Genomic DNA, 115,343 nt, shown 5'->3' with positions numbered 1-115,343 from the left:
AAACCGTTTGCTTGGCTGGATGTGATGGAAGATAAGCGCAAAGCTCGTCTATATCCATCCACTTGGGTGAGTTACTTGCCTGCTTATGCTGCAAGGCATTTACTTTAGATTGCAGTGCTTCTACGGACTCAATCAGGTAGGACAACGCATTCGGCATTTCCTCCAATGAATTTACTTTATAGGCCATTTTTCCTTCGTATTAAAGTTTATGCCGCAAAAGTATAGGGATACTTATAGGTGCTAAATAGGTGCTTGACCGCCACCAATCAACCGCTCATTTACCACTGACAGATTTAAGTTTCATTAATACGAGAGTTTATTGGAAGGCATAATAAAAGGGAAATAAACCACTATTGGGACTGACACCTTCCTTACCGAAAGCCTCAATGCTACAAAACACCCCTCAAAAAGCCGATGCTTCATGAGGGGTAAACGGTGGTAAGTATATGATTGGTATTACATAAGTCGCTGGTGCTCAATGGTGGATACAACCACCATAACCTATAAATCCAAATTGTCTATATGCAGCGTATTGGCGGCTTTCTCTTTGTGTTCGTTTACGATGTGCGTATAGATTTGCGTGGTTTTGACATTAGTATGTCCCATCAAAGACTTGATAGTGTATATGTCAACGCCATTTTCCAGCAACAGCGAAGCATAGCTATGGCGGCCACAATGGAAGGTGATGTGCTTCTTGATACCGGATGCTTCTATCCAGACTTTCAACGGGCGAGAAATCCAAGAGGCATCAGTCAATCCTTCAAAAACAAGTGCTTCATCATCGTCTGGACGTATGCCGCATAGTTGAAGTGCCTGTTGAATGACCGGCTTGTAATCGGGCCTTTTTGTCTTTTGCTGAATTACGACAGCTTGCCATGTACCCTTGCTTGTTTGCTGAATTTGTTTCCATTTCAAAGTTTGAATATCACTATGCCGCAATCCAGTGAGAATAGAGAACAAGAACGCACGTTTCAAAACATCATCCTTGCAAGGGGTATCAACCAACATTTGCACTTCATTCATAGTAAGCGCAACACGAGGTTTCTCAATGTTTGTTATTCCCTTTACTTTCGCACTTATATCAACGGTCAGATATTCATCAATGAATGCCTGTTTCAATCCAGCTTTGAGTATAGAGAAATAAGTCGATGCCGTGTTTTGTGAGATAGTACCTTTCTTATTCCCTCCCATTGGGGCACGGAGAAGGAACATCTTAATATCTTCAAGCAGTTTAACGGAAATTGCCTTGAATGGAATTGGCTGCCCTTGCGAATACATTTTCAATAATTCACCTACACGCCTCCAGTTGACTATTATCGAATCGGAACTATTGGGATGACGTGTGCTTATAATACGATTGAAATACTTGATAAAATCCTGTTCGCTCCGCTCATTCTGTGCAGCGATTTCGTTTTCCTTATCAGTGTAAAGGATGGCACTATCGTATTCATGCTGTCGTAACTTCCGCACATTGTCGGCATAAATACAAGCCTCTTGGTCTATCGTTGAACGACATTGGATAATTCCATTCAAATCACGCTTAGGCTTATAGTTGAATGTTCCGTCCGGTAAGATACGTGCTATGGACGATTTGTCCCAAACTGGTGTAGATATAGTTCGGTTAATGGATTCTACCACACGGCTTGCACGGGTTGAACCTCGTTTGTAAACAGGGTATGATTCTATAATCAGATACCACTCTTCTTTATAATTCGACCTTCTGAGTTTGACAGTCACTTTGGTATTTGGTAATGCTTTCTTCATTCTATTTCTGATTTATATAGATTATCAATTTCTTGCTTGGGTACATACACATAGTTTCCTATTTGTCTTGAGGGAATAGAGTATTTTCTAACGTGCGCCCATACTGAACTGTCATTAATATGGTACTTCTCACAAATCTCAGTAATGGTATAGCAATCCTCCAGCTCTAAGCTGTATGTTTTAGGAACAGGCTTTTCTTTCTCTGCGATACTTTCCGGTCTGTTTAGAAAAAGCCGTTCCATTTCAGAGCGTTTGATACGTGTGAGCCTTGTACCCATATTGATAGTGGGAATACGTCCCAATTTAATCAGGCGATACAGGGTGCTACGTTCCACTCCAAACATAGCAACAGCTTCCTTTACAGAAATGTACTCTCTGATGTCTGGTACTTGTTGGACAATGGCTTCTAACTTCGCGTTTCTATCCTTTGCATCCTTTTTGCGTTTCCAAGCCACTTTACCACATTTAGGGGAACAATAGTGACTGTCAAGTGTTTTTGCGACAAACACTTTGCCGCAGAGCTTGCACTTCCGTTTGATTTCAAATCCGATTGTTGGCATATTATCTACTTTTAAGTATGTATTAGTATGTATAAGTGTGATTAAGTACCACATTATCTACTTTTTTGTCTTGTCGCAAACATGTCGCAAATAAGAGATAAAAAAGCCCATAGAAAACACATAGCAACCATGAACCCCATAAACGCAAAAAGCGTGCAACTCATTGAGCTGCACGCTTTTGCTTATTGTTTATTATCTGTTTCCTTATCGGAATCATTTGACTTCCTCAAAATCAGCATCCTGCACATTATCGCCATGCTTTGTATTATCCTGAGCACCGCCTTGTTGACCTGCATTCATATCAGGACCAGCCTGTGCACCACCCTGAGCACCGCTCTGGGCATACATTTCAGCACTTGCAGCCTGGAATGCCGTATTCAGTTCGGCCATGGCAGAATCTACGGTAGCCAGGTCTTGAGCCTTATGGGCATCTTTCAGCTTCTGCAAAGCAGCTTCAATCGGAGCCTTCTTGTCGGCAGGGAGCTTGTCGCCGAGTTCCTTCAACTGATTTTCGGTTTGGAAAATCATAGAGTCGGCCTGGTTCAACTTGTCTACTTTCTCACGCTCTTTCTTATCTGCTTCGGCATTGGCTTCGGCTTCGGCTTTCATCTTTTCGATTTCTTCCTTGCTCAAACCGCTGGAAGCTTCGATACGGATAGCCTGTTCCTTACCGGTAGCCTTATCTTTGGCAGACACCTTCAAGATACCGTTGGCGTCGATATCGAATGTCACCTCAATCTGAGGAATACCGCGACGTGCCGGAGCAATACCTGTCAGGTTGAACTGGCCGATTGACTTGTTCTGTGCAGCCATCGGACGCTCACCCTGCAATACATGGATGGTAACCTCCGTCTGGTTGTCGGCAGCAGTAGAGAATGTCTCGCTCTTCTTGCAGGGGATGGTAGTGTTGGCATCAATCAGCTTCGTCATCACACCACCCATAGTCTCGATACCCATAGACAGCGGAGTAACATCCAGCAACACAACGCCCTTAATTTCGTCCGTCAAAACGGCACCCTGCACGGCAGCACCTACGGCTACTACCTCATCCGGATTCACACCCTTGGAAGGAACTTTACCGAAGAAGTCTTCTACCAACTTCTGTACAGCCGGGATACGTGAAGAACCACCTACAAGGATTACTTCATCGATGTCCGCATTGTTCAGACCAGCATCGCTCATAGCCTTCTTACAAGGTTCCAAACAAGCTTGAATCAAGTTGTGAGCCAGAGCCTCGAACTTGGCACGGGTCAACGTCTTCACCAAGTGCTTGGGCACACCGCCTACCGGCATGATGTACGGCAAGTTGATTTCAGTGCTTGTAGAAGAGGACAGTTCAATCTTAGCCTTTTCAGCAGCTTCCTTCAGACGTTGCATAGCCATCGGGTCTTGAGTCAGGTCGGCACCTTCGTCGTTCTTGAACTCCTGAACCAGCCAGTCGATGATTACCTGGTCGAAATCATCACCACCCAGGTGAGTGTCACCGTTGGTTGACAATACTTCGAACACACCGCCACCGAATTCGAGGATAGAGATATCGAATGTACCACCACCAAGGTCGAATACGGCAACCTTCATGTCCTTGTGAGACTTGTCAATACCGTAAGCAAGAGCTGCGGCAGTCGGCTCGTTCACAATACGCTTCACTTCAAGACCTGCAATCTGACCGGCTTCCTTCGTAGCCTGGCGTTGGGAGTCTGAGAAGTATGCGGGGACGGTAATTACAGCTTCTGTCACTTCTTGTCCCAGATAATCCTCGGCAGTCTTTTTCATCTTCTGCAGAATCATTGCAGAGATTTCCTGCGGGGTATAGAGACGTCCGTCGATGTCTACACGCGGAGTATTGTTGTCACCCTTTACTACTTTATAAGGCATACGGCCGATTTCTTTCTGTACCTGGTCCCAGTTTTCGCCCATGAAACGTTTGATGGAGAAAACCGTACGGGTGGGGTTCGTGATAGCCTGACGCTTGGCAGGATCACCGATTTTACGTTCGCCACCATCAACAAATGCTACTACTGAAGGAGTGGTGCGCTTGCCTTCACTGTTTGCAATTACTACAGGTTCGTTACCTTCGAATACTGCAACGCAAGAGTTTGTTGTTCCTAAGTCAATACCAATAATTTTTCCCATGATCGTTATTTTTTTATTTGTTATTATTCTGTTTCGACGTCCGCCTCAGTGGCAGACGCCAATAAAAAGACAAACGTTGTGCCAAATTGTTCAGAGCAGCCGCAGATTTATACTTGTGGCAGTTTATCTGTCAGTTTGGCAGAATTAAAATCATTTTTTCTGTCGGAAATTACCATTTGTTAATTTCCATTCCATTCAAAAGCTCTACTTTTGTCGCCCGAATCAGAGATGATAAAACATGAACAACATTAATCATTTCCCTTGCATACCTTTAACCGTTCCTCCATGGAGGAAATATTGTTCCACCGTGGAGAAAATATCATTCCACCACGAGGGAAATATCGTTCCACCATAGTGGAACGATTAAGGATTAGTTAACATTGGGCTTAATCGTAGCAACGGAAATGATTGGTTTTCACATATTAAAGAAATAAATAAGATGAGTATGGAAAAAATGAGAGACAGTATCGACTTCAAGAACACGGACATCAAGACATTGTTCCGCAAACTATTGCTCCCTACTGTACTGGGGATGATTTTCTCCGCACTATTCGTTATCACCGACGGCATCTTTGTCGGAAAAGGAATCGGCAGTGATGCTTTGGCGGCGGTCAACATTGTGGCACCGCTATGGTTGTTTTCTACGGGTGTGGGACTTATGTTCGGCGTCGGCGCCTCTGTGGTAGCCTCCATTCATCTGTCACACGGAAAGGTCAAGGTGGCACGCATCAATATCACGCAGTCGGTAGTCATATCTTCCTTGTTGCTGATGTGCACCTCCACCCTATTCTGTTCATTTGCCCCGCAGGTGGTAAAGCTGCTCGGAGGGTCTGAACGGCTCACGCCATTGGCTGTGGAATACATGCTTTGGTTTGTGCCTTTCTCTCTGTTCACGGCATTGCTCAATTCGGGTATGTTTTTTCTGAGGCTGGACGGTTCGCCCAACTTCGCCATGATGTGCAATGTGGTGGCTGCCGTTCTGAACATCCTATTGGATTATCTGTTCATCTTCCCCTTTGGCTGGGGAATGTTCGGTGCCGCACTGGCAAGTGCCATAGGTACCACGGTAGGTGCATTGATGATAGTATTCTATCTGATGCGCCGCCGGTGCGCACTGCGCTTCCACCCCATTAAGATGAGCCGGAAAAGCATGCAACTGATGCGCCGCAACATTGGCTATATGTGCCGATTGGGTTCCTCCGCCTTCTTGTGCGAGGTGGCGATTGCCTGCATGATGTTTGTCGGCAATCAGGTGTTCATCCATTATTTGAAGGAAGACGGAGTGGCGGCATTCAGCATTGCCTGCTATTTCTTTCCTATTATATTTATGGTATATAATGCCATTGCGCAGTCGGCGCAGCCGATTATCAGTTATAACTACGGCCTGAACGAGAGCCAACGTGTCCGCCGCGCCTACTTGCTGGCACTGAAAACGGCCATAGGCTGCGGGGTATGTTTTGCCCTGGCCACAATATTCTGCAGCCCTGAAATTGTCGGCATGTTCATAGACCGCAGTTATCCGGCTTATGACATAGCGGTAAAAGGGTTGCCTTTGTATGCCACCGGCTTCGTGTTCTTTGCCGTCAACATCGTATCCATCGGCTATTTCCAGAGTGTGGAGCGTGCCAAGTATGCCACAGTTATCACCCTGCTGCGTGGTTTTATCCTGCTGACAGCCTGCTTTTTCGGACTGCCCCTGCTATTGGGAGACCGGGGAATCTGGCTTGCCACTCCTCTTGCAGAAATGCTGACAACCCTCTTTATCCTCGTGATTTACATATCCGGGAAAAAGGAGCATAAAGAAAAATCCGTATCTTTAGACAAGATGGGCTGTACCCCAACATAACTTTTTCATGCAAGCATAAAAGTCCTGTCTTCGGTTTACACTATCTTTGCAGCATGGAAACTATGATAAAGAAATTCTGCAAGAAGTATAAACTACCGGAAAACACTTTGCACGAACTTCTGTCACACATGGCAGAAGTTCGTTTCAGCAAGGGAGAACTCATTATCAGCGAAGGGGAAAGGAACAGCAACTTCTATCTTTTGAAGAAAGGCATCTGGCGCGCCTACTACCTGACAGACGGCACGGAAAACTCCCTTTGGTTCGCCGCACCGGGCGACACAGCTTTCTCATCGTGGGGATATGTGGACAGCGAGGTTTCCCTCATCAACATCGAATCAGTGAATGAAAGCATCGCCTATTGTATCAGTAAGCCTGAGCTGGAAGCCCTTTTTTCGCATTCCATAGACATGGCCAACTTCGGCAGAAGAATCTTTGAACGGGAAATTCTGTCGGTAGACAGTTCCACAGTAGCCTACGGCACCCCTCCCACTGCCAAAGAAAGGTACATGACACTGATGGAAGAGAATCCGGAACTGCTGCAGGATGTACCGCTCAAGTATCTGGCTTCTTATCTCTACATCACTCCGCAATCCCTGAGCCGGATACGCGCAGGATTAAAGAAAAAGTAAAAGACCTTTTTATGTCAAGATGCAAAAAAGGCTCTTAGCAGATTATTTCTGTAAGAGCCTTTATTATTTCAACCTATCTTGTCAGTTCTTCACCAACACCATCACCAGGTTATTGTCAGCATCGTACAGCCCGATGCCTCCGCCTGCCAGCTTGCCAAAAGACTGAACGGAATTCAAGGCTTTCAGCACACGGCTTTCCACCTCCATATCAGGGCATGCCATCATGGTACTGATAACTTGCGGGAAAGAGATTGCCGACGGATTTTCATCATCAACCTGGAAAGCGCCGTTAATCAGATTGCAACCCGCATTGCCGTGCAAGCGCTTTTCTGCAATATTAAATTCAATGAACGGCTGCTTCTCCATTCCGTCGGGAATAGCCTCGCCCGCAGCCTCACTAATTATCCACCTTCCTTCCAAATCAGACAACTTGGAAACGGACTCTTTCTTCTGCAACACGACTATGGGACGATTGGAAGCACCGCATAAAGCTATATTTTCCTTTCCCAGCTTCTTATACTTTTTCACTTTGTTCAAAGCCGACAACACATTATTTTCTACAGTCATATCCGGACAAGCCATACGGGTACTTGCCAAAGCGCCAAGGTCAATCGTGCCGGGTTTGGCATTCACGTCAAACGAACCCATCATACGGTTGCAACCACTGTTGCCAAATACTTTTCCAGTCTTTGTGTCAAAACCGATATAGGGAAATTCCTGACCCGGAGCAGGGACTACGGCAGTACCATTCACTTCAATAATATTCCACTCACCGCTGATGGAAGAAAGAGTTGCGGCATTTTTGGTTGATGCACAAGAAGACAAGCCCATCAACACGCTTGCCATGCATAGGGAAACAAATACTTTTTTCATTGTTATTCGTTGTTTAAGTTAATTTATTCAAGGGGCAAATATATAGAAAATAACCCAAATGCAAGTAATTTGTTTAATATTTGAAGCATTTACCTCAAAGTATTTAGCAGGATTTTAATGTTTATCTAAGAATTAACCCTTATATTTGCTCTCCGTATTTTTTATAAACCTAATATAATAATATAGTACAAAGAAATGGGTAAAGTTCTTATTATCGGTGCAGGCGGTGTAGGTACCGTTGTTGCGCACAAAGTGGCTCAAAATCCTGATGTGTTTACAGAAATCATGATAGCCAGCCGCACCAAGTCCAAATGTGACGCTGTTGTCAAGGCAATCGGTAACCCGAACATCAAAACCGCCCAGGTAGATGCCGACAGCGTGGACGAACTGGTAGCACTCTTCAATAGTTTCAAACCCGAAATCGTCATCAACGTAGCCCTCCCCTACCAAGACCTCACCATCATGGAGGCTTGTCTGCAAAGTGGAGTCAACTATCTGGATACCGCCAATTATGAGCCGAAAGATGTTGCCCACTTTGAATACAGTTGGCAATGGGCCTATAAGAAACGCTTCGAAGATGCCGGACTGACCGCCATCCTCGGTTGCGGTTTCGACCCGGGAGTGAGCGGCATCTATACTGCATACGCCGCCAAACATCATTTTGACGAAATACAATATCTGGACATCGTAGACTGCAATGCCGGAAATCATCATAAAGCATTCGCCACCAACTTCAATCCGGAAATCAATATCCGTGAGATTACACAGAACGGCCGCTATTATGAAAACGGAGAATGGGTGACAACCAAGCCGCTGGAAATCCACAAAGACCTGACTTATCCGAACATCGGTCCGCGCGACTCCTACCTGCTTTATCACGAAGAACTGGAGTCTCTGGTGAAGAATTTCCCCACCATCAAGCGTGCACGCTTCTGGATGACGTTTGGACAAGAGTATCTAACCCACCTGCGCGTTATCCAGAACATCGGCATGGCACGCATAGACGAAGTGGAATATAACGGCATGAAGATTGTTCCGCTGCAATTCCTGAAAGCCGTCCTCCCCAACCCGCAAGACCTGGGCGAAAACTACGAAGGCGAAACATCCATCGGTTGCCGCATCCGCGGACTAAAGGATGGCAAAGAGCGTACCTACTATGTATATAACAACTGTAGCCACCAGGAGGCCTACAAGGAAACCGGTATGCAGGGCGTAAGCTATACCACCGGTGTGCCCGCCATGATTGGTGCCATGATGTTCCTCAAGGGATTGTGGAAAAAACCGGGTGTATGGAATGTTGAAGAATTCAATCCGGACCCGTTCATGGAACAGCTCAACAAACAAGGCCTGCCTTGGCATGAGATTATCGACGGAGACTTGGAAGTTTGAAATTAATGATTAAACATTAATCATTATCCACTAATCATTAAACATTAATAAAGTGAATATAGGAGATAAAGCACCCGAAGTATTGGGTATCAACGAAAAAGGTGAAGAAATCCGCTTGAGCGACTATAAGGGAAAGGAGATTGTACTTTACTTCTACCCCAAAGACATGACATCCGGCTGCACGGCACAAGCCTGCAACCTGCGGGATAATTATGCCGACCTGCGCAAAGCCGGTTATGAAGTCATCGGCGTCAGTGTGGACAGCGAAAAGTCACACCAGAAATTTATTGAGAAAAACAATCTGCCTTTTACCCTGATTGCAGACACCGACAAGAAGCTGGTAGAACAATTCGGAGTATGGGGCGAAAAAAGCATGTATGGCCGCAAATATATGGGAACGTTCCGCACAACTTTCATCATTAATGAAGAAGGTATTGTAGAGCGCATCATCACTCCGAAAGAAGTGAAGACCAAAGACCATGCGGCACAAATTTTATAATCATTAAACATTAACAACGTGGCAAAAAAAGACGAACTGAATTTTGAAAATGGCAGCAATCTGGCATCGGGCGAAAAACTGAAAGCCTTGCAGGCTGCCATGGACAAGATAGAAAAGAGCTTTGGTAAAGGCTCTATCATGAAAATGGGCGACGAAAGCGTCGAACAAGTAGAAGTTATTCCCACAGGTTCCATCGGCCTCAATGTGGCTCTTGGTGTGGGAGGATATCCCCGCGGACGTATCATCGAGATTTACGGCCCGGAATCTTCCGGTAAGACAACCCTTGCCATTCATGCCATCGCCGAAGCGCAAAAGGCAGGAGGCATTGCCGCATTCATTGATGCAGAACATGCTTTCGACCGCTTCTATGCAGCAAAACTGGGTGTGGATGTGGACAATCTGCTGATATCACAGCCGGACAATGGCGAACAAGCACTGGAAATCGCAGAGCAACTGATCCGTTCCTCCGCTATTGACATCATTGTAGTGGACTCTGTGGCTGCCTTAACCCCGAAAGCTGAAATTGAAGGCGATATGGGTGACAACAAAGTAGGTCTGCAAGCCCGGCTCATGTCACAAGCCTTGCGTAAACTGACGGCAGCTGTCAGCAAAACACGCACCACCTGCATCTTCATCAACCAGTTGCGCGAAAAAATCGGTGTCATGTTCGGCAATCCCGAAACAACTACCGGCGGTAATGCACTGAAGTTCTATGCCTCCGTACGTCTTGACATCCGTGGAAGCCAAGCCATCAAGAACGGCGATGAAGTAATCGGCAAGCAGACCAAAGTGAAAGTTGTGAAGAACAAGGTAGCTCCTCCTTTCCGTAGAGCGGAATTCGACATCATGTTCGGTGAAGGCATCTCCCGTGCAGGCGAAATCATTGACTTGGGTGCAGAGCTTGGCATCATCAAGAAAAGCGGCTCATGGTTCAGCTATAACGAGACGAAAATTGCCCAGGGACGCGACGCCGCCAAGCAGGTCATCCTTGACAATCCGGAACTGGCAGAAGAGCTGGAAGGGCTTATCTTTGCAGAATTGAGAAAAGACAAATAACAAAAAAACTTGCCAATAGAAAAACAAAACATTCTATTGGCAAGTTTCCCTAAAAGGTTACCGCTTCCTATTCCATCTTTTCCAAACGTTCTTCCAAAGCCTCCATGCTTTTTTCAAAACGTTTCCATGTATCGGTATCCATTTGTTCTTTCAGATACTTGTTGTCTTTCAGCTTGGCTACATTTTCCAGCCCTTTCAATGCCAGTTCTTGCGAATGCTTCAATTCTCCAAGCCAATCGCGGTTCTTCAACTTCTCTATCTCCGCCCAGTTTATATCCGGAAGCTGTATATTCACATTGTTCCCATTCCAGCTGGTATTCTGATACATCATGATATTCTGTATATCCTTCAAAGTCATATCACCTTCCAGATAAACAAATTTCAGAGTGGCTGCACCATCTACAATCATAATCAGCTCCTTCACCTTTTCCCCTTTACGGCTCATGTAGAATTCAGAACTGGAGACTGTTCCCTTCTGCTTCATCAGCAATTCATATCTGGAAGACTGCACCAAAGAACGAAGATCCTTACGCATTTCTTTCTTTACATTATTATCCATTGTAGAAAGTACCTGCACAGAGTTCAACTGTCCGGACACTTTCCCAATATAAACATCTTTAGTAAACAAGTTGGGATTCGTTTCTATCATTGCCTTGGATATGTAGACGGACGACACGCCTTTCATATCTCCATACTTGTTGAATAGGTTCTTCTGTGCCTGGCAAAGCAAAGGCAACATCAGCAGTACACCTGCCAAAATCATTTTCATTGTTTTCATATCAGATTATTGTTGAATTTCTTTTCTTACTTCCTGGTTCACCTTCGTTACGTCTATCCGCGTTTCCTCTATCTGCTCAATTCCCTTGTTCAGATTCGCAGACACCTCGATTAAAGTGGCCTGCAATGCCTTATAAGCAGCTTCCGGATCAGAGAAAGTGTCCTGAGGTGTAGGAGGACGCATATCCTCTCCCATGTTCGTAATGCCATAACCTACACCTACAAGAACCAGAATGGTGGCAGCAATACCTCCTATCCAGCGCCAATTACGTTTGGCCTTGTTCCGGTGGAAAAAACGTTGTTCCTCTTCAGCCTTTTCATCAATCATCCGGCTCAGTTTATCCTCCAATCCGGCGGGAACATTATCCACCACTTTCCCGGGAAAAAAGCTGAGAAAGAGTTTCTTGTCCTTCTGCAAGTGCTCGGGCACTTCTTCGGTTCTGAAAGCTTCCTTCAACAACTCTTCTTCCTGCTCGTTGGTATTCCCTTCATAAAATTCGGCGAGCAGCCTTTCAATTTCCTCGACTTTCATAGTTACTCCATTTATTAAATTCCTCACGTATCTTTTTTCTTGCCCGGGACAACAGTACACGGACATTGGTAGCATTCAATCCCGTGACCTGCTCTATCTCTTCATAAGAACATCCCTTGACATCACGCAACGTTACTATTTTCTGCTGTTGCACCGGCAGATGGGCAATGATGTGCCTTACCTGCTGCGCTTCATCCCTCACTTCAAAGTTATCTGCTTGAGACATATTATGCACTTCGGCCAACTCCACACTCTGTCTGCTCAAAGTATACTTTCCCGAACGAAGCAAATCAAAGCACATATTTTTCACCAGAGTAACGCTGAATGCTTCCGGATTACTGATAATGGCCAGTCCTTCCCGCTTGTCCCACAACTTCAGATAAGCTTCCTGCACCAAATCTTCAGCGTCGGCAGCATTCTCCAACAGCCTATAAGCTATGCAGTACAGCTTGCGATGATATGGCAGAAACTCTTTTTTAAAACTTTCAGCGTCCATGGGCTATTTATCAATAGTAGATTCCTGTTTATACCCTTCAGACGTAGGGGGAAAGGATTTTGTTACACGACCAGGAAGAAAAAATGGAAAAAAAATGAAAACACCAATAGCACCAGCCCAAGAGTGCGTTTATTTCAAGACATCAGCAATCCGCTTTTTAAGATTCAATTTTGCAATGTCTTCAGGCTTCAGCTCAAGCTCCACCAACACCTTCGCTGTGGAGAGTCTGTATTCCTGCTCTAACGTATCATAATTTATCTGTTCCTTATGAATGGAATACAACAAAGCAAAATCGTAGTTCAAGGCACGTGAGACATTATACAACGTATCCGTATCAACACTTTTTCTCGTAAGCATATAGTCTACACTTTGAGGCTTAACTTTCAGTCTTCGTGCAAGTTCCGCCTTGGTAACCTGCTGTTCAAGCATCACGTTCTTGATTATCTCTCCGATGTATATATTACTTTTTTCCATTTATATGAAGGTACAAATTAATCATTCATATTATAAGGAACACCAATACCAATTTGTCTGTATGTATCGTTCTTTTTATTCATAATTCGTTTGTTTTATCAAATATTTTATGATACTTTTGCAACATATTCATATAAACAAACAAATAATATCTGCTATCATGAATTTACTGACATGTATTCTCATAGCCATCCCTATCGGCATTATTTTTATTATGCTATGGATATACAATGACTACCGGAAATATAAGAAGAAAAATAAGCTGGCCATTTTGCTGTTTCTCCTATTTCCAACCACTTTATCTGCACAATACGTTGATGCGGGATGCCAAGTATCCTTTAAATGGCTGGAGAACCAAAAAGGGAAATTAGAGTATACAAAAGATGGGGTTACTTATAAGTTTATTCCAAACGACTCCCAATGGGAAATTATAATTCGCAACAACTCTTCAGAAGATATCCGAATAAACTGGGAAAATATGCAATTCATTGTGGACGGAAGAACCTCAGAAGTCAAATACCCCATACTGGCAGAAGCGGAAACTCCCTTTGCAATAATAAAAAGCCAGGCAGAAACAAGCCAAAAGATTGGTGTGACAACTTATACGACAAATAACTCTCAAATATACAACAAGAAAGATATTCGGAAAGGAAGGAATTCCTCCATTACCATTATCCTTCCCATATCTATCGGTAAGCACCCTCAATTCTTCACCTCTTTCGACTTTATCATCAAAAAAGTGAACTAACTATGACTTCTCAAGATATAAAAAAACAGCTGAAAGAACCACATTTCTGGAACATTGTATTAACTGGTCAGCACGCCGAACCGAGGACAAAAGCAACGCTGGAAGCAAAAGGTATCATAACTTGGCTTCCACTTGCTCCGGTCCGGCGTCAATGGGGAAGGATATTAAAAGAAATACACACCCCGGTTATCCCGAGATGTGTATTCGTCTATATATCCAATGAGGAAAGAAATACGTTGCAAAAATCCTACCGACTTCTTCAACCGGAAGTTATACTTCAAGAACTGCCGGACCGATGCAATCAGAACAAGTAGATATATGCCAACGTGCTCACACTAATCACTATCCACAACAAGGTGCCTTGTATCAAGGGCTTGATGCCTACTGCCTTCAGTACATCACGTGACAGAGAGGCACCGATAAAGAACAGAGTGATAGTCAGCGTCTTGCGGGCCAAAGAATTGATTCCCTCCCCAATCATGGCACCCGTTTCGGTAGTGCCCAGCACATAAGTATTGAAAATCATAGCCAGCACAAAGAAGAAGATGAACCAGGGAATACTGATTTTCTGTCCCTTACTCTTAAAGATGAACGAAGTTACCAAAGCCAAAGGAATAATCCATAAGGCACGTGTCAGCTTTATAGTCGTTGCCACCTTCAGGGCCTCCTCGCCATATGCGGCACCTGCCCCCACTACCGAACTCGTATCATGTATGGCAATGGCCGCCCATGTGCCGAACTCATGCTGGCTCATGTTCAAAGCGTGGCCTATCATCGGAAAAACAAACAATGCAATGGCATTCAATATAAAGATGGTGCCCAATGCCACAGACATCTCGCTATCCTTTGCCTTCAATACCGGACCCACAGCCGCAATGGCACTGCCTCCGCAGATAGCCGTACCGGAGCTGATAAGATAAGAAGTGTCACGGTCCACTTTCAGGAACTTACGTCCTATGAGCCAGCCTATGAGCAATGTCCCTACTACAGAAATAATCGTGAACTCCATTCCCTCCTTGCCCGAAGCCAGGGAAGCCTGCAGATTCATTCCAAATCCTAACCCTACAACAGAGTATTGCAATAGATACTTTGAAGTCTTCTTATTGAACTTCGGATGTGCCTGCCCACACAGCAATGCAAAGGCCAACCCCAAGAACAACGCCAACGGTGGAGTGACCCACGCCGAATAGGCATGCATACCGGGCACATAATCCAGCAGTAGAAAGAAGGAGAGGACAACCAGAAGAGATACATAAATAAATTTATTATTACTTTGAAGAAAAGGCATATTAATGCTTTTAGCCAAAACTCGATTTGAAGCCATACTGTTTATTTTACTATTATTACTAATGTTTATTCCTTAATTTTCCGGGTGCAAAGGTAGTTCTATTTTAGTACACCCGCCAATCGTTTCTACTTATAGACTATAACTTATTGTTATCGGGACATAAACATATAGTTCATAAAGGCTTGTGACAATCCTCCTTCCTGCCCTTGCAATTGGACAAAGCAGAAGTCGCGAAGCATGGGCATATCCTTTATCTCGACCACGCGGAAAGTGCCTGCCGCCAGTTCCTTGCAGATGGAACGGATAGACACGATTCCCATGCAATCGGAGTTTTCAAGAAAGAGCTTGATGCTTTCGGTACTACCCAGGTACATCAGTACATGGAGTGAGGAAAGCTTGACGCCGTGCTTCTGGAGTGAGCGTTCTATCACGTCCAGCGTACCCGAACCGCGCTCACGGAGCACTAAAGGAATAGCGGGCAAATCCTGGGGAGTAATCTCTTCGGGCAACTGCAAACGGCTTTTGGAATGGACTACCGCTACCAGTTCATCCTCAAGAAAAGTAGTGTACTTCAGATTGGGAAGGCGGAAAACCCCTTCCACCAATCCCAAGTCAATGCGGTGTTCCTGCAAAGCGGCTTCTATTTCCCGGGAATTTCCATTGAGCAAGGACAAGTTGACCTGCGGAAACTTGCCGATAAAACTGCCCAGCAACGGAGGAAGCACATACTGCGCAATGGTAGTGCTGGCTCCCAACTTGAGTTCGCCAATATATTCGTTATGTAACAAGTGCATTTCATATTCCAGCCGTTTATAGTCCTCCAATATCCGTTCGCAATGCTCCAAAAGCAGCCGGCCCGACTCGGTCAGACTGATTTTACTTCCCTGCCGGTCGAAAAGCCTCGTCTGGTAAGTGGCCTCCAGCTCCTGGATATGCTTGGTTATAGCCGGCTGACTTACAAACAACTCTTGCGAAGCCTTTGTAAAACTCAAGTTCTTGGCAACAGACTGAAACACTTTTAAACGGAAATCACTCATATACTTCTTATATCTTATAACTCGTCAGACTTGATGCCGAAAGCATGCGCCAAAGAATAGAACACCGGCTCCAGGCGGCAATACACCGGGCTCAGAGGTTCCTCCGTAATGAAGTACACAGCTTTGCCCCGTTCTTCCTCATTCTTGTCTTTGAAGAAACCCGCCAGCTTCTCCTCCACTCCATTACCATATACTTGATGGAAAGGCAACAGCATCAAACACTTCACATCTGCAGAATCAAGCGCCAGGTTCATCAGGTCAAGAAACAGCTCTTCGGTAGAGACTAAACCGGAAGAGGTGACGGAAGAAAATGCAAATTCGCCCAACGGCGTACGGCATGCCTGGTGATTCAGTTTATTCACATCGGATGGTTCACAACACTTCAGCACGTCCGCTGCCGGAGTATGCACCAGCAACACTTCCACCTCATTTTCTTGTTCTCTCAAGCCGGCGTCCAATGCCAGATAGCTCAACCATGCCGGCAGGTCAACATCGGGTAGCTTCCGTCCCAACTTACCTTCCAAAAAGTTCTTTGCACCATATACCACTTCATTCAGAAATGCAACATCTATCAATATCACATTTGCCGGAAACTTTATCTTATCCTCCATTATCTCCTATCTTAATACATAATTATACATAATGCTCCTCTGCAAGCAGAGCTCCGAAAACCTACCACACAGAAAGCACAAAACTTTGAAGCAGTAAAAGTACGACAAATTTATCAATAACTTGTATCATCCCAAGCAATTAATCTATATCTCCGAAGCGGAAAGAGAATATCCTTCCCCCACAACACGGAAACCTTGGAGCTGGAACACGAAGACTTAGCTACTAAAACATATAGGCCCTCACTACATAAGATGTGCATCTCGTACTACATGAGATGTACACCTCGTACTACATGAGATGCACATCTCATGCATGACATCCTTATTTGCCCTTCTCTTTAACCAATAGAGTTTAATACGAAAAGGAACTTTGCTCCAACTTCTTATCTAAAGAAGTAGAAAGAAACAAAACGACTGATTTACAGACAATTTGTCATTTTACATATTTTATATGCAGACAATTTGTCCGAAATGTGCCAATGGCAAATCTTTTGCGCCTTCCCAAGTGTTATGAAACTGATAAAATAGAAAGGAGAACAAAATATGAACTTTAACAACTTTACCATTAAAGCGCAAGAAGCGGTGCAGGAGGCTGTGAACCTGGTACAAAGCCGTGGACAGCAAGCCATCGAGCCCGTGCATGTGCTTCAAAGCGTGATGAAAGTGGGTGAAAATGTCACCAACTTCATCTTCCAGAAGCTGGGCATGAACGGTCAGCAGATAGCACTTGTACTGGACAAGCAAATTGATTCTCTGCCCAAGGTATCCGGCGGAGAGCCATACCTGAGCCGTGAAACGAACGAAGTGTTCCAGAAGGCCACCCAATATTCCAAGGAAATGGGTGATGAATTCGTCTCCCTGGAACCGGTACTGCTGGCTTTGCTGAATGTGAAAAGCACTGCATCCACCATTCTGAAAGATGCCGGGATGACGGAACGCGAACTGCGGGAAGCCATCAACGAACTGCGAAAAGGAGAAAAAGTAACTTCACAATCCAGCGAAGACACTTACCAGTCATTGGAAAAGTATGCCATCAATCTGAACGAAGCAGCCCGCAGCGGCAAACTGGATCCCGTCATCGGCCGTGACGAAGAGATACGGCGTGTCCTGCAGATTCTGAGCCGGCGTACCAAGAACAACCCGATTCTTATCGGTGAACCGGGTACCGGTAAAACGGCCATCGTAGAGGGACTTGCCCACCGTATCTTGCGTGGAGACGTCCCCGAGAACTTGAAGAACAAACAAGTCTACTCCCTGGATATGGGTGCACTGGTGGCCGGCGCCAAGTACAAAGGCGAATTTGAAGAACGTCTGAAGGCCGTTATCAACGAAGTGAAGAAGTCGGAAGGAGACATTATCCTCTTCATTGATGAAATCCATACCTTGGTGGGTGCCGGCAAGGGCGAAGGTGCCATGGATGCCGCCAACATCTTGAAACCCGCCTTGGCACGCGGTGAACTGAGGAGCATCGGGGCCACTACCCTCGATGAATATCAGAAGTATTTCGAAAAGGACAAAGCGTTGGAGCGCCGCTTCCAGATTGTCATGGTGAACGAACCGGACACGCTGAGCACCATCTCCATTCTGCGTGGTCTGAAGGAACGTTATGAGAACCATCACCACGTACGGATTAAGGACGATGCCATCATCGCCGCCGTAGAGTTGAGCAACCGTTACATCACCGACCGTTTCTTGCCGGACAAGGCTATCGACCTGATGGACGAAGCCGCCGCCAAGCTGCGTATGGAGGTCGATTCCGTACCGGAAGAGCTGGACGAGATTTCGCGTAAGATAAAGCAGCTGGAGATTGAACGTGAAGCCATCAAGCGCGAAAACGACAAGCCCAAGCTGGAACAAATCGGCAAAGAACTTGCCGAGCTGAAGGAGCAGGAAAACTCGTACAAGGCGAAATGGCAAAGTGAAAAGACCCTTGTCAACAAAATCCAGCAGAATAAGGTGGAAATAGAGAACCTGAAGTTCGAGGCCGACAAGGCTGAACGGGAAGGCGACTATGGCCGGGTGGCCGAAATACGCTACGGCAAACTGCAAGCGCTGAACCAGGAGATTGAAGAAACGCAGCAAAAACTGCACGAGATGCAGGGCGACAAGGCCATGATTAAAGAGGAAGTGGACGCTGAAGACATCGCCGACGTAGTATCCCGCTGGACCGGCATACCGGTAAGCAAGATGCTGCAAAGCGAAAAGGACAAACTGTTGCATCTGGAGGCGGAACTGCACCAGCGGGTTATCGGGCAGGACGAAGCCATCGAGGCCGTATCCGATGCCGTACGACGCAGCCGTGCCGGACTGCAAGACCCGAAACGTCCTATCGGCTCATTCCTTTTCCTGGGAACCACCGGTGTAGGTAAGACGGAATTGGCAAAGGCGCTGGCGGAGTTCCTCTTTGACGACGAGACAATGATGACCCGTATCGACATGAGCGAGTATCAGGAGAAACACAGCGTTTCCCGTCTGGTTGGAGCGCCTCCGGGATATGTGGGCTACGATGAAGGTGGACAACTGACAGAAGCCGTAAGGCGGAAACCGTATTCTGTCGTCCTATTCGACGAAATCGAGAAAGCGCATCCGGACGTATTCAACATCTTGCTGCAAGTGCTGGATGACGGACGTCTGACGGACAACAAAGGGCGTACGGTCAACTTCAAAAATACGATTATCATCATGACCTCCAACATGGGCAGCGGCTATATCCAAAGCCAGATGGAGAAGCTCAACAGTAGCAATAAGGAGCAAATCGTAGAGGAAACCAAAAAGGAAGTGATGAATATGCTGAAAAAGACCATCCGCCCGGAATTCCTGAACCGTATCGACGAAACCATCATGTTCCTGCCACTGACAGAGCCCGAAATCAAGCAAATTGTGGTGCTCCAAATCAAGAGTGTGCAGAAGATGCTTTCCGGTAACGGCGTGGAACTTGTTCTGACAAATGCCGCCATAGACTTCCTTGCCAATGCAGGGTATGACCCTGAATTCGGCGCCCGTCCGGTGAAACGTGCCATCCAGCACTATTTGCTGAACGACTTGTCGAAGAAGCTGCTGGCTCAGGAAGTAGACCGCAGCAAGCCTATTACAGTGGATGCCAATACCACTGACGACGGACTGGTTTTCAGAAATTAAAAGCAATCCGTATCCCCCAATAAAAGAGGCGATTCCCGACTATTGAGAATCGCCTCTTTTATTTTGTATTTCAATCCTTCTCCGATTACTCGGCCTTGCTTTCCTCCTTCGTTTCTGCCGCAGGAGTTTCTTCAAAATCCGTCATACCGCTTGCCACCAGCAAATTATACCAAACAATCAATTTCTTGATGTCGGACGGATATACGCGGTCGCGATCGAAGGTAGGCAATACCTCTGCCAGGTAAGCACGCAAGTCGTCAGCAGTAGCTTTCTTCAAATCCAGCACTACGGCAGCACCATTTTCCTTTTTCTTCATGGAAAGAAACACTTCCTTCAAAGGAACATCTTCCGTATCTGTATACATGGCGATATCGCCCAAAGAAATAATCTTCTCATTACCATAAGCAGGGAAACGCTTCTTGTCTGCAAGCGACTCTACAATCAACATATTTTTTCCCTGAGAAACAAGCTTATACAATCCCGGTTTACCGGAAATGGACAAAATAGTCTTCAACATAATATATTCTGTTTTGATGATTAGTAGTTATTTTTTTCGGGGGGCAAAGATAATGTAAGCCGAAGACAATACAAAATAAGCTTGCTTATTTTTATTGTTAAGGAGATGCCTATTTGCGTAACAGATAGTGCATTTTTTCAGATAGCGAACCGATTAGCTCTAAAACTTGCGGAATCAATGGGGTTTCGCCATCATTTACAATGACAAAATCTGCATATTTACGCTTTTCTTCGTCATTCATCTGGCTACGGATACGCTTTTCTATCAATTCGCGCGAGGAAGCATCCCGCCGGACGGCACGTAAAATGCGCACCTCTTCGGGCGCATAGACCATAACAATAGCATCCACTTCACCCGCAAACCCCGCTTCGACCAGAATGGCCGATTCTATACCGACAATGGGAAAAGCGGTGCGGCATTGTGTCCACCGCCTGAAATCCTCCTTTACACGAGGATGCACAATACAGTTGATTTCTTTGGCATGCTCCGGACTGCCGAAAAGATAAGACGCCAACAAAGGCTTGTTCAGCGTGCCACCGGCATACACTTCCGCACCAAGCAAAGCTGACAAATCCTCGCGGATCAATGAATCGGATGCCATCAGCCTTTTCGTTTCCAAGTCCGAGATATAGACGGGAACACCCAGCACTTCCAACAGCCGGGATACCATACTCTTTCCGCTACCGATACCACCGGTTATACCTATCTTAATCGCCATAATCAGGAGAAACTTGCTCTATCAGAAAATCCACTTGTGCCGGATTGAAGCGTACCTGGCTCACCCCTTTCGGCAGATTCTTAATCTTTACCGTATACTTGTCGGAACCCAGACGGAGCAGTTCCTCATAGGACACGTAAATATGAAAATCATCAGCGTTAATCTGCCTGAAATGACTCAGACCAACCTGAAACGTGACCTGCACCTTGGAAGGGAAAGCGCGCAGCACCTTGTCGGCAGGAAAGTTAACGCCACGCAACGGCACCTCCACTGTCTTTTCCGTATAAATATCCACCGGAAGCATCATCTCAATGGAAGAAGGCACAAACTTCACACCTTTCTGGATACGCAGGGGGACTTGCTGCCTCAAGGTATCCGATATATCTTCCAGCTTCACCGGTTGCGTATAGGCAACAGCAATCGTATCCAGCACGCCTTGCGGCGCATACACCAATACGGAATCGGGACTGAATATCGTATCCGAAAGATAATACTCACGTCCGGCACTCAGCGTGCCGCGCAGCTTCACCGGCACCAGTTTGGAGGCTCCCGTCGAATAGATGTACTCCAATGTATCCGGCTTCATGGAAAGCAGGCGGGTAGAGGCATTCAGCTGGTTCAGCACTTTCTTTTCAAACTGCGAGGGATATATCCTTACTTGATTATCCACGCCCTTATAATCGGCATAATCGAGAATAACGGGATAAAAGCTCTTTCCCAACATATAGTTGAGCAGTACCGTTCCCTTATCCTTTACCTTGATACGGAGTTCTGAAGCAGGTTCAGAGGTAATCACCACATTATTGGGCACTCCCTTCAGCCGCACCGGTATAGAAAAGTCCGCCTCATAGTCGTTGTTCAAGGTCTGCAAGAGCCAGAAGCCACCGGCTACAAAGAAAAAAAACAAAAAAATGAAGAACTCCCTGCTTTTATCGCTAAGCAGAAAGTCCTTCACTTCTCTTGATATCTTCAGATATGTACGTTGTATGTTCCTACGTTCAAACATAGGCTCACATTTCTATTATTTAGATGCCTGACTGCTGTTCGCATCAGCAGCTGCAGCAAAAATAGAATTCTTGTCTATACGAATCTTAACGTTAGAAGCGATTTCAAGCACCACATCATTGTCGTTGATTTCCTTGATAACACCATGGATACCACCAGCTGTGATTACTTTCTGATTCACTTGAAGCGATTTACGGAAGTTTGCTATTTCCTTTTGCTTCTTGTTTTGAGGACGAATCATAAAGAAATACATAATAACGAACATGGCTATCAGCATAATCCACATCATGCTACCACCACCGGCAGGGCCTGCAGCGGGAGCCTGCAGGAAGAATACAGTCATTAAGTTCATAAATACTCAGTTTTGGTTTCTATTATTAAACAAAGGTATTAGTTTTTCGTTAACTTACCTTCTTTTTTTAATTGATTAACTATTCCATCCAATGTACCGTTCACGAAGCTGCCACTTTTGGCCGTGCTGTAAACTTTGGCAATATCGACATATTCGTTCAACGAAACACTCACCGGAATGTTCGGGAAACTTAATATTTCGGCCAAGGCACACTGCATGATTACAACGTCCATAAAGGCTACACGGTCCAAGTCCCAATTGCGCGTGTTCTCGCTGATGAGGTGACGGTAATAGTCACAGTTCAAGATGGCACGGCGGAACAAACGGCGTGCAAATTCCTGGTCTTCCTCATCCTTGAACTCTGGTAGAAGTTCCTGATTGGCACCATTCTTCTCTTCAAAGCGCTTGATGGTTTTCAGTACGAAAGTATCCACAATCTCCTTGTCGTCATTCCAGTAGAGGCTCTGGTCTTCGAGCACATTGTCCAAGGCTTCGTTGTTGAAGACAAAAGTCTTATACAGCTTTCTCCACAATTCACGGTCGTATTCGTAAGAATTGTCCGAAGAAGCCATATATTCCTTATATATATCTGATTCCACAATTTTCTCATACAATCCCTTGACAAAGTCTTCATCATTGGCCCACGTGCGCTTTTGGTTGGCAATGAATTCCGTCAATTGTTTGTTCACTTCCAACTGGGCTATGAACTTGTTTTCCACAAATTTCATGTTGGGATACAGCTCCTCGGCAGTGGGAGCCAGCTTAGCTTTTGCCGCATCAATACGTTTTTGTGCGTAGTTCGTCAAAGCTATCATCAGCATCAGCAGGTAGTTGTAGAGGTCGTATGCCTTTGAAAGGCTAAAGAACAATTCTTTCTCCGCTGAGTCTAAATTTTTACTGCCATTCTGATAATAAGCATATACAATCTGTATAATCTTAAGACGAATAAGAACTCTGTTGATCATAATTCTAAAGTAAATACTAGTGTTTTAACAAGGCGCAAAAGTAGGCATTTTTAATGAGTTTACATAAATAAATCACATTTTTTAATGCAGATATTGATTATCCGGTCTTTTTCTTTTGACAGTTTAAAAAAAATCGTCAATTTTGAGCCCGATAAAGAGCTAAAAGCTACGAGATACAAGTTTTAAGGTGATAATATCAAAATTGAGACCTATTATAATATGGAAGACTTTAAGAAGAAAAACGCAGCGGACATGAACGACAAGGAGATTGCATTCTCCCAATCCATCAAAGCAGGTAAGCGCATCTACTATTTAGACGTCAAGAAAAACAGAAAAGACGAAATGTTTCTCGCCATCACGGAAAGCAAGAAGATTGTGATGGGCGAAGGAGACGACTCGCAGGTAAGTTTCGAAAAGCACAAAATCTTTCTATACAAAGAGGATTTTGAAAAGTTCATGAACGGACTTCAGCAAGCCATCGGCTTCATCCAGGAACAGCAAGGCTGCTATACAAGACATACCACTGACGAAGAGGCTGAAAGTCCCGAAACGGGAAAAGAAGAACTGCCGAAAGAGGAAAAAGCGTCTTCATTGGAAGGAGAAATCAAGATAGACATTGAATTTTAAGTTATAACCTTTTGATAATTCAAAAAGAAGCTGTACTTTTGCACCGCTTTTTTGCAACATCGTGTGGCAAGCCACATCGTGTGATGGTGAATTAAGCAAAAAATTTACTTAATTTAGAGTAACACAAAAATTTTTTAAATGAAATCAATTGAAGTAAAAGGAACTGCAAGAACTATTGCAGAACGTTCTTCGGAACAAGCAAGAGCTTTGAAAGCTATTCGTAAAAACAACGGTGTACCTTGCGTACTTTATGGTGCAGGTGAAAATGTTCACTTCACTGTACCTGCAGAGGGTCTGCGTAACTTGGTTTACACTCCGCACATCTACGTAGTTGACTTGGTGATTGATGGCAAGAAAGTAAACGCTATCATGAAAGATATCCAATTCCACCCCGTAAAGGATACTATCCTGCACGTTGACTTCTATCAAATTGACGAGGCTAAGCCTATCGTTATGGAAGTTCCGGTACAGATGGAAGGTTTGGCAGAAGGTGTTAAGGCCGGTGGTAAGCTGGTACTCCAGATGCGTAAGCTGAAAGTAAGAGCTTTGTATAACGTAATTCCTGAAAGACTGATTATCAACGTTGCCCACTTGGGACTTGGTAAGACTGTTAAAGTTGGCGAATTGCAATACGAAGGATTGGAATTGCTGAATGCCAAAGAAGCTGTTGTATGCGCCGTTAAGCTGACTCGTGCTGCAAGAGGTGCCGCTGCTGCTGCAGGCAACTAATCGATTCTTTTCAAGAAAGACTAAATATTCGGGAACGCGGATTAACGCAGCCAACGCAGATTTCATACTGATTTCCGCGGAAAGTTGCGATAATCCGCGTTCTTTTTACGGCTCACGAGAGTGTATAATTCACCACAGATTACACTGATTTGCACAGATAGACATCTTTGATTATCGGTACATTAAATTCATTCTGTGTTAATCTGTGTAATCTGTGGTGAATACTAGTTTTAACACCCTCATAAACAGGAAGCACTGACTATGAAATATTTAATTGTAGGATTGGGCAATATCGGCCCCGAATATCACGAAACCCGCCATAACATCGGATTCATGGCAGTAGATGCTCTGGCCAAAGCAGCGGGTGCCACTTTTACCGACGGACGTTATGGTTTCACCACAACACTGTCAGTCAAGGGACGCCAACTGTTACTGCTGAAGCCTTCCACCTTTATGAACCTCAGCGGCAACGCCGTACGCTACTGGATGCAAAAGGAAAACATTCCATTGGAGAATGTGTTGGTAGTGGTAGATGACCTGGCACTGCCTTTCGGCACACTGCGCCTGAAAGGTAAGGGAAGCGATGCGGGACATAACGGCCTTAAGCATATTGCATCAACGCTGGGCACCCAGAATTATGCACGCCTGCGTTTCGGCATCGGCAATGACTTTCCCCGTGGCGGACAGATTGACTATGTGCTGGGACATTTTACCGATGAAGATTGGAAAACAATGGGCGAGAGATTGGAAACAGCCGGAGAAATCATCAAAAGTTTCTGCCTGGCGGGAATAGATATCACCATGAATCAATATAACAAGAAATGAACGAAGCCAGAATTGACAAATGGATGTGGGCCGTGCGCATCTTCAAGACGCGTACCATAGCCGCCGAAGCCTGCAAAAAAGGACGCATCAGCATCAATGGCGCACTGGCAAAGGCTGCCCGTACGGTGAAACCGGGAGACGTCATCCAGGTGCGCAAGCCCCCCGTCACCTATTCCTTCAAAGTTCTGCAGCCCATCGAAAAGCGTGTTGGCGCAAAGTTAGTGGCCGAAATGATGGAGAATGTAACGACTCCGGAACAGTATGAACTGCTGGAGATGAGCCGTGTTAGCGGTTTCGTCAACCGTGCCAAAGGTACCGGACGACCAACGAAAAAAGACCGCCGGAGTCTGGAAGAATTTACAGAACCGGAATTTCTGGATGATTTCGACTTTGAATTCGATTTTGAGGAAGAGTAAAAATAAGGGAAAGATTATGAGCGAGAGAATAATTAAATGGGGATTCATCGGTTGCGGAGAAGTGACCAAATACAAAAGCGGACCGGCATTCCAGAAAATAGAGAACTCCGAAGTAGTGGCCGTCATGAGCCGAAATGGTGACAAGGCCAAGACCTACGCCAAGGAAAGAGGGATTCCTAAATGGTACGACGATGCCCAGGAGCTGATTGACGACGAAGAGGTGAACGCCGTGTACATTGCCACTCCTCCTTCTTCACATGCTACGTACGCCATCATGTCCATGAAGGCAGGTAAACCGGTCTACATAGAGAAGCCGATGGCTGTTACCTACGAAGAGTGCTGCCGCATCAACCGCATTTCCAAAGAAACGGGTGTTCCATGTTTTGTTGCGTACTACCGCCGCTATCTGCCCTACTTCCTGAAGGTAAAGTCACTGGTAGAGGAGGGACATATTGGCAATGTCATCAACATTCAAATCCGCTTCGCCCAGCCTCCCCGCGACCTCGACCATAACAAGGAAAACCTACCGTGGCGCGTGCAGCCGGACATTGCCGGCGGAGGATACTTCTATGACCTTGCGCCCCACCAGATAGACTTGCTGCAGGAAATCTTCGGATGTATCCTCGAAGCCAGCGGCTACAAGAGCAACCGTGGCAGACTATATCCTGCCGAAGACACTCTAAGCGCATGTTTCCAGTTTGACAGCGGACTGGTGGGCAGCGGCTCCTGGTGCTTTGTCGCCCACGAATCCGCCCGCGAAGACCGTATAGAAATCATTGGAGACAAAGGCATGATTTGTTTCTCCGTATTCACCTATGACCCCATTGCGCTGCACACAGAAAGAGGGCGTGAGGAAATCATTGTCGAAAATCCCACCTACGTCCAGCAACCGCTTATACAGGCAGTGGTAGACCACCTGCTGGGCAAGTCAGTCTGCGGCTGTGACGGTGAAAGCGCCACTCTGACTAACTGGGTAATGGACAAAATACTGAACAAACTCTGATTAGCGTTCATGGGGTAGACCTTACCCCATGTCGAAACCTTCACATTTCCGGCCGACCAGCTTGTACACATCGGCACTCTCGCCTACAACCCATACCACATCGCCTTCTACAAAAGGTTCATGCGGGTCGGGAGCATGCAGGGTCTCCCCTCCCCGCTCCACACCGGCAATCAGGCAGTGATACTTCTCGCGTATCCCTGCTTCCTTCAGGGTCTTGTTCAGGAAAGGAGACTGCCCGTCCACACAGAACTGGCGCAGAATCATCTCACTCTTCTCTATCACATCCGTATTCATGGCAGACACCTTATCCATCTCCTTGCCGAAGACGTTCAGTTCCTCGTCCGTAGCAATCACTTGTATCTTGTCCTGCGGGAAAAGGCGGACAGACGCTCCGGGAATATTAATCCGTTTCTTGCCCCGAAGGATGGAGACCACATGGATGCCGTATTTCTTTCCGAAATTCAGCTCCGCCAATGTCCTGCCCACCCATGCCGACTCGCCGGGGATTTCAAAATCCGTCAGGTGCAGGTCGCGCGACAGCAGACGTCCCGCATACTCCGGTTTCTTCTCTCCCATATACTCGGCACGCATGTCGCGGTACCGCAGATTCTGGAAGAATGTCCTCTCTATCATGATGGACTGCTTCTTCAACTGGCGGGAGAGTATCATTAAAGTCACCAGCAACACCGCCACTCCAAATACCAGTCCCACAGACATCTTGAACAAACCGGCTATAACGAACATGACAAACGAAACACCCAGCAGCAGACGCAGTACAATGGTAGCCACCAACGGCGCCCGGTTTCCACGGTTATCTTTCCATAAAGTCACGAACTCCTCCGAATGATTCTTTTTAATCATGATAGCACGCAGAAACGGAGCTATACACAGAATGATGATAAAGGCAGCCAACAAAGAGCCCCATACCCCGGGCAGACTGTCGTGCACGAAAGGCACCAGAAAACGGAACGCCAAAGCTATCACCGCCACGCAAATGATAGAATATACAACCGTAATCCTGACTAGTGCAAATATCAGTTTCTTCCACAGACTTTCATGGTTCATCGTCTGCGAACCTGAAGCATAACGGGTCAAGAACTTTCTCCATTTTTCCGGCAAATGCGTATCCACAAGATTGGAAGCGGGGCCTGCCAAACGAATCATATAAGGAGTAAGGAAGGTAGTGATGACAGACACCGCCACCACAATAGGATACAAGAAATGGCTGGTGACATGCAGCGACACGCCCAGCGAAGCTATAATAAAGGCAAACTCACCGATTTGCGTCAGACTGAAACCGCATTGCATAGCCGTCTTCAGCGGTTGCCCTGCCAGCAGCACGCCCAGCGTTCCGAAAAGGGATTGTCCGAGGATGACCGCCAGAGTAATCACGACAATAGGTCCCGCATACTCCACAATCATGGCCGGGTCTACCATCATGCCGACCGATACGAAGAAGATGGCGCCGAACAAGTCCTTGACCGGCTTCACCAGGCGCTCTATGCTCTCCGCCTCTACCGTCTCGGCAAGAATGGAGCCCATGATGAACGCGCCGAAAGCAGCCGAGAAACCCGTGTGCGCGGCCATCACCACCATACCGAAACAGAGTCCGAGAGAGACTATCAGCAAGGTTTCCTCGCTCATCAGCTTCCGGCACCGCTTCAGCAATCCGGGGATGAGGTATATCCCCACCACGAACCAAAGTATCAAGAAGAACAGCAGTTTGGCAATGCTCCCCAGCATCTCCGTACCCTCGAAGTTATGGCTGACTGCCATCGTGGAGAGCATCACCATCAATACGATGGCAAGAATATCCTCCAGGATAAGCACACTGAGCACCAGCCCCGTGAACTGTTTCTTGCGCATCCCCAAATCATCAAACGCCTTATAGATAATGGTAGTGGACGACATGGCAATCATACCGCCCAGGAAGATACAGTCCATCCGTTGCCAGCCGAACCCGGTACCTACCGCCACTCCCAACAATATCATACAAAAGATGATGGTACACGCAGCAATAATCGCCGCGCCTCCCACCTTCACAATCTTCTTGAAGCTGAATTCCAATCCCAGTGCAAACAGCAGGAAGATAACGCCTATATCCGCCCAGGTCTGTATATTAGCCGTGTCCATCACCGACGGTGTATAGGCCATGTGAGGGCTGGCAAGGAATCCTGCAACTACATATCCTAACACCAGCGGTTGCTTCAATTTCTTAAAAAGCAGGGTCATAATCCCCGCACAAATCAATATCAGAGCTAAATCAGCTATCAAAGGGGCTAAATGTGACATAACACTACTTATCTATTAATCAGAGATATACAACTGCAAAACTCTGCAATACATCTGCAGTAGCTCTGCAATACATCTGCAGTGGCTCTGCAAAAGCCTTGCAGCGTCACTGCAACTGCTTTGCAGCAACACTGCAAAAGGTATGCAGTAACTTTGCAGCAGTTGTCTATACGATTCTACAACACTCCTTTCGAGCTTGGCAGTTCAAAGTGATAAATATCCCTTTTCACCGCCATCTTCAGCGCACGTGCCAGCGCCTTGAAGATGCCTTCTATCTTATGATGTTCGTTCTGCCCTTCGGCTTTTACATTAAGATTCATCCGGGCGGCATCACTCAAGGACTTGAAGAAGTGCAGGAACATTTCCGTAGGCATGTCGCCTATCTTCTCGCGCTTGAACCCGGCATCCCATACCAACCACGGGCGACCGCCGAAGTCGAGGCACACCTGGCAGAGACAATCGTCCATAGGAAGGGCATAGCCGTAGCGTTCGATGCCGCGCTTGCTTCCTAAGGCCTGATAAAGGCAGTCGCCCAGAGCAAGAGCGGTATCCTCGATGGTGTGGTGCTCGTCCACTTCGAGGTCGCCTTTCACACGGATGGTGAGGTCCATGCCGCCGTGCTTGCCTATCTGCTCCAGCATGTGGTCGAAGAAGCCCAGTCCGGTCGCGATGTCACAATGCCCGTCACCATCCAGATTCAAGGATACGTATATATCTGTCTCCTTGGTAGTGCGACGTACTTCCGCCGTACGCTCACCGGCAAAGAGGAATTCGGCAACCTTATCCCAATCCCTGGTGGCGAGGGCGCAGTAATCTTCAAGTCCGTCACAAGCGGCACCGCCACCTTCGGAAACGGGTTTCAATGACGCCGTGTCATCTTGCAGAAGAATGGCGCGGCAGCCCAGATTCTTTGCCAGTTCCACATCCGTAGGCCGGTCGCCAATGACGAAACTGTGGGACAAATCGTAGTCCGGGTTATCGAGGTATTTGGCAAGCATTCCGGTACGCGGCTTGCGAGTCGGTGCATTGTCGTCGGGCATGCTGCGGTCTATGCAGATGTCGTCGAAGGTGATGCCTTCGCCTTCCAATGTCTTCATCATCAGGTTGTGTGCCGGCCAAAAGGTCTCTTCCGGAAAGGAAGTTGTGCCGAGCCCATCCTGATTGGTCACCATTACAAAATCAAAATCCAGCTTGCTGCGGATGAAGCCAAGATTGCGCATCACTTTCGGATAGAACTCCAGCTTCTCCAGGGAGTCCAGCTGATAATCAATGGGCGGCTCAATGACTAAAGTCCCGTCACGGTCTATAAAAAGTAGTTTCTTCATTTTAAAGGATATTTTTTTGAGGGAATAAAGGGAGTTATCGGGAGTTAGAAGGAGTTAGAGGCCGATAGTTCTTTGCATAAGCATTACTTATATAAAACAGCAGTATCGGCCTCTAACTCCCTTTAACTCCTTCTACATATATTCCTTCAGCGCTTCAATCAATTTTTCATTCTCCCCTCTCGTTCCTACCGTCACTCGCAGGCAATTTCCGCAGAGTGACACGGAATTACGGTTGCGGACAATGATACCCTTGCCTACCAGATAATTGTAAATCTTCACGGCATCCGTCACACGAGCTAGGAAGAAATTGGCATGGGAAGGGAACATCTTCACCGTACATGGCAGTGCGGCGAACTCGGCTTCCAGATTCTCCCGTTCTTCTTTCAGTGTCTTTACCCAACGTTCTATTTCATAATAGCGGTGAAGCATTTCCACTGCCTGCTTCTGTGTCAGCAGGTTCACGTTATAGGGATATTTTATCTTACTGAGGATGCCGATAATATCCGGTGAGGCAAATGCCATACCCAGACGGATGGCAGCACATCCCCATGCTTTGGAAAAGGTTTGCAGTACAATGAGATTCGGATATTGATTCAAATTTTCAAGGAAGGAAGGTGCCTCGGAGAAGTCATTGTATGCCTCGTCCAGTATCACCAACCCATCAAACCGGCGAATCAGCGTTTCAATTTCGCTACGGAGCAGGTCATTGCCGGTAGGATTGTTGGGAGAGCAGATAAAAATCAGTTTGGTATGCTCATCCGCAGCAGCCAGAAGCTTGTCGGCAGAGAACTGGAAATCCTCATCGAGCAGCACTTTACGGTACTCCACATCATTAACGTCAGCACAGACTTGATACATGCCGTAGGTAGGGTCGATGGCCACTACATTGTCCACACGGGGTTCACAAAAAGCACGGAACACCAAATCGATAGCTTCATCACTGCCATTCCCTAAAAAGATGGAATCGGGACTCACCTTTTTAATTCTAGACAATTCTGTCTTTAGCTCCCGCTGCATGGGGTCGGGATAACGGTTGTGCGGCATGTTATAAGGATTCTCGTTTGCATCGAGAAAAACGGATGCCGCAGCACCATTATATTCATCACGTGCTGAAGAATAAGGCTTCAGACGCCAGATATTCGGACGGGTAAGTTCTTGTAATGTTTTCACCATGTTATTTATGATTTGACAATTTACGATTAAAATTACTTTAAGCCATCAGCTCTCAATTTTCAACTTTCCATTTCCATTTTCCAACTGCCCCAGTCTCACACTCACAGCATTCTTATGCGCATCCAGCTGTTCATTGGCAGCCATCAGCTCGATGGCAGGGCCGATGATATTTAATCCTTCCGGCTTTATCTCCTGAAAAGTTATCTTGCGGATAAAGCTGTCGAGGCTGACACCGCTGTATGCTTTAGCATAGCCGTTTGTCGGCAGGGTATGGTTTGTGCCCGAAGCATAATCTCCCGCACTCTCCGGAGTAAGAGAACCCAGGAATACGGAACCGGCATTCACGATACGTTCTGCCACGGAAAGATAATCCTCGGTTTCTATGATAAGATGTTCGGGAGCATACGCGTTGGTCAATTCAATGGCTTCTGCCATGCTGTCCACTACAATCAGTTTGCTATTGGCAAGAGACTTTTCGGCAATCTCTTTACGTGGCAGTAAGGCCAGTTGGCGTTCCACTTCCACCTTTACAGCTTGTTGCAATTCGACAGAGGTCGTAATTAATATAGCCTGACTGTCCACTCCGTGTTCTGCCTGGCTCAACAAGTCGGCGGCGACAAAAATCGGATTAGCTGTTTCGTCAGCCAAAACTTCTACTTCCGAAGGTCCTGCCGGCATATCTATCGCCACATCACGCAAGCTCACAAGCTGTTTGGCAGCCGTGACATACTGATTTCCCGGACCGAATATCTTGTAAACCTTAGGCACACTTTCCGTTCCGTATGCCATAGCGGCAATGGCTTGTATGCCGCCAGCTTTGAAAATCCGGTTGACACCTGCCACTTTTGCGGCAAACAGCACAGCGGGATGTACCTTTCCGTCACGTCCCGGAGGGGTGCAGAGAACAATCTCCTTGCATCCGGCAATCCTGGCGGGAACGGCCAGCATCAGTACCGTAGAAAACAGCGGAGCCGTTCCTCCGGGGATATACAATCCCACCTTTTCTATGGCAACCGCTTTCTGCCAGCAGGTCACCCCCGGCTGAGTCTGCACTTTCTTGCCCTCAAAGCGTTGTGCGGCGTGGAAAGTCTCGATGTTCTGCTTTGCCAGGCGAATAGCTGCTTTCAAGTCTTCACTCACCAGGTTTTCCGCTTCCTGCTGTTCCTCTTCCGACACTGCCAGCGAGGCCAACACCACTTTATCAAATTTTTCTTCATAATCCAGCACAGCACGGTCTCCCTCCTCCTTCACACGGTCAATAACACTCCGCACCGTATCAAACAGATTCTCCGTATTCATCACCGGACGTTTCAGAATCTCTTGCCACTGGGATTTATCGGGATTACTAATCAATATCATAATGACATGTTTTTAAAGATTTATGCATAAACCATGATATTATTGGAGGTGTGTCAAAACTCTCTGAAGACTTTCTATTAGGCGCTGATTACGCGGATTTCACGGATTCATTTTACCGATTCCGCGCTATTTCGCGTAATTCGTACCTAATGTCGTAACATAAAGAAAGCGTTTATATACTTTTGACACATCCTCGAGGCTTTAAATTATCATTTTCTCAATCGGCAGCACCAGAATGCCTTCTGCCCCCAGCGCTTTCAGCTTTCCGATAATCTCCCAGAAACACTTCTCGTCGAGCACCGTATGTACCGAGCACCAGCCTTCTTGTGCCAAAGGCATTACCGTGGGGCTCTTCATGCCCGGAAGTACAGAGACAATCTCATCCAGTTTCTCTTTCGGGGCATTCATCAGCACATATTTCTTATCTTCGGCTGTCTTCACGGCATCCATACGGAACAACAGCTCCCTCAATATCTCTTGCTTTTCCTCGCTCATGTTCTTGTTGCCAATCAGTAGCGCTTCGGACTTCATCACAACCTCCACTTCCTTCAAACGGTTGCTCACCAGCGTAGAACCGGAACTTACAATATCGAAAATAGCATCTGCCAGACCGATGCCCGGCGCCACTTCTACCGACCCCGTAATGACGTGTATCTCCGCATTCACCCCATTCTCTTTCAAAAAGCCGGAAAGGATACCCGGATAAGATGTCGCAATCTTCTTTCCGTGAAACCACTTCACCCCCGGATACTCAATATCCTTCGGCATGGCAAGAGACAGACGGCATTTGCTGAATCCCAGACGCTTGATTATCTCCGCATCCTCATTCTTCTCAACAAATTCATTCTCACCCACAATGCCTATATCAGCCACCCCAGTAGCCACAGACTGCGGAATGTCGTCATCCCTCAGAAACAACACTTCAAGAGGAAAGTTTGACGACTGCACCAACAACGAGCGCTTCATGGCACTCAACTTTATATCCGATTCTCCCAAAAACGACATGGTCTCGTCATACAGACGACCCTTAGCTTGTACTGCAATTCTTAACATAAGGTTATTTACTATTTTACGATTTACTATTTACTATTTTGAATGAGATGACAGAAAACAAAACGAGGCTTACCAATATTCGGTAAGCCTCGTCTGTTATGTCATCTGTTGTACATATACACTCATACGCCCACCGAGTTATTCGTTAGGATGATGATGGTGATGATGTGCAACGATATTCTTCATATTTTTTGGATTTTAATGCGACAAAAGTAAACTAAAAGTTTGAAACTCCAAAAGATTTATCACAAAAAGTTTATTTTTTCTTTCAAATTCATCTTAGTTCACCACAGATTACACAGATTTGCACAGATTATTTTTATTCCAATCTATGCAAATCTGTGTAATCTGTGGTGAAACAATTAAATCAACGGCAATATTTCCTCCTGCTCTACTTCGCAGCTATGGAAATGCATTTCCGCTTCCGCCTTCTCCTTCGGAAAGGTAAAGTAGGTGCAAGTGGCTTCTGTGCAAAGTTCGCCCATGCTATTATACAGGCGTGCTTCTATGATAGCAATATTCCGCTTCTGCTCGCGAAGCGAAGCCCGCAGCACCACATGCGTGTCGTTGGTCGATATGGATTTGCGGAAGCGGGTTTCCATTTTCGATGTCACCCCGCCGGTCTGCAGCTTGCGGAACACGACCCAGCCGCAGATTTCGTCCAGCAATACGGACTGGATGCCTCCATGCAACGTATTCAGCCACCCTTGATACTCCGGACGCGGCTTCCAGATGCTCACCACCTCGTCACCGTCCTCATAAAACTCCATTCTCACACCGGCTTCATTGTCGGGAGAGCAACCGAAACAGTTGTAGCCCTCCATATCTTTCCACGGATTGATAATCTTCTTCATATCGTATTCTTCTTTATCTGGTTTTGATTCATAAAGTCTCTCAATAAGACGTTCAATATTAGTCATTCCGATTGAGAACTACAAATTATTGATGCCTTTTTCAGAGAAAAATTAGCGGGATACTGTTCAAAAACCGGTTATTTTATTTAGCTTTGTATAAATGAGAGAGAACAACAAGATGCAAAGAGGGGCCTTTTTCTGCTTATGGATATTATTTACATTCTCATTGTTTGCGCAAAACAAGGAGAACGGTTCTGTCGCATGCGACAGCATCGTATATAAAAATACCTTCAGAAAAGCATTGAAGAAATTCCTCAACTTCAGCGACTTCGACACTACCTATATCAGTCCCAACCGGTACAATTACGCCCTGATGCTCGACCATTTCACCAATTACGAATACTACTCCGTGAGCAATGACGGCCAGCGGCTCCGTTTCTCGCCCAATCCGCACAACAAGATAGGCGCCTACTTTGGATGGCGGTGGATATTCCTGGGATGGGCTGTCGACACGGACTGGCTCTACGGAAAGAAAAGCAAGAAAAAGCGCGGCACGGAGTTTGACCTCAGCCTTTACAGTTCCAAACTGGGAGTGGACATTTTCTACCGTAGCACCGGAAACGACTACAAGATACACAAGGTATCCGGCTTTTCCGACGAGATTCCCTCCAATTATTCCGAAGACTTCAACGGATTGAAAGTAAAGATGAAGGGATTGAATCTGTATTACATTTTCAACAACCGGCGTTTCTCCTATCCGGCCGCCTTCAGCCAGTCCACCAACCAGCGCCGCAATGCAGGTTCTTTCATTGCTGGATTCTCCGTATCCACCCACAATCTGGACTTCGACTATACCAAGCTGCCCCAAATCATTCAGGAAAACATGAATCCGGGCATGAAGGTGAAGCACATCAAATACACGAACATCAGCCTCAACGTCGGCTATGCCTACAATTGGGTGTTTGCCCGCAACTGTCTCGCCTGCCTGTCGTTCAATCCGGCGGTCGCCTACAAGACATCGCGCATAGAGAAGACCGAAGAACGGGAAGCGGACGACTGGTACAAGAACTTCAATATCGACTTCATCCTGCGTGCAGGCGTGGTATACAACAACAGCAAATACTTCGTGGGTACCTCATTCGTAGGCAGGACATACGACTACTACAAGAACAGTTTCTCCCTGAACAACGGGTTCGGCATCCTCCAAGTATACGCCGGATTCAACTTCTATCTGAAAAAGGAACACCGGAAAAGTAAGAAATAGGATAACCGGACTTCACCCCTCTCAGAAGCTGTAAGCACACTCCACCCCTACTATATTCTTCCGCTTATCCTGCTCCCACTGCCTGCAATAAAAGAGGTCCGCCTCCCAGCGCCCGGACAGAGGCAACGTGATTCCCCCGCGATAACGCATCCGTTTCACCCCGAAATGCTCGGTCCTGTTCAGACCATTATACATCTCGACCGAAGCATACGGCTCCAGCTTGCACTTCGGAATGTCATAGGCAAACTTCGCACGCGAACGCAAGCGGAACTCATCCCTATGCCCATCGAACGTATGCTGAAAGCGCTCACGCAAAGACAGTTTCACCCTTTGCACACGGGCAGACAGAGTGCCTTCCAAACGGTAGCGGTGCCGGAACTTCCAGCCATCCGCCCCCCGGTTGCGGTAATGCGTCTCATACCCGGCTCCAAGCTTCAGGAAAGGCAACAGCTTATAGCTTCCCCCCACCTTCAGCCCCCACCGGTCTGTCTTTCCCAAATCATCCTTTGTACGCCACTCCAGCCCACCGGAAACAGTAAATGCCGGCTTCAACTTATATTCGAAACCGACATTCGCCCAAGTGGCAAAATCCTTCTCCTGCGCCCGCAGGGAAAAAGACGAAACACCCAGCAACGAAATCAGCAAAACGAGTGCTTTCGTGCACGAAGATATATTACTTACCATAAGCCGTTTTTTGTTAAAGCGCCAAAGGTAAGGATAAATTCTGTAACAATTCTGTAATACTACAAATCTTGTCTGCACATTTCCGATACTTCAATAATACTTAAAAACAGAAACCGAGATATAAAGTTTCTCCGTTCATCCATACAAAAGTTCCGGGAATCAGCAAAGCGCATTTTCCCGGAACAACAATACCTATTGAAAACTTTCCGGTCTGTATCCGACAGACCACGAGACTTAGTCTAAGGTTAATCAGTTTCTCTATTCATCCAAAGTCTTCATCCACGACTCTATTTTTTCCACCATCGGAAGTTCATAAAGATACAGCCAATCGCTGTTATTGGTCATTGCAGCAAGATGGCGGTGGTGATTCTGGTCGGCAATATACCCCTCGGGATTGCTCATGAAGCGGGTTTGCGAATATACAGATTCAAGCTCCGCACGCATCTCCTTAAAATAAGAACACACCTTTTTAATCTGCCTCAGACTTGCCGCACGCTCATCCTCTCCGTTCGCTTTATCATAGTTTTCCAAAGCCATCAATAACCGTACCGGATAGTTCAGCAAACGTCCGGTCTGCTCATAAATATCCAATGTATAACGATTGCGCAAAGCATGGGATTCTGCGTCCTGCAATCCTTTGGTTATTCTTTCATAGCGCGCGGCTTCAATACGGGCAGAATCCAATCTATTCTCGTACTTCCTGCTCCACTTTCCCGGCGCCCCGGCATCAGGCAGTTCTATCAAGGTAAAAGCCTCGGTCACTCCCCAAGCCGGATTCCTCGAACCGGAAACAACCAGCGCTCCGTCAAAGAAAAAGGCGGCTTTCTCCATCTCTGCCAGAAAATCCATCTGTTTCCGTTGCAAACCAAACTCACGCCGGGCATGCGCTGTGATGAAATCTTCTATCGTCCTCCCGCCGGGATGCCAGCCATACTCCCCTTGCGCTATGAAACCGCGCATAACAGTTTCCAGATGGGCCGAGCCGTCATCCCATGCCGTGGTCAAAATTCCCTCCAACTGATTTTCGGCAACCAAAGCGCAAAAATCCTTGATATACTGTACCCTGGAATTATTACGCGGTATAAACGGAGTTTCCCCGGTAGACGCGGAAGTAGCTCCCATCACCTTCAGACCTTTCTTATGATACCAATTAAGCAGCATCCGATGTGGCAGAATGGTAGGGTCTTCGTAATGCCAGCGCATGTAGATGCAGTTCTTGGGAAACATATCTATCGCTTTATCCAATTCCGCCGTATTCCAGTTCTTCATGACTTCATCGTCCGGCACATTGCGGTGCAGAAGCCACCACAGATTGGCATATTTCAACGGCATATCGTCCCAGAATATAGGAGTCCGCCCGTGTGCCACCGCAAAATCGCATACCTTTTTAAGCCACTCCATCTGCAACTGAAAAGCCGTTTTGCCGGTTGCCTTACAACGCTCATCAATGCCGATGGCCGATATTTCATCGCCGCCTATATGGAGGTATTTGCTTTGTGGCATCGCTTCCATAGCATCCCGATAGAGGTCGAACAGAACTTCGTATGTGCGGGGATTGGAAGGACAGAATTCCCAATCACTCTTTTCACTCTCGCGCAGCTCCCAGTGGTGCTTCAAGATGAAACTGGCGTGTCCCAACCCTTGCACCAGAGGGCTGATGTTGATGTTCCGTTCTTCGGCATAGCGGCAGATGGCTTGCATTTCCTGCTTGCCGATGGCGTTTGGCGCACCCACTTCGGGACGACGGGTATAGCGCAGCTTGTCCTCCAGCTCCCATATCACGGCATTCACTTTATACCTTGCCAGTTTGTCAATCATGCGATAATAGTATTCCGTCCGGTCCAGATGATGTTTTGTATCCAGATGTACGGCGCGATAGGCTATAGCCGGATAATCCGTAATTTTCATCGCCGGTATCTCCAATGAAAACTGTCGGCTGTCTTCCATCAGCTGCTCCAAGGTCTGGCAACCATAAAACAGTCCGGCCTGAGAACGGGCACGGATGGCAATTCCTTTGGAAGAGACTTCCAATACATACCCTTCGGGAGATACGGGCACATCCTTTTCGGTCATCGAGAGTGTCACGCCTTTTACCCCTTTCACCGCATATCGCGGAAGCGCATCCAGCATATTTCCCAGAACCGGGATTTCTCCTTCCCCTTTCATGGTGACAAAAGAGAGTTCACCGGCACTTATGCCTTTCCCTTTCTGAATTTCCATCTGCTGCGGCAGAGGCAGTATCTGAAATCGTTTATCCAGACCGACAGCACTCATCCTTACTGACAATCCCAGCAAAAAGAGCAATACAAATATTTTTTCAAGTTTAATCATAATCATCCTTTTTTAATATTCAGCAGAAATCTTTTTCAACATACCTTGTGCTTCCGTCACTATTTCCCCTGCGAATCTTCCCGAAGTCAACGTAAACTTCTGCACAACGGGATTCATCAGATTGGTGGAGAGGATGCGCATTTTTTCATAATCCTGTATACCTTCGCGAAGCAATTCAAGACGAATGCTCGACAAGGGGACTGAAGACAAAGAGTTGTCACTGCGATAAATCAGGCTGAAATCCCCCGCCGTGTTATTTCCATCCCTCACATCCTGCGGGTCGGCCTTGGTCCAATAATCGTAAGCCCATCTCAAGAATCCGTTCAATCCTTTGGCTTTGGCATACCAAGCCACCCACACCATCTCTGCCGGATTGTTATCCAGACTTACATAGGCATTGGGGATGCTCTGCGCGCAACTGGTATAGAAAGTGGCAACAGCATTCGTCGATGTGCGGTCATATCCCAAAATGGTGCTGTAGTCATAAAAAGCACTCTCCACATCGGAGGAGACGGCACTACCGGCAAGTCCTATTTTCCAATCCGGATTGTGCTGCTTTATGAAAGATACCACCTGCCGCATTTCATCTTCCCTGATTTCGTCCATATAAAGAACAGTCTTTTCAAACCAACCCTTCGTTTTAAGATGACGCTCAAAGGAATCCAGAAACTCATTCCAAACAGTCCGGTATTCGTCACTCCCCACTGTCAGCTTCAACGTCCGGGCTTCGCCCGAAGCATCGGTATATCCGATGGAAGTGTTCCATCCCACCAGAGAAAAACAACTGATTTGTCTGCCAATCCCCCACGACATCATCTGAGCGACAAACTTGTCGAAACCGGTATAGTCGAAGCTCCATTTCCCATCAGCAGCCTCATGCCACTTAACCATGGTTTGACCTTTGTTGAAAGCGCCGTCCTTGATATAGGCAGTGATAACCTTTTGTCCGGCATCAGCCAGCAACTGATAGAATGGTTTCACCAGAGTGAAATACTCACTCGAAAAAGGAGTAACTTTTTGCCCATTATCAGCACACAAGCCGGACAGCTGGAAAGGGAACTGCCATAAATCCAAATGGAAAGCCCATTCGCTCACCGGAGGCAAGGCATGATTGACAACCAGCAACCTTACCGTGAACGTCAGTTGCACCTCACCACCCGATTTTACGGTGACCGTGCCTTCGTACTCTCCAGGCGCGGTGCCCGCAGGAATGTCGGCAGTCAGCCAAAGTTTTACCGGTTCCGAAGCAGTCACTGTTCTGACTGCCTCTTCGGACAACTTATCCGCAATCTGTACCGAAGTATGCGTGCGGTATTCATTGCAAACAAGAGCCTTTTCATCTCCCAACACATAGGATGGAAAACGCAAATGCAGATTGGAAGAAGCAATACGGTTGCCGCCGGACAGCAGGTCGCCGATTTCGTACGTCAAGTCATCATACCGTTTTGATTCCGTCCAAAGCACAATCTGCTTATGCACGCGCTCATTCTGCCATACGGTGTCTTTCCATACCGTAGTCACCAGCCTATCATCCTCCTGCCCGGTGAACTTCTGTCCTTTAGCATATCTCACAAACTTACTTTCAAACGAGCCTTTCAAAGTCTCCGAAGGGGTAACGGGCGGCTCGGGATTGACCGGCAGTTCCGGTTTTTCAGTGTTTCCGGATGGCGCCTCGTCCGAACAAGCACTCGTTCCAAGGGAGAAAAAGAACAAAGAAGACAATAATAATGTAATTTTTTTCATAAGTGTCATCCGTTTTTCTTGATTGAATAGTCATAATACGGCGGCTGACTCAAATTCAGTGTAATCGTATAATTCCCAGCCGTCCCGATTTCTATGTCCGTACCCTCTTCCGACAGTTTGGAAAGTCCTTCGGACGCTCCATATACAATTATCGGGTCGCCATAACCGACAGCAATGGTGGTAAACTTCAGCGTTCCTGGCGACAAATCCGTATCCAGGCTCCAGAGACGCGTTTCCGAAGAATAGGTCATAGCCTTCAAGGAACTGATGGCAGAGCCTGTAACCGCCCATTGCGTGTGGAGCAGCGTCATCACCTGAGTCGCCGCATCGAAATTAATCTTCCATACGCCCGGAGAAGTAATTTCGGGGGTTCCGTTATTGGAAGTCCAGTTTCCCCAAGGACCATCGCAAGCAAAAACATTTCCACCGGCAGACTCTTTCTTCACCATCTCGAACGAGCAGCTTGAACCGTCGGCTCCACCGGAGAAGTCGTAGTAGGAAGACAAATCCGAAGCAACAAGACCGATATTATCCCAATTCGTTCCGGTCAAATCAATATATCCCTCAAACTTGGTATCATAGTTGATGGAAGCAATCTTTTGCGATTTGTCCGGATTGACATAATATCTTTCTCCTTCCGGTCCATAGTCTCCGGTTTTGACGAAGTACATAAACGGCGGTTCATTGTAGACCATCTCAACAAAATAGCTTCCGGTTTCCATGCCGCGTTTCAAGACAAGCTCCCATCTGTTGCCGGTAAAAGTCACCTCGTCACCTACGGCAACGTTAGCCTCAGCCGAGGCATCTGCAAGAACGATTGATTTCACAACGGCCTTTGTCGAAGCCTTTCTGACCTCAAGGGTCAATACATTATCCAGCGTCTTGTCTTCCTTCAACCTGGGCACCGCCACATAGTCCATACCCTCGACCGACAACACCAGAGAAGATACCGGAGACACTATCGTGGGATTGGCAGGCAGTTCTTCGCTGCTGCAAGACACTCCACCAACCAAGGTACTTAAAAGTACCCAAAACAAAAATATATTCTTTTTCATCTTGTTCGTTTTTTTAAGGTTATTGTCAATATCCGGGGTTCTGCTTTACTCCGGTCATAATCATTAACTGGTCATTCGGTTTCGGCAGCAGATAGTTATGGTCGTCTATCGTTGATTCCGGATACCAAGGAGACAATTTCTCTTTCAACAGATAACGGCGGCAGAGGTCGAACCAGCGGTTACATTCAAACGCCAGCTCCCAATTTCGCTCGTCAAGAACCGCGTCATCAAACTGTTTCGCCGTCAAGCCGGAAAGTTCGGGCAAGCCTGCCCTTCTGCGAACTTCATTCAGTGCATCATAAGCCTTTTGCGAAGGGCTTCCTTCTGCAAGATTGGCAGCCTCGGCATATATAAGCAATATATCAGAATAACGCAACATGCAGTAAAAGCCATCCGCATTCTGCCCGCTCCCGATGGGCGCATTGTAATATCCGCCGCTTGCAGGACCGGCATCGCGCAGTTTCCCTACGTAGGGCTGAGCCGTGTTTGTCTGCTCCCACGGGGTTCCGTCTATCATGGTCAGATAAAAAGTACCTTTCACACGGCTGCCATCTCCTTTAGGAAACATATCAAAGAAGCGGCTGTCGCTTGTCCAGTCGGCCCAACCTCCTTCACCATTGGCATCGGGACGAGTGGCACGGAATTGATAACCGCCCGTCCTGCTGATGGAATTGCCATAAAGGGTGAAAATAAATTCGGAATTAGTCTGTCTGTTATCATACAGCCACAAGTCGAAGAAATGTCTCTCCAACGAATAAACTTTCTCATTGATGACTTCTCCAGCCTTATCACGTGCCAGCGCATAGCATGAAGTGTCGTTCAACGGGAAGCCTGCCATAGTGAGATATACCTTTGCCAGCAAGGACTTTGCCGTCCAGCTTGTGGGACGGGTACGGTCTTCCCGCTTCGAAGGCAGCGTCGTTTCCGCCGACTGCAAATCCACAACAATCTGTTTATAAATATCAGCTATGGCAGCCTGCGGTTCCACCGACGCATTCTTCTGATTGGCCTCCGTCAGTAAAGGAACCTCACCAAACCAGCGGACCAACTGGAAATAGCCGAAAGCACGGAGGAATTTGGCTTCGCCGTCAATGGGGCTCAACTCCTCTGCCGTGAGATTCGTATTCTGTGCAACCAGTTCTATCGTAGTATTACATGCACTGATGCTCGAATAACAATTGTTCCATAAAATATCCGTCACTTCTTCCGGATTGCCTACTGTGTTAATGTTAACCTGCTCGAATCCTTTCCATCTGACTACCGGGGTACATACATCTTCAGCACCGGCACACGCAACGTAGGGTGCATCTTCTCCATAGAGCTTGACAAGGGGGGTATAAGCTCCGGAAATATAACTGTTGAAATCGACAATTGTCTTAAAGAACTTGTCAGATGTGGGCTGTCCGGTCAAATCTTCCGATAAATCGGCACATCCGCAACAGATGCTAACGGTCATCAATCCCACTACCATTCTTTTTATATTCATCTTTATTTTCATAATATATCCTTAATTTATCAGTTAAAATGTAATATCCAAACCCACCAAGAAGCTCTTTGCCGAGGGATAGATGCCGCGGTCTACCCCGGCAGCCGTAGCGTCGGTTCCCATACTGGCCTCGGGGTCATATCCGGTATAGTTCGTTATCGTCCAAAGGTTGTTGGCACTTACATAAATGCGGGCAGCATTGAATCCAATCTTCGACAACAGTTGCCGGGGCAGACGATAGCCCAAAGTGATATTCTTCAACCGCAGATAAGCACCTTTTTCAACCCAACGGGAAGAGTTGACATATTCTGTCCCCGAAAATGACGGGATGTCCGTTTCGTTCTCCTGTGTCCAATGCTCTTTTATAACCGGATTGGTAGGAAAAGCATCCGAAGAATAGACTTCACGGCGCACACGGTTCTGATTATAAACATCATTACCCGCTACTCCCTGCCAGAAGATGTTCAAGTCGAAATCGTAAATGGTAAATGTATTGTTGAAGCCAAAGCTCCATGTGGGTTGCGCATTGCCTATGATACCGATGTCTTCTTTATCTATTTTTCCATCCCTGTTGAGATCTGCATATTTGGCATCTCCCGGCTTAGCACCATACAAGGCTGCCGTAGTCGCTTCATTCTGTTTCCACACTCCGGCAAAGGTGTAGCCCAGGAATGTACCCATCGGCTGTCCTACCATCTGCACGTAAGAGCCTACCAATCCGGGAAAGTCGGCATTGCTGGTGTAAATCATCATATCGGAAAGGCCATCCAGTTCCAGAATTTTGTTCTTATTATAGTTCACCGTATAGTTTATATCCCATTTGAAGTTTTTTGTCGATACGGGAATACCACCGAATGTCAAGTCAAAACCCCGATTGGATACCGCGCCTACATTTGTCAGGATAGATTCTACTCCCAATGCCGTGGGCACCTTCTGCCACATCAACAAATCGGTTGTCTTCTTCTTGTAATACTCGGCAGAAAAACTCAGCCTGCCGCCCCACCAACGGCTGTCGATACCTACATTCAGCTCATTCGTACGTTCCCACTTCAGGTTTTCATTACTCAACTGGGAAATGGCAAGGGTAGGATTGTTGTTGGCATCCAAGCCGGGAGTAAACTTCAACTGGGAGGCAAACGACGGAACAGCCGCATTGCCCACCGTTCCGTAGCTGGCCCTTAACTTGAATTCGGGGACAACATGACGGAATCTCTCCATAAAAGCCTCTTCCATCAAATTCCATCCTACGGAAAAGGCTGTGAAACCGTCGTATTTATGCCCTTCGGCCAATTGGCTGGCACCGTCGTAACGAACGGAAGCCGACAACATATACCGCTTCTGATAACTGTAATTGACGCGTCCCATGAACGACTGCATGGTTGTTTTGGAAGTTTCCGCCCAAGGCTGCTGCAAGATAGAACCAAACTGTATTCCATTGTATCCCAATCCCACGGGGATGCCTTTGGCTGATGCTGTCGTGCCATCATAGCTATCTTTCAGCATTTCGTAAACACCGGTTGCCTGCACATTGTGCTTACCGAAAGATTTGTCGAAAGTAAGGATTGAGGTACTTTGCAATGCAATATAATTAGACTGCGTTTTGCTTCCGCTTACTTCCGTAGTCGGACCGTTGTTCACTACCTGATTGTCGAAATAGCCTGAAGTCCGGCTATTGGTCTTGTATGAAAACAAGGTCGAAAATTTCAGGAAATCCCAAAACTTATATTCACCCGTGACAGCAACATTAAACACGGAAGCAGAGTTATCATTTACAAACTCCTTGGCATATCCTACCGGATTGAACGAAGTAGGCCCTACACCGCCCGGCTGCGTATAGCCGCCTTCGCTTTCGGAATCATAAACCTTCTTGGTGGGCGACCATTGCAATGCCGAACTGATAGCTTGTTCATATTCACCTTTCTGTGATTTGTTATAGGAAGCAAAGGTGTTCAGTATAAAGCTCAAACGCTTGTTGGCTTGTATCTTAAAATTTGAGCGGAAAGTATATTCCCTGAAATCCGTATTCAAGACAACCCCTTGCTTGTCGACATATCCCCCTGCCAGAAAATAGGATATGCCTTCTTTTCCACCACTCACACTGACGTTGTGCGTGTGGGATATGGCTTCTCTGAATATTTCATTCTGCCAATTGGTTCCTTCTCCTAAAGCGGCAATCTCATCCTGCATAAAAATCGGATTTTGCCCGTTTTCAATTCTCGCTTCATTCAGCAAAGTTGCATAGTCTGTCGCATTCAGAGAAGGTAACTTCTTCCTTACCTGGTCAAATGAAACAAATCCGTTATAAGAGATGCGTGCCTTGCCGGCTGTACCGTTCTTGGTTGTTACAAGAATGACACCATTGGCACCTTTAGAGCCGTATACTGACAAGGCCGCTGCATCTTTCAGAACCTCTATGGATTGAATCTGGTTAGGATTCAAGCTGCCGATGTTTCCGTCTTGTACGCCATCGATAATCACCAAAGGGTCGTTACCGTAGGTCAGAGAGTTTGAGCCGCGAATACGGATAGAGACAGCACCAGCAGGGTCACCACTGGTGTTTTGTACTACAACACCCGATACGCGTCCCTGAAGAGCCTGCGCTGTACTTGTATTGGGAGCAGAGAGCAATTCTTCTGATTTCACGGAAGATACGGAACCGGTTATATCGCTCTTCTTCTGTACACCATAGCCCACAACAACCACCTCATCAAGCATTTCCGTATCCTCTTTCAAGATTACTCTTGCCAGCGATTTATCCGTCACTTTAATATCTACGGTCTTATATCCGACATAGGAAATTGAAATCATGGCATCTCCGGGCACATCCATAAGAGAATATACACCATCCACATCGGTAATTCCTCCGTTGGAAGCACCTTTCACCATAACAGTAGCACCGATAATAGGTTCACCATTGGCATCTACAACAATACCGGTTATTTTCTTTGCAGATGAAGCGTTTTGCGCAGGCTTGCGAATCAGAGCAATTACATTCCCCTGCTCCTGCTTATACGAAAGAGCCGTCTTTGCCAGAAGCTGCCGCATAGTCTGGTCAATCGTTGCATCCTGCACATTCAACGATACTTTCCGGTCCAAATCCGGCAGGCTCTCATTGTAAAAGAACTTATAGGCACTCACCTGCTCTATCTGCTTCAGGGCAGACCTCAACGGCTGCTCCTTGAAGCTGATTGTGATTTGGGAATAAGCACTAAAGGAAATACTTAGAAACAATGCCAGACAGACAGTCCGCACTGCGTTCCGATTACCACTTCTCCCGACAAAGGAGCGGAAGAGTCTTAAAAAGGCTAACTTGTGTTTCATACATCAAAACTTTTATAGGTTTGATAAGTATACAGCCACCCCTATGTCTTCGTCCAAGCCGCCTTGCGATTTTAACTCCCGTTAACCTATTTGCTTTTTATTACGATGACAGAGCCGTCCATTTCATACGTAAAATCGGCAGTAAGCATCAGCATGTTCAAAGCACTCCGGATGCCATTGCCGGGGATGGTTCCGGTGAAACGTTCGTTCAAAAGCTTATCCGACTCAAAGCGTATCTCTACATTATAAATGCGCGAAAGAGTGTTCATGATATTCTTCAACGATTCTTTGTCGAAATACAGATTTCCCTTTATCCACTCAATGTAATCTTCGGAATTCACTTTTGTGGTAGTCAGCTTTTGGGTAAGCTTATTGTATTCCAGCTTGTCGCCGGGAATCATGGTGTGCGACATTCCTTGGGCGTACACCCCTACTTTACCTTCTTGCAACACAACAACGATGTCCTCGTCGTCTTCGTAAGCCGAAACATTGAAAGACGTGCCATGCACTTTCACTTCCAGGTTGCCGGCTTGCACTATGAACGTACGGCTTTCATCATGAGCAACCTTAAAGAATGCCTCTCCATTGAGTTGCACACACCGATTCTTTTTACCAAAATCATTGAGGTAGCTCAATTGGGACGCTGAATTCAGAACAACGTTCGTTCCATCCGGCAACTCAATCCTTGCCTTGTCGCCCTTACCAGCTTTCACAACGAAAGGCATTCCGGGTGCTTGAGACATGTCTATCAGGTAATAAGTGAAGAAAGCGAGGCAAACGGGCAGACAAATCATGGCAGCCCATCTCAGAATATTCATACGGACAACCCGCGCAGACCGTGACTTGCCAACCGTCTCTTCCTTGATACGGACAAACATCTTGTTGCGCAATGCAACATCAATCTCTGCATCCGATTTGACAAACTCTCCCTCCCACCAGTTTTGCAGGTGGCGATCGTTCTTCATCCAATCCATTAGTTTTCTATACTGTGCCTTATCCATCTTTTTGTTATTTAAAAGTATACACTTTCATCCCGCTTATTATCCAAAAGCCCTTGTCACATTTACACTTCATTAACAAAGAATACAAATAAAAGGGCAAGAACAGCGTCGTAATTCTGCATTAACTGCGTGCGCATGAATTTTACGGCAAGAGACAACTGCGTGGCAACCGTGCTCTCGGATATTCCCAATTGTTCTGCTATCTCCTTATTGGTGTAATGCTGCCTTTTGCTCAGGATGAATATCTTTTTGCGTTGTTCGGGAAGCTTGTCTGCCAATGAGTCTATGTACTCATGCAGAAAGTGCAAGTCGATGCCTTCTTCCGTCCGGAAATCACGGTCTACGCCGCTTTTCATCAGATACTCGTTATAGACAAACTCTACAGTCTGCCTTTGGTACATATTCATCAGCAGATTCTTGGCAATGGTGCAGAGGAAAGATATGAATGATGATTCCGGGTCTACTGTTCCGCGTACCTCCCATATACGGATAAAGGTGGACTGCACCACTTCTTCAGCCATATACCGGTTGCCCGCGGAAATACGCATGATGAAGTTATACAGCTTACCGCTATATCTGTGATAGAGCTTCTCGAATGCCTGGAAAGAGCCTGCACCCAATTCGGCCAATAAGCGTTTTTCATCTGTAGAATCGACCATATCCTTAGATTTTTGCAACAAAAGCATATCCTTTACGGACATAAAGAGATGGCAATATTATCAATATTTTCGCAAATAAAGGCAGATAAAAGGAAATATTATGTGAAAAAAGAATTCAAAGTGATTTTGGTGCGGCAGGAACTTCATACTTTTTGAGTGTTTTTAAATGAAAGACAACTCCACATTCTGAAAATCAAAAGGATGTTTGTTTTCCAAAACACATTTGTTATCTAAGTTTGCCCTAAATACACAAACTATGAGAATTATAGCCAGGAGCATTTGGGAAGTACAGCAAATCAAATCCCATAAAAGAGGCATCGCTATGATGCCTCGAATTTTAGTTGCAAACTCCCCTTATTCTATTCATTTGCCGATGTAAGGATAGAATTAAGCTGCTTTGGCAATGTGCTATGCTTCTTCTTCATTCCGCGCATTCCACACAAACAAAGCCAGCAATGTAGATAGCAATGCCGCCCCTATCCAGAACCAGTTGATGTAGGTAAAGTCGTACACCTCCACGCCATCCACCAACTGCTTGTTCCCTTCTATCAGCACGCCGCTCATTACGTCTTGCAATCCTGCACCTATATAGCTGGCTATACCTACAACGCCCAATGCTGCGCCCGAAGCATTGCGCGGAGCAATATCTACAGCCATCAGCCCTCCGAGAAAGCAAATCAGCACACCGATGCCAAGGCCGAAAAGTATCATGGCCAAAGCGTCCACCCAGAAATGAACACCGGGAACCAGCAGGAACAAGCAGAGTGCAACCACATTCATCAGTCCGAAGATAAGGGCGGGCACATTACGGCGGCCGCCGAACAGCTTGTCCGAAATGACACCGGAAAACATCGTACCCACAATGCCACAGACCGAACTGATGGAAATGATGAAACTGGCATCCAGTGTAGAATAGCCCTTCTGCGCTTCCAGATAGAATACGCCCCAACTGTTCACCGCATAACGGCTGATATACATAAAAGCACTACTGAGTGCCAATATCCAGATGGCAGGATTGCGAAGTACGGCTTTCTGCGCACGGCTGAATTCCTCGCTTTCCAACACACTCATTTTTTTCTTCGCCTTAGGCATATTGACAATGGGCAACCCTTTGCTTTGCGGTGTATCGTGGAAGAAACGCCAGGCAATCAATGCACCTGCCAGCCCCACAAGTCCTGCTCCAAAGAAACCATACCGCCAGCCGAAAGCACTGACAATGGAGGCAATGATGATAAATGTCATCGCCTCGCCGATGTTGTGGCTCGCACTCCAGAAGCCGTAGAAAGAACCGCGCTGTTTGTCGGTGAACCAGCGTGACAAGCCTACCACGCAAGAAGCGGCCCCCATCGACTGGAACCAGCCACTGATGCCCCAAAGGATGGCAAACAAGATGAATGAATGGACAAAGCCGAGACAAAGGTTCACCAATGCCGTGACCAAGAGTCCGGTAGTCATGAAACGGTTGATGTTGCTGCGGTCGGCCAGGAAACCGTTTGTAAACTTACCTATGGCATAAGTGAAGAAAAGTACGGAACCGATAATACCCAGTTCTGTTTCGGAGAAAATACCTTCCTCCACTATCGGTTTCTTCACTACATTCAAGCTGAGACGGCATACATAATACATGCCGTAGCCAAGCGTTGCCGCAAGAAAAGTAGACCATTGCAGCCGCTTCAAGCGCCGTTGACAGGCGGACACAGAAAGGTCGGTACAAGGTTTATCGGAAGAAACCTTGTAGAAATTTATAAGATGTTTCAACATTGTATTTTGTTATTGGATTTAAGTTTCGCAAGCTCAATCGCAACCATCCGGCGGATGTATAGCGAGGAAAGGAGATATTCCGTCGCTACACTCCGCTGAATGACAGAGATTACTGAATATAAATTTGTATTATGCCAGAGCCTTTGCAACCAAGCTTGCGGAACTCGAACGGATAGTGAACCAAATTGCTTTATTCGTGCATTTTTTTCGTTCTCAGATACTCCAGCAAATAAGCCGGACGGTCAGTCTGTAGGATGCGGCATCCCAATGTGTCAATCAAATAGCCATAGCCCTCATCGGGGTTTTGCAAAGACATGTCATCGTCGTGTCCGCCTGCCATCGTATCCCACAAAGTGTTGTACCAGATAAGGGAGCGGTCGGCTAAAGTCGTTGCCAGCTTCTTGGGAAGCGGGTTGGAGTCCTTTACATACAGCAGTTCAAAAGCTACGGGAGACATCTCCTTGACAAACGTCTCTATCTGTTCCTCGGCCCCCGGCTTGTCGAGGTCGACAATGGGCATATAGATTACGTCATTCAGATAATCGCCGAATTGTTTCTTGACTTCGGCTGCTGTTTTGCGCCCTTTCATTATAATCTGCTTGGTGGTTCCGGTCTTCTTCATCAGCTCATAAATCTGGTCGAAATAGAGGTCGGCCTGGTCCAGATTTATCATTATCTTGCCTTTGGCATGCAGCAAGGCCTCTTCCAAAGTAGGAACTTTGTGGATGGTACGTATGTTGCAGCCGTTTTTCAACTTCAACCCACGTATGTAGTCGAGAGTGGCTTCCGAAACCAGCCCCTTGCCGGTGGTTGTGCGGTCCAGTGCCCGGTCGTGCATCAGTATCAGTTCACCATCCTTTGTCTTCTTTACATCCAGTTCCACAATATCCACACCCATTCTAACGGCATTGTCTATTGCCTCTAAAGAGTTTTCCGGAAAATTGCGCCAGTCGCCGCGATGGGCTACCACAATTACTGAACTCTGGTCGCGATTCATCAGTTTTTCACGAATCTGCGTCACTCGGTCTTGAGCCGAAAGCTGCAATACTGCCAAAACAGCAAACAGCAATAAATATATCTTTTTCATCATTTCATGGATTATAAATTCAATCATTCCAATGCATAGCCTTCGTTCTGCCAACCGGCTTTGTCATTGACATTCTCTATTTCGGTTTGAGGAACCGGATAGAGCTGCCGATAAGCATCAATACCGGGAAATATGGCAGCCATTTGTCCGGTGCGAACAATGTCGAACCAACGGTCGCACTCCAGAGCAAGCTCCAAACGGCGTTCCTTATATACTGCCTGGCGGAAGAGTGTTTTTGTGGACAGTTCGGCCAATGTTTTCCCTTCAAGACCTGCATTTGTGCGTACGGCATTCAGAGCATCCAAAGCATCTTGTGTAGGAACAGCGGCAAGCTCATTGGCAGCTTCGGCATACATCAGCATCACTTCGGCACAACGCATTACCGGAAAGTCGGCACTGGTCTCATTGTTCGTTGCCGGAGCATTGAACTTGCCCGGACGCTGTCCGCTGCCCGTAGGTTCTACCAGGGCCTTACGGTTATCCTTGTCGCTTTCAAACTCCGCTTGCTCCAATGAGATGATATTGCCATTGTCATTGTTACGATAGCGGTTGTTCTGATGTACCGACTCGCCTACTCCACCTTTCAGATATTGAACGGCAAAAATAATGTCCTTGCTCGTCTTCAAGTCGTTGGGAAAAGTTTGCGGCATGGGCACCAGCATCAAGTCTTTTCCGGCATGAATGGCTGCTACCACCGGAGCAAGTTCATTGACCACTTCCTGATAGTTCTTCCTATATAAATAAACCTTTGCCAGCAATGCATGCGCCGCATACGAAGTGGCACGGCCTCTTTCCGATTCGGGCCAAACCGCGGGTAAACCTTTGGCTACAGCCAAGTCGCTGATTATCTGCCCATAGACTTCATCAATGGGAGCACGCTTGTTGTTACGCGCTTCGGCCACGGTCTGCGTTTTTGTAATGATGGGCACCTCGCCCCACAAGCGAACCAGGTTAAAGTAACAAAGAGCACGTATAAACGAAGCTTGTCCGGCAATGCGAGAGCGCTGTTCGTCGGACATCGGCACTTCTTCCACATTCTGCAACACCAGGTTGCAACGATAAATAGTCTTGTACAACGAAAGCCATGCCCCCGACAAGTTGGAGTTTGCCGGAGTTTCCGTGAAAACTTCTATCTGATAAGTGATGCCGCCACTGGCACCGGAATTGTCATTCTTCACATTGTCACCACGTACTTCCATCAAAGTCATGAACTTCGCTCCATACTGGTCGCTGGATTGCAACTCATCATAGATACCTATAACGGCTCCTTCCAAACCCTTCACATCCTTATAAAAGGTTTCCTCCGTAGGAAAATCAATAGGTTTCAAGTCTATAAAATCACTACAGCTTGAAAGAACCATTGCTGTAAGAACAAACATTATTACTTTTTTCATATTACTGTCTTTTTAAGATTAAAACGTAAGATTAACACCTATCGAAGTGGTTCTTGCCAACGGGTATACACCATAGTCTTCGCCATTGGTAGTAGCGGCACTGCGATTTGAAACTTCCGGATTATAGCCTTCATAGTTGGTAAAGGTAAACGGATTTTGGATGGAACAGTATACGCGCGCCGACTTCAGATACACCTTTTTGAGCCAGTTTTCGGGCAAGGTATATCCCAACGAAATATTCTTGATGCGCAGGTAAGACCCGTCTTCCACGTGCCATGTAGAGGTGGTGCCGTTCTGCCCCTTACTGACGCGGTTGGCACGTACATTCATTCCACTACCAGGATTGTCTTCCGACTTCCAGCGGTTCAAAGCTCCTTTGTAGTTATTCATATTCCCTTCGTGGTTATAGAAATACCGGCGAGACAAGTTCAGGATTTCATTGCCCTGCACACCTTGAAACACAATGCCGAAGTCAATGCCTTTCCAAGCCAGTGTAGCACCGAAGCCATAAGTAAAGTCGGGCATATAGTTGCCCACGATGGCGCGGTCGGTATCCGAAATATCAAGTATCCCGTCTCCATTGACGTCCTTGAACTTGAAGTCGCCCGGCTTCGTGTCGGCCAGTCCGTAGTTGGTGGGAGAATCCTTGTAGTGCAAAGCTGCATCCACTTCGGCCTGATTCTTATAGACACCTTCTACCACTGGAAGATAATAGCTTCCGATGGCCTCACCCACGCGGGTTATGAAATAGGCATTGCTCACCGAACCGGAAGAAATAATATCGGCATTGCCCGGTCCAAGTTCTTTCACTTCGTTGATGTTCTTCGAGATATTGAAGTAAACACTCCAGTTGAAATCGCCCATCTTCTGATTGGTGGCGATATTGAATTCCACACCTTTGTTGTTCACCTTGCCGATGTTCTCGAGGCGAGTGTTGTAACCGGTTGTCATGGGTACGGGGACATTGAGCAACAAGTCATACGTGTTACTGTTATATAAATCCAGCCCCAAAGTCAAACGGTTACTGAACAGCGACGCATCGAAACCTACATTCACCTGCGCTGTCTTTTCCCAATGCAGTTCGGGATTGGGCATGCTCTTGGGGGCCGCACCCTTTATTACTTCGGCATTGCTTCCGCCCAACACATAACTATAATAGGCAACTTCGCCTTGTGCACCATAGTTGGGAATACGGAAGTTACCCGTCAGACCGTAGCTGGCGCGAAGTTTCAAGTCGTCGATGAAAGTCAGCGACTTCATAAATTGCTCTTCCGTCAGACGCCATCCGGCAGATACCGACGGAAACCATCCCCAACGGTTCTGTTTGCCAAAACGGGAAGCACCGTCGGCACGGATTGCTCCTGTAAGCATGTACTTGCCTTTATAGTTATACTGAATTCTGGCAAGTCCTGAAAGCAAGGCCCATTCGGAAGCATGCGAATTGCCGCGGGTAACGGTACCTGCATTGAGAGTGGGCACGCTGTTCGTAATGAATCCGTTGGCAAAAGCATAAGTACTTTCGTCTCGTTGGTATTGCATGGTCCAGCCTACCAGTGCAGAAAGAGAATGCCCGTGGATTTCCTTATTATAGCTCATCGTTTGCTCAAACAGCCAGTTGTACATCTTGGCAGTCTTCGCCGTTGCTTCGGGCACCGACTCCGGATTTCCCTCCGTATTGGAAATGGGGATAGTGGACGGACGGAACGTATCTTGCGAGCTACTGTAAATATCCACACCGAAATTGGCCCGATACTTCAATTCGGGCATAAAAGCCACTTCTCCGTAAATATTGCCAAAAACACGGGATGCCTTCGTTTCGTCCTTCTGCAACATGGCTAATGCTACGGGATTCCATACTTGCGTCTGGCTGTTACCTTTCTTTATGGAACCGTTTTCGAGTACTGTCTGTGTATTGGGACTCCAGGCATTCTGAGAGAAGCAAAATGAACCGTCGGGATTATAAACCGGAAATATAGGAGCACTGTGCAGCGCCGAAGCAATGATACCGCCACCGCCCGAATTGTAAGCGCCGTCAGAATTAACCGCATTCTCTATCGTTACAGACGGATTGAGCGAAAGGCCGAACTTGAAAATACCTTCGGTTACATCGAGGTTGAAGCGCGAGCTGTAGCGCGTAAAGTCACTGTTGATAATGACACCTTCTTGTGACAAATAATCTACAGACGCATAATATCTTATCTTCGGGCTGCCGCCTGAGACAGAAACCGAATGGCTCTGCATGCCTGCCGTACGGAAGATTTCGTCCTGCCAGTCCGTGTCTACCAGTCCTTTTTCACCTCTCAGGTATGGCAAGATTTCAACGGGAACAATTGTATTATAATCATTGCTTGTATTTTGCAGACGGATGGCATTGCTGTCCGAGATGTCAAAAGACAAAGGATTCTTATTCTGCGCTATGAGCTTACGGTTGATGGACTCCATCTTGTCGGTATACGTATTGTTGCGTGCATCGTTCACCAAATCGGCATACTCGTAGGCATTCAGCATGTCTATCTTCTTTGAAACCGTCTGCCAGCCATAGTATCCGTTATAGGAAACTGTAGCACGCCCTTCCTGCCCTCTCTTGGTAGTAATCAGTACCACACCGTTCGAACCACGCGAACCGTAGATGGCAGCCGAAGAAGCATCTTTCAGCACCTCGATGGACTCTACATCGTTCATATTGAACGTATTCAGCTGCTCCTGGGCAAGAGGCACACCGTCCACAACATAGAGCGGAGAGGTTCCTGCCGTAATAGTGCCCGTTCCGCGTACCTTAATCTGCAAGGAAGAGCCCGGAGCACCCGTCGACTGAGACACCTGCACACCCGGCATCTTGCCCACCATCGCCTCGGCCATGGAAGTAACCGGTTGGCCTTTCATATCACTGGCACGAAGGCTGGCAATGGCAGTAGTCACGTCGCGCTTCTTCTGCACACCATATCCCACAACCACTACTTCGTCCAGCAACTCGTTGTCTTCCATCAAGACGATTCTGTCCAGGCCTTTGCCGCCCGCTTTTATCTCTACCGTCTGATAGCCGATATATGAAAAGGCGAGCATCGCATTCCCGGGTACATCGGCCAGGCTATAATTTCCGTCAAGATCGGTAATCACTCCATTGGCAGTGCCCTTTACCAATACACTGGCACCGATAATCGGCTCCCCGTTTGGGTCTACCACTTTTCCGTTGATTGTCTTTGTCCTCACTTTCTCAATAAGCTCTCCACTTTTCTGATTGCCTACGGATATTGTATTGTTGTCCCTATTGAAATATAATTTTGCTTGCGAGGTAATCTGCTCCAAGACCTCTTGCAAAGAAGCGTTGGAAACATGGATGGAGATGCGTGGAGCTGCATTGACTATTTCTTGGTCATAGAAGAATTTCAAACCAGTCTGCACGCCCAGTTGGTTGAACACATTCTCTACCGTTTCATTCTGAACATTCAGTGTAATGCTTCTTGTCTCTTGTGCCCGCACGTATGGGGCTGTAAACAACAAGCATACGAACAGTAAAAAAGCTAAAAATGAATCTACATTTCTACATTTCCTTTCAGTATTAGGAAGATTATTCATAAATTTGTGCGTTTTAGTAATTGAAATAAATTATTAAAAACAAAGATGTGTAATGCGCGATACGTTATTCACACGGGTCGAAACGAATGAATATCCGTCCGGATTACCGGAATAGGGGCTTCTCTTAGAGACAGCTCCTATTTTTTTGTGTAGCTCAAGTTGGTGGTTTCATACTTAATTTTATTAATGATAAAGGTTAACACTCTGGCGATTCGCTTATATATAGTACACAGTCGCCCGAAGAAGCAGGGGTCTCATTAAGATATTTTCACTATTTATGCGAAGCAGTGATTGAATTATATTCATATTTGATAAGAAAGGAACCTAAGTGATTAGCAGTACTATCTCAATTGAGGGTGTGTCGAAATAGAGACTTAGAACACAAATTACGCAAATTATACAAATCATGCTTTTTAATGACTACTGATAATCAGGGATTATCCGAGTCGCTTATTTGCGTAATTTGTGTAATTCGTGTTCCCTTATCACTTCTGACACACCTTCTACCCGTAGGGGGAGGTGGTAGGTAAAACAATAAACACCTATGAATCATAAGAATAAGGTTTTCTTTCCTCACCTACCACCCCGCCCTTTGGGCACCCCTCCTTCTTGAAGGAGGGGAATTGAGATAGTACTTTTAACTCATAAGCGTTTCTGAAACAGTTCATAACTGATAAGAAAGAAATAATCCGTGCTTGAGTAACAAGAGTTTCTTCAACTTGCCCTCACCACCCTCACCGTTTTCCTGAACCTCCCTGTTCATCGGTGTTTCTTACGAAAAATGCAGTGAATTGATAGTGTGTTCACTATAGTGGTCTGTCTTCTTCACGATAGTGAACAATTCGGGCCATCTTAGTGAACATACTTGTTCACTTAAGTGGAGCGTCAACAAACTCAAAGACTTTTCAGGAGAAACGTATGTGCGAAACACAATGAATGCCTGCACAGTACACTACAAACGCCTTTCAAATACCCTTCAAACGGACAGCACCAAGCCCTTTTTTCTATATTGGCCTGAGTTCGATATAAGGCTTTGCTTATAACTGTATAATAGCGAGTCAAATTCAACTCCTGATTCACACTATTTATAGAGCAATACCTTGTTCCCATCTTTCTTATAATGAATGCCGCTGGTATATTCGATAGACTGCAACACAGCTTCCAGGCTCTTGTTGTCGTGCTCGCCCGAAATCAGATTCTTGAACACCTGCCCTTCGGCAAAAGAGATGGAGCAATTATAAACGCGTTCCAACTCTTTTGCAACATCGTTTATCGGAGTACTGCTGAATCGCAATCCGCCTTTCCGCCATACTGCCACAGTGCGTTTTTCATGCTGCTTGTTGTATTCGCCGGAAATGGTATTGATGTACACCCGCTCCTGGGCGCTTAAGCGCATCATGGCTTCTGGCAAGTCCACTTGCACCTTGCCACTCTCCACATCGACAGAAACAACCTCATCGGACAAATAAGCTTTGATATCAAAGCACGTGCCCAATACACGAACGTCGAAATGATGGGTATTGACAATGAACGGCTGCTTCTCGTTGCGATGAACCCGAAAGTAGCCCTCACCTTCGAGCTCCACCCTGCGTTCGTTGCCCGCAAAGCGGTCGGGATAGCGAATGCGGGAGCAGGAGTTCAAGACCAGTTGCGTGCCGTCAGGAAGCAACACCTGCTTGCATTCGCCATAAGAGGTCGAGGCTTCCAGATAAGAAATCTGCTGTTCGTTGATGTAATCCAGATATCCGACGCCACCCAGCACCAAACAAAGAACCGCAGCCGCAGCTGCAGCGACAGTTGCCATGCGGCGAAACCAGGTCCGTTTTTTGTGCTCGATGCGCTTCAACAATTGGCGCGCCTCTTTCTTCGACTTCTCGCGTTCGAGGTCAGTCAGCGGTTGTTGCGACGCTGATTCGTCCCAAACATCGGCAGCCAGTTCCTCAAGGATGCCTTCCGGTTCCGGCACAGCCAAGTGGTCTGCCAACTTGCTGACATCTTCAACCGTGTACAAGTCATCCAAGTAACGGCGAAGCAAAGTCTTATCTTTCTCGTTATGTTTCATAATCGTTTTTTTGCGGGGAGCTACAAAGATGTTCTTAAACTATCCCTTTTAAAAGAATAGTACACGCAAAAGCGAAGCATCTAGGGTGTATTTAACGTTTTTTATCTCATACGGAAGAAAGATGGGCTTCATTACAAATTCATACAAACAAGAAGCAGCACGAGGTCGGCAGCCGCTACCGAGTTCTTCTGCAAATATCCGCGCAGCGATTTCAATGACAAGGATATAGACTCCTGCACCGTATTGACCGATATACCCAGCGTTTCAGCAATCTCCTTGTGAGACATCTGCTGTTCACGGCTCATTTCAAAGATTTCACGCTGGCGGGGCGTCAATTGCTGCAATGCACGCAAGATTAGTTGCCGCAAGTCATTAGCTAGAATTTCATTCTTCGTTTCATCGGTATAATCCACAGCCTGCGCAAGGACATGCTCCTTGAGTTTGTTCTGGTTATCGAGGTCGCGCAGCTGATTCAGCACACGGTTGCGAACAATTGTATAAAGGTAGGAAGAGAAGGAAGCATCGGGATTGATGAAACGTCGGCTCTGCCAAATCACGGTGAAAGCGTCCTGAAAAACATCCTCGGCATGCTCGCGCGACTTCAGAAAACGCATGGCAAAGTATATCAGGCGGCCCTTATAGGCAGCGTACAGTTCACAAAAAGCATCCTCATCTCCATCTATCAGGCGGAGAACAAGTGCCTTTTCATCAATTAGAGTTTCTGCTGCATACATAGGGCTATCTTTACATTCAAGTACAAAGGTATCGCTAAGATGTTGCAAACGTATGTAAAATTCGGGAAAGAAAAAAGAAAAATGAAAAATAAAGCCGGTTCATCCCTCAAGCAATGACCGGCTTTAACACGCTTCTATCGTCTATAGGCTTTCAGTTTATTCCTATAATAAGCCTCCACATCCTTCCAATGGTAATAAGGAGCCAGTTCGCTTTCTACCGGAAGTTTCATCTCATGCTCGTTGAGCAGCACCTTTACAAGAATGTCATCACTGCCTTTCTTGCGGAAGAAAACGAATTGAACGTTGCCTGCCATCGGGAAAATCTTGTAGTTTCGCCAAGTTTCATCGAGTCTGCTTAAATCGGTAGTCTGATAAGCACAATCACCCAATTCCAGCAGGCATACCAAAGGAAGCAGGCAAGATTCATGGCCGAAACGTAAAGTTGCGCTGTTCTCTTTCTTCACGATGCAAGTGTCGGCCGTATTCAGTATATTTTCCAGCAGATTGGATTCCATATAAGGTATTTCGCTTTTGGTGAGCGGAGACGGGCCATAGGATATATACCAATTCTTGTTGCTGATTTGCCACAAATCATAGCATTCGTCTTTGGTGAAGAGAGAGTAAAGTTCCAGATTCGTGTCGAGACTCTGCATGTTGCTTGCCACATCAAACAACCGGGTCATCAATCTGCCGGCATCCACTTTCCAGTTTACATAATCCTCGTTGTTGAACAAAGCCTTCATCAAGCGTTCCGGATGTACATGCTCCTTCCGGATGGCAGCCTTCGCCTCGACCACTTCATCCGCCTTGCACAATGTCTTGACATAGGGGTCATCGTTATTCATATAGTACATGTCGGCATAGCTGGCATCGTTCTTGAACTGCAACTTCGGATTGAGAGATTGCAGCTTCAAACATTCTGCCGCCATAGAAAGAATGCAGCGGATAACCACCGTGGAGCATGCATCCACCTCGGCTTCTCCTTTAAAGACTTTCGGGAAATTCTTGTACATTCGCTCTGCAATGCCTTTGTGCTGGCGTGCACCCAGCGGAGTCAGTTCGCCATATCTGCTCTTAGCCATGCGCGAGACGCTATCCAAAACACAAAGTGTCTTCTTTCCCAACTCAGTGAGCACACCATTCTCATCAGCCTCACGCATCACTGCCAACGGCTTCTCGTAATCATCCGGATTTATAAGGAACCGTGAACCATGACGGGCATAGTGGCTCAGATAAAAGGGTTTATAACCTGCAGGAGGAGCTGTCTGCTCCACAGTCGGTTCGGGATAGGCATAGTAATTGGCTGCCGAACGATGAACATCTGCAAAGATTTCTTCTTTGGCTGTCTGGGCTCTCATTCCAAGCACCAGGCAACAAAGAACGGTTAGAAAAACGAAACGCTTCATAGATACTACTCTTTTATGATTTATTCATGTGAAATCTCTTTCAGGTATTCTTCTATCTTTCCGAAGAAGGATGCCAAGTGCGAACCATCAACAAAAGAATGATCCACATAGATGGAAAGTGGAAATACCAGACGCCCTTCACGGGTCACCGTTTTTCCGGCAGTCATCAAAGGGTGGCTGCAAGCATTCCCGGCTTCGGCAAGCGTATAAGTGGTAGAGGTGAAATACATCTTAGGGACAGCGCTCAAATGCACTACATCGTAATCGCCTTGCTGCGCGAGATGCTTCTCGGCTCCATAAGGATCGCCATCTTCGGGAATATTGGTAATCAAAGCATAGGCTTCGGCATAAAAGCGGTTGAAATCTTCGTGATAAGGTATGCGTATTGTATAGAAAGTCTTACCGGGAACGGCTATCGGAGAAATGATATCCACCCGATCGTGAAAGACGACCTGTCCATTCTTGTCTTTACGGAAACGAAGTTCATCCACCTCGTTTGCCGAACGGAGCACGGCATAAAGATAGTAAAGGAAAAAAGAGCGTCCCGCTGCTCTGGCAGCCAGACTTGCCTCTGTACAATCAATCTCTGTAGTAATGGAATACCAGGAGCTAACAAAGTTGCGGAAAAAGTTGTAGTTATCCCGGCGTTCCCAAGTTTCAATGTCTATAATCTGTTTCATATACAAAAAAGGGGGTTAGAAAAAAGGATGCCACTTTACGGGCATCCTTTCTATATTCAGTTTATTTTTCTTTCTTATAATTCTCCAATCCAGTCTGCAAGAACTCGATATATTTGGGAATATCTTCGTCGTAGGAGTAAGACTTATTGAGCGGTTTGCCTTCGTTGTCAATCAACACGTAGAAGGGCTGCGCATTGGCGCCGAACTTGACACGCTGCAGATAGCTCCATTTGTCGCCTACGGTACGTAGCGTACGTTCCGTGCCGTTCTCCACAATCTTCACGGGAGAAGGAAGCGGTGTCTTGTTGTCGACGTAAAGCGTGATAAGTACATAGTCGTTGTTGATAATGTCACTCACCTTCGGGTTTGTCCATACGGCAAGCTCCATCTTACGGCAGTTCACGCAACCATAACCGGTGAAGTCGAGCATCACGGGCTTGCCATGCTGACGGGCATACTCCATACCGAGGTCGTAATCATCGAACTTGGCATGCACTTCATTATTGTAAAGATTGAAGTCTTGCGTCTGCATGGGCGGCGCAAAGGCACTGACAGCTTTCAACGGAGCTCCCCACAAACCGGGAACCATATACACCGCAAATGCCAGTGAGGCCAACGCCATAAAGAAACGGGGTACACTAACCTTTGAATCGTCATCATCGTGCGGGAACTTGATTTTGCCCAACAAGTAGAAACCAAGCAGCGCAAAAAGCACAATCCACAAGGCGAGGAACGTCTCACGGTCGAGGATGCGCCAGCCGTAAGCCAAATCGGCCACCGAAAGGAATTTCAGGGCAAAGGCCAGCTCCAGGAAGCCGAGCGTCACCTTGATGATGTTCATCCATCCACCGGACTTGGGCATGGACTTCAGCCAGGACGGGAACAGGGCAAACAGCGTGAAAGGCAATGCCAAAGCTATGGCAAAGCCCAGCATGCCGATGGCGGGAGCCACCACGCTGCCCGTCGTGGAAACCTGCACCAGCAGGAATCCGATAATGGGTCCCGTGCAGGAGAAAGATACCAGCGACAAGGTAAATGCCATCAGGAAGATGCTGAGCAAACCGCTTGTCGCCTCGGCCTTGCTGTCTACAGCCGTACTCCACTTGGAGGGCAACGTTATCTCGAACGCTCCGAAGAAGGAAGCCGCAAACACCACCAGCATCAGGCAGAAAAGGATATTGAATACTGCATTCGTAGAGAGTGCGTTCAGTGCGCTGGCTCCGAAAACAAGCGTGATTGCCAGTCCGAGCGTCACATAAATCACCACGATGGAAGCGCCATACGTCCACGCATCGCGGATGCCCTTCTTCTTGTCCTTGCTGCGTTTCAGAAAGAAGCTGACCGTCATCGGGATGATGGGCCATACACAGGGGGTGAAGAGCGCCAGCAGTCCACCGGCAAATCCCGTAATGAAAATATAAATCCAGGACATGTCTTCCTGCGAAGTGGTTTCGCCCAAAGAATTCAGTTCACTGATGACCGGCTTCCATAGGTCCACCTTGTCCGCCACCTTGATTTCCGTCGGCCCGTCCGCACCGCCGATAGCAGCCACGGGAGCCGTGCCGGAGACAGTCTCCTGCTTTGCGGGCTGTTCTTCGGCTTTCGTTTCAGCGGCAGCGGCGGCAGCTTCTTTGGCAGCCCCTTCTGCCTTGCCGGAGAACTTGAAAGGAACTTGTGTGGGCGGCAGGCAGTTTTCATCGTTGCAAGCGCCATATTCCAGATAGCCTTCTATCTGATAAGCGCCACCCGTCAACTTCAGCTTCTGCACAAATTGCGCCGTATTCTCAAAATAGCGCACCTTCATTTCGAACAACTTATCGAAAGTAGAGATTTCCTTGCCTACGGGCTTCAGTTTACCAACCACTTCCGCTCCGGATATTTTCTCCACATTGAAAGTCGCCGAGATAGGACCGCCATCGTCCAGGTCAGTGGAATAGACATGCCAGCCCTTGTCAATAGCAGCCGTAAAAACGACCTCCGCTTCATCAGCAGCCACAGTCTTCAGTTCGGACTTGAACTTGACGGGATCTTGTATCTGTGCCCGCATCGCCACCGTGAAAAGCAACAGAAATAGAGGGAACAATAATTTCTTCATGTTCTCTGATTTAATTTTTAATTTTTAATTTTCAATTATCTCGTAGTCCACGCAGGCACGGCTCTCTTTCACAGCAGCGATAAGCTTGCCGGCAGCTACATGGTCGGGATGGGTAGCATAGTATTTCACGTCATCCAACGTATCGAACTCACTGTAAAGAGCGATGTTCCAAGCCTCGGCAGGATTGATGTTCAATCCGACTTCAATCTTGCGGATAACGGATATTTTAGCCGGAAGCGCTTCGATAGCTGCCTTGAAACTGTTCATCGCAGCCAACTTTTCGTCAGCCGGTGCCTCATCTTTTAACTTAAATAATACAATGTGCTTTACCATAACTTTGCCATTTAAATGATTTATCACTATATTTGTCAGCCTAAGCGGCTGTTTTAACAACTGCAAAAATACTGGTTTTGTTTCAAATATACACTTAAACGGATGTTAATAATAGGAATTGCAGGCGGAACCGGCTCGGGAAAGACCACCGTCGTACGTAAAATTATCGAAAGCCTACCGGCTGGTGAAGTGGTATTGTTGCCACAAGACTCTTACTACAAGGACAGCAGCCATGTGCCCGTGGAAGAACGGCAGAACATCAACTTCGACCACCCCGACGCTTTCGAGTGGAGCCTTCTTTCCAGGCATGTCGCCATGCTGCGCGAAGGAAGAAGCATAGAACAGCCCACCTACTCATACCTGACGTGTACCCGGCAGCCCGAAACCATCCATATCGAGCCCCGGGAAGTCATCATCATAGAAGGTATCCTTGCCTTGTGCGACAAGAAACTGCGAAGCATGATGGACCTCAAGATATTTGTAGACGCTGACCCCGACGAACGCCTAATTCGTGTAATCCAGCGCGATGTAGTGGAACGCGGACGTACGGCCGAAGCCGTTATGGAACGCTATACACGTATACTGAAACCCATGCACCAGCAATTCATAGAGCCCTGCAAACGATACGCCGACCTCATTGTGCCGGAAGGCGGAAACAACCAGGTGGCCATTGATATATTGACCATGTACATCAAGAAGCACTTGGGGAGTTAATTTGTAATGGAGAATTGATAATGGAGGATTAAGAACGCACTAAACCCTATGAGATATGAACAGCCTGTTTTCTTTCGCCAGACATAAATCATCCATTATCAATTCTCCCGTCCCAATTATCTTGCTGTTGTTGTTGTGCTGCATCGCAGGATGCCGTGGAGGACATCCTGCCGAAAAAGAAGAAGCGGATGACCTGCAACAGATAAAGGACAGCGGAGAACTGGTCGTATTGACACTGTACAGTTCCACTTCCTACTTCATCTACCGTGGCCAGGACATGGGATTCCAGTATGAGCTAAGCGAACAGTTTGCCAAGAGCCTGGGAGTAAAGCTAAGAATAGAGGTAGCCCGGAACGTGCACGAACTCATAGAGAAGTTATTGGCAGGCAAGGGAGACCTCATTGCCTACAACCTGCCTATCACTAAAGAATGGAAAGACAGCCTGATATATTGCGGTGAGGAGGTCATCACGCACCAAGTCATCGTGCAACGTAACGGCGGACGCACCAAACCACTGAAAGACGTGACGGAACTCATCGGGAAAGATGTATATGTGAAGCCCGGAAAATATTATGAACGGCTGGTCAATCTGGACGAAGAGCTCGGAGGAGGTATCCACATCCATAAAGTGACCAACGACAGTATCAGTGCAGAAGACCTCATCACCCAGGTGGCACAAGGAAAAATCCCCTATACCGTAGCAGACAATGATGTGGCACAGCTTAATACCACCTATTACCCCAACCTAAATATCGGACTCTCCATCAGCTTTGACCAGCGTGCATCGTGGGCAGTCCGGAAAGACTGTCCGCAACTGGCAGCCACCGCCAACAAATGGCATGAGGAGAATATGACTTCACCTGCCTATACAGCAAGTATGAAACGATATTTTGAAATCGGCAAGGCCATTCCCCACTCTCCTATCCTCTCCCTGCGCGAAGGAAAAATTTCCCATTACGATGATTTGTTCAAGAAATATGCTCCCGAAATAGACTGGGACTGGCGTCTGCTGGCGTCTCTGGCGTATACAGAATCCAACTTCGACTCCACTGCCGTATCTTGGGCGGGTGCCAGGGGGCTGATGCAACTGATGCCTGCCACAGCCAGGGCTATGGGGCTACCCGAAGGAAAGGAACAGAACCCTGAAGAGAGCATAAAGGCTGCCGTGAAATACATAGGCGCCACAGCCAAAAGTTTTTCCAAGATACCCCAGGAAGAACGCATCAACTTTGTGCTGGCATCTTATAATTCCGGTATCGGCCATGTGCTGGATGCCATGGCACTGGCCGAAAAATACGGCAAAAACAAATATGTCTGGCGTGATAATGTAGAAAACTTCATTCTGCTAAAAAGCAATGAGGAATACTTCACCGACCCCGTCTGCAAAAACGGCTATTTCCGTGGCATCGAAACTTATAACTTCGTAAGGGATATTACGTCACGCTTCGAGCAATACAAGAAAAAGATAAAAAAATAGGGATTAAGGATTAATCCCTAATCCTTATTTTCCTTCCTATTTAAAACAGATTCAGTTTGTTCTTTCTCGCTTCTTCCAGGGAAACGGTTGTCACTTGTTTCTCCCGGTTCTTTTCGCACAACTGCCGATACTTCTCATGCAGTTCTTCTTCCAGCTCCTCCTTTGTCTTAGGATTCATCAGCTTGGCTGCTACTGTAGCATTCTGTGAAGCGTCCTTCAGATGGATTACGGGAGCATGATAGACCGGAGCAATTTTCAGAGCTGTGTGAAGCGGTGAAGTCGTGGCACCACCTATCAGCAGAGGAACGTCCAGACCTGCCTTTTCCAGCTCAATGGCTACATGCACCATTTCATCCAGCGAAGGGGTTATCAAGCCACTCAATCCTATCATGTCTACCTTTTCCTCTATGGCATGCTGTACAATGGTTTCGGCAGGCACCATGACGCCAAGGTCCACTATATCGTACCCGTTGCAGGCCATTACTACCGAGACTATATTTTTGCCAATGTCGTGCACATCACCTTTCACCGTAGCCAGTAGTACCTTCCCGGCAGCAGTCGCACCTTCTTCTTTCTCCGACTCGATTACGGGCTGGAGGATGGCAACCGCCCTCTTCATGGTGCGCGCCGTCTTCACTACTTGCGGCAGGAACATCTTGCCTGCCCCAAACAAGTCGCCGACATGATTCATGCCTGCCATCAACGGACCTTCAATGATAGAAACAGCTTTGGGATACAGCTTCAACGCTTCGGCAAGGTCTTCTTCCAGATAATCGCCGATACCCTTTGTCAAGGCGTACTTCAACCGCTCTTCCACAGGAGTCCCCTCTCTCCAGGCAAGTTGGGAATGGGCGGCAGCCTGCCGCTCTCCTCCAGAAGTTTTTGCCGCCTCTGCTTCCGCTTTCAAGCGTTCGGCAGTTTCTATCAGGCGCTCGGCAGCATCGGGACGACGGTTCAAGACCACATCCTCTATGCGCTCCAATATATCAGCGGGAATATCGGTGTAAAGAACGGAGGTAGCCGGATTGACGATACCCATATCCATGCCCTCGCGGATGGCATAGTAAAGGAATACGGCATGCATCGCCTCGCGAATGTAATTATTGCCGCGGAAAGAGAAGGAAAGGTTACTCACTCCTCCACTGACATGCGCACCGGGCAGATTCTTGCGTATCCATCCGGTGGCACGGATAAAGTCTACAGCATAATTGTTGTGCTCGTCCATACCGGTTGCCACGGCAAGTACATTCGGGTCGAAAATTATATCATGGGGATTGAAACCTATCTTGTCCACCAAAAGACGGTATGCCCGTTCGCAGACCTCAATCTTACGTTCGTACGTGTCTGCCTGCCCTTTTTCATCAAAAGCCATCACCACGGCTGCCGCACCATATTGCTTGATGGTACGCGCATGCTCCAGGAATTTATCTTCCCCCTCCTTCAAGGAGATGGAGTTGACGATGGACTTGCCTTGCAAGCATTTCAATCCGGCCACAATCACTTCCCACTTAGAGGAGTCTATCATGACGGGAACACGGGCAATCTCCGGTTCCGAAGCTATCAGATGGAGGAAAGCCGTCATCTCCACTTGAGCATCCAGCAGTCCGTCGTCCATATTTATATCGATGACCTGCGCACCGTCTTCCACCTGCTGGCGGGCAATGCTGAGCGCCTCGTCATATTTCTTTTCATTAATCAGACGCAAGAATTTGCGCGAACCCGCAACATTACAGCGTTCACCCACATTCACGAAGTTATTTTCCGGCTTCACTTCCAGAAGTTCAAGCCCGGAGAGCCAAAGATTTTCCGGTCTGGGAACCGGCTGATGGGGCGTTGCACCGGCAATCAGCGAGGAGTACTCGGCAATGTAGGCATCTGTCGTTCCGCAACAACCACCGATAATATTCACCAATCCCTCATGGATATACTCTTTTACTTCATGTGCCATATCGGCAGGAGTCTGGTCGTATGTGCCCAAACTGTTGGGCAGTCCGGCGTTGGGATAAGCACTGATATAATAAGGTGCACGGACAGCAAGCTGCTCCAGGAAAGGTTTCAGCTGGCGGGCGCCAAAGGAGCAGTTCAACCCAACTGAAAAAATATCGGCATGTTGCACGGAGGCGAGAAAAGCATCCAAAGTTTGTCCCGACAGAGTACGCCCTCCAATATCAGAAACAGTCACAGAGAGCATCAAGGGTACATGAACTCCTACAGTTTCCATCGCCTGCCCGGCGGCAAAAATAGCAGCCTTGGCATTCAGCGTATCAAAAATGGTTTCTATCAGCAAAGCATCCACACCACCTTCGAGCAATGCTTCCATCTGCTCACGGTAGGCATCGGCCAGTTCATCGTAGCTCAAGGCACGAAAGGCCGGATTGTTCACATCGGGACTCATGGAGCAGGTCTTGTTCGTCGGTCCTACGGAGCCTGCCACAAAACGGGGTTTGTCGGGAGTAAGAGAAGTAAACTCATCTGCCACTTTGCGTGCCAGGCGCACTGCGGCAAGATTCATCTCACGCACATAGTCCTGCACATGATAATCGGCCATACTGACGCGGGTGGAACTGAATGTATTTGTTTCGATAATATCTGCACCTGCCGCCAGATACTTGCGGTGAATGTCTTGTATCACATCGGGGCGTGTCAGACAAAGCAGGTCATTGTTACCTTTCATCTGTCCGGGAATCTGCGAGAAGCGTTCATCCCGAAAATCTTCCTCTGTCAAGTTGTATTGCTGTATCATGGTGCCCATTGCACCATCCAGAATAAGGATGCGCTCACGCACCAAACTACCAAGTTTACTCATATTATCTTTTAAACATACGCGCCATATCGCGTTTGTCATCTTTTTCCTTCAGTGATTCGCGCTTATCATATTGCTTCTTACCTTTGGCAAGTGCCACCACAAGTTTGGCCAGCCCTTTTTCATTGATAAACAAGCGCACGGGAACAATGGTGAAACCCGGATCTTTCGTGCCGCGCATCAGTTTTTCAAGTTCCTTCTTATTCAACAAAAGCTTGCGCTCCCTGCGTGCATTGTGATTGTTGTACGAACCATAGAAGTATTCGGCCACATGCATGTTCTTCACCCACAATTCGCCGTTGGCAAAGTAACAGAACGTATCGACTAAGCTTGCTTTCCCCAACCGGATGGACTTGATTTCTGTGCCCGTAAGCACAATGCCAGCCGTATAGGTGTCCGTCAGTTCGTAATCGAACGTAGCACGCTTATTCTTTATATTTACAGGAGCTTGTTTCATAACATTTATCAGTTTAGCACTACCGTCAGCTTATTGAATATCCATTCAATGGCCACCGGACAAGCTATTAACAAAATAGAAGAAAGAATGGTGAAACGCAAACGGTCTTTTTCCGCTATCTGCATCACCTTTTTGCTTCCTTCCCACACAACATACACGATATAGAATTGGAGCAACAGAGCCATAATGCCGAAATCAGGCAATATGCCGATAACAATCCTCAGCATGAACACCACTACCAGTGCATAACCTGCAAACTGTTGCGCCAAAGGAATATCACTGTCCAGCATAAACATGCGGACACGCAACCCATTGATGAGATAGGCTGCCAAAAAATATCCTCCAAACAAGGATACAGCCACCGCACAGCATTGTGTCATGGCATATTGAAAGCTTTGCGGCCCGTCCCATCCCATCTTCATCAAAGAGCCGATGAAAACGGACAACCCGCATAAACCAATCATAGGATAGACAAAAGTAGTAAATACTTTTCGTCTATCCTCTAAACTAATTTCCTCCCAGGCACGAGCCGGAGAGGAAATCAGTAGTATTGCTATATGAAATAAATCTTTGTAATTCAATATCAATTTATTGATTAGTAGACGCAATTTTGTATTCTACAGTATATTCCGTATAGTTTTCCGGTATTTCTGTATTGCTATTATTTCCACTTTCATGCGACTTAATAACTAATTTAGTAGGAAGATTTCCTGCTTTTTCTTTAAACCTTTCTAAAGCATTTTTTATATCATACCCATACCAATTAGAATAATAAACATCTGTCTTATCATCAGCACCCTTATCATGACGCAGATAGAAAACAAGGTCTGTGGCCCCTGCTTCAATTTCATCCAGTACACAAGCTAAAGCAAATTTATGCATCTTAAACTTATCGTTGTCATTTTGCAGTCTCCAAGCTATAGGAGTTACAAGTATATCCTTGTTATACAAAAATGGCTGAACTGACCCATTTTCCAATTTCAAAGTTATCACCGGTGCTGTTTCCGGCGCATCAACAACCAAGCTTTCTGCTGTCATTGATACGACAGCGTTTGCAAAAGAAATAGGCTGAAAATTCTTCAAAGTGAAGTTGGTAGTTTTAGATTTTTCATTCGTCTCAGGTTCTATGCTCTTTCCTAAGATGATTCCCATTCGAGAATCTGAAATCTTCAAACTTGAATTTGCCTCAAATTGAGTAACAGAAGCCGGTGTAGGTTGATAAGTGTTACCCGCAGCATCTTCAAAAGAGAGTAATCCCATATAGTTATTCACTAAAACCATGCCATAAATGTCATCATACTCTCCGTCATCTGAATTCAGACACGAAGTAAACGAAATGCCCATCAACAATGTCAAGGCAACCATCAAGAATTTTAATTGTTTCATCTTTCCTATAAATATTAGAGTTTGCAAATTTAGATAAAAGAATTGAGTAATATAGTACTCTCCTCGTTTTTTCATTGTTTTTAAGATTAAATGAAAGATTAATCTAAATACTGCAAGCCCCAATATTTATTTAACATTTATAAACAACCATAATTTAGATAATCACATTATTCTAAAACATATTCTCCTACCAATTTCCCTGTTGTTGGATTATATGTTCTAGCTTCAAAAGAAGAAAAGCAGTCTCCACTCCATTTTCCTTTAACTCTAAACGTTTTAGTATCCCCTATTTTCCTTAATGTAGCAACGTAAGTCAAACTACCTTTGTACATGACTAACACCGCATCAAGTTTTACAGTTTCACCTGGTTGAATCGGGATTTGTCCAGTTCTCGTTTTTGTTACCGTTTTACTATCACTTGTACCATAAGTCCAAGATTTATTTGTCTGCTGCTGTACAGAAACATTTACTCCAAGCGAAGAATCATCTCCTACCACATTAGGTATACCCACGTTCAATCCTCCTGAAATAGTGACACTTACTCCTTCTGTTTTTGAAAAATCAGATTTTTCTGTATAGCTTGTAGATAAAGAATAGTTCCATGTATCAACGCTTAAATGTTCATTTGTATATTCATCATGGTCACAAATCACTTCTGTAGGTTCAAAGCTGTCAACCGTAGTCCGTACATACTCTAAACCAACAAGTTCATATTCACCAACAGGAACTATTTCCCATAAAGCGAGGCTTGAGGAATTATTCGTTTTAAACTTTACAGAGGAAGACGTTGAAGATTCTGATTGCAAATAATAAGAAGACAAACCAGTATTAAAGTTTCCATACATCGTATATATCATACAATTAGCATCAGCCAAACAATTAAAGCTTAAGCCAGGTCCAGCCAAAGGTGAATCAAAAGTTGATTTATTCCAATAACTCAAACGAAGATTATCAGGTATTTCTGAAGATAAATAGTTATTAGGAGTAACAACTCCATATGTATCGGATGTCACTCTATTATTTCCCCCAGCAACAACAATAGTTCTTCCATACTTCAGATACCATCTCTGCCTCAAAGATCCATCATCTTTATCTGTTAAACAAATTTCAGTACCTTTCTCTTTACAAGTAAGATACTTTTGTTTAGAGTTTCCAATATTCAAAATATTCACTGGAATTTCGGCAAGCTCACTTATCGGATCAAAATCCGCACTAGAACCTATCGCCCTTGTCATCACCTGCCCCACACCACTACTTTCCACAAAGTTATCCAATTCCTCTTGCTCACAAGAAAATAGAGCTAACACTCCTACCAACAATAAACTAATCTTTTTCATAAGCATTACATTTTTTAGTTAACAATATATCATAATTCAAAACAGCCATATGCATATGCCCCATTATCTCCTTTAATTTCTATACAATACTCCCCTGATACTCCGAAAGGAAGTTGCAAATATTTCCGAAGGGGAGATAGAATATTCTCGGAAGAAGAATAAATCACAGAACCATTTTGGGAAATGGCAATTTCCACTACCCCGATTCCTTCCATAAAATCCAATTCCACGGAATAATTAGAATCTTCAACGAATACAACAAATGGCACTAATGGTATAACGGAACGGCTTCCATCTTCTTTTCCCGTAGTCAGAATTTCAAAAGGAATATCATTTGAATGCAAAAAGACTTCTTCTTTTCCAGAAGCAATACTTATGTCGACCAAAGGATTAGCATCGACCTTTAATAAAGAAAATAACAACAATACAGATAAGATAATTTTCAGTTTCATAGTCTTTCATTTTTTATTTATACAAAATTAGGGACTATTCAACAATAATTCAGCAATAACTATGCGGACAAAAATAGGGTAGGTAATAAATTATATATCAACACACTACAAAGAAACATATAGGACAAAAAAACGTTTTTTTCTCAATACATCATTACCATTTGCTCTAAAGAATCATTCTTAGTAAGTCCTAAATCTGCTTTTAGTCTTTGTCTGTTTTTATATATGGATTTCATTTCACAATCAAAAACAATCATTAATTGCTTGTTAGAGAATCCCACTTTCAGCAACGCAGCCAACAATAATTCATTTTTTGTTAAATCAAACTCTTGTTTAAGTCGAGTAATAAAATTCGCATGAACCAAATCCAGAAAGTCAAATATATGTTGCCGTTCAGCAATAGTCATATTACTAATAATCAAATTTCCTTGCTTCAATTCCTCTAATACAAACAAGGCGTCAACACTCAAATTCTCACATACTCGCTTATTTTCTGCTATTAAACAAAGGATTTTTCTATTCAGGATTCCTATTTCCTCTTTTTTAGCCTGACGTTCTTGTAAGCTCACATTCTCCAATTCTGCAATTCTACAAGCATATCTATTAATAATTGCATTATTATTTCCAATAATCTCGACATTACGCAACAATTTTGTTCGATACCTTTTCCTAACCAGAAAGAAAGCGATGATGCCCAACCCTAATATGAATACAAATAAAAACAAATAAAAATAAGTCTGTTTCTCATTTTCCAGCCTTATCTGTTTATTTTCCAAAATAAGCTTATCATTTTCATACTTATTCTGCAAATCCAACAACTGCTTTTGCAGTTCAGCATTACGAGTCACCTCTAATAATGAATCAGACTTCTCTTTATACAAAAACGCTTTCAAATAATTACCATCTTTTTTATGCATATCAGCCAAATAGTAATATGCACCCGAAGACACAAAAATATTAGTTGCATTGATACAAGAAACAAAACAATCTTCAGCTTTTTTCTTTTGACCTACTTCAGAATAAACACGTCCCAAAGACAAACTATAACGATATTTATCATTTAAATTATCACAAACTTCCATTGCATTTGAAAAATACTCTATTGCTTGTGGATATCGTTTTTCATTATTGGCAATAAGTCCTAATAAATGTAGAAAAGATGCCTTCATACCACTAACAGTGTCACTCAACACAAGCCCTTTTTCAGCATACCAACCTGCACTATCATTATGATGTACCGAAAAATAGCCTCTTGCCATATTCCTATAACCATATAAAATACGACGTCTGTCACTCGCCAGTTCATAGTACCTGATAGAATGTTTAAAATTGTCTATAGAATTTTCATACAATCCTTGAACCGAGTTCAAATACCCTATATATTCCCAGACCATCCCTTGTACTTTATAATCCCTAGTTTCTTCCAAGAGACTCGATGCTTCCAGATAAGCCTGCATAGCATCTGAGAAGCGCTCCTTTAACAACATCACTTTTCCATAATAAAAGTAAGCCTTCCCTGCCTTCAATTTATCACCTTCCTGTTTATAATATTCTACCGCTATCATTATCAATGAGTCTGACTGCAAATTATCCAAATAGTTTTTATCCAAAGCCTGCGTTAAAAGCAAAGCATAATCTGCTCTCTGTTGTCCTCTCATACATTCGGGACATTCAATTTGACTCAGAAGCGACAAGGCACTATCAGGAAATAATTCCATACACGCTTCCACACGTCTTAAGACATTATTGTCCTCTTTTTCTTGTACACATGAGATAAACAATACAAGAATCATCAATAAATTAATTCCATTTTTCATCCCGGCATTCATAGCTCGCATATTTTAGCTTTCAGATAGCACATCTCTCCAATACCGAAAGGCAAGAATGGGTATAGGCTAATATGCCTTTCCTCGTTACTCTCTATCACACAATCTTGGCAAACAGCTCCAAATGCTCATCCACATAGCCGGCAACCAAAGCTGTATATTCCTCCTCTTTTTCCAAAAATTCATCTTCCAGTTCATCGAAAGCCTCATATTGCTCGTACATTGCCATAAATTCCTCGTCTGTGCGTTCGCGTTCCAAGTCGTCACGATGGCTATCGTATATTTTCTTGGCAGCATAAACCAACTTGCTCAAATCGCCCACTCCCCACAAACGCATCACTTTGGCAAACGGATTGTCGAAAATATAACCGCCATAACCATTTTGAATCAGTTGGCAGAAGCCCCCTTCCATCACTTCATCACGGAATATCTGATAGGCCAACAATGAATGCTGTTCACCGGTAAGCAAAGACATCGTCCCGGCAGTCATTTCTCCGCCTATTTCTTTCTTATAAGCACCGGTGAATACGCCGATGAATGCATCCATCCCTTCACCGGCAGCCTGGCGCAATGCCACATCTGTAACTTCTATCATAGTTTGTATTTTATTTAATGTGCCACAAAGGTAAGACTTTGCAGCCATAGTCAAACACGGACTCCCCTTTATTTTCTTCGCCTTGCCAACCAGTTGGCAGGATTTTGCCTTACCATTGGCAAGACTTTGCCACCGCGTTGGCAAAACTTTGCCATAGGCATGGCAAAATCCTGCCAAGACGCAAGCAAGGGGTTGGCAAAATTACTTCCTGATTAACAAGCACATACCTTATTGATTCACAAACCCTATCAGAGACGAGAAAAAACAGTCAACTGCAAACTCCACTTTACATTCCGCAGAAATTCAGCTTCTTATTACTTCTTTTTAATAAAAAAGTCAAATTGAACAGTTGGCAGAAACGGGGAAAACAACTAACTTTGCACCCGACTAATAAAAGTGGACTACGTTTTTTTTAATTATATCACTTAAAAAAAGAGCTAATTATGACTTATTCACACGAAGTGGAACACATGTGTGTTGTGAAGAAAGGTCCTAATCACGGACCGGCTCCTATTCCCGAAGAAGGTAAATGGGTAAAAGCTAAAGAAATTGTTGACATCTCTGGTCTGACACACGGTATTGGCTGGTGTGCTCCTCAGCAAGGTGCATGTAAATTAACCCTCAATGTAAAGGAAGGCGTTATCCAGGAAGCTTTGGTTGAGACTATCGGTTGCTCCGGTATGACTCATTCTGCTGCTATGGCATCAGAAATCCTCCCGGGAAAGACTATCCTCGAAGCATTGAATACTGACCTCGTTTGCGACGCTATCAACACAGCTATGCGCGAACTCTTCCTGCAAATTGTTTACGGTCGTACTCAGTCTGCTTTCTCTGAAGGCGGTTTGATGATTGGAGCTGGCTTGGAAGACTTGGGCAAAGGTCTGCGCAGCCAGGTAGGCACATTATACGGAACGTTGGCTAAGGGTTCTCGTTACTTGGAAATGGCAGAAGGTTACATCAAGACTATCGCTTTGGACAAGAACGACGAAATCTGCGGTTACGAATTTGTTCATCTGGGCAAGTTTATGGATGAAATCAAGAAAGGTACAGACGCCAATGAAGCATTGAAGAAAGTTACCGGTACATACGGCCGCTTCACTGAAGAGCAAGGTGCAGTTAAACACATTGACCCACGTCACGAATAATATAAGGAGGAAAGACATATGATTAGAGAAGTAAAATTTGAAAGCCAAGACCGTCGTATCAAGCAGATTCTTGCTGCATTGAACGCAAACGGTATCAAAGACATCGAAGAAGCCAATGCTATCTGCGAAGCTCATGGTCTCGATCCTTATAAGACTTGTGAAGAAACTCAGCCCATCTGTTTCGAAAATGCAAAATGGGCATACGTTGTAGGTTGCGCCATCGCCATTAAGAAGGGCTGCAAGAACGCTGCTGAAGCTGCTGAAGCTATCGGTATCGGTCTGCAGGCATTTTGTATTCCGGGTTCTGTAGCTGACGACCGCAAGGTTGGTATCGGTCATGGTAACTTGGCAGCCATGTTGCTGCGTGAAGAAACCAAATGTTTCGCTTTCTTGGCAGGTCACGAGTCATTCGCTGCTGCCGAAGGTGCTATCAAGATTGCCGCTAAAGCAGACAAAGTACGTAAAGAGCCTCTGCGTTGCATCCTGAACGGTCTCGGCAAGGACGCTGCACAGATTATCTCCCGTATCAACGGCTTTACATACGTTCAGACTCAATTCGACTACTACACAGGTGAACTGAAAGTAGTTCGTGAAATTGCATACAGCGACGGTCCTCGTGCCAAAGTAAAATGCTATGGTGCAGACGATGTTCGCGAAGGTGTGGCTATTATGTGGAAAGAGGGTGTGGATGTATCCATCACTGGTAACTCTACGAACCCGACCCGCTTCCAGCACCCGGTTGCCGGTACTTATAAGAAAGAACGCGTATTGGCTGGCAAGCCGTACTTCTCAGTGGCATCCGGTGGTGGTACTGGTCGTACTCTGCACCCGGACAACATGGCTGCCGGACCGGCTTCTTACGGTATGACCGACACCATGGGTCGTATGCACTCAGATGCTCAGTTCGCTGGTTCTTCATCAGTTCCTGCTCACGTGGAAATGATGGGATTCCTGGGTATCGGTAACAACCCGATGGTAGGATGTACAGTGGCTTGTGCGGTTGACGTGGCTCAAGCTTTGAGCAAGTAAGTAGCAAGTAAATAATTACATAGAAAAAGAGGATAGCCTTCATTGGCTATCCTCTTTTTCTATCTACCCACAATCGCCACCTTTATCACCCCCTCCAGCCTATTCTCAAAAATACGGTAGGCTTCGTCAATTTCCTCCAACGAGAAACGATGTGTGATAAGCGGTGTGGTATCTATCTGTCCCGCCGCTATCAGGCGCAGTATCTCGGCACAATCGCACCCATCCACACCACCGGTCTTGAAGACAAGATTCTTGCCATACATCTCCGGCAAGGGCAATAACTGAGGCTGGTCATAAAGCGCCACAATGGTGACAATGGCATTGGGACGGGCACACTCCCATGCCAAGCGGAAAGTATCTTCCGTGCCGGCAACTTCAAGTACGACATCTGCCCCACCATGGTCGCTATGCTTCCTCACAAAGTCTTTGCAGTTTTCCGGCCCAATGACCAGCACCTCCGGATAATGCTCGCGGACAAAACGGATTCTTTCGGCCGACTGCTCGCAGACAATAATGCGACGGGGCTTCTTCAGCATGGAACAAAGCAGGGTACAAATACCCGTCGGCCCGGCACCGATGATGAGTACAGTGTCTTCCTCGATTATTTCGGAGATACGGGCAGCCCAGAAGCCGGTGGCCAACACATCGCCTACCAAGAGCGCCTGCTCGTCGCTTACCGTATCGGGAATACGGTTCAGTCCCTGGTCGGCATAAGGCACACGTACATATTCCGCCTGGCCGCCATCGATACGGCACCCCAAAGCCCAACCGCCATTAGTGTCGGTACAGTTGTTCACATATCCGTGACGACAAAAGAAACATTTACCACAAAAAGTCTCCACATTCACAGTCACACGGTCGCCGGGCTTTACCGACTCAACTTCGGCACCCACCTGCTCTACGATGCCCACCATTTCGTGTCCTACCGTAATTCCGGGTACGGCGCGCGGTACACTTCCATGCTTTATATGCAAGTCACTGGTGCATATGCTACCCAGTGTCACCCGCACAATAGCATCACGTGCATCTTCCAATACCGGTATCGGTTTCTCAAGCAATCCGAACTTTCCGTGTTCAATATAAGTATATGCCAACATAATATATGCTTTTTTGAGTTATCACTTCTAAACGCGAAGTTGCCAGAAAGCAACAGCCGCTGCGGCCGCCACGTTCAGCGAATCTACACCGTGCGCCATGGGGATACGAACCACATAGTCGGCTCCCGCAATCGCTTCGTGCGAAAGACCATCTCCCTCAGTACCCATCACAATAGCCAACCGGGGCTCGGTCTTCAAAACGGGATTGTCTATGGAAATGGAATTGTCCGTAAGCGCCATGGCCGCCGTGCGGAAACCCAACTCACCGAGCGTATCCAGAGGACCGTCCATCCACGTCCACGGCACAAGAAAAACCGTTCCCATTGAAACCCGGACCGCACGACGGTTCAGAGGATCGCAGGAATTACGCGTCAACAGCACAGCATCCATGCCAAGAGCTGCCGCCGAACGGAAGATGGCCCCAATATTGGTGGTATCCACCACCCCGTCGATAACCACAATACGCCGGGCTCCCCGGCAGACGTCCTCCATACTCTTCGGAACCGGACGGCGCATGGCACAAAGAACACCACGCGTCAAAACGTAGCCGGTCAGCTCGGCAAGCAATTCCCTACCGCTTGTGTAGACGGGTATATCGCCACAACGCTCAATGATTTCAGCAGCATCCCCATAGATGTGCTTGTGCTCACACAAAAAGGCCAAAGGCTCGTAGCCGGCATCCAGAGCCACCTTGATAACCTTAGGACTCTCAGCTATAAACAGCCCTTTGTCCGGCTCAAGGCGGTTGCGCAACTGGGCTTCGGTAAGGGTACTGAATATCTCCACACCGGGATGGGTCAAAGATGATATTTCGATAACAGGCATCGGATGATTTACTATTTGACGATTACTATTTACAATTCATGGCAGAAAGCCCTATAACCCCTTTATTGTCTTCATCAGTTGTTCTCCCAGTCCGATGGTATATCCTTGCGATACAAAGACCACCCGATTGAAAGTATCGGCTATGATGAATATCGGCAGGCTCTCTTTATGCTTCAGCTTCATACTTTCTGCAATCTGCGCAGCGATACCGTCCGTATCTATACCATAAATAATGGTAGAGGGCAAATCGGGGAATGACTCGCGGGCGAACTTGCCGGCTTTGGACTCATCAGGGAACAGCAACACCATCTTACGCCCCCACTTCTCCAAATCAGCCTTGAATGAAGCGATGTCGCGCAACGCATGATTGGTAGGTTCTTGATTGACACCCAGAACACCTACGACAAAGTAACCGCGCCCACAAGCCTGCAGCAGACTCTGCCGGGCTGCGGAGCCGGCGTCCGGCAGCGGAGTGAAGAGAGACTCCGAATTAAAGTTCCCGATAACCTGCACCTCATCCTCGCTCTCGCGCATCACCAATTCAATTTCCGTTGTCTTCTCCGGCAGAATATTGAAAAAGGTGGTTTTAGAAAGTACCGCACCGCTGGCAAGGCGTGTACCGGTCACCAAAACATAATCTCCGGCCTCCAGAGCTGTTCCTTCCTTCAGCAGATTGCTCCATGTAGTACCGCCGCCCATATCTGCATCGCCTTCGTCATAGGAAAGCAATTGCAAACTGCCCTGCGGGGTCTGTTTGGAAAGAGTGAAATGAGAATAGTATTTCGGGTTATCCAACGAACGGATAGGCTTATAGGAAGCCACCAACTTTCCCTTCGAAGCAATTCCTTCTGCCATAAAGACCGGCTCTTCCGAATGATGGTTCAAGTCCACATCCATCGCACCATCATCCCCTATCAACTGTACTTTGCCGGTCACTCCGTTGATACGGGCAGGGATTGCCATGCTGCGTGCCATGGAGACGAAGAAAATGGCACGGCTATGGGCATCAGCCACACGGGCCTTCCAGACCCCTTCCGGAGAAATGGGAGCCCCTCCCAAATTACAGTCATTGTCTACCCGGATATTTTGGGCCACCCATGCCACCAGTTTCATCGGTTCTGCCTTGTATGCCTCAGCATCTTCCTTTGAGACGGCTTTCTTGAAAAATCCTTTATAGGGGGTCAGCATCTCGTTGCTTACGCGTGGATTGCGCACATATCTGCGGAAATGGTCGGCATTCTTGCACATACGGGATTGCATGTGGTCCATCAGAACTTCCAGTGTAACGTCGCGGAGGTCTTTTGCCGAAATCCGTTGGAGCAGGTCCAGACCTCCTCTTTTGGACTTTTCAGAGCGCAACCGTGCCATGAAGTCGGCAATGACCCGATGGTTTCCTCTGGAAGCGACCAGTATCCGTGAAACGGCATCTTCGTCGAGCTTGTACCGCCGGGCAAAATAACGCGCCGTCTCATCCGTCATGAACATAGACACATAAGCGTTGCGGATGGAATCTTCATGGACCATGCGGCGGTCATTCACCGCACGTTGTTCGGGCGTAACCGCTGGCAACTCCGCATTTTCGGGGGGCGGCACAAGTTCAAAATCTACCGCATGGCCGTCGCCGGCAGTCTTATCCATCTTCACAACCAGTTCATGGTCCTTACCGAAAGACAGTTTGGCATAGCCGAATTTTCCGTCTTTGGAAGCCCATACCAGCATGTCACCCTTACCGGCCGTCAAAAAAGCCTTTCCCTCTGCATCGGTCTGCTTCCGGGCTACAGTATAGAACTCCGCATAATTATAGAGCTTGAACTCCACACAAGCATCAGACACCGGATTTCCATGTCCGTCCATGACCGTAACTGTGGCCCTAGCCGTCGGTGCATAGTTACCGATTACATTGATTTCCGTATAAGTAGGAGTGACAGACATCACTTCCTCCGCTCCTTCATAACGTCCGAAGACCTTGGTACGCATCAGCATACCGCGACTGGCCGGAGCATTGAACCAACCAAGGTTGAGTACCGGTTCGGGTTCGCAGGCTCCAAGAAAATACCATTTCCCGTCTGCCCATGCTTCTACCCACGCATGATTGTCGTCGGTATGCGCCCACCGGGGTGTGTAGACCTGACGGGCAGGGATACCCACCGAACGCAAGGCGGCAACCAGCAAGGTAGATTCCTCGCCACAACGCCCGTATGCCGTGCGTACCGTTGCCAAAGGCGAACTGGTACGGGCATCGGAGGGAGTATAGATAGCCTTCTCGTGGCACCAGTGGTTCACCTCCAGAATGGCATCATAGAGGGACAGAGACTTGACACGATTCTTCAGTTCTTCGTAAAACACTACCCGTGCACTGTCCAGATGCTCATTGTTGACCCGCACCGGAAGTACAAAATGACGAAACAAATCCGCAGGAATAACTTTTCCCCAAGGCATCTCATCGGCAGCCTTTTGGGAGGCGCGCACGTTCATCAGATGAAATTCTCCGGAATAATCGGCAATGTCTGCCAAAGGCATATAGGCATAAAGGAACTCCAAAGCTTCGCGTTCGTACGACGTCAAGTCCGTATCGAATATGGCAAACAAATCGCCCTGCGGCAACCTTTCCTTTTTTTGATTGAAGTCCTGCTCCACACGTTGACGGTAAGAAGTGTCTGTAATGAAAGAACGTTTGCCGCAAGAGGCAAGCAAACATACCAGTCCGAGAAATCCCAGAAGTCGTGCAACTCGTTTCATAACGCAATTATTAAGGTTGAGCCACAAAAATAGTGTAAATCGTCCGCAAAAGAAAATTAATTCCCGTTTTACTTACATAATCACTCTACTTCAGATGTATCACCAAAGTCGTGTCTCCGGAAAAAGTGAAGCTGCATTTGTCATAAGACGGCAGACCCATAACGCCTTGAGCATCATTGCTGAACCCGTACTTCTCTGTAGGAATGCCGAAAACGGCAGTATCCAGTTTCCCGTTTCCGTTCTCGTCTTGAAACAACGAAATGGCATACGTACCCGTAGGTAACCCCTGGCAAGGAATGGAGAGCGACGTATCTTTCACATCTATCCGGAAGGCGGTCAAGGGTTTCTTCATGAATGTTTCTTCCGAATTGTAGATGGCGACATAGAGATGCCCCTCCACCTTTTCAATGTCACACACTTCAATAGTCAGGTTCTGGGCAAAGAGCAGCTGGGCGGCACTTTGCATTACAAATACTAAAAAAATAATCATTGCTTTCATCTTTGTTTATTTAAAAAGGGTTATTGTCTAAAAATTGGATACATCGTAGGCGGCCTTCTTGCCTAAAGTCACATATACTCCTACATAGAAAAAATGGTCGCTGGAAGCCAGGACAGCCTTGTTATCCACCTTACCGAACTCATTCTTCCGGCAAAGGATATTGCTGGTGGAAGCATGGATGATTACCTTCTTGCTTGCCAGGAAGGTCACACCCAAATCCAGACTGTTATAAGGCTTCACTTCATCGTTCATCAGACCCGGCAGCATGGGGTTATGATAAGGACGTCCGCTACTGAAACGGTCGGTCACGCTGACAATGGAACGCAGGCGAGGCAAGGAATACTTCACCACCCAGGCTGCATTATGCCGTGTAGCATACTGAGGAGTAGTCAGTTCCAGATACTCCCGATATTTACGTTTGGCTATATTATAGGTATAGGATAACTGGTATTCCAGATTCTTGAAGGACGCTCTATCACGGAAGAACAAGTCTATGCCTTTGCTGTGTCCATAACCGTTGGAGGTCAAGAATACAGCTTTCGTATCGGCATCCGTTTCCTCCAATGCCAGACGGTCATAATCCTTATAATAAAGTTCAGCTTTACAGAAACGCCCTTCATAGTCGTACTGAACGCCCAAATTGTACTGCATACATACTTCCGACATCAACTGCGGCCGACGCACCAGACAGCTGTTCTCGGGCAACTGTGTGTATCGCCCTACAATCCCCGACAGCATCATGTTTCCCCAATAATAGTTCGCCGCCAGCCGGGGAGAGAAATTCATCTTACGGTTCGGAGAAGTGTATTCCGTGCGAAAAGAAAACTCCATCTTCAATTGTTCCATCGGATAATAAGCCATCGAAAAGAAACCCGCACCAATGGTAGGCGACATGCGATTGCTGTCATCCGTCCCGCACAACAGATAATGATTCCTGTAATTGCGGATATAGCTCTCTATCCCCATATCCAGGCGGAATACCGATGACAGCCGTTTGAAAACTTTAGCCTTCAGATGCGTCTCTTGCTGACGTTCCAGCCAGTTATCACCCGAAACAACTGCTCCTCCCATTCTCCGGTTATAGTAAGAATAGGCCGCCCCTGCAAACCAACTCCACTCTCCGGAAGTATGCCTGCGAAAGGTTGCATTTACATAGACATTGTCTTCACCCAGCCCGAACAATCTGCGGTTATCCCCTTCGTAAGTGGAAAAGTCCGTCCGGTCGTATTGTGCGTAAACCTTCCATACCACTCTTTCATCAAGAGTATAACGGAACTGGACAGCTCCGGAAAACATCCGGTAAGGCTTCTCGAAATCCCTCCTGCCCGAATAAACCTTGTCATACAAACCCAGGTTCTGATAATTCAAGTCAACAGACAAGGATCCTCTGTCAAAAGTCTTTGTGCCCCCTCCACCAACACCGACAACGGAAGCGTTCACTCCGACTTTATCGACCTTGCTGTAATCTTTTGTTTCCAATGGCAAGACTGCCGAAAGCGCTTCTCCATATTCTTGTGAAGCGCCTCCCGAAGCAAGGTTTACCCCACTGAACATAAATGTAGAGTAACGGCTGCGAGCAGGGGTATTTATTCCGTTCGAAGTATAGGGATTCAGTACATGCATTCCATCAATAAAAGTCTGCGTCTCGTAACTGCCTCCACCACGTACCAGCAATTCACCGGTTTCACCCTGCACTTGCGTACCGGGCAAAGTCTGCAATGCCTTGTATAAATCACCGTTCGCACCGCCCACCGTGACCAGTTCCACCGGATGCATATCGCTCCAACGGCTGTTGGCAGCAGGAGTTCTGGCTCCTTTTACCACTACTTCTTCCAAAGCGACACTGTCTATATTAAAATTCAGACGTACTGTATCGGTCACTGATTTCTGCGCTACGGAAGGCTGTGTATAAAGTAATACGCCCAATATCCCAAAGACTGTTTCCCGTTTCATATCTTTACATTCGTTGTGTTTCCTGCCGCAAACATAAAGGAAGGGTATAAGACAAAAAAATATCCGGGACAGACAGCCCGGATATGTGACAACCAACAAACTCTTTGTGACGAACAACGTATTTCTGTGACGAGTGACTAACTCTTTGTTCGGTTTTCAATCAATGCTTTCACCTCTTTGGCGTATGCGCGTGAAACCGGAACATCTTCTTCGCAACCCTCCAGATTCAGCTTATATCCCTGAGAGTTTCCATCTACTTTCACCACCATCCGGATGTTTACAAGAAAGGCCCTATGGCAACGGATAATAAAAGGGCAAGCAGAGACAGCTTCCTCTGCCTGCTTCATGGTGGCACGCAACAATCTCCATGTAATTTTCTTTTCTTTATCCGAATCTGAACGGTAACCTACTTTTACGTAATTCCCCTTTGCCTCTGCATAAAGGAAATCTCCGGCCTTTACTTCCAGCATTTCTTTGGTGCCACCGGCAAACACCAACGCTTCTTCCGAGGAAAACACCTTGTCTTCCAAGCTCGCTATCCCAACTTCCGGGGATATTCTCCTTGAAAGGTGACCGTTCATCTCCATAGCTTCTTTCAGATTGCGGGTCAGTTGCAAATTGCGGTTCCACATCAGAAAAAATATGGTAGGAAAAGGTGCCAGCACCATTACCCAAGACAAAGCCAGAAAGAACAACCGCTTGTCCAACCACATTCCCATCAACCATGATTGATAGGCCCAAATCCCCACTGCTATCAGCAACAACATCAGCAGCAAATTCAACACATGCTTACCCAATGTCCAGTTCTGCTCCTTGTAATAAGCAGGAAATAATGCCGGAAGCAAATAGGTGAAAACTCCCGAAGCACCTGCCGCAATCAATGCAGAACCGGCAACCACCCCAAACACACTTCCCTTTATCCGGGAAATACCGAACGGCTGAAGTATATATAATATCAGAAAAATAATGGCCGAAGGTATCACTACTGCCTTCCAGCGTTGATAAAACGTAGGATAAGGACTCCGCCAAAGTTCCACCAATTTCCCCATAAGTATATAGTCTCTCTTGTTTACATGGTAATATATGCAAAGATAATACATTTACTCAACACATGCTCATACAGATACTATATTATCAATCTGTTTTATCACACGACAAGGATTTCCCACTGCCACACAATTCGCAGGAATAGAACGGGTAACCACACTCCCCGCCCCGATAACGCTGTTCCTCCCGATGGTGACACCAGGCAAAATGACAACCCCTCCACCAATCCATACTCCATCCTCTATTCGTACAGGTAAGGCATACGTACGGCAGATTTCTTGTTCTTCCGGACAGTCCTGCACCATACGTTCATCTACTTTGGTAGAATGGGTTGCCGTATATATCTGTACATTAGAGGCTATTAAGACGTTGCTACCTATGTCAATACGATTGTTGTCCACAAAGGTACAATTCATGTTGACAATTACCTTGTCGCCCATAAAAATATGCTTGCCACATTCACAATGGAAGTCAATATCCACATGCACATTCTTGCCTACATGTCCCAACATCTCACACAACAACTCCCTCCTGCGCTTGCTATCGGCATAATCTGTGGCATTGAATTGTGCCAGGAGACGTTTTGTACGCAAAATCATCTCCACTATTTTCGGATCCCTGCTTCCTATAAAAGGTTCGCCAGCCATGCACTTTTCATATTCTGTTTTCATACGCATCCTGTTTTTGCGGACAAAAATACAAAACTCTAATGTATAGGAATTTATCCTATGTTAAAAAATACCCCTTTGCCCTGATACGACTCAATGATTGTTGTGTAATGCCAAGGAAAGAAGCGATATGTCCCAAAGTCACTCTATGAAAAAGGGCCGGACACTCACTCATTAATTTTTCATAACGCTCATACGCAGACAAGTTGAGGCGAGATATATGAATATCTTGTAAGCGAAGAAAATTTTCCTGTTGTAACACCCTCATCCAATTTGCAATATCTATATCTGACTTATACAACTCATTAAGCGTTTCAATGGAAATAGAATAGACCAGTGTTTCTTCCAATGTTTCCACGTATTCAAAGCCTGCTTTGTTCCTATATAAATCCCACGAGCCACAAGCTACATCACCTTCCATAGAGAACCATGTCGTTACTTCTTTTCCATCGTGCAAGGTGTACGAGCGTGTCATTCCCTTCTCTATGAAGTGGACTTGCCTATCAAATTGTCCTGCACGGATAATAAGTGTTTTGACAGGAAACACTTGCTTTTCAAAACCATGTGCCAATGTCGCCAATGCTTCATCTGAAACCGGATAATAAACTCTTATTGTTCTGACAATATTCTCCATACTAAAATATCCCTTTTTACAAAGGTATAAAACAAGGAAGAGTTTGCGAAACTTGCGTAACATATTTGTCATATATAGATTGCAAAATCTAGTATTTCTAAAGAAAATAAAGGATGAATGGCTATTTTTTATGTTATAAAACACATTTCTCGCAAACATTTCGTATCTTTGCAACGTTATAAGATAAAAGAAAAGATGTAAAAACCCGCTTTCCGAAACGCGGAGAGCACAAAAAGATGAGAATTATGAAAAAGAATGCAAATGAAATTTTTATGTTACAGTACCAAATCAAACGCTATCAGGCAATGGGTAATGGAACAATGTGTCAAACACTGAACGGTAAACTACAAAAGCTGCTTGCAAAGCAGTCACTCGTAACCATGTAAAAAAACACCTTTAAATACAATGAATAAAGGGCAGGGAACTTTTCAGTTCTCTGCCCTTTTTCTTTTTTATCCATCTATACTAATGGTTAGCACCAACAACAAACTCACTTTGCATCCTTATCTCCCTACCGTCAACCGAAATTCCTTGTAGGGTAATTATATATATTCCGTTCATATCCGAAGTATAAAAGTTGAGTGTACCCATAGCGGAAGTTATCTCCGGATTCCAATAAAGTGTATGCCGAAAATCCGGTAAGCGAGAACCGGCTTGTTTCTCTGAATTGTATGATGGAGCAACAAATGCGATTCTCTTTTGTGGAAACTCATAAGAAAACATCTGTGAATTCTTATCCAAACGTATATCAGGCAATGTTCCCCGATGGGTTATAAACGAAACAATTCCATCATACAACTCCCCGCCAAAAGTATATTTGCCAGTATAACGATGTATATAGTGTATCAAACGGGCATCATAGTTCAGAATGGTTTCATGGTCATCAAACGGAATCCCGTCTAACAACACCAGTGTTTTCATATTACTGAATCTCCTTATATCCGGTTGCAGTATCCGGATGACATCTTTACCTTCCAGCTGACTGATACGTATTCCCTTGACAAATTCCACAAAAACATCCCTCACAGTCCTGAAACGAACATACTCATCCAGATTATAAGTGGAAGCGGGAACAAAATCATAAAGTTGTTGCAATATACTCTTGCTATACGAAGAATCTACCGGCAAAAGAGAATGTAATTGCGCGCTGAAACCACGCTCTATCAAGTCTTCTTTCCGAAATGACACACAGACTTTAGGAAGTTTTTCCGCCAACACCCCGACAAAAGGAGAAATAAGCTCCAATCGGCAGGGACTTTCCTCCTCCGGTAATGCAGTTAATACAATCTCCTGCATATCCGTTATTCCGGTCGTATAAAAAGCATAAATAGCGTCAGCCTTAGGCTGTCCGCCAAAGACACGAATATCCTTGCCCACACATGCCAGACGTGCATTTACATTGTCAGCAGGCGCTCCCATCAGCCTGCCGGTTACAATATGCCCTTCACACTCTGCAGCAAATGACCGTTCCGGAACACTTGTATAGTTCTTCTGCCCGTCGGCTGATATTGGAAACCCCTTTAGCACATAGTCTTTTCGTACTACGGACAAAGTAAGCTCCTTGACATCAGCAGGCAGATTGGGTAATGTCAAGGCTACTTTACTCCGGTTCCCATAGACCGATTTATCTGTCCATAAGTCCGCTCCGGAAAGCTGATTGCCGGAAGCTTGTGAAACGGTAATGGAATCCGTGAAAAGTTCCACATTATCCTCCTCTGTTGTCTGAACAGTATTAAGCAAGGCTATATACTTCTTTGGGAAACAAGCCATAGGATAGTTCCTCATATAACGCGTATATGCCGTCAGTTGGTAAGCTCCGGTATGCATGACTTGCGGAAGTCTGATACGTCCCCATCCATTCCCGTTCTGCAAGTCGATTTTACCTTGTGCGTATACCAGCTTCGTGTCACTTATCTCTACATAAGCTACTTTGCTTAATACGCTTCCACGAGACAAGGAATCCGTCACACAAACTTTTATCCACAAATCTTCTCCAGCCACATAGCAGTCCTTGTCTGTATAAATACGCATATTCTCAACAATTTGAGCGTGTAATCCCAATACAAGAACCCAACCTATAATACAAAATATCACTCTCTTCATATCATTTCAATATTAATTCATTTCATCCGGCCAGAAGGAAGGCTTTTCCAAGCTGGCACCTAAATAGCGTACGTCTGTACAACCTCCGGAAACCCATGCATAACCTACCATCAATGGATAAGCAATAGCATATCCCATCACATATAAATCCATGTACGAATCTGCCCAACCTCTAAATTCTTGGCAATAACCGTCAGGAAACCTATAATATATATCATCGGCAGAAATGAAAATACGATATTTTGCCACATTCATGCTAACTCCCACATAACCAACTACATTTTTGCCTGAATTGTTGCAAATAATATTCGTAGGAAGTTCTGAAGGCTGAGGAATAAACAATCCACCCATTTCTTCATTGATTTTTATTTTCTCCTGATAATATTCGTACTCGCCCCTCGAAATCTTACGCTGTTTCACCAAAGTGCTATAATGATGAAAGACACGGTTATTATCTGCCTTTATAGAATAGAGCCACTTATCCTTCAATTGAGTATCCTTATTTGTTCCTATATTACCTACTATGATTTTAGCCGACTTATCATGACACCATCCCCGTGCATATGATGTAGCATCAAAATCAACCACCTCATCAGTGGTAGGGTCATAACGGAACTTGGGATTATATACTGCCCTCACTTCCCAATCTTCCTCGTAACTCCAGAAATAACATCCGCCATCTTCACTCCGCATAGAAAAGCGGATAGAGATGTCACCGTATTTTTCCGGTTGCTCGTAGGTAACGTCATTTATTGTTTCTGTCTCCAATGGATATTGAGGCTCCGAAGTATAAATATCCCCTTCATACACAATTTTCAGACTATAGCTGGCATCTTTATTCAAAGAGCCAATTACAACTTGGTATTTTCCATCTCCCAAAGAAGTGCCATTAAAACAAGAACCATCACTTCCTACTACACTGACTTCTGCATCTATCTTGTTATAATCCTGAGGAATTCCTTCTACATTCAAAGGAAAGGAACAGCTCAAGGAAAAAACGACTGTACTATCTGATATGATGTTACCTTCAACTATAAGCACCCTCGTACTACTCTCCGGCAAGTGCGCATTGAATTTATCCACACAACTGCCAATAGTGAGCCACAACAAGCATATCCATGTTACTATATATTTTGCATTATTCATCGCTTTTTCTTATTAAAACAGATTGATTTCAACTGGCCAGAAGGAAGGCTTTTCCAAGCTGGCACCTAAATAGCGTACGTCTGTACAACCTCCAGAAACCCATGCATAACCTTTGAATCCCGTACGTGGGTCCGGGTCCGGATATGCAATGGTATACCCCATCAAGTATAAATCTAAAAATGTATACTCTTCTTTCAGCCCTTTCGCTCCCTGACAATACCCCTCAGGAAGCCTATATTGTATATTATCTGTAGAAATGAAAATGCGATATTCCGCCACATTCAAACTGACACCAACATATCCAATGGCCTGTTTATTTGAGCTTTCACATCTAATGTTCGACGGCAATTCCGAAGGCTGGGGAACAAACAACCCGCCCATCTCCTCATTAAGCTTTATTTTCTCCTGATAATATTCATATTCACCCTTCGAAATCTTACGTTGTTTCACTATAGTACTGTAATAGCAAGAAAAACGAATATCGTCTGCTTCAATGGAATAGAGACACTTATCCTTTACACGATTATCCTTGTTTATTTCCATATTACCTATTATTATCTCGGACGATTCACTATGACACCATCCGCGTGAGTATGGTCTAGCATCATAATCAACGATCTTATCTGTTTCGGGGTCATAAGCACACATAGGATTGTATACGGCCCTCACCTCCCAATCTTCTTCATAACTCCAAGAATAACATGCAGCATCTTTGCTTTGCATAGAGAAACGGATACTGACATCACCATACTCCCCTTGCTGTTCGTAGGTGACATCGTCTATGCTTTCCGTTCCTATCGGATATTGAGGTTCGGAAGTATAGATATCTCCCTCATAGACAATCTTCAAGCTATAGCGGACATCCCTATGCAATGTTCCGACAGCAACCCGGTACTTTCCATTACCCAACGCAACACCCCTAAAACTGGAGCCATCCTCACCGGTTACACAAACTTCAGCATCCACCTTATTGAAATCAGGAGGAACCCCTTCCACATCCAAGGAAAAGGAACGGCTCAAAGAAAACACGACAGCACTATCCGATATTATACTACCTTCAACTATGAGAAGGCCGATACTACTTTCCGGCAAGTGGGCATTGAACTTATCCACACAATTACTAAGGAACAACCATAACGGACATATACATATCACCCAATATACTTTATTCTTCATACCCTTTCAGAATTTAATATTATAAGTAACAAAAGGAATGGGAGCACCGAATATGGACATCTTGTATCCTTGAATCCTACCCTCCTCGGACACAAAATAGACAGAGTACACATTCTTCCTTCCGGTCAGGTTATAGATACCGAAAGAAAGGGAACTGTGGGTCAACAATGTCAGGTGGTGACTGGGTTCAATATTGAACGACAAATCCATACGGAAATAGTCGGGAACACGATAACTGTTACGGTCGGTATAGTAAACCTGCATTTTCTTCAAACCCTGGTCGTAGTATTGCCCGGCAGGAATTGTGGTGGGACGGCCCGTACTGTAATCCATATTGAAAGACATGCTGTAACGGCGGGTAAACTTGTAATTGCCTACAAGCTTGAAGTCATGCGGCTTGTCATACTCGGTCGGATACCATTCTCCACCATTGATGGGACGGGCTATGCGCGGATCATTCTGACGCAAGAAAGTGCGCGAATAAGTATAGCTCATCCACCCGTTCAGTTTTCCAGCCGGTTTTTTCACCTGGAATTCCACGCCGTAAGCATATCCCTCCGTATTGATGACATCCGTCTCCAGATGGTGGTTCATCAGGATTTGGGCGGAACTGCGATAATCCAGATAATCAATCAGCTTTTTGTAATATCCTTCTACAGATAATTCCAGAAGTTGCCCCGGCGTATTATAGTAGGCGCCTGCCGCCACCTGCCAGCCACGTTGAGGCTTGATATTGGGGTCGCTCAGCTTCCAGGTATCTGTAGGAGACATAACGGCAGTATTCGATACCTTATGGATATACTGCCTCATCGTATTGAAACCGGCCTTTACGGAAAAATCATCTGTAAAGGCATAACGTGCCGACACTCTGAATTCCGGTCCGTGATAGGTCTTGATGACCTTTCCATTCCCCGCCGTGATAGAATCCGCCACCGAAGACATGGAGGGCAGTATACCTTCCTGATATGTATAGTAAGTGCGCGGTCCCAAAGCATTGAGCATGGAATAGCGTATACCCGCATTGATGGAGAGCCTGGAAGTTATATCCCATTCATCCCCTATATAAACGGCACTTTCCAGTGCTTTATCCTTTTGCAGTTCATCATATCTTACCAGCGAATTAGGCCCCACCGGCTCGTAGGTCCCGGAATTCACATTATACAGCTGGCTCATCAAACCGAAGTTCACCGCATGGCTATTGCCGGCTTGATAAAGAAAGTCCGCTTTTCCAAACCATTGGTTAATGGCAAAAGACAGCCGTGCGGCAGACGCTTCCTCCACCGTTTCATCATTTCGGTAATCGTAGTGGTCATAACCGAAAGAGAAGTTTCCGGTCAGCTTTTCTGCAAAGACGGTCCTCCAGTTTGCCGAGAAATTCATATTGTTGTAGGCATACTTCTCATTGTCATTAAAGGCAAAACGGTCGTGACTATAATAGCCATAGACATTCAGCTTGTTGCGCTCGTTCACCGTATGCGAGAAGACAGTCCCCAAATCATAGAAACCGGCTTTCCCATCACGATACCCGCTTTTGTTGGGCAATGTCTTCATTATCCAGTCCGAATAGGTCGTACGTCCACTCAGCAGAAGGGAAGTCTTTTCCTTAATGATGGGAATCTCGAGATTCAACTTACTGGTCACAAGCCCGATACCTGCAGAACCGGTAAACTTTTCCTTGTTCGCCTCCTTGCTGGTGATGTTCAGTACGGAAGCGATACGCCCGCCATACTGGCTGGGGATACTGCTCTTATAAAGTTCCGCATCCTTTATCATGTCCGAATTAAAAGCCGTGAAAAAACCGAAAAGATGATTGGGGTTATAAATCGTTCCGTTATTGAAAAGAAGCAGGTTCTGGTCAGCGGCACTCCCACGCACATTGTAACCGCTTGATGCCTCCCCCACTGTCTTGATGCCGGGAAGTGTCTGTATCATCTTCAGCACATCCACCTCACCCATAGCCGTAGGAATGTTTTTCAGCAGGGCAGGCTGCAGCTTCTCCATTCCCAACTGCACACTTTTCACGTTCTGTATACGCCCCGAAACAATAAGCACCTCATCCAGCATATGGTCTTCCTCTTCCAACTCGATATGGACAATGCCTTCACCATAAAGCATAAATTGCCGATGGGTCACTTTGATATTCATCCCACTGATTTCAAGAATATTATAGCCTGCAGGCAGGTCAATGGTAAATTCCCCCTGACGGTTGGTCGTCGTAGCTACCCACGGCTCTCGATGAATGATGTTGATACCATCCAGATTCTGGCCGGTCTTAAAGTCAGAAACTCTTCCGGTCAAAGTTATCATATCTCCGGGGGCAGGCTTGTACTTGTTTCCTATCTCATAGACCTTGTTTTCTGAAGAAGACTTCACAATAGGAATGTATGAAGGCAATAGTTCCTCATCCGTCTCCAACTTTTCCCCCATCAATACCGGTGGCAGCGAGGTGGCCAGAAAAACCTCCGGCAAGACAAATATTCTGTCACCATAAACCGTCACCTTATAGATAGTAGCTGCCAAAGCCTCTCTCAAGTACTCGGCAGTGGGGTTCTTCACCTCTGCCCGCTTCACTTTAAAAGGAACCGTTATCGTTGTATAAATACGGCAAGACGTGCCCTTTTCTACTGCATCCATCAATTCGAATATGGAAATGCTGTCCATAGCCATCTGTTGCTGTGCAAACATGCCGAAAGGCGACAATAGGAGGAAAAAGGCTACTGTATATTTAAGATTATGTGCTTTCATATTATTTTCCATGAATTAAGGAATCAATATATTCCGTTAACCGAGTCATTGCCCGGACACCGCCATCTTCCTTGAAGTCCAGCCGCTCTTTCCGGCAATAAGCCTTCAACTGCTTCTTGTATGTAGGAAAAAGTTTCAAGAAACCCGAACGGGAAGTTATCACATAATCGGTTCCGCCACTGCGAAGACTGAAATAGCTCTTTTTCTTGAACCGGCTGTAATAAAGATCGTTTTTCTTCACCTGAGACTCCATTGTGGATACGATATACTGTGTCAGGCACATTTGCGGACTATCATATAGCAACGCAGCGAAACAGTCACCCTGCGGTACAAACTTCTGTCCTTCTATGACAAAATAATCCACTTTCCGCATATCTACCTGCAAGGTTATCCGTTTCTCCGGAGTAACCACAATCAGACTCTTTTTATAGGTATCATAACGGAGCTGCAAATCCGAGTAAAGCCATCTGCCATAACAGACAGCCCCCTCGCGAAATTCATCCGTATTCCAATAGGGATGGTTAAGATACTTCTGCTGGTTATAATTTTCCTCTGCCTTACCGGAGTAAAGAGCAGCATAATCTCCTGCCGCTTTTCTGAATTCATCAAAAACGGCTTGTTGTGCACAAACCAAAGATGGAAAACATAGGACGCATAGTAGCGTGTAAAGGTGTGTTTTTCGCATATATGTGAAGTGTTATAGGTGAGGATAATCACAAATATAACATTTCACTTTTAAAAATAAAATTATTATTATATATAATTCAAATAAAAACAAAAAATAGAGCCATAATCGGATGCTAAACACAAAGCTAAACATTTAGCATGCAAGCAGAAGCACATTACAATAAGATTAAAGCACCATTCATCCTCCACCATCAATTATACTTACATATATTTATAAAAAAACGATACAGCACAATCGCTCAAGCCGCAACAATATCCTTCCCGAAAGGAGTCAATGCCAGCCCTGCCAGCTTAAAGTGTTGGATACCGAAAGGAATGCCTATAATGGTGATGCACAGCAATAACCCGAATCCCAAGTGCGAAAGGCAAATCCAAATGCCGCCCAAGAATATCCAAAGAATATTCATCAGCACATAGAGGCAACCGTTGGAACGTTCCCCGCTACGAACCTCTTTGCCGAAAGGCCACAAGGCAAGGCTTGCCATTTTCAAGGTCTGCATACCGAAAGGGATGCCAATAATGGTGAACATCATCAATAAACTTGCAATAAGATACTCCACAGCAGTGATGATACCTCCAAACATCAACCACAAAATATTCATAAAACAGCCCATAGCTTTCCTTTTTTTAATACTGAACACAAATATAGCATTATTTATTTGAATGGTCCGTCTCCCAGTCACTAAATTCAAAACTCAGTTGTTCCCAGACTCCCTTCTCCTCCTCTTCACGGGGATTGGAAACGGAAAGTCCAATCAAACGGATAGGATGATGTTCATAATCCACTTCCTGCAGCAACTGCTTTGCCAAAGGCAGAATCACGTCAAGGGCACCCAGCTCCTTTGTTTGGGTCATACTGCGGGTAATCTGGCTAAAATCATGAAACTTGATTTTCAGCGTCAGCGTATTCCCGCGGAAATTGGTGTGCTCCAGTCGCCCCACCAGCTCCACTGCCGCATGGTACAGCTCTATAATGACGGATGAACGCTTGCTGATGTCCTTCTCCAACGTATGTTCGCAACCCACAGACTTGCGGATGCGGACAGCCTCTACCGGACGGGTATCGATGCCACGGGCAAAATCATAATAGACTGTCCCCACTTTGCCAAATTCGCGGGTCAGCATCTCCAAAGACTGCATACGCAGCTGTTCCCCGTTGTGAATCCCCAAAGTGTGCATCTTCTTCGCCGTTACCGGTCCCACTCCCCAGAAACTTTCAATGGGCAGCCGGGCAACAAAGTCCAGCGCCTGGGCAGGATGTATGGTGCAAAGCCCGTCCGGCTTGCGGTAGTCCGAGGCTATCTTGGCAAGAAACTTATTATAGGATATGCCGGCAGAAGCCACCAGATTCAACCTCTCCCGCACCTTCCGCTTTATCTCCTTCGCGATGTCTACAGCCAATGGAATGCCCGGTTTATTCTCCGTCACATCCAAAAAAGCCTCGTCCAGCGAAATGGGCTCGATGACATCCGTATATTCATGAAAGATTTCGTGTATCTGGCGGGAAACGGATTTGTAGACTTCCATCCGTCCCGGGATAAAGATAAGTTGGGGGCACAGCCGCTTTGCCTTCAGTGACGACATGGCAGAACGCACCCCGAAACGCCGTGCCTCGTAACTGGCTGCCGCCACCACTCCCCGTTCCTCCGCATGGCCCACGGCAATGGGCTTGCCCCGCAATGCAGGATTATCACGCTGTTCTACGGAGGCGTAGAATGCGTCCATATCGATGTGTATAATTTTTCGTCCGGTCATTCTTCTTTCAACTCCCCGATACAAAGATACACTAATTTTTCTTCATCCGAAGTATCCGCCGATAGACATAAATGAAGGCTGGTATTAAAAAGGCATCTGCAAAAATCCATGCAGTAGGGTCACCAAAACACACGGCCAGATAGCCGAAAGCCGGAACAGCCAGCAGGCTGACCAGTATCCGGGCAATCATCTCCGAGACACCGGAAAGCATGGCAAGATTGGTATATCCCACCCCCTGGATAGTGTATCGCAGGATGCAGAGCAGTCCCAGAACCGGAAAAAAGGAAACGGAAATGTGCAGGAACAACTCCGTATTCTTTAAAATCTCCAACTCAGAGGCATCTACAAAGAGCAGGGCAAAAGTCCTGGCACCGAACATCAGTACACAGAAAGTGAACGCCCAATAAACAATCATCATCAGGGCGCTTGCCTTGACTCCCATCCAGATACGTTCCGGCTTGCCCGCACCGTAGTTTTGCCCGCTATAGGTGGCCATTGCCATGCCCAGACTCTCGAAAGGACACATGAAAAACATCTTGATACGCATGGCTGCCGTGAATGCAGCCACACAAGCCGTACCCAAAGCATTATTGGCGCTTTGCAGCATAATGCTGCCAATGGCAGTAATGGAAAATTGCAGTCCCATGGGTACGCCGATGTACATCAGTGTGCGTGCCAAAGCACCGTCGAATTTCCGCTCGGCTGGCGTTGTCTTCAGAATGTCGAAACGACGCATCATATAGATGTAGCACAATATGGCCGAGACGCCTTGTGAAAATACGGTAGCGATGGCAGCTCCTGCCACTCCCCAACCCAGTACCAGAATGCAGAACAAATCGAGCAGGATATTCAGTACCGTAGAGAGAAGTAGAAACCAAAACGGCGTCTTGCTGTCACCCAATGCACGGATAATACTGGACAGCAGATTATAGAAGAAAGTAAAGGGAACCCCGATAAACGTGACAAGCAGGTAATAATAGGCTCCCGTGAATATGTTCTCCGGCGTACTCATCATGTGCAGAATATCTGCACAGTAAATGCTGGTAACCACGGCAATGACAACAGACATCACCGCAGCCAGCTGCAGGCTGACAGCCACATAACGGCGCATCGTGACATAATCCCGCGCACCGAACTTTTGCGCCACGGGAATGCCGAAACCTCCGCAACAGCCATTGCAGAATCCCAGAATAAGAAAAACGACCGAAGTGCTTGCCCCGACTGAAGCCAAGGCGTTGATACCCAGAAAGCGCCCCACGATAGCTGCATCTACCAATGAATAGGTCTGTTGCAGCAGATTGCCGAGCAGTAAAGGCAAAGTAAAGTTGAAAATCAACGGAAGAGCCCGTCCTTCCGTCATTTCTCTGGATGTTGCCATAAATCTGATACCTCCGAAATTGGGTGCAAAAATACGAAAAGATAGCGTTTACAGACTTGACGAAGGTCAAATTTAATAGGGAAGCTTAAGAAGAAGGAAGGCGAAGGACAAATCATTCCATCATGGGGAAAATATTATTCCACCACTAGGAAAAAATCGTTCCACCATGGTGGAACGATTTTTCCTCCACGATGGAACGATTAAATCTATGCAGATTCGGAGCTTAGTATTTACACTCGCGAATTATCTCTATCAGCTGCCGGAAATCTTCGGGATGAACATCTCCGATATTGCCGATACGGAAAGTGTCGGCTTGCGAAATCTTTCCCGGATAGATGACAAATCCACGCTCTTTCAGTTGTGTGTAGAAAGCTTTGAAATTGAAATCGGCATGAGGATAGAGGAAAGAAGTAATAACGGGCGATTGAATCTCGTCCGGCAGCAACGTTTGGAAACCGAGGGAACGCATGCCGTCTACCAGCACGCGGTGGTTCTCGCAATATCTGTTGTGACGGGCCTCCACACCGCCCTCCTCTGCCAGTTCGTCCATGGCTTGCTTGAAGGCGCGGACCACGTGTGTAGGAGAAGTAAAACGCCATTTGCCATGTCCTTTCTCCATGGCTTCCCATTGGTCGTAAATGTCGAGAGAGAGTGACTTGGAGACGCCCTTGCAGTGCAACAGCTCGGAACGGCGGGCGATGATGAAGCCAAACCCCGGAACACCCTGGATGCACTTGTTGGCACTGCTGATGAGGAAGTCTATGCCCAGTTCGTGTACATCGAGGGGAACACCGCCGAAGCTGCTCATGGCGTCTACAATCAGTTTCTTGCCGTGCATCTTGACGAGGTGGGCTATCTCCTTGAGGGGATTGAGCACGCCGGTAGTGGTTTCGCAATGCACCACGGCAACGTGAGTGATTTCGGCATTGTGCGAAAGATAGTCGTCGACGTAGCTGACGGAGACTTGCTCTGTTTCGTCAAAAGCAAGCATGTCGTACGAGATGCCGTGATACTCGGCGATGTTGCCCATGCGGTCGCCGTAGGCGCCGTTGCTCAGTATGAGAAGTTTGTCGCCAGGCTTGATGACGCTACCGATGACGGCTTCCACACAGTACGTGCCGCTGCCTTGCAGGAGGATGGAAGTATAGTCTCCGGTATGCTGGGTGGCGAGGGAGACGAGGGACTTACGGATTTCTTCCACAATGTGGAGGTTGTAGTCTTCGTCCCAAGTACACCAGTCGGTCAGCATGGCTTCCTTGACGGTTTGTGAGGTAGTAAGGGGGCCGGGGGTAAGGAGAATGTAGGGTTTCATATGCATTGAGTTTTTAAGTTTATACGTTTATAAGGGTTACAAAATCTCAAGTTTACGGTTTATCTCGGCGATGACTGCGGGGAGCTCGGCAATGGTATCGACCACATAGTGGGCACCGGCGGCAAGCATGCGGCGGCGGACATCGGCCTTACGGGCTTCGAGCTCATCGGCAGGCAAGGAGGAGACTTCCTCTTGTGTCAGTCCCAGTTCGTTACTGCCGAGGACTACGCCGACGGTCCATGCTTTGGCATTGATACCCTCCTTGATGTCGGCGATGGTATCGCCATACTTCAACACACAATCTACGGAGGGGATGGCGAGGTCTGCCATATTCTTATATATCATGTAGGGAGCAGGACGGCCTGCAGGCAACCCGTCGGGAGTGACGCAATTATCTACCGCATAGCCTTTGGCTGTGGCGGCAGGCAGCACAACATCCATCATAGAACGGGTATAGCCGGTGGTGGAGCCAATGCGGATGCCTTGCGCACGCAGTGCGGAAATCGTTTCCACCACACCGGGAATAGGGTCGGTATAATCTTCGAGCGAGGCAAACAACACCCGTTGGAATTCGGCATAACGTGCCTGCACGTCTTCCTCACCGGCGGGACGGCCGAATTTCCGTTCAAATTCCGTCCGGACACGTTCTATATTGAACAGTGCACGGATTTCTTCTACTTTGGTCAGCCCCATGTGCGCACGTGTTTCAGCAGCAGTGACGGGAACGCCGATGGCCCGAAAGCTCTCGACAAAGGCGGCGACGGGAGCAAAACAACCGTAATCGACGGCAGTTCCTGCCCAGTCCATAATGATACATTCAATTCTTTTCATACGATATATTATTATTATTCAGTCTCAAGAAGCAAGGAATTGCCCGGCCGGGACCAACGGCGCAAACGGAAAAGGGAAGAGCCCAACGGTCCCGAAGCATTCTCCTTGCGATAGCGCTGCACCAAGTAGACAGCCGAGCATAGGAAAGCCACGCTGCACACAATGCCGACATAGCCCGACATCAGGTTATAGAAATCCAGCCAGTTGATGTCCGGATTGAAGAATTCCTTGAATACCAATACCACCACCGTACCGGTATACCCGATAAAATCGAGTGTGACAATAAAGAACCCCACATTCCCCTTGATGCGGAAGCAGGCGATGAAACGCTCGAAGAACAACGTCTGGAAGCTGAGGTAAACAGTATAGAGCGACAAACTCTGGAGGAACAGCCACGTCATGGGTGGCAGTTGCAACCCATCGTAATTGAAGGCCACGAATCCCAAGGTCGCTGTGCCGCACGTCACAAGCACCAGCAGCAGGCACAGCACCTTTATATTACTCCTCACCGCGGACATCAGCCCGAAAAGCAACAAGATAATCAGTGTCACCACCGCATCTACCTTGGCAAATGCCCACGACGACAGCTCCGCCGCCTCCACATCCAGAATCTTCACCAGGAAGTCCTCCTTGATGTCCTGCAAGACGGTGATGAACAAGTTTGCCGCAAACAGCATCAGCAATACCGGCATGAAGCTCTTGAAGAGGTCCGCACGCGCCCTGCCGTCCAGCGTCACCCGTTCCGAGCGTAGTGCCCGGTCTGCCGCGGTAGGTTGCGGCATTCTCGTCATCAGCCAGCCCAGCAACGACAGCAGCGGGAAGGCAAAGGCACCGATAAAGGCAGGCATCCAGAACTCACTGATGTGGAGATGCTCCATCACAAACAGCCCGACGGACTTTGCCGTGCCCGAACTGATGGCAATGCTCAGCCCCATCAGGCTCGCCAGCAGGTCCGTCACCCGCCGCCCCTCGAGGAAACTGAAAATCACTCCCCACATGCATCCCAACGAAAGCCCGTTGAAGAACAGCGCAAAGACATTCAGCGGCCGGGGCAACGCTCCGAACAGCACCAGCGAAAGCTCGGCCACCGCCACCGAGAGGATGATGAACTTCAGACGGTTCTCCTTCTTCAGTTCCGAAATTACCTTGATACCAATCAGCTTGGAAATAAAATAGCCGGAAATCTGCACGATGCTGGTTGCCGTCTTGTAATCCATCCCGAAGAAGTCGAGCCCGTCGAAGCCCGCAGCCGTAAACGGCTTGCGCAGCGCATAGACCAGTGAATAGGAGAGCAAAGCCGCTCCACCCGCCCAAAGGATGAACAAGGCATCAGCCAGTCTCTTGCTCTGTATTATCTGTTTTTTCTCACCGTTGAACATAGTGTGTCGTTTAAGTTGGTTCTTGATTTCGGCGGCAAAGATAGAGGCGGGTGCTGACAGCAAAAATGAATTTCCATTATTAATAAACTTCATGAGATGCTCCACTCGGCGCAGGAAGTGTACAATTACAGCGGCATCTACATCAGTTACAGCCTCTCTTCCTCCTCCAATGCCTTAAAGGTGGAGCCACCCCTGCCGACAGCAACGACCACGTCAAAGTGGTGCACATGAGCGCCTACAACACCACCCACTTCGGCACTGCTGTCTTCAACAACCACCAGAATGCCTATATCTTCTTCAACGAACGCGAGGCGCCCCAACTGGCCTTGTCCACCATCTACCTGCAACTGCCCATGTACGACTTTCCCCACCTGCTCAAAGGGCTCTACCTCTGTCTGGACTACAACCGCAACCCCATAGCCCGCCGCATCCTCTTCATCAAACACTCGGACAGCACCTCCATGGACGACTTCCTGGAACTGAAAGGCCAACTCATCCCCCAAGACCAGCTGACCGACGAGCAACGCCCCTACTACAACTACACCTGCCAGCCGGGCGACTTCATCAAAACCTGCTCCGTCCCCTCTCCCCTGCTGAACGAGAAAGACCTGGAACGGGAGAAGCGGATGCTGGAAATCTAAGACAGCCCGGACAGTCCGGGAATTTTCACTTTGCAACCAAGTTGCATCTCCTTTCCGCTACCTTTGCAGCAGAAAATAGAAAATAGGAGGAAACAATATGAGTTGCAAATGCTGCTGCACACACGGACATACAGCGATACAAAAAAAAAGAAACAGTCTGCTGAAAGATTATTGGAGAATCATCCTCTCCGCCCTATTGCTCTTCGGAGGGCTCATCCTGAATGCTACTGACGCCACCTTCTTCAAGGGAGAGTATGTACCTTTTATATGGTACTTGCTTGCCTATCTCCCCGTAGGCCTCCCGGTGATGAGGGAAGCCTGGGAAAGCATCCTGCAAAAGGACGTGTTCAGCGAATTCACCCTTATGTCCATCGCCACCCTCGGCGCCTTCTATATAGGCGAATATCCCGAAGGCGTTGCCGTCATGCTCTTCTACTCCTTGGGAGAGCTCTTTCAGGACAAAGCCGTAGACAAAGCCAAGCGTAACATCAGCGCCCTGCTCGACGTACGTCCCGAAACGGCAACGGTCATCAGAAACGGCAGTACGCTTGTCGAAGCTCCCCAACGTGTGCAGGTAGGCGAAACCATCGAAGTAAAAGCCGGAGAGCGTGTCCCCCTGGACGGAACGATGCTGGACGAAGTTGCCGCCTTCAACACCTCCGCACTGACGGGAGAAAGTGTTCCCCGCAACATCCGCCAGGGCGGGGAAGTGCTTGCCGGAATGATTGCGACCGACAAAGTCGTACGCATCCAAGTCACCAAACCCTTCGAGAAAAGTGCTCTTTCCCGTATATTGGAACTGGTGCAGAATGCCTCCGAGCGCAAAGCGCCGGCAGAACTTTTCATCCGTAAGTTTGCCCGTATCTATACACCCGCCGTCACCGGACTGGCGGCATTGATTGTACTGCTCCCCTTCCTCTATTCGCTGGCAGATGCACAATTCTCGTTCATCTTCAATGACTGGCTATACAGGGCATTGGTCTTTCTGGTTATCTCCTGCCCGTGCGCCCTCGTCGTAAGCATTCCGTTAGGCTACTTCGGAGGAATCGGCGCCGCCTCCCGCCTGGGTGTCCTCTTCAAAGGTGGCAACTACCTCGATGCCATCACCCAAGTCAACACGGTGGTATTCGACAAGACGGGTACGCTGACCAAAGGCACCTTCGATGTACAATCCTGCCAGGCACAACCGGGAGTTACGGAAGAGAAGTTGATACAGCTTGCCGCCTCGGCAGAGCGAAACAGTACGCACCCCATAGCCAAAGCCATCATAAGCTATGCCAAACAAAGGGATATAGAGCTGATTGCCACAACGGACGTTACGGAGATTGCCGGCCACGGACTGCAAGCCACTATGGATGGAACGCGTGTCCTGGTGGGCAACACCCGCCTGCTGACTAAGTTCGGGATAGAATATCCCGATGAATTGTCATCAATTGTCGATACGATTGTGGCCTGCGCCATCGGAACAAAATATGCCGGTTATCTGTTGCTATCAGACACATTAAAGGAAGATGCCGTCAACGCCGTCAAAGAATTAAAAGCTTTAAATATCAATAATATTCAGATATTATCGGGAGACAAACAAGCCATTGTTACTAACTTTGCAGAAAAGCTAGGCATCACCCAGGCATACGGAGACCTGCTGCCGGACGGAAAGGTGAAGCACATCGAGGCACTCCGCAGCAACCCTGCCAACCGAATAGCCTTTGTGGGCGACGGCATCAATGATGCCCCGGTTCTTGCCCTTAGCCATGTGGGCATCGCCATGGGCGGACTTGGCAGCGATGCCGCCATCGAAACCGCCGATGTAGTGATACAGACAGACCAGCCTTCGAGAGTGGCCACCGCCATTCATGCGGGCAGGCAAACCCGCCGGATTGTCTGGCAGAACATCTCGCTGGCTTTCGGAGTGAAGCTGCTTGTCCTCATCCTCGGTGCCGGTGGAATCGCTACACTTTGGGAAGCTGTCTTTGCCGACGTAGGCGTCGCCCTCATTGCGATAGTGAACGCCATACGCATACAAAAACTTATTAAATAGAAAAAATGGAAGAAAAGAAATATTTGGACCTATTGGCCAAAAGGGACATACAGCCCACTGCCATCCGCATCCTGGTATTGCGCACCATGATGCAGGCAGGCCGTTCCGTCTCATTGCTCGACCTTGAAACCATGCTGGATACGGTGGACAAATCCACCATCTTCCGTACCCTTACCCTATTCCTCTCCCATCATCTGATACACAGTATAGATGACGGGACGGGTTCCTTCAAGTATGCCGTGTGCAGCGACAGTTGCTCTTGCGACGTAAGCGACCTGCACACCCATTTCCATTGCGAGAAATGCAACAAAACCTTCTGCTTCACCAACATTCCCACTCCGGTGGTGAAGCTGCCTCAAGGATTTACGCTGAACAGCATCAACTATGTACTGAAAGGCATTTGTCCGGACTGTGCAGCAGAAGTCAACCGGGAGGCTTAGTTAAAAAATAAAAATCCATGCAGTCATTCATGTTCTTCTCTATCCTTAAGAAATAACATTGAGACAAACACATGGATACAAAAGCTCTTGTCACTTTATGCCAGAAGGGAAACGGGCAGGCCTTGAGCCTGCTCTACGAAAACTATTCAGAGAAAATGCTGAAAGTATGCCTACGCTATATTCCCGACCCAACGATAGCCCAAGATCTTCTTCACGACGGTTTTGTCATCATATTCACTTCCATTCATTCGCTGCGCAACCCGGAGAAACTGGAATACTGGATGAAAAAGATTATGAGAAACCTGGCACTGCAATACCTCAACCATGCCAATGCCAACCCCACCATCCCATTGACAGATATTCCGGAAGAGGAAGAGCCTGCTGAAAATCCTTTTTGTCCGGATTTCATTTCGTACGATAAGATGCTGGATATAGTGGAGAGCCTTCCGGAGGGCTACTGCAAGGTATTTAAACTGGCAGTACTGGAAGGATTGTCCCACAAAGAAATCGGAGATTTACTGGGTATAGCGCCACACTCCTCTTCCTCCCAATTGTTCCGGGCGAAAATTTTACTTAAAAAGATGCTGGCAGGATACCGTGTATTCATTGTTTTGACAGTATTGCTCCTCTTTCCAACGCTGTATGACTATCTGTACAGAGAGAAAAAGAGTATCAGGGAAAACCGTTTGTCCAAAGTTTCTTCCAGGCAAGCCGGGAGTACGCAACAAACAAAGAAAACCGATACTCCCCGAACCGACGAACAATGCCATACCAAAGAAAATCTGAACAAAAGGGAACGAATCATCCCTCCCGTTCCAGTTTCCACAGAATGGCCCCTTGCCATACCCACAATGAAAGATAGCATCCACAAATATCCCATACCTTCTCCATTCACCGGACAGACCATCACCAACCGGCAGATGGCTTTCGTCTTCTCCCCTTCCCTGATGCCGCCAACCCGCAAGAAGAAATCCGGAAAATGGAAGTTGATGCTGGCTGGTTCACTCGGACCGCAACTGGCACAGAACTTATATAAGCTGATTGCCACTCCACATACCGACGGCATTTCAAGTGACTTCCCTCAACAAGTCAGTACGTGGGAAGAGTATTATTCTTATCTGCACACCCGCTATCAGCAGGGTACTCTGGGAAAAGATTCCATCGGACTCATGCAGATTGCCCAGAATAACAGCGGCAGGATTGTTGAGAACCAGCAACATCATGCCCCCATCGTCGTGGGACTCTCTCTCAGCAAGAAATTGAATGAGCGTTGGAGTCTGGAAACCGGATTGCAATATACGCTTCTCAGGTCGGAGTTCACTACCGGCGAAGCATTCCGCATTCAAGACAACCAGAAGTTGCATTATATCGGCATTCCTCTCCGGCTTTCCTACCGTTTCTGGCATTACAAACGTTTCTCCAGTTATGCCACGGCAGGCATGCAGGTGGATATCCCCATAAAAGGGACACTCCAAAGCTTCCATGTCACGGACAGTATTCCACACAAGCTCGACAGCCAGCCGGTAAGTGCTCCCTGGCAGTGGTCGGTCAACACAAGTATAGGCATACAATATCGCCTCACACCCCAGGCAGGCATCTATCTGGAGCCGACTGTAAACTATTATATCCCCGACGGCAGCCAACTGCGCACCATCCGAAAGGAACACCCGTTCACATTCACCCTCCCGGTAGGCCTCCGCATTTCCTGGTAAAAAAACGATGCGCCACGCAGTCTTTTACCCGACTGATTATCTATTTATATGGATAATCAAACTCAAGAAGGAACAAAGAACATGCAGAAACGACATACCGACCGGGAAAGCTACTTTGATGAACAGTCACAGACCAGCAAGAACTATTATATCCCCTACATAAAGGAAGTCATCGGACACATCCCCGATAAAGTGCTGGAAGTGGGCTGTGGAGAGGGAGGCAATCTGCTTCCCTTTGCCAAAGCCGGTTGCCGGGTGATGGGCGTAGACATTGATGCCATGCGAATAGAGCAAGCCAGGACCTTCTTCACCCAAAGGCATCAGCAGGGACAGTTCATTGCCACCGACATTTTCCAGCTTGAGGACAAGGCTACGAATTTTCCCCTGATTCTTCTACACGATGTAATAGAGCATATCAGAGACAAAGAACGGTTCCTCTCCGGCCTACAAAAACATTTGTCTGCCGACGGAGCTGTATTTGTAGGGTTTCCCGCCTGGCAAATGCCATTCGGAGGCCACCAGCAGATAGCACACAGCCACATTGTTTCACATTTCCCTTTTCTCCACCTCCTTCCCCGCACTTTATACAGATGGATATTAAGACTATGCGGTGAGCAGGAACGCGTAATCACGGAGCTACTGGATATAAAGAGCACCGGATGCACCATCGAACTGTTCAATCGCATCGCCCGGCAAGCCAACTATCAAATCATTGACCGGAGACTGTACCTTATAAACCCACATTATAAAATCAAATTCGGCTTGTCCCCACGAAGGCTCAACGGAGTTATTGCTGCTATCCCGTACATAAGAAACTTCTTTTGTACAAGTTGCTTTTACATATTAAAGAAAGGGACTAAAACTGTTAATCACTACTGATTTCCCAGCTTTAGAATTGATTCCGAACCATCAATTTAAGATTATATATTCAGAAGAAACCATTAAATTTCTGAATAGCCCTGATGAAAGAGGGTGTGTAGAAACCCTCATAAACTAAAAAATCACCCTCGCTGCAGATGGTTGTAGCGAAGGTGATTTCAATAAAAGGGGAACTTGCACTTCCTCCCTTTTAATGTTTTTACATCGTTACTTGGTTCATTACAGCCTCGTCAGGTGTCGTTCCTATTTCATCGGCAAATAATATGTGGGTGATAGCCCCTCTCGGGGTCGGAGTTTCGATTTTAATTCTTTGACCTTGGTACATCTCCGGAATATCAACCAGCTTACATCTATGGGCTTCGTTATTGCCAAAACTGACATAATAGTCTTTCCCTATTACCAGCTTTACAGGTTTACGTTGAGAGAAATGAGTCGGACAAACAGAGCTATCCACTTTTATATCTATCACAAAACCAAGAGCGGATGTTACCTTAGATAGTATATCAATGCTCACATTATAAGCCCCTTTCTCTATCTTGGCTATATTAACACGATTAACACCACAAAGATTAGCCAATTCCTCTTGGGTCATATTTCTCTTCTTGCGAAGAATGGCTAACCGACTACCAATCCGTTCACGTTCTTTCAAAATCTTCTCTGTACATTTTCCTTCGTGAATTTTCATAAATCTGTTGCAGAATTTAAAGTGTTGCCCCCACTTCTAATAGTTATTGGTTTTTGAACAGACAAAAGTAGATATTAATTTTGAATTGTAGCACATTTACTACAACTATTTTCTAAATGAATATAAAAGGTAGGGGGAGTAGAAGAAAAGAAAAAGCCCCTGAATTACTGGAATTCAAGGACTTACAAACTTCTTTTTACTATATCCGTGGAGCTGGAGGGAGTCTCTCGAACCTTTTTATAAAATATCATAATCTATCAAACATCAGATTATTAAATAGTTATATTTAGCTATCATCTATCTAAATATCTCTTAATATCATTGCATATCTCAATTATTGGGTGTACTTTTGGGTGTAACTTTTCAAATACACCCAGTTTATGAACATCAAGAGAAATATCATCTTCGCACTGGAAAACCGTAAAAAAGATGGCATTCCTATCACTCAAAATGTACCCATCCGTATGCGTGTCGTTTTTGCAAGCCAACGGATTGAGTTTACAACAGGCTATCGGATTGATATGGAGAAATGGGATGCAGACAAGCAACGGGTAAGAAACGGCTGTACCAATAAGCTGAAACAAAGCGCATCAGAAATCAACACCGAACTACTGCGTCAATACACCGAGATACAGAATGTGTTCAAGGAGTTCGAAGTACAAGACATAATGCCCACCCCTGCACAAATCAAAGAGGCTTTCAATCTAAAAATGAAAGGAGAAAAGGAAGAGAGCCATCATGAGAAAGAGGAAGTGAAATTAGACTTCATGAAACTCTTTGATGAGTTTGTTGCCGAATGCAGCAAACAAAATGACTGGTCATCCTCTACTCTAAAGAAGTTTGCAACAGTAAAAAAGCACATCGCAACTTTTGATCCGAACACGACATTTGAGAGCTGGACGGAAAGACACTTCAATGAGTATATAGATTACTTACGCAGTGATAAAGATATGCGCAACACTTCCATAGCCAAGCAAATCAAGTTCTTGAAATGGTTTTTACGTTGGACTAACCGAAAAGGGTATCATCAAAACACCGCTTATGACAAATTCATGCCCAAAATGAAAAGTGCACCGAAAAAAGTAATATTCCTTACCCGGAATGAATTGGACAAAATCAGAGCCTGCCAGATACCTGCTGCCAAACAATACCTTGAAAGAGTAAGGGATGTTTTATTATTTTGTTGCTTCACAGGTCTTCGGCATTCTGATGTGTATAACTTGAAACGCAGCGACGTGAAAGAGGAACACATAGAAATTACCACCATCAAAACGGCTGACAGCCTTATTATTGAGCTGAATGACCACAGCAAAGCTATTCTTGAAAAATATAAAGATATTCCTTTCCAAAACAATAAAGCATTGCCAGTGGTAAGTAATCAGAAGATGAACGAGTATTTGAAAGAGTTAGGAGAACTGGCAGAAATAGACGAACCTGTACGGGAAACCTACTACAAGGGAAATGAACGAATAGACGAAGTCACACCTAAATATGCCTTGTTGAGCACCCATACTGGCAGACGCACATTTATTTGTAATGCTTTGGCTCTGGGCATTCCGGTGCAAGTGGTCATGAAATGGACAGGGCATAGCGACTACAAAGCCATGAAACCTTACATTGACATAGCAGACGACATCAAAATTCAGGCAATGAACAAATTTAATCTCCTATAAACATGAATACGATAACAACCCTCATACCCCAATACGGAGAGCTGAACAGAATCAGCAAAGACTGGATTGTAAGCCATACTTTCTCTTTTGAAAAGCAGAAATTCATCGTTGATTTCTACTCGGAATGGAGCGATATAAAGGCTTTTGAACAAGCTATCCTTGAACTGGTGCTGCATACACCGCCAGAACCATGTACCCTGCTGCTGAAAAGTCTGAAAAAGGAAGTCAGAGAATACACACGGCTTTATGAAGCTTACAGCCTTCCCCATGATGAAGTGATTATGCGTGTATGCAACCAATACGCAGACAGCTACAAGGAAGCCATCAAGGAAGAGATGGAAGTGGTAAACAGGCTACGCAAACCGATGAACGAAGCCAACAACCGCTATGATACCATTGGCTACCGAGAGCATACACCCGAAGAAGAAAAGCTGGCGGAAAGAGAATATGAGCGTTGCAAGGCTGAATATGAAAGGGAGAAAGCCCAGCTGGACCATCTTTATGAGCAGCAAACCCTTCTCTGGAAAGAAGCCCGGCAATACATGAAAAACCGTTGCGACGACATCTACCTGCTTAGCTTACACTTCATGGGCATCCTGACCAAATATGTACCGGACGAAGAAAACCAACCGAACGAAGCAGACAGGCAGAGCCGTACAGACAGCCAGCCAGAAACAGAAACGGCAACCGCATCGGCTACAGCTACGACTGCCGGATTGCCTGAATATTTCAGCATGAAACTGATTTCCCTCATTCATGAAATTTGTGTAGGGGAACAGTTTGAAGACATTACCGCACCGGATTTCTATGCCTGCATGAATCTGCATCCCTGCCAGTGCGTACTGAAAATAAAGCCAAGGGAAAAGATACGGGTATGCTATCTGATTTCCCTGATGAAGGAGCAGTTGCCAGAGCAGGATAAGGACAAATGGAAGGAAGCCATCCTGAAACACCTGGATATTGATGAAGACTATTACAAGTCCAAGTACAGGGAACCCGTCTCCGATTTACCCAGTATTCCCAACCAAAAGTTCGCCAAGGAAATGGACGGAATATTCCGATAACCCGTGATATTCCAATATATTTTACGACATGACCACTTATACCACTCAAAATAATTTTTGAGTGGTATTTTTATTTCTTGATATTCAGCGATATAACAAAACAATCCGTTTATATCATCCACATACTTACCACTCAAAACCCTACCTAATTTTGCATCGTTCGAGAACAGAAAAAAACAGCCTGTGCGCAGGGCTATTGTCAAACAAGTAATCATACGGACGATGAACAATCTCAAAGAACTGTTAGTGAAACCCGTCTGGCAGATGACAGGCGAAGAGTTCCTTTTTTTAAGCAGACACGCTTCGGTACAGGCAGAGGCGCAACCGCAGCCAACCACCGACACGGAAAGAAAGTACGTGTACGGCATACTCGGCATAGCCAAGCTTTTCGGATGCAGCCTGCCCACAGCCAACCGCATCAAGAAAAGCGGAAAGATAGACAAAGCCATTACCCAGATTGGACGCAAGATTATTGTGGATGCGGAACTGGCACTGGAACTGGCTGGAAAGAAAACCGGAGGACGCAGATAAAGGAGGTGATTATGGACTATATAAAAGAAATATCACCCGAACAAGCCGTTATCCTCTGGCAGGAATCCCGGCTAAGTCTGTCAAGATGCTACGAAAAAGCCCCCGAAATTCTGAAAGTACACGGCTCTGTCATCGGGACGCTGGGCAATTTCAGCGCATCCATCGGCAAAGCCAAGAGCAAGAAAACCTTCAATGTATCGGCTATCGTAGCCGCTGCATTGAAGAACAGTACCGTGTTACGATATGCGGCTGAACTGCCCGAGGAAAAGCGGAAAGTGCTTTATATAGATACGGAGCAAAGCCCCTACCACTGCCTGAAAGTGATGAAGCGGATTCTGCGGATGGCAGGATTGCCCGACGACAGGGACAGCGGTTATCTGGAGTTTCTCGCTTTGAGAAAATACACCCCGGAACAGCGCATCAGCATTGTAGAACAGGCTATCTACCACTCACCGGATATTGGGCTGGTCATCATAGACGGCATCCGGGATATGGTGTACGACATCAACAGCCCCGGTGAATCCACCCGCATCATATCCAAGCTGATGCAGTGGACGGACGACAGGCAGATTCATATCCATACGATACTGCATCAGAACAAGGGGGATGAGAACGCAAGAGGGCACATCGGTACGGAACTGAACAACAAGGCAGAAACAGTCCTGCTGGTGGAAAAGGACAAGGGGAACAGCGACATCAGCCATGTTTCCGCCATGCACATCCGGGCGATGGATTTCGAGCCTTTTGCATTCCGCATCAACGACCGAGCCCTGCCCGAACTTGCGGAAGGTTACAAGCCGGAAGTAAGGAAGCCGGGAAGACCCTCGGTGGAAAAGTTTGACCCTTACAAGGATATTTCAGAACCGCAGCACCGTGCCGCACTGGAAGCCGCTTTTGCACTGAAAGAGGAATACGGCTACAAGGAGCTGGAAGACACCTTAATCAGGACTTATCTGGCAGAGGGGGTTAGGCTGAATCACCAGAATGCAGTGGCACTTATCACCATGCTGCGCAACAAACGGATGATAGTACAGGAAAACGGCAGGAAGTATTCCTTCAAGCCCGATTACCACTATTAACCGGCTACATCGAAAATCACTTCACTTTATTCCCGTATCCTATATATACGACAATTTAGTGAAGTGATTTCAGAAACAGACTAATCGCTTCACTTTATTCCGGGGGGCTATATATTAGGAGTTTAGTGAAGTGATTGTACAGACCGCATAGTTTTAAGAGTTGCGGGCAAAAAAAGAAATAATCAAAGTACTCACTAAAAACGATTTCCTTATGAACATCGAGACTGCAAAACAAATCAATCTGGCTGACTACCTGCACAGCCTGGGTTATTCACCCGTCAAACAGCAGGGTATCAACCTCTGGTACAAATCTCCCTTGAGGGAAGAAACAGAGGCTTCCTTCAAAGTGAACACCGAACGCAACCAGTGGTACGACTTCGATGCGCCCATATAGGCTACACAATAAATATCTCTATGGCAAGAGATTAGGTTAGAGTTCAACAGACCTATCCTCAACGACTTAGCTGGAGGAGAAATCCAAAGGTGACAAAAGCATGTCGGTAAAGTCATTAGTCAGCTAAATACCAAGCTGCGACTGCATGGCGAGAGGAAAAGACAGACACAAGGATGAAGCCTGATTGGTTGAACGATAGTTCTGCTGCACACGTACCAGCCCCGACGAAAGGTATTTGATTCACGTCGGGCTGAAGCACCCCATGTAAACCGAAATTACAATGGAGCAGGAGCTGGCTTCAGAGCAACCACAATAAGTGGAATAGGAACGTAAGTCGCATCCGACAGTCTGCCGAGCCAAACAGTTATTGTGAAAGCAAATGGGGATTCCCTAAATCAGAATGCCGTAAGGCTATGGGCATAGGACCCTGAATATCTGACATGGGAACGGAGCTTCCGTAGTAGTCCGAGCAAGGGAAAGCCTTGTACATGGCGAAGGGAAGCAGTTAGATAACTTAATACAAATAATGGAAAATGTGTGAGACATTATGAGAAGTCCTGAGCAAGTATTAAAAGCTTTAAACAAGCATGGTAAAGTTTCGGATTACAAATTCGAAAGGCTGTACCGTATCTTATTCAATGAGGAGATGTTTCATGTTGCTTACCAGCGTATTTACGCCAAACCAGGCAATATGACACCCGGTACGGATGGGAAAACCATCAATCGGATGAGTCTTCAAAGAATAAACAAAGTCATTGCATCTTTGAGAGATGAGTCTTACAAGCCTAATCCGGCAAAAAGGATATACATACCCAAGAAAAACGGTAAGAAAAGACCGCTTGGAATTCCTTCCTTTGAGGACAAACTTGTACAGGAGGTGGTGCGCATGATTCTTGAAGCCGTCTATGAAGAGGTGTTTGCAAACACCTCACATGGATTCAGACCAAACAGAAGCTGCCATACCGCATTGACCCATATCCAAAAGACATTTACAGGTACAAAATGGTTTGTGGAAGGAGACATTAAAGGATTCTTCGACAACATAGACCACAATGTATTGATTGCAACTTTGCGGAAACGGATTGCCGATGATAGATTTCTAAGGCTTATCCGCAAGTTGTTGAATGCGGGATATATTGAAGACTGGAAGTTTCATAATACAAACAAGGGAACTCCACAAGGCGGTAATATCAGTCCTATACTGGCAAACATTTATCTTGATAATTTTGACAAGTATATGGAAGAATACGCCCTACGCTTCAATAAGGGAAAAGAAAGACACATCACCAAAGAATACAAGCAACTTAGCGATAAGATGCAACGCATCCTTAAAAGCATCAAGAACATACAGGATGCAGATGTCAGATTACAGCTTAGGGATGAGTATGAGAAACTGAGACGTGAAAGGCAAAAGATTGAGAGCAGAGACAGTATGGATGAAACATACAGAAGGCTTCGATACGTAAGATACGCAGATGATTTCCTCATTGGTGTTATCGGAAGCAAGGCAGAGTGCGTTAAAATCAAGTCGGACATTACCAAGTATATGGAAGAAAACCTCAAGCTGGAACTGTCACAGGAAAAGACATTGATAACAAACGCACAAAAGCCCGCGAAATTTCTTGGCTTCGATGTTTCAGTCCGTAAGTCTGATGCTATCAAGCGGGACAAGAACAATGTGCCAGCCCGTTATTACAACGGTAAGATAGTCCTAAAGGTCGCCATAGAAACGGTGCGGAACAAACTGGAAGAATACAGCGCCATCAGATACAAGGTAGAAAATGGCCGACAAGTTTGGTTTGCAAAGTTCAGAGGCAATCTTATGAAGAAGAAAATCGAGGACATAGTGGCGGCATATAACTCTGAAATCAGAGGGTTCTACAACTACTACTGCATTGCCAACAACGTGGCATACGCGCTCTCAAAGTTTGGATACATCATGGAGTACAGTATGTACCATACCATTGCAGGAAAAACCAATAGCACTGTAAGCAAAGTCATTGACAAATATAAGGTTGGGAATGACATTATAGTGCCATATCAGGATGCAAAAGGTAAATTACGGTACAGGAAATTCTATAATGAGGGATTCAAACGTAAACCACCAATGTACTATACGGAGGTAAACGACTTATCCTACACAATCGCAATTCCACAGCCGACACTTACTGAGCGATTGGATGCGAGAACATGTGAATTATGTGGAAAAGTCGGACCTGTAGTCATGCGTCATGTCAGAAAGCTAAATCAGCTTAAAGGAAAAACTGAATGCGACAGGCTGATGCTTGAAAAGCATAGGAAGACATTGGTTGTCTGTGAAAAGTGTTATGCCAAAATACACAGCCATGCTAAATAAAGTCATGTTATCAACGGAGAGCCGTATGCGTGGAGACATGCAAGTACGGTTTGGGGGCAGGTACGGGAAAACCTACTGCCGAAAGGCAGTAAGGCGTTCTGTACCGAGCCTACGTTTAGGGAAAGGGGGCGGTATCATTGAACTGGCTGCACACCTGTATGCTACCGACCATGTACCTTACCTGCTGGAGCGGATTGCGGAACAAACACCGCATGTACACCCGGTATCTTTCTCTTTTGGCAAGCAAGACTCTTTCGGTCCGAGCTTCCAGCAGCTGGAGATAGTACCGCTATCGTCTCCTGCCCTGCTTTCCTATTTACAAGGTAGAGGAATAAATCTGGAACTGGCAAAAAGAGAATGTAGTGAAGCCCGTTACACCCACAACGGCAAGCGTTACTTTGCCATCGCATTCCCTAACGGTTCGGGTGGGTTTGAGGTTCGTAACCCCTATTTCAAGGGCTGCATCGCCCCCAAGGAAATCTCCCACATCAGACAGGCGGGAAAAGCAAGGACTGCCTGCTATGTGTTCGAGGGTTTCATGGACTACCTTTCCTTTCTGACATTGAGACAGGAAAGCTGCCCGAATTATCCGGAATTGGACGGGCAGGACTACATTGTATTGAACTCCGTATCGAATATAAACAAGGCTCTCTATCCGTTGGGCAATTACGAACGCATCCACTGCTTTTTCGACAACGACCATGCAGGAATGGAAGCACTCCGGCAAATCCGCATGGAATACGGCAGAGACCGGTACATCCGGGACGCTTCGCAGATTTACAGCGGATGCAAGGACTTGAACGAATACTTACAGAAACAGATTGAAAGAAAAAGGCAGCTCCAGTCCGCCAAAGGGGTGCGCAGCCAATCACCGGAGAAGAAGAACGGCTTCCGGTTATAGCCCACTATAACTACACGCTC

Annotated in this window: 98 protein-coding genes and 2 pseudogenes (1 of these 100 only partly in view); 31 read left to right on the top strand and 69 right to left on the bottom strand. The window is 46.3% G+C overall.

The window, feature by feature from the left end:
- From DW096_RS06435 to dnaK, 4 genes are all read right to left on the bottom strand, one after another.
- Positions 1-187, bottom strand: the 5' portion of a protein-coding gene (locus DW096_RS06435) for a helix-turn-helix domain-containing protein (protein ID WP_004290508.1). 167 nt of this gene lie to the left of the window's left edge; the window shows 187 of its 354 coding nt (coding positions 1-187); the start codon lies at positions 185-187; the stop codon falls past the left edge of the window.
- Positions 188-501: 314 nt separating this feature from the next.
- On the bottom strand, positions 502-1,764 hold the full coding sequence (locus DW096_RS06430) for a site-specific integrase (RefSeq protein WP_118930880.1): 1,263 nt from the start codon (positions 1,762-1,764) through the stop codon (positions 502-504).
- On the bottom strand, positions 1,761-2,324 hold the full coding sequence (locus tag DW096_RS06425) for a helix-turn-helix domain-containing protein (RefSeq protein WP_118930909.1): 564 nt from the start codon (positions 2,322-2,324) through the stop codon (positions 1,761-1,763). Before DW096_RS06425 ends, DW096_RS06430 begins: the two co-directional genes overlap by 4 nt.
- 213 nt (positions 2,325-2,537) lie before the next feature.
- A complete protein-coding gene (gene dnaK / locus DW096_RS06415) occupies positions 2,538-4,457 on the bottom strand; it encodes a molecular chaperone DnaK (RefSeq protein WP_005831748.1) in 1,920 nt (639 codons plus the stop codon).
- 445 nt (positions 4,458-4,902) lie between these two features.
- Here dnaK and DW096_RS06410 point away from each other — a divergent pair, with 445 nt between their 5' ends.
- Positions 4,903-6,303: an MATE family efflux transporter gene (locus DW096_RS06410; RefSeq protein ID WP_034529672.1), complete on the top strand. Its 1,401-nt coding sequence runs from the start codon at positions 4,903-4,905 to the stop codon at positions 6,301-6,303.
- 53 nt (positions 6,304-6,356) lie between these two features.
- Complete coding sequence (locus DW096_RS06405; RefSeq protein WP_005831755.1) at positions 6,357-6,932, top strand: Crp/Fnr family transcriptional regulator; 576 nt, start codon at positions 6,357-6,359, stop codon at positions 6,930-6,932.
- A gap of 81 nt (positions 6,933-7,013) precedes the next feature.
- Here the strand turns inward: DW096_RS06405 and DW096_RS06400 are convergent, their stop codons facing one another.
- A complete protein-coding gene (locus tag DW096_RS06400; protein ID WP_009038130.1) occupies positions 7,014-7,805 on the bottom strand; it encodes an META domain-containing protein in 792 nt (263 codons plus the stop codon).
- Positions 7,806-8,000: 195 nt separating this feature from the next.
- Here DW096_RS06400 and DW096_RS06395 point away from each other — a divergent pair, with 195 nt between their 5' ends.
- Genes DW096_RS06395 through recA form a run of 3 tightly spaced genes read left to right on the top strand, consistent with a single transcriptional unit; the run spans position 8,001 to position 10,749 of the window.
- Entirely contained in the window at positions 8,001-9,194 is a 1,194-nt protein-coding gene (locus DW096_RS06395; protein WP_005831761.1) for a saccharopine dehydrogenase family protein, read from the top strand.
- A 52-nt stretch (positions 9,195-9,246) separates the two neighbouring features.
- Positions 9,247-9,693, top strand: a complete 447-nt coding sequence (gene bcp, locus DW096_RS06390; RefSeq protein WP_118930881.1) for a thioredoxin-dependent thiol peroxidase — start codon at positions 9,247-9,249, stop codon at positions 9,691-9,693.
- An 18-nt stretch (positions 9,694-9,711) separates the two neighbouring features.
- Positions 9,712-10,749 carry a recombinase RecA gene (gene recA / locus DW096_RS06385; protein ID WP_005831765.1) on the top strand — a complete coding sequence of 346 codons (1,038 nt, stop codon included), beginning with the start codon at positions 9,712-9,714 and terminating at the stop codon, positions 10,747-10,749.
- Between the two features lie 67 nt (positions 10,750-10,816).
- On the opposite strand, the gene DW096_RS06380 is transcribed toward recA, so the two are convergent.
- The 4 genes from DW096_RS06380 to DW096_RS06365 form a co-directional block, all read right to left on the bottom strand.
- Positions 10,817-11,527, bottom strand: coding sequence for a DUF4252 domain-containing protein (locus tag DW096_RS06380; RefSeq protein WP_005832692.1), 711 nt, complete (start codon positions 11,525-11,527; stop codon positions 10,817-10,819).
- A gap of 6 nt (positions 11,528-11,533) precedes the next feature.
- Entirely contained in the window at positions 11,534-12,058 is a 525-nt protein-coding gene (locus tag DW096_RS06375; protein ID WP_118930882.1) for a hypothetical protein, read from the bottom strand.
- Positions 12,039-12,554: an RNA polymerase sigma factor gene (locus tag DW096_RS06370; RefSeq protein WP_022401984.1), complete on the bottom strand. Its 516-nt coding sequence runs from the start codon at positions 12,552-12,554 to the stop codon at positions 12,039-12,041. Before DW096_RS06370 ends, DW096_RS06375 begins: the two co-directional genes overlap by 20 nt.
- Before the next feature lie 129 nt (positions 12,555-12,683).
- Entirely contained in the window at positions 12,684-13,028 is a 345-nt protein-coding gene (locus DW096_RS06365) for a helix-turn-helix domain-containing protein (protein ID WP_005832695.1), read from the bottom strand.
- 160 nt (positions 13,029-13,188) lie between these two features.
- On the opposite strand from DW096_RS06365, the gene DW096_RS06360 reads away from it, so the two are divergent.
- Entirely contained in the window at positions 13,189-13,776 is a 588-nt protein-coding gene (locus DW096_RS06360) for a hypothetical protein (RefSeq protein WP_005832696.1), read from the top strand.
- A gap of 2 nt (positions 13,777-13,778) precedes the next feature.
- Complete coding sequence (locus DW096_RS19710) at positions 13,779-14,090, top strand: transcription termination/antitermination NusG family protein (RefSeq protein ID WP_005832697.1); 312 nt, start codon at positions 13,779-13,781, stop codon at positions 14,088-14,090.
- Here DW096_RS19710 and DW096_RS06350 read toward each other — a convergent pair.
- The 3 genes from DW096_RS06350 to DW096_RS06340 all read right to left on the bottom strand — a co-directional run bounded on the left by DW096_RS06350 (position 14,078) and on the right by DW096_RS06340 (position 16,712).
- Positions 14,078-15,100 carry a YeiH family protein gene (locus tag DW096_RS06350; RefSeq protein ID WP_009038126.1) on the bottom strand — a complete coding sequence of 341 codons (1,023 nt, stop codon included), beginning with the start codon at positions 15,098-15,100 and terminating at the stop codon, positions 14,078-14,080. The genes DW096_RS19710 and DW096_RS06350 overlap by 13 nt on opposite strands.
- A gap of 113 nt (positions 15,101-15,213) precedes the next feature.
- Positions 15,214-16,101, bottom strand: a complete 888-nt coding sequence (locus tag DW096_RS06345) for a LysR family transcriptional regulator (RefSeq protein ID WP_035448955.1) — start codon at positions 16,099-16,101, stop codon at positions 15,214-15,216.
- A 14-nt stretch (positions 16,102-16,115) separates the two neighbouring features.
- Positions 16,116-16,712, bottom strand: coding sequence for a DUF6621 family protein (locus DW096_RS06340; RefSeq protein WP_025836268.1), 597 nt, complete (start codon positions 16,710-16,712; stop codon positions 16,116-16,118).
- A gap of 543 nt (positions 16,713-17,255) precedes the next feature.
- Here DW096_RS06340 and clpB point away from each other — a divergent pair.
- The gene (clpB, locus tag DW096_RS06335; RefSeq protein WP_005832699.1) at positions 17,256-19,850 is read left to right on the top strand and encodes an ATP-dependent chaperone ClpB; all 2,595 of its coding nucleotides are present in this window, start codon (positions 17,256-17,258) and stop codon (positions 19,848-19,850) included.
- Between the two features lie 85 nt (positions 19,851-19,935).
- On the opposite strand, the gene DW096_RS06330 is transcribed toward clpB, so the two are convergent.
- The 5 genes from DW096_RS06330 to nusB form a co-directional block, all read right to left on the bottom strand.
- On the bottom strand, positions 19,936-20,367 hold the full coding sequence (locus DW096_RS06330) for a DUF5606 domain-containing protein (protein ID WP_005832700.1): 432 nt from the start codon (positions 20,365-20,367) through the stop codon (positions 19,936-19,938).
- A 109-nt stretch (positions 20,368-20,476) separates the two neighbouring features.
- On the bottom strand, positions 20,477-21,085 hold the full coding sequence (gene coaE, locus DW096_RS06325; RefSeq protein WP_005832701.1) for a dephospho-CoA kinase: 609 nt from the start codon (positions 21,083-21,085) through the stop codon (positions 20,477-20,479).
- Positions 21,075-22,091 carry a YbbR-like domain-containing protein gene (locus DW096_RS06320; RefSeq protein WP_005831792.1) on the bottom strand — a complete coding sequence of 339 codons (1,017 nt, stop codon included), beginning with the start codon at positions 22,089-22,091 and terminating at the stop codon, positions 21,075-21,077. The genes coaE and DW096_RS06320 overlap by 11 nt, the downstream gene beginning before the upstream one ends.
- Positions 22,092-22,106: 15 nt before the next feature.
- Positions 22,107-22,442 carry a preprotein translocase subunit YajC gene (gene yajC / locus DW096_RS06315; RefSeq protein WP_005831794.1) on the bottom strand — a complete coding sequence of 112 codons (336 nt, stop codon included), beginning with the start codon at positions 22,440-22,442 and terminating at the stop codon, positions 22,107-22,109.
- Positions 22,443-22,480: 38 nt separating this feature from the next.
- A complete protein-coding gene (gene nusB, locus DW096_RS06310) occupies positions 22,481-23,407 on the bottom strand; it encodes a transcription antitermination factor NusB (RefSeq protein WP_005831796.1) in 927 nt (308 codons plus the stop codon).
- Between the two features lie 219 nt (positions 23,408-23,626).
- Here nusB and DW096_RS06305 point away from each other — a divergent pair, with 219 nt between their 5' ends.
- The 5 genes from DW096_RS06305 (at position 23,627) to DW096_RS06285 (ending at position 27,007) form a co-directional block, all read left to right on the top strand.
- Complete coding sequence (locus DW096_RS06305) at positions 23,627-24,034, top strand: PUR family DNA/RNA-binding protein (RefSeq protein ID WP_118930883.1); 408 nt, start codon at positions 23,627-23,629, stop codon at positions 24,032-24,034.
- Between the two features lie 138 nt (positions 24,035-24,172).
- On the top strand, positions 24,173-24,763 hold the full coding sequence (locus DW096_RS06300; RefSeq protein ID WP_005831799.1) for a 50S ribosomal protein L25/general stress protein Ctc: 591 nt from the start codon (positions 24,173-24,175) through the stop codon (positions 24,761-24,763).
- Between the two features lie 261 nt (positions 24,764-25,024).
- The gene (pth, locus tag DW096_RS06295; RefSeq protein ID WP_005831801.1) at positions 25,025-25,588 is read left to right on the top strand and encodes an aminoacyl-tRNA hydrolase; all 564 of its coding nucleotides are present in this window, start codon (positions 25,025-25,027) and stop codon (positions 25,586-25,588) included.
- Complete coding sequence (locus tag DW096_RS06290) at positions 25,585-26,004, top strand: RNA-binding S4 domain-containing protein (RefSeq protein ID WP_005831803.1); 420 nt, start codon at positions 25,585-25,587, stop codon at positions 26,002-26,004. Before pth ends, DW096_RS06290 begins: the two co-directional genes overlap by 4 nt.
- Positions 26,005-26,020: 16 nt before the next feature.
- Positions 26,021-27,007 (top strand): Gfo/Idh/MocA family protein, encoded by a 987-nt coding sequence (locus tag DW096_RS06285; protein ID WP_035448963.1) that lies wholly within the window; start codon positions 26,021-26,023, stop codon positions 27,005-27,007.
- A gap of 21 nt (positions 27,008-27,028) precedes the next feature.
- Here the strand turns inward: DW096_RS06285 and DW096_RS06280 are convergent, their stop codons facing one another.
- The 6 genes from DW096_RS06280 to DW096_RS06255 all read right to left on the bottom strand — a co-directional run bounded on the left by DW096_RS06280 (position 27,029) and on the right by DW096_RS06255 (position 35,063).
- A complete protein-coding gene (locus DW096_RS06280) occupies positions 27,029-29,299 on the bottom strand; it encodes a cation:proton antiporter (RefSeq protein ID WP_118930884.1) in 2,271 nt (756 codons plus the stop codon).
- 176 nt (positions 29,300-29,475) lie between these two features.
- Positions 29,476-30,624, bottom strand: a complete 1,149-nt coding sequence (gene hisB, locus DW096_RS06275; RefSeq protein ID WP_057281685.1) for a bifunctional histidinol-phosphatase/imidazoleglycerol-phosphate dehydratase HisB — start codon at positions 30,622-30,624, stop codon at positions 29,476-29,478.
- A 132-nt stretch (positions 30,625-30,756) separates the two neighbouring features.
- Complete coding sequence (gene hisC, locus DW096_RS06270; RefSeq protein ID WP_044467623.1) at positions 30,757-31,797, bottom strand: histidinol-phosphate transaminase; 1,041 nt, start codon at positions 31,795-31,797, stop codon at positions 30,757-30,759.
- A 45-nt stretch (positions 31,798-31,842) separates the two neighbouring features.
- Positions 31,843-33,156: a histidinol dehydrogenase gene (gene hisD / locus DW096_RS06265; RefSeq protein WP_044467624.1), complete on the bottom strand. Its 1,314-nt coding sequence runs from the start codon at positions 33,154-33,156 to the stop codon at positions 31,843-31,845.
- Between the two features lie 201 nt (positions 33,157-33,357).
- Positions 33,358-34,209 (bottom strand): ATP phosphoribosyltransferase, encoded by an 852-nt coding sequence (gene hisG / locus DW096_RS06260; protein ID WP_044467625.1) that lies wholly within the window; start codon positions 34,207-34,209, stop codon positions 33,358-33,360.
- 362 nt (positions 34,210-34,571) lie between these two features.
- Positions 34,572-35,063 (bottom strand): PaaI family thioesterase, encoded by a 492-nt coding sequence (locus DW096_RS06255; protein WP_005832726.1) that lies wholly within the window; start codon positions 35,061-35,063, stop codon positions 34,572-34,574.
- A 160-nt stretch (positions 35,064-35,223) separates the two neighbouring features.
- Here DW096_RS06255 and DW096_RS06250 point away from each other — a divergent pair, with 160 nt between their 5' ends.
- Positions 35,224-36,327 carry a DUF4421 domain-containing protein gene (locus tag DW096_RS06250; protein ID WP_005832729.1) on the top strand — a complete coding sequence of 368 codons (1,104 nt, stop codon included), beginning with the start codon at positions 35,224-35,226 and terminating at the stop codon, positions 36,325-36,327.
- Between the two features lie 21 nt (positions 36,328-36,348).
- Here the strand turns inward: DW096_RS06250 and DW096_RS06245 are convergent, their stop codons facing one another.
- The 18 genes from DW096_RS06245 to DW096_RS06160 all read right to left on the bottom strand — a co-directional run bounded on the left by DW096_RS06245 (position 36,349) and on the right by DW096_RS06160 (position 63,735).
- A complete protein-coding gene (locus DW096_RS06245) occupies positions 36,349-37,011 on the bottom strand; it encodes a DUF2490 domain-containing protein (protein ID WP_005832731.1) in 663 nt (220 codons plus the stop codon).
- A gap of 258 nt (positions 37,012-37,269) precedes the next feature.
- The gene (locus DW096_RS06240; protein WP_057281732.1) at positions 37,270-39,342 is read right to left on the bottom strand and encodes a family 20 glycosylhydrolase; all 2,073 of its coding nucleotides are present in this window, start codon (positions 39,340-39,342) and stop codon (positions 37,270-37,272) included.
- 12 nt (positions 39,343-39,354) lie between these two features.
- On the bottom strand, positions 39,355-41,085 hold the full coding sequence (locus DW096_RS06235) for a DUF4091 domain-containing protein (protein ID WP_057281731.1): 1,731 nt from the start codon (positions 41,083-41,085) through the stop codon (positions 39,355-39,357).
- Between the two features lie 5 nt (positions 41,086-41,090).
- Complete coding sequence (locus DW096_RS06230) at positions 41,091-42,140, bottom strand: hypothetical protein (protein ID WP_057089556.1); 1,050 nt, start codon at positions 42,138-42,140, stop codon at positions 41,091-41,093.
- A 25-nt stretch (positions 42,141-42,165) separates the two neighbouring features.
- A complete protein-coding gene (locus DW096_RS06225; protein ID WP_081027331.1) occupies positions 42,166-43,626 on the bottom strand; it encodes a RagB/SusD family nutrient uptake outer membrane protein in 1,461 nt (486 codons plus the stop codon).
- Between the two features lie 33 nt (positions 43,627-43,659).
- Complete coding sequence (locus tag DW096_RS06220; RefSeq protein WP_005832743.1) at positions 43,660-46,947, bottom strand: TonB-dependent receptor; 3,288 nt, start codon at positions 46,945-46,947, stop codon at positions 43,660-43,662.
- Between the two features lie 86 nt (positions 46,948-47,033).
- The gene (locus DW096_RS06215) at positions 47,034-47,948 is read right to left on the bottom strand and encodes a FecR family protein (protein WP_118930887.1); all 915 of its coding nucleotides are present in this window, start codon (positions 47,946-47,948) and stop codon (positions 47,034-47,036) included.
- Between the two features lie 62 nt (positions 47,949-48,010).
- Positions 48,011-48,607, bottom strand: a complete 597-nt coding sequence (locus tag DW096_RS06210; protein ID WP_034523224.1) for an RNA polymerase sigma-70 factor — start codon at positions 48,605-48,607, stop codon at positions 48,011-48,013.
- Positions 48,608-49,015: 408 nt separating this feature from the next.
- Complete coding sequence (locus DW096_RS06205) at positions 49,016-50,368, bottom strand: MFS transporter (protein ID WP_005832748.1); 1,353 nt, start codon at positions 50,366-50,368, stop codon at positions 49,016-49,018.
- A gap of 190 nt (positions 50,369-50,558) precedes the next feature.
- Positions 50,559-51,455 (bottom strand): glycerophosphodiester phosphodiesterase family protein, encoded by an 897-nt coding sequence (locus tag DW096_RS06200; RefSeq protein WP_005832750.1) that lies wholly within the window; start codon positions 51,453-51,455, stop codon positions 50,559-50,561.
- Between the two features lie 23 nt (positions 51,456-51,478).
- Complete coding sequence (locus DW096_RS06195; protein WP_057089558.1) at positions 51,479-52,849, bottom strand: RagB/SusD family nutrient uptake outer membrane protein; 1,371 nt, start codon at positions 52,847-52,849, stop codon at positions 51,479-51,481.
- An 18-nt stretch (positions 52,850-52,867) separates the two neighbouring features.
- Complete coding sequence (locus tag DW096_RS06190) at positions 52,868-56,425, bottom strand: TonB-dependent receptor (RefSeq protein ID WP_005832753.1); 3,558 nt, start codon at positions 56,423-56,425, stop codon at positions 52,868-52,870.
- 1,081 nt (positions 56,426-57,506) lie between these two features.
- Entirely contained in the window at positions 57,507-58,487 is a 981-nt protein-coding gene (locus DW096_RS06185) for a FecR family protein (RefSeq protein ID WP_057281682.1), read from the bottom strand.
- Between the two features lie 131 nt (positions 58,488-58,618).
- Complete coding sequence (locus tag DW096_RS06180; RefSeq protein WP_005832757.1) at positions 58,619-59,221, bottom strand: RNA polymerase sigma-70 factor; 603 nt, start codon at positions 59,219-59,221, stop codon at positions 58,619-58,621.
- Positions 59,222-59,355: 134 nt separating this feature from the next.
- Positions 59,356-60,627 carry a histidine-type phosphatase gene (locus DW096_RS06175; RefSeq protein ID WP_057281681.1) on the bottom strand — a complete coding sequence of 424 codons (1,272 nt, stop codon included), beginning with the start codon at positions 60,625-60,627 and terminating at the stop codon, positions 59,356-59,358.
- A 20-nt stretch (positions 60,628-60,647) separates the two neighbouring features.
- Positions 60,648-61,307, bottom strand: coding sequence for a CatA-like O-acetyltransferase (locus DW096_RS06170; protein WP_005832761.1), 660 nt, complete (start codon positions 61,305-61,307; stop codon positions 60,648-60,650).
- A 61-nt stretch (positions 61,308-61,368) separates the two neighbouring features.
- Positions 61,369-63,402, bottom strand: coding sequence for a cytochrome c biogenesis protein CcdA (locus DW096_RS06165; RefSeq protein ID WP_117962745.1), 2,034 nt, complete (start codon positions 63,400-63,402; stop codon positions 61,369-61,371).
- 24 nt (positions 63,403-63,426) lie between these two features.
- A complete protein-coding gene (locus DW096_RS06160) occupies positions 63,427-63,735 on the bottom strand; it encodes a Dabb family protein (RefSeq protein ID WP_005832765.1) in 309 nt (102 codons plus the stop codon).
- Positions 63,736-63,837: 102 nt separating this feature from the next.
- Here DW096_RS06160 and udk point away from each other — a divergent pair, with 102 nt between their 5' ends.
- Together udk and DW096_RS06150 are read left to right on the top strand one after the other, a co-directional pair.
- Positions 63,838-64,449: a uridine kinase gene (gene udk / locus DW096_RS06155; RefSeq protein ID WP_005831829.1), complete on the top strand. Its 612-nt coding sequence runs from the start codon at positions 63,838-63,840 to the stop codon at positions 64,447-64,449.
- Between the two features lie 55 nt (positions 64,450-64,504).
- Positions 64,505-65,926, top strand: a complete 1,422-nt coding sequence (locus DW096_RS06150; protein WP_172793037.1) for a transglycosylase SLT domain-containing protein — start codon at positions 64,505-64,507, stop codon at positions 65,924-65,926.
- Between the two features lie 40 nt (positions 65,927-65,966).
- Here DW096_RS06150 and metH read toward each other — a convergent pair whose 3' ends face one another.
- From metH to DW096_RS06110, 8 genes are all read right to left on the bottom strand, one after another.
- On the bottom strand, positions 65,967-68,732 hold the full coding sequence (gene metH, locus DW096_RS06145; protein WP_005831833.1) for a methionine synthase: 2,766 nt from the start codon (positions 68,730-68,732) through the stop codon (positions 65,967-65,969).
- A gap of 1 nt (position 68,733) precedes the next feature.
- Complete coding sequence (smpB, locus tag DW096_RS06140; protein WP_005831836.1) at positions 68,734-69,186, bottom strand: SsrA-binding protein; 453 nt, start codon at positions 69,184-69,186, stop codon at positions 68,734-68,736.
- An 8-nt stretch (positions 69,187-69,194) separates the two neighbouring features.
- Entirely contained in the window at positions 69,195-69,767 is a 573-nt protein-coding gene (locus tag DW096_RS06135) for a Yip1 family protein (protein ID WP_008665379.1), read from the bottom strand.
- 7 nt (positions 69,768-69,774) lie between these two features.
- Positions 69,775-70,647 carry a hypothetical protein gene (locus DW096_RS06130; RefSeq protein WP_022401972.1) on the bottom strand — a complete coding sequence of 291 codons (873 nt, stop codon included), beginning with the start codon at positions 70,645-70,647 and terminating at the stop codon, positions 69,775-69,777.
- Positions 70,648-70,739: 92 nt separating this feature from the next.
- Positions 70,740-71,909 carry a hypothetical protein gene (locus DW096_RS06125; RefSeq protein WP_225982668.1) on the bottom strand — a complete coding sequence of 390 codons (1,170 nt, stop codon included), beginning with the start codon at positions 71,907-71,909 and terminating at the stop codon, positions 70,740-70,742.
- A gap of 29 nt (positions 71,910-71,938) precedes the next feature.
- Positions 71,939-72,361 (bottom strand): DUF3244 domain-containing protein, encoded by a 423-nt coding sequence (locus tag DW096_RS06120; protein WP_008665376.1) that lies wholly within the window; start codon positions 72,359-72,361, stop codon positions 71,939-71,941.
- A gap of 143 nt (positions 72,362-72,504) precedes the next feature.
- Positions 72,505-74,190, bottom strand: a complete 1,686-nt coding sequence (locus tag DW096_RS06115; protein WP_227212786.1) for a lipopolysaccharide assembly protein LapB — start codon at positions 74,188-74,190, stop codon at positions 72,505-72,507.
- A 94-nt stretch (positions 74,191-74,284) separates the two neighbouring features.
- Positions 74,285-74,782, bottom strand: a complete 498-nt coding sequence (locus DW096_RS06110; protein WP_008665373.1) for a DMP19 family protein — start codon at positions 74,780-74,782, stop codon at positions 74,285-74,287.
- A 443-nt stretch (positions 74,783-75,225) separates the two neighbouring features.
- Between DW096_RS06110 and DW096_RS06105 the strand changes: the two genes are divergently transcribed.
- Together DW096_RS06105 and DW096_RS06100 are read left to right on the top strand one after the other, a co-directional pair.
- Entirely contained in the window at positions 75,226-75,927 is a 702-nt protein-coding gene (locus tag DW096_RS06105) for an iron-sulfur cluster assembly scaffold protein (RefSeq protein WP_005831848.1), read from the top strand.
- Between the two features lie 18 nt (positions 75,928-75,945).
- A complete protein-coding gene (locus tag DW096_RS06100; RefSeq protein ID WP_005831851.1) occupies positions 75,946-76,956 on the top strand; it encodes a GGGtGRT protein in 1,011 nt (336 codons plus the stop codon).
- 59 nt (positions 76,957-77,015) lie between these two features.
- Here DW096_RS06100 and DW096_RS06095 read toward each other — a convergent pair whose 3' ends face one another.
- The 8 genes from DW096_RS06095 to DW096_RS06060 form a co-directional block, all read right to left on the bottom strand.
- Positions 77,016-78,053: an alcohol dehydrogenase gene (locus tag DW096_RS06095; RefSeq protein ID WP_057255705.1), complete on the bottom strand. Its 1,038-nt coding sequence runs from the start codon at positions 78,051-78,053 to the stop codon at positions 77,016-77,018.
- A 27-nt stretch (positions 78,054-78,080) separates the two neighbouring features.
- The gene (locus DW096_RS06090; protein WP_008665308.1) at positions 78,081-78,878 is read right to left on the bottom strand and encodes an RNA methyltransferase; all 798 of its coding nucleotides are present in this window, start codon (positions 78,876-78,878) and stop codon (positions 78,081-78,083) included.
- Between the two features lie 51 nt (positions 78,879-78,929).
- Positions 78,930-81,617 (bottom strand): transglutaminase domain-containing protein, encoded by a 2,688-nt coding sequence (locus DW096_RS06085; RefSeq protein ID WP_057255707.1) that lies wholly within the window; start codon positions 81,615-81,617, stop codon positions 78,930-78,932.
- A gap of 85 nt (positions 81,618-81,702) precedes the next feature.
- Positions 81,703-82,116, bottom strand: a complete 414-nt coding sequence (locus DW096_RS06080) for a DUF2141 domain-containing protein (protein ID WP_008665305.1) — start codon at positions 82,114-82,116, stop codon at positions 81,703-81,705.
- A 27-nt stretch (positions 82,117-82,143) separates the two neighbouring features.
- Entirely contained in the window at positions 82,144-84,069 is a 1,926-nt protein-coding gene (locus DW096_RS06075; protein ID WP_118930893.1) for a TonB-dependent siderophore receptor, read from the bottom strand.
- Positions 84,070-84,206: 137 nt separating this feature from the next.
- A complete protein-coding gene (locus DW096_RS06070; RefSeq protein ID WP_008665300.1) occupies positions 84,207-85,118 on the bottom strand; it encodes a LytTR family DNA-binding domain-containing protein in 912 nt (303 codons plus the stop codon).
- Positions 85,119-85,184: 66 nt separating this feature from the next.
- Entirely contained in the window at positions 85,185-85,787 is a 603-nt protein-coding gene (locus DW096_RS06065; protein ID WP_005832814.1) for a sugar O-acetyltransferase, read from the bottom strand.
- A gap of 55 nt (positions 85,788-85,842) precedes the next feature.
- On the bottom strand, positions 85,843-86,418 hold the full coding sequence (locus DW096_RS06060) for a Crp/Fnr family transcriptional regulator (protein ID WP_008665297.1): 576 nt from the start codon (positions 86,416-86,418) through the stop codon (positions 85,843-85,845).
- 245 nt (positions 86,419-86,663) lie between these two features.
- On the opposite strand from DW096_RS06060, the gene DW096_RS19390 reads away from it, so the two are divergent.
- Positions 86,664-86,804 carry a hypothetical protein gene (locus DW096_RS19390; RefSeq protein ID WP_005832819.1) on the top strand — a complete coding sequence of 47 codons (141 nt, stop codon included), beginning with the start codon at positions 86,664-86,666 and terminating at the stop codon, positions 86,802-86,804.
- Between the two features lie 79 nt (positions 86,805-86,883).
- Here the strand turns inward: DW096_RS19390 and DW096_RS06055 are convergent, their stop codons facing one another.
- The 11 genes from DW096_RS06055 to DW096_RS06000 all read right to left on the bottom strand — a co-directional run bounded on the left by DW096_RS06055 (position 86,884) and on the right by DW096_RS06000 (position 101,023).
- Complete coding sequence (locus DW096_RS06055) at positions 86,884-88,449, bottom strand: hypothetical protein (RefSeq protein ID WP_227212788.1); 1,566 nt, start codon at positions 88,447-88,449, stop codon at positions 86,884-86,886.
- An 84-nt stretch (positions 88,450-88,533) separates the two neighbouring features.
- Positions 88,534-89,667: a DUF4249 domain-containing protein gene (locus tag DW096_RS06050; RefSeq protein ID WP_005831875.1), complete on the bottom strand. Its 1,134-nt coding sequence runs from the start codon at positions 89,665-89,667 to the stop codon at positions 88,534-88,536.
- A 12-nt stretch (positions 89,668-89,679) separates the two neighbouring features.
- On the bottom strand, positions 89,680-90,843 hold the full coding sequence (locus DW096_RS06045; protein WP_005831878.1) for a DUF4249 domain-containing protein: 1,164 nt from the start codon (positions 90,841-90,843) through the stop codon (positions 89,680-89,682).
- Positions 90,844-90,849: 6 nt separating this feature from the next.
- Complete coding sequence (locus DW096_RS06040; RefSeq protein ID WP_008665291.1) at positions 90,850-93,588, bottom strand: TonB-dependent receptor domain-containing protein; 2,739 nt, start codon at positions 93,586-93,588, stop codon at positions 90,850-90,852.
- A 1-nt stretch (position 93,589) separates the two neighbouring features.
- Positions 93,590-94,273, bottom strand: a complete 684-nt coding sequence (locus tag DW096_RS06035; protein ID WP_005832827.1) for a hypothetical protein — start codon at positions 94,271-94,273, stop codon at positions 93,590-93,592.
- Between the two features lie 241 nt (positions 94,274-94,514).
- On the bottom strand, positions 94,515-94,889 hold the full coding sequence (locus DW096_RS06030; RefSeq protein WP_005832831.1) for a YccF domain-containing protein: 375 nt from the start codon (positions 94,887-94,889) through the stop codon (positions 94,515-94,517).
- Positions 94,890-94,926: 37 nt separating this feature from the next.
- Complete coding sequence (gene dinB / locus DW096_RS06025; protein ID WP_005831892.1) at positions 94,927-96,030, bottom strand: DNA polymerase IV; 1,104 nt, start codon at positions 96,028-96,030, stop codon at positions 94,927-94,929.
- 31 nt (positions 96,031-96,061) lie between these two features.
- Positions 96,062-97,408 (bottom strand): MATE family efflux transporter, encoded by a 1,347-nt coding sequence (locus DW096_RS06020; RefSeq protein WP_057089571.1) that lies wholly within the window; start codon positions 97,406-97,408, stop codon positions 96,062-96,064.
- A gap of 223 nt (positions 97,409-97,631) precedes the next feature.
- On the bottom strand, positions 97,632-98,720 hold the full coding sequence (locus tag DW096_RS06010) for a 2-aminoethylphosphonate--pyruvate transaminase (RefSeq protein WP_118273973.1): 1,089 nt from the start codon (positions 98,718-98,720) through the stop codon (positions 97,632-97,634).
- A 36-nt stretch (positions 98,721-98,756) separates the two neighbouring features.
- Positions 98,757-99,551 carry a phosphonoacetaldehyde hydrolase gene (gene phnX / locus DW096_RS06005; protein WP_118930894.1) on the bottom strand — a complete coding sequence of 265 codons (795 nt, stop codon included), beginning with the start codon at positions 99,549-99,551 and terminating at the stop codon, positions 98,757-98,759.
- A gap of 14 nt (positions 99,552-99,565) precedes the next feature.
- Positions 99,566-101,023, bottom strand: coding sequence for a DUF5690 family protein (locus DW096_RS06000; RefSeq protein WP_120028699.1), 1,458 nt, complete (start codon positions 101,021-101,023; stop codon positions 99,566-99,568).
- On the opposite strand from DW096_RS06000, the pseudogene DW096_RS05995 reads away from it, so the two are divergent.
- The 5 genes and pseudogenes from DW096_RS05995 to DW096_RS05975 all read left to right on the top strand — a co-directional run.
- A pseudogene (locus DW096_RS05995) lies at positions 101,024-101,571 on the top strand (hypothetical protein); the annotation flags it as partial. It lies immediately after the preceding gene.
- Positions 101,572-101,668: 97 nt separating this feature from the next.
- Positions 101,669-103,609: a heavy metal translocating P-type ATPase gene (locus DW096_RS05990; RefSeq protein WP_120028700.1), complete on the top strand. Its 1,941-nt coding sequence runs from the start codon at positions 101,669-101,671 to the stop codon at positions 103,607-103,609.
- A gap of 5 nt (positions 103,610-103,614) precedes the next feature.
- The gene (locus tag DW096_RS05985; protein WP_005831909.1) at positions 103,615-104,049 is read left to right on the top strand and encodes a Fur family transcriptional regulator; all 435 of its coding nucleotides are present in this window, start codon (positions 103,615-103,617) and stop codon (positions 104,047-104,049) included.
- A gap of 71 nt (positions 104,050-104,120) precedes the next feature.
- Positions 104,121-105,761 carry a sigma-70 family RNA polymerase sigma factor gene (locus DW096_RS05980; protein WP_118930895.1) on the top strand — a complete coding sequence of 547 codons (1,641 nt, stop codon included), beginning with the start codon at positions 104,121-104,123 and terminating at the stop codon, positions 105,759-105,761.
- 81 nt (positions 105,762-105,842) lie between these two features.
- Positions 105,843-106,640, top strand: coding sequence for a bifunctional 2-polyprenyl-6-hydroxyphenol methylase/3-demethylubiquinol 3-O-methyltransferase UbiG (locus DW096_RS05975; RefSeq protein ID WP_009038096.1), 798 nt, complete (start codon positions 105,843-105,845; stop codon positions 106,638-106,640).
- A 199-nt stretch (positions 106,641-106,839) separates the two neighbouring features.
- Here the strand turns inward: DW096_RS05975 and DW096_RS05970 are convergent, their stop codons facing one another.
- Complete coding sequence (locus DW096_RS05970) at positions 106,840-107,325, bottom strand: helix-turn-helix domain-containing protein (RefSeq protein ID WP_118930896.1); 486 nt, start codon at positions 107,323-107,325, stop codon at positions 106,840-106,842.
- A 380-nt stretch (positions 107,326-107,705) separates the two neighbouring features.
- Between DW096_RS05970 and DW096_RS05965 the strand changes: the two genes are divergently transcribed.
- From DW096_RS05965 to DW096_RS05930, 7 genes and pseudogenes are all read left to right on the top strand, one after another.
- The gene (locus tag DW096_RS05965; protein ID WP_005654524.1) at positions 107,706-108,998 is read left to right on the top strand and encodes a site-specific integrase; all 1,293 of its coding nucleotides are present in this window, start codon (positions 107,706-107,708) and stop codon (positions 108,996-108,998) included.
- A gap of 2 nt (positions 108,999-109,000) precedes the next feature.
- Positions 109,001-110,062, top strand: coding sequence for a hypothetical protein (locus DW096_RS05960; RefSeq protein WP_005654523.1), 1,062 nt, complete (start codon positions 109,001-109,003; stop codon positions 110,060-110,062).
- A gap of 222 nt (positions 110,063-110,284) precedes the next feature.
- Positions 110,285-110,593 (top strand): DUF3853 family protein, encoded by a 309-nt coding sequence (locus tag DW096_RS05955; protein WP_005654521.1) that lies wholly within the window; start codon positions 110,285-110,287, stop codon positions 110,591-110,593.
- Positions 110,594-110,604: 11 nt separating this feature from the next.
- Positions 110,605-111,672, top strand: coding sequence for an AAA family ATPase (locus tag DW096_RS05950; protein ID WP_120028701.1), 1,068 nt, complete (start codon positions 110,605-110,607; stop codon positions 111,670-111,672).
- Positions 111,673-111,883: 211 nt separating this feature from the next.
- Positions 111,884-112,051 (top strand): annotated as a pseudogene (locus DW096_RS05945) (DNA primase); the annotation flags it as partial.
- A gap of 562 nt (positions 112,052-112,613) precedes the next feature.
- On the top strand, positions 112,614-114,422 hold the full coding sequence (locus DW096_RS05935; protein ID WP_004308094.1) for a reverse transcriptase/maturase family protein: 1,809 nt from the start codon (positions 112,614-112,616) through the stop codon (positions 114,420-114,422).
- Positions 114,423-114,426: 4 nt separating this feature from the next.
- Positions 114,427-115,323, top strand: a complete 897-nt coding sequence (locus tag DW096_RS05930; RefSeq protein WP_007478458.1) for a toprim domain-containing protein — start codon at positions 114,427-114,429, stop codon at positions 115,321-115,323.
- The last annotated feature ends 20 nt before the right edge of the window (positions 115,324-115,343 follow it).

The organism is Bacteroides sp. AM07-18, assembly GCF_003602695.1.
Taxonomy (GTDB): domain Bacteria; phylum Bacteroidota; class Bacteroidia; order Bacteroidales; family Bacteroidaceae; genus Bacteroides; species Bacteroides uniformis.
The sequence above is the reverse complement of the archived record's forward strand: the minus strand, read 5'-3'. Positions and strand labels throughout refer to the sequence as shown.

Coding starts and splice junctions, on each gene's coding strand:
- DW096_RS06190 (WP_005832753.1), bottom strand. CDS start 56,425: ATGAATAATCTTCCTAATACTGAAAGGAAATGTAGAAATGTAGATTCA.
- DW096_RS05950 (WP_120028701.1), top strand. CDS start 110,605: ATGGACTATATAAAAGAAATATCACCCGAACAAGCCGTTATCCTCTGG.
- DW096_RS06090 (WP_008665308.1), bottom strand. CDS start 78,878: ATGCCTGTTATCGAAATATCATCTTTGACCCATCCCGGTGTGGAGATA.
- DW096_RS05965 (WP_005654524.1), top strand. CDS start 107,706: ATGAACATCAAGAGAAATATCATCTTCGCACTGGAAAACCGTAAAAAA.
- DW096_RS06020 (WP_057089571.1), bottom strand. CDS start 97,408: ATGGCAACATCCAGAGAAATGACGGAAGGACGGGCTCTTCCGTTGATT.
- metH (WP_005831833.1), bottom strand. CDS start 68,732: ATGAGTAAACTTGGTAGTTTGGTGCGTGAGCGCATCCTTATTCTGGAT.
- DW096_RS06370 (WP_022401984.1), bottom strand. CDS start 12,554: ATGGACGCTGAAAGTTTTAAAAAAGAGTTTCTGCCATATCATCGCAAG.
- DW096_RS06230 (WP_057089556.1), bottom strand. CDS start 42,140: ATGAAAAAGAATATATTTTTGTTTTGGGTACTTTTAAGTACCTTGGTT.
- DW096_RS06425 (WP_118930909.1), bottom strand. CDS start 2,324: ATGCCAACAATCGGATTTGAAATCAAACGGAAGTGCAAGCTCTGCGGC.
- coaE (WP_005832701.1), bottom strand. CDS start 21,085: ATGGCGATTAAGATAGGTATAACCGGTGGTATCGGTAGCGGAAAGAGT.
- DW096_RS06395 (WP_005831761.1), top strand. CDS start 8,001: ATGGGTAAAGTTCTTATTATCGGTGCAGGCGGTGTAGGTACCGTTGTT.
- DW096_RS06410 (WP_034529672.1), top strand. CDS start 4,903: ATGGAAAAAATGAGAGACAGTATCGACTTCAAGAACACGGACATCAAG.
- hisD (WP_044467624.1), bottom strand. CDS start 33,156: ATGATATTGATTAGTAATCCCGATAAATCCCAGTGGCAAGAGATTCTG.
- DW096_RS06195 (WP_057089558.1), bottom strand. CDS start 52,849: ATGAAAAAAGTAATAATGTTTGTTCTTACAGCAATGGTTCTTTCAAGC.
- DW096_RS06225 (WP_081027331.1), bottom strand. CDS start 43,626: ATGAATATAAAAAGAATGGTAGTGGGATTGATGACCGTTAGCATCTGT.
- DW096_RS06115 (WP_227212786.1), bottom strand. CDS start 74,190: ATGAATGCCGGGATGAAAAATGGAATTAATTTATTGATGATTCTTGTA.
- DW096_RS06245 (WP_005832731.1), bottom strand. CDS start 37,011: ATGGTAAGTAATATATCTTCGTGCACGAAAGCACTCGTTTTGCTGATT.
- DW096_RS06055 (WP_227212788.1), bottom strand. CDS start 88,449: ATGCGTATTTATACAGACAAGGACTGCTATGTGGCTGGAGAAGATTTG.
- hisB (WP_057281685.1), bottom strand. CDS start 30,624: ATGAAGAAACTACTTTTTATAGACCGTGACGGGACTTTAGTCATTGAG.
- DW096_RS06285 (WP_035448963.1), top strand. CDS start 26,021: ATGAGCGAGAGAATAATTAAATGGGGATTCATCGGTTGCGGAGAAGTG.
- DW096_RS06110 (WP_008665373.1), bottom strand. CDS start 74,782: ATGATAGAAGTTACAGATGTGGCATTGCGCCAGGCTGCCGGTGAAGGG.
- DW096_RS06185 (WP_057281682.1), bottom strand. CDS start 58,487: ATGAAACATAACGAGAAAGATAAGACTTTGCTTCGCCGTTACTTGGAT.
- DW096_RS06030 (WP_005832831.1), bottom strand. CDS start 94,889: ATGGGCTGTTTTATGAATATTTTGTGGTTGATGTTTGGAGGTATCATC.
- dinB (WP_005831892.1), bottom strand. CDS start 96,030: ATGACCGGACGAAAAATTATACACATCGATATGGACGCATTCTACGCC.
- DW096_RS06250 (WP_005832729.1), top strand. CDS start 35,224: ATGAGAGAGAACAACAAGATGCAAAGAGGGGCCTTTTTCTGCTTATGG.
- DW096_RS06400 (WP_009038130.1), bottom strand. CDS start 7,805: ATGAAAAAAGTATTTGTTTCCCTATGCATGGCAAGCGTGTTGATGGGC.
- DW096_RS06045 (WP_005831878.1), bottom strand. CDS start 90,843: ATGAAGAATAAAGTATATTGGGTGATATGTATATGTCCGTTATGGTTG.
- clpB (WP_005832699.1), top strand. CDS start 17,256: ATGAACTTTAACAACTTTACCATTAAAGCGCAAGAAGCGGTGCAGGAG.
- DW096_RS06175 (WP_057281681.1), bottom strand. CDS start 60,627: ATGAAGCGTTTCGTTTTTCTAACCGTTCTTTGTTGCCTGGTGCTTGGA.
- DW096_RS06085 (WP_057255707.1), bottom strand. CDS start 81,617: ATGAAACGAGTTGCACGACTTCTGGGATTTCTCGGACTGGTATGTTTG.
- DW096_RS06070 (WP_008665300.1), bottom strand. CDS start 85,118: ATGGGGAAATTGGTGGAACTTTGGCGGAGTCCTTATCCTACGTTTTAT.
- DW096_RS19710 (WP_005832697.1), top strand. CDS start 13,779: ATGACTTCTCAAGATATAAAAAAACAGCTGAAAGAACCACATTTCTGG.
- hisG (WP_044467625.1), bottom strand. CDS start 34,209: ATGTTAAGAATTGCAGTACAAGCTAAGGGTCGTCTGTATGACGAGACC.
- DW096_RS06080 (WP_008665305.1), bottom strand. CDS start 82,116: ATGAAAGCAATGATTATTTTTTTAGTATTTGTAATGCAAAGTGCCGCC.
- DW096_RS06380 (WP_005832692.1), bottom strand. CDS start 11,527: ATGAAAACAATGAAAATGATTTTGGCAGGTGTACTGCTGATGTTGCCT.
- DW096_RS05935 (WP_004308094.1), top strand. CDS start 112,614: ATGAGAAGTCCTGAGCAAGTATTAAAAGCTTTAAACAAGCATGGTAAA.
- DW096_RS06160 (WP_005832765.1), bottom strand. CDS start 63,735: ATGGTAAAGCACATTGTATTATTTAAGTTAAAAGATGAGGCACCGGCT.
- DW096_RS19390 (WP_005832819.1), top strand. CDS start 86,664: ATGAAAAAGAATGCAAATGAAATTTTTATGTTACAGTACCAAATCAAA.
- DW096_RS06305 (WP_118930883.1), top strand. CDS start 23,627: ATGGAAGACTTTAAGAAGAAAAACGCAGCGGACATGAACGACAAGGAG.
- DW096_RS05930 (WP_007478458.1), top strand. CDS start 114,427: ATGTTATCAACGGAGAGCCGTATGCGTGGAGACATGCAAGTACGGTTT.
- DW096_RS06050 (WP_005831875.1), bottom strand. CDS start 89,667: ATGAATAATGCAAAATATATAGTAACATGGATATGCTTGTTGTGGCTC.
- DW096_RS06060 (WP_008665297.1), bottom strand. CDS start 86,418: ATGGAGAATATTGTCAGAACAATAAGAGTTTATTATCCGGTTTCAGAT.
- hisC (WP_044467623.1), bottom strand. CDS start 31,797: ATGGTGAAAACATTACAAGAACTTACCCGTCCGAATATCTGGCGTCTG.
- DW096_RS06300 (WP_005831799.1), top strand. CDS start 24,173: ATGAAATCAATTGAAGTAAAAGGAACTGCAAGAACTATTGCAGAACGT.
- DW096_RS06170 (WP_005832761.1), bottom strand. CDS start 61,307: ATGAAACAGATTATAGACATTGAAACTTGGGAACGCCGGGATAACTAC.
- nusB (WP_005831796.1), bottom strand. CDS start 23,407: ATGATCAACAGAGTTCTTATTCGTCTTAAGATTATACAGATTGTATAT.
- DW096_RS06205 (WP_005832748.1), bottom strand. CDS start 50,368: ATGTTGAAACATCTTATAAATTTCTACAAGGTTTCTTCCGATAAACCT.
- DW096_RS06365 (WP_005832695.1), bottom strand. CDS start 13,028: ATGGAAAAAAGTAATATATACATCGGAGAGATAATCAAGAACGTGATG.
- DW096_RS06000 (WP_120028699.1), bottom strand. CDS start 101,023: ATGAAGTTTATTAATAATGGAAATTCATTTTTGCTGTCAGCACCCGCC.
- DW096_RS06150 (WP_172793037.1), top strand. CDS start 64,505: ATGAACAGCCTGTTTTCTTTCGCCAGACATAAATCATCCATTATCAAT.
- DW096_RS05990 (WP_120028700.1), top strand. CDS start 101,669: ATGAGTTGCAAATGCTGCTGCACACACGGACATACAGCGATACAAAAA.
- DW096_RS06165 (WP_117962745.1), bottom strand. CDS start 63,402: ATGAAGAAATTATTGTTCCCTCTATTTCTGTTGCTTTTCACGGTGGCG.
- dnaK (WP_005831748.1), bottom strand. CDS start 4,457: ATGGGAAAAATTATTGGTATTGACTTAGGAACAACAAACTCTTGCGTT.
- DW096_RS06405 (WP_005831755.1), top strand. CDS start 6,357: ATGGAAACTATGATAAAGAAATTCTGCAAGAAGTATAAACTACCGGAA.
- DW096_RS06200 (WP_005832750.1), bottom strand. CDS start 51,455: ATGAAAAAGATATATTTATTGCTGTTTGCTGTTTTGGCAGTATTGCAG.
- DW096_RS06130 (WP_022401972.1), bottom strand. CDS start 70,647: ATGAAAAAACGAGGAGAGTACTATATTACTCAATTCTTTTATCTAAAT.
- DW096_RS06035 (WP_005832827.1), bottom strand. CDS start 94,273: ATGCGAAAAACACACCTTTACACGCTACTATGCGTCCTATGTTTTCCA.
- DW096_RS06375 (WP_118930882.1), bottom strand. CDS start 12,058: ATGAAAGTCGAGGAAATTGAAAGGCTGCTCGCCGAATTTTATGAAGGG.
- DW096_RS05955 (WP_005654521.1), top strand. CDS start 110,285: ATGAACAATCTCAAAGAACTGTTAGTGAAACCCGTCTGGCAGATGACA.
- DW096_RS05980 (WP_118930895.1), top strand. CDS start 104,121: ATGGATACAAAAGCTCTTGTCACTTTATGCCAGAAGGGAAACGGGCAG.
- phnX (WP_118930894.1), bottom strand. CDS start 99,551: ATGAAAAGAATTGAATGTATCATTATGGACTGGGCAGGAACTGCCGTC.
- DW096_RS06095 (WP_057255705.1), bottom strand. CDS start 78,053: ATGTTGGCATATACTTATATTGAACACGGAAAGTTCGGATTGCTTGAG.
- DW096_RS06345 (WP_035448955.1), bottom strand. CDS start 16,101: ATGAGTGATTTCCGTTTAAAAGTGTTTCAGTCTGTTGCCAAGAACTTG.
- DW096_RS06100 (WP_005831851.1), top strand. CDS start 75,946: ATGATTAGAGAAGTAAAATTTGAAAGCCAAGACCGTCGTATCAAGCAG.
- DW096_RS06290 (WP_005831803.1), top strand. CDS start 25,585: ATGAACGAAGCCAGAATTGACAAATGGATGTGGGCCGTGCGCATCTTC.
- DW096_RS06235 (WP_057281731.1), bottom strand. CDS start 41,085: ATGAAAAAAATTACATTATTATTGTCTTCTTTGTTCTTTTTCTCCCTT.
- DW096_RS06340 (WP_025836268.1), bottom strand. CDS start 16,712: ATGGAGGATAAGATAAAGTTTCCGGCAAATGTGATATTGATAGATGTT.
- DW096_RS06280 (WP_118930884.1), bottom strand. CDS start 29,299: ATGTCACATTTAGCCCCTTTGATAGCTGATTTAGCTCTGATATTGATT.
- DW096_RS06125 (WP_225982668.1), bottom strand. CDS start 71,909: ATGAAAAAGATTAGTTTATTGTTGGTAGGAGTGTTAGCTCTATTTTCT.
- DW096_RS05960 (WP_005654523.1), top strand. CDS start 109,001: ATGAATACGATAACAACCCTCATACCCCAATACGGAGAGCTGAACAGA.
- DW096_RS06220 (WP_005832743.1), bottom strand. CDS start 46,947: ATGAAACACAAGTTAGCCTTTTTAAGACTCTTCCGCTCCTTTGTCGGG.
- DW096_RS06105 (WP_005831848.1), top strand. CDS start 75,226: ATGACTTATTCACACGAAGTGGAACACATGTGTGTTGTGAAGAAAGGT.
- DW096_RS06360 (WP_005832696.1), top strand. CDS start 13,189: ATGAATTTACTGACATGTATTCTCATAGCCATCCCTATCGGCATTATT.
- DW096_RS05970 (WP_118930896.1), bottom strand. CDS start 107,325: ATGAAAATTCACGAAGGAAAATGTACAGAGAAGATTTTGAAAGAACGT.
- DW096_RS06210 (WP_034523224.1), bottom strand. CDS start 48,607: ATGGTCGATTCTACAGATGAAAAACGCTTATTGGCCGAATTGGGTGCA.
- DW096_RS05985 (WP_005831909.1), top strand. CDS start 103,615: ATGGAAGAAAAGAAATATTTGGACCTATTGGCCAAAAGGGACATACAG.
- DW096_RS06255 (WP_005832726.1), bottom strand. CDS start 35,063: ATGAAGAAGATTATCAATCCGTGGAAAGATATGGAGGGCTACAACTGT.
- DW096_RS05975 (WP_009038096.1), top strand. CDS start 105,843: ATGCAGAAACGACATACCGACCGGGAAAGCTACTTTGATGAACAGTCA.
- pth (WP_005831801.1), top strand. CDS start 25,025: ATGAAATATTTAATTGTAGGATTGGGCAATATCGGCCCCGAATATCAC.
- DW096_RS06330 (WP_005832700.1), bottom strand. CDS start 20,367: ATGTTGAAGACTATTTTGTCCATTTCCGGTAAACCGGGATTGTATAAG.
- DW096_RS06240 (WP_057281732.1), bottom strand. CDS start 39,342: ATGATTAAACTTGAAAAAATATTTGTATTGCTCTTTTTGCTGGGATTG.
- udk (WP_005831829.1), top strand. CDS start 63,838: ATGTTAATAATAGGAATTGCAGGCGGAACCGGCTCGGGAAAGACCACC.
- yajC (WP_005831794.1), bottom strand. CDS start 22,442: ATGAACTTAATGACTGTATTCTTCCTGCAGGCTCCCGCTGCAGGCCCT.
- DW096_RS06320 (WP_005831792.1), bottom strand. CDS start 22,091: ATGTTTGAACGTAGGAACATACAACGTACATATCTGAAGATATCAAGA.
- DW096_RS06075 (WP_118930893.1), bottom strand. CDS start 84,069: ATGAAACGGGAAACAGTCTTTGGGATATTGGGCGTATTACTTTATACA.
- DW096_RS06430 (WP_118930880.1), bottom strand. CDS start 1,764: ATGAAGAAAGCATTACCAAATACCAAAGTGACTGTCAAACTCAGAAGG.
- smpB (WP_005831836.1), bottom strand. CDS start 69,186: ATGAAACAAGCTCCTGTAAATATAAAGAATAAGCGTGCTACGTTCGAT.
- DW096_RS06010 (WP_118273973.1), bottom strand. CDS start 98,720: ATGAAACCCTACATTCTCCTTACCCCCGGCCCCCTTACTACCTCACAA.
- DW096_RS06065 (WP_005832814.1), bottom strand. CDS start 85,787: ATGAAAACAGAATATGAAAAGTGCATGGCTGGCGAACCTTTTATAGGA.
- DW096_RS06215 (WP_118930887.1), bottom strand. CDS start 47,948: ATGGATAAGGCACAGTATAGAAAACTAATGGATTGGATGAAGAACGAT.
- DW096_RS06350 (WP_009038126.1), bottom strand. CDS start 15,100: ATGGCTTCAAATCGAGTTTTGGCTAAAAGCATTAATATGCCTTTTCTT.
- DW096_RS06120 (WP_008665376.1), bottom strand. CDS start 72,361: ATGAAACTGAAAATTATCTTATCTGTATTGTTGTTATTTTCTTTATTA.
- DW096_RS06040 (WP_008665291.1), bottom strand. CDS start 93,588: ATGAAAGCACATAATCTTAAATATACAGTAGCCTTTTTCCTCCTATTG.
- DW096_RS06180 (WP_005832757.1), bottom strand. CDS start 59,221: ATGTATGCAGCAGAAACTCTAATTGATGAAAAGGCACTTGTTCTCCGC.